The organism is Postechiella marina (assembly GCF_039538365.1).
Classification (GTDB): Bacteria; Bacteroidota; Bacteroidia; order Flavobacteriales; family Flavobacteriaceae; genus Postechiella; species Postechiella marina.
On the sequence record NZ_BAABCA010000003.1, the window covers coordinates 288,357 to 403,699 of the forward strand.

The following is a 115,343-nucleotide window of genomic DNA, read 5'->3' on the forward strand; positions in this document are numbered from 1 at the left end:
AAAATTGCCATGATTAACATTTACAACAAACTAGAAGCTGGTAATTATAAAACCAAAATGCTACTACAAGTGCATGATGAATTGGTGTTTGATGTATATAAACCCGAACTGGAAGAAATGACTACTTTAATTAAAACCGAAATGGAAAATGCCTTTAAAATGGAGGTTCCGTTGGATGTTGAGGTGGATACTGGTTTGAATTGGTTGGAGGCGCATTAGGAATTTAAAAAACATCTAAATACGGAAAAGCGTAATAAATAAATTTAATAATTGATTATTATTGTAATCACTTTATTGTGTGAATAAATATTTTATTCTTACTAAGAAATGAAAAAACAAAAATTAAACTTTATCGACTTGTTTTCTGGTGCTGGAGGTTTATCCGAAGGCTTCATAAGGGCTGGATTCAATCCAATAGCACATGTGGAAATGAATAAAGACGCTTGTGATACTCTAAAAACAAGAACTGCCTACCATTACCTCAAGGATAATGATAATATAGAAATATACCATAAATATTTAAATAAGAAAATAGACAGAGAAGAGTTTTGGAGTTCAGTACCTCAAAATTTGATTGACTCAGTTATCAATACCGAAATTTCAAGAAAAACTCTCAATCCTATATTTCAACAAATAGATTCTTCATTAGGTGATAAAAATGTTGATTTAATTATTGGAGGACCACCCTGTCAAGCTTATTCCATCGTAGGAAGAGCTAGAGACCCAAAGGGAATGGTTGATGACCCCAGAAATCATCTTTACAAACATTATGTAGGCTTTTTAAAAAAATATCAACCTAAAATGTTTGTATTTGAAAATGTTCCTGGTATTCTATCTGCTAGTAATGGCACTTTTTTAAAAAAGATTTTCAGTGCAATTGATAAGGCTGGTTATAAAATAGAAATTCCTTCAACAAAACATCTTAACTCAAAAAACTTTAATGTCTTACAGGACAGGAAAAGAGTTATAATGATAGGCTGGAAAAAAGGTTCTAGATTAAAGTATCCTGATTTTGAAGAAAAAGCAATAAAATATAATCTTGGTAAAAGTTTGTTTTCTGATTTACCTAAACTAAAACACGGAGAAGGTTCATTAGGTGTTGTAAAGTATGTAAAACCCATAACCGAATATCTAAAAGAAACTGGTATTAGAAATGGTGTTAATTTTACAACCCAACATATTGCAAGACCTCATAATGAAACAGATTTAGAGATATACAGAATAGCTGTCAACTTATTAATAAAAAAAGGAAAAAGGTTAAATTATGCGGATTTACCTAAAAGACTAATTAAGCATAAAAACACAACTTCATTTACAAACAGATTTCAAGTTGTTAACCCTAATGGTATATCAAATACTGTAGTTGCACATATAGCTATGGATGGTCATTATTATATTCATCCAGATATCAAACAAAATAGATCTATCTCACTAAGAGAGGCAGCTAGACTTCAATCATTTCCAGATGATTTCTTTTTTGAAGGTAGTAGAACTGCTGCTTTTAAACAAATAGGTAATGCAGTTCCACCTTTAATGGCGGAAGGTATAGCTAACAAAATCAGGGAAATGTTATGAGCTTGATAAATTGGCAATACTTTCCTAAAAGTCATAAGACTCCTAGTCATCTTAATGAGGTAGTTAATGCTTTTAAAGTAAATGAGAAACAAATTAATTCAAGTGAGAATTACAAAAAAAGTGATGAAGTTCTAAGTTGTTTATGTCCTTCATTAGAATACATAGGTTTTAAAGTTGAAAAGAGTAAAAAGAAAATTGACAAGATAAATGTTCCTGTTTTATTTGGTCTAAATGGAAAACTTGAAAAATACTTTGATGCTGACGGATATAATGAAAATACTAAAACTGTAATTGAAGTTGAGGCAGGAAGAGGAGTTTTAAATTATCAATTTTTAAAAGATTTATTTCAAGCTTGTATGATGTCAGATGTTGAATATTTAGTTATTGCTGTTAGGAATATTTACAAGAATAATAAAGACTTTACTTCAGTAACAACGTTTTTTGACACACTATACACCTCAGAAAGATTAAAATTACCTTTAAATGGAGTACTAATAATTGGCTATTAATATGCATCAATACAAAGCTGAAAATGCAAGACCTAACCCAAAATCAACAATAAATTCTTATAGAAGTTTTGGCTATAATTTATCTACAGCTATTGCAGATATTGTGGATAATAGTATTTCTGCAAATGCAAGCTTAGTAGAAGTAGACTATAAATGGGAAGGGAAAAAGTCATTCATCTCTATCATTGACAATGGCAATGGGATGAACTTGGAAGAGCTTATTGAAGCAATGACTCCTGGAAGCAAAGACCCCGAAGAAATTAGAAGCGAAAATGACCTCGGTAGATTTGGCATGGGACTTAAAACAGCTTCATTCTCTCAATGCAAAAGACTTACTGTAATAACAAAAAAGAAAGGCTATAAAACAATAAAGAGGTGTTGGGATATTGACTACATCAATAAAATTGAAGAATGGGTTTTATTAGATTATATTTCAGACTCAAGCTTTATAGAACTTCTAGACAAGTTTGATTCTGGAACATTAGTATTGTGGGAAAATCTAGACAGAATTGTTGGGGATGCTCAGAACAATAATGAAAGTGTAAAAAATGCTTTCTATCAAGAAATGTCTATTGTTAAAGAGCATCTTGGGCTCGTTTTCCATAGATTCATTGAAAACTCTCGCCTAATCCTGAGCTCCAACTCTTATTCTATTGAGGCTTGGAATCCATTCCTTTATAATCTTACTACTAAACCAGAGATGGGGCAACCTGAAAGATTAAGTAATAATGTTGAAGTAACATATTACATCCTACCCCATATGTCAAGAATATCACATGATGAGTATGAAAAATCTGGAGGACCTTTAGGCTGGTTCAATCAACAAGGCTTTTATATTTATAGAGGAGATAGGCTTTTAGTATCAGGAGACTGGTTAGGACTTGAAAAGAAAAGAGACTATTCCAAATTAGCTAGAATTGCTGTAAACTTTCCAAATACTGGAGATTTTGATTGGAATTTGGATATAAAAAAATCTACAGCAACACCTCCTATTGAAATACGTAGAGAATTATCTCGAATAGCTAAAATTGCTATTAAAAAGTCTGCTAAGATTTATAATTGGAGGGGTCAGAAATCTATTTCACAAATAGGTAGTGGAAATAACTTGGAAAAACTCTGGAAAGACACTACAAATAGGGGAGGAATTAAAAAATATCAGATAAATAGAAAACATCCAATAGTAGCTCAAGCTCTAGAGATAGAAGGATCAAAGAAGATTTTTTCTAAAACACTTAAGCTAATAGAAAGTAATATACCTATTGAACTTATTCTTTACAATCAAAATGAAGACCCTTCTCATCATGAATTAGAGAAAATATCTGAAACTCCAGATGATGCTTTAATTCAGTTAGCTATTGATTTGTTTAAAATAAATATAGAAAATGGCATACCTGAGTCACTAGCAAAACAGCAAATAATGAATTCTGTACCATTTAACCTTTTCCCACTTATTAATAACTATTTAAAATGACAGAAAGCATAAACAATACAGCAAGGCTCTACGCACATACTTTTTTGGATAATGCAAAAAAAAGTGGGGCTATCACAGAAGAAAAAATTAATGAAATTATTGATAGAGTTTCTGTAATGCATGAAGCTGTTGGAGAAACTATAGATAGAGCTTCCTTATTTGAGCAATTAGTTTCTGATTACAGTGTTGGGGCTGGCTCGATTTCTTATATGGATGATGATATTGAGCCTTGGCTTAATGAAGAAAAGGTAAATATAGAATTTGAACTTTGGGAAAGATATAAAATGTATCTAAAAGCAAAAGACCCTTCTTTCCCAATACCGTCACTAGATGACTTTACAGATAAAATTCTAGACAAATGTGTAAACCCTAAACAGAAAGGTTCTTGGGACAGAAGAGGTATGGTGGTTGGACATGTGCAATCTGGAAAAACATCAAACTATGTAGGATTGATAAATAAAGCTACTGATGCAGGTTATAAATTAATAATTGTTATTGCAGGAACTATAAGCTCTCTAAGAAGACAGACACAAGAGAGAATAGATGCTGGATATGTAGGCAGAGATAGTTCAGCATACTTAAGAAATAAAAGAGAGAATAGAATAAAAGGGGTTGGCGAGTTTAAGGTAAAAACAGACATATACCCTCTGACCTCTTCCTATTACCACAAGGGAGATGAGGGAGACTTTAATACTAATCAACTAAATAACTCTAACATTCCTCTTGGAAAAAATCCAGTGGTATTTGTAATAAAAAAAAATGTTACGCCCTTAAGCAATATAATAGACTGGTTAGCACATAACGAAAACATCAAGACTGTAGAAGGGAGAAAAAAATTAATGAATACTCCTGCATTAATAATTGATGATGAGTCAGATTATGCATCAGTAAATACTACTAAAGATATTAATGAAGTAAAAACAATAAATAAACTAATAAGAGTCTTACTTAACTTATTTGACCAAAATACTTTTATAGGATATACAGCTACACCTTACGCTAATTTGTTCATATCTCAAGAGTACAATGAAGATTTAACAACATATGTTAAAGGTAAAGAATACTTCATTGGAGATGATTTATTTCCTAAGCATTTTATTGTCAATATTAAAGCCGCTAAAAACTATATAGGAGCTTCAACTTTGTTTGGTCTAGAAGACCCTAATTCTGAAGAAAGCACAGAGCCACTAGACATTTTTAGACCAATTTATAGCGAAGAATATAATCCTCCACTTTTTGAAAAAATCAATAAGCATAACAAAGACGATTTACCTGAATATCTTCCAAATAGTCTGAAGTATGCAATCAAATCCTTTATTCTTACTTGTGCAATAAGAAGACTTAGAGGACACGAAAAAAAGCATAACTCCATGCTCATTCATGTTGCTTTATATGTTAAATGGATAGACAGAGTTGCTTTACTTGTAAATGAATTGGTAAAAGAGTTCACCAATAATATTGAGGCTAATGATATTGAGTTTATCGAAGAGATGAGAAATATCTTTGAATCTGACTTTAAGCCGACTACTGAAAATGTTTTAGAAAATCTTAGATATAAAGACAATAGAATTAAAACTCATACTTGGGAGGAAGTAAGGAAAGAAATTAGAACAGCAATTAAAAAATTTGATGTAAGAGCTGTACATGGTACTACTTCATTATCAAAAATAGATTACCACAACATCTCCAATATAGACTATGATAGACATGAAAACGGTTTATCTGTAATTGCTATTGGTGGAGGTAAATTATCAAGAGGTATTACCCTTGAAGGTCTATCTGTAAGTTATTATCTAAGGACTACTAAAATGTATGACTCTCTTATGCAAATGGGAAGATGGTTTGGATACAGACCCGGTTATGTTGATTTATGTAGGCTTTTTACCAATAATAGAATCTTTGATTGGTTTAACCATATAACCATGGCTACCGAAGAAATGCGAAATGATTTTGATATTATGAGTTCTCAAAATCTAAAACCAAAAGATTTTAAACTAAAAGTTAGAAACCATCATGGCTTATTAGCCGTAACTAGTGCTTCTAAATTATATTGGTCTACTAATATAAAGATTTCATTTTCTGGCACTAACCTCCAAACATATCTTTTAAATAAAGACTTTGACTCAATAAACAACAACTTCAAACAATTGCAGGTTTTAACTAATAGACTTAGCAATGTCAAAACAGTTGATAAAAGAGGGAAGTTGAGATATTTAATCTTTAATAATGTTGACACGGAACCTTTAACAGAATTCATAAATGGATTCAGTGTTGACACACCTCATATAAACAAGCAAGTAATAACAGACTATATAGAATTACAAAGAGCTAAAAGAAGTATCAAAGAATGGACAGTGTGTATAGTTTCTAACACTGATAAAGAAGTAGGTTTTTATAAAAATGAAGATGACAGAAAAAACAGAATAAAAACTAAAGGCCTTTCCAAAAATTATACCCTAACCTCTGAAGAAAAGACTTATGATTTGACTTGTAGTATAAGGAACCAAACTGAACTTTCTGAACAATATAAGATAACCAAAAATCAGATTGATGACTTGGGTGATAGACAAGTTGATTTAGAAAAACAAGATTTAGAGTCATACAGTTCGATAAAACAACAAAGAAAAATTGAAAGAAAAGGATTGCTTCTAATTTATGGGTTAGATGAAAGAGGAACTAGTAGTTTAAAAAACAACACTCCTATAGTTGGTTACAGTATATATTTCCCTGAAATAGATAACGAAACCAAAACATCTTATACGGCTACAATCTTTGATGATTTTGATGAAGAAGTTATGCCTGAAGAGCAAAACCCTAAAAGCGAATAACTATGTTAGATTTAAAGTCAATTTGGGAGTTACAAAAGCCTTCAAATGATGAATTAGTAATAAAGACTAGAATTGATATACTACCTCAATTTAATTGCTTTGCAGCTACAAACCATATAACCGGTAATCATTTTTATATAATGGAATTGTCAAATCACACCACAATTCCAGAATTTAAAAACTTGAATTTTAAAGGAGTTAGAATAGATGTTTTTGACCTTGAGGACAATAAAGAGTTGAATATATATTTAATTGATAATGAGTTAAAAGACATATTCAGTCTATTTGCTGAAAACATAATTGAAGAAATTAGCAACATACCAACAGAAAATGAGGCAATTACTATTACATCTAATGTAATTCAAAAATGGAAAAAGTTATTTGACAAACTAAACACACAAGGGCTAACCATGGAGCAACAAAAAGGGCTTTTAGGTGAACTTTTATTTCTAAATGAGTTAATTGACAGTAATATTAACCCAGACTACCTTTTAAACTGCTGGACTGGACCTGATTATGAAGATAAAGATTTTACTCTTGGAGCAACTTGTTTTGAAATCAAATTCACCATATCCAAACTGCCTAGAATTAAAATTACTAGTGAACGACAACTAGATACTTCTAATGTTGAAAATCTCTTTTTAAATAATTACGTATCTGAAACATTAAAGGAAAACGGTATTTCCCTTAATTCTGCTGTAGATATTATTCGTGACAAAATATCTAATAACTCAGCCACTCTAAAGTACTTTAATGAAAAACTTGAATCAGCAGAATATTATGATGAAGATAGAGATAATTACAATGCTCAATATGGAGTAAAATCAAGGTCTTTGTATCAGGTAAATGATTCTTTCCCAAAACTAACTACTGATAGCCTACCTCAAGGAATTTATAACACCTCTTATTACATTGAAAATTCCGCTATTGAAGATTATAGAGTTGATTTTGACACAATAATTAATGAATTAAAGAATGAATAGAGCTTTAAGAAATTATATAGATGAAGTAAAGTCTGAAGTTGCAGCGTTAGTATATTCAGATGGTGAAGGTTCTAGTTTTGAAGATAAATTTACCGAGTACTGCATTGAGGTTCTAGAGTCTATAGGAAAGACTGATGGCGCAAGAGTTTTATCCTTCATTCACCCTAACTCAAAAGGAGGAATTGATTGGAAGATTAATGGCTATTGCTTGAAAGATTCTTACAAAGATGATAGCAATAAGAGTTATTTTGAAACTTTAGAATTGTTCATTACTTATTATAATGCTGATGATTATGATTACAACATTCTTTCAACGGAATTTACTAAGACCTTAAACCAAATAAAGAGATTCCTGAACGGGGCTATTAAAAGACATATAGATTATATAGATTCATCTAATGATGAATTAATAGAGCTTCTGAAAATTATAGGTAAGCAAAACCACCTTTTTGATAGAGTTAATATTTACCTACTAATGAATGGTAATTCTAAACAACCAGAGAACAAAATTAAATTAAAAGGGATAGATGAAAGTTTAAGCATAAACCTTCATGTTTGGGACATAAATAGATTTTTTAGAATTAATGAGACTAATAGTAATAGAGAGCCTATTGAAATTAAATTCTCTGATTTTTTAAATGATAACCAACAAGGTGTTCAGTGTCTTAAAGTCCCTACCATAGATGAATTATATGATTGCTACTTAGCCATTATACCCGGATATGTTTTAGCAAACTTATATAAGGAGTTCTCTAATGAGTTATTAGAAAGCAATGTTAGAGCTTTTCTTGGTCAAGCTGGTAAATTCAATAAAGGTATTAGAGATACAATTAGGGAAAAACCCCAAATGTTTCTACCTTATAATAATGGGATAACAGCCACAGCTAATGAAGTTGAGACAAAAGTCATAAACAATCAGCTCTTTGTAACTAAGTTAAATGATTTTCAGATTGTAAATGGAGGTCAAACTACAGCTTCTCTTTATCATACTCAAAAAAAGTATAAAGATGCGGATTTAAGTAGTATTTCTGTTCAAATGAAATTAACTGTTATTAAGGACATTGATAAGAAAAACATAGAAGTTCCTAATATAGCTAGATATGCTAATAGTCAAAACAAGGTTACAGAATTAGACTTGTCATCTAACAACCCATATTTCGTAAAAATAGAAAGCTTATCTAGAAAGAAATATGTTGCTAATCCTGAAAATAAAAACCAATCTGTTCTATGGTATTTTGAAAGAGTAAAAGGACAATATAGAGAAGCTATTAATAAGCTTACTCCGAGTATGCAAAAGAAGTTTAAAGAACAAAATCCAACTAAACAGAAGTTTGTAAAATCTGACATTGCCAAGTACATGAATCTTTGGGAGCAAAAACCTTATATGGTATCAAGAGGTTCTCAGAAAAACTTTATTGACTTCACTAAAAGCATTAATGAGTTAGTTGAAAAAAACAAAATGCCAGGTGAGAATTTCTATAAAAAATTTATTGCCAATGCAATCATTTTCAAGACTGTTGATAAGCTCTTTGGAAGAAAGAATGTTGATGCTATAGGTGACACTAACTTAAAATCTTTTTCTGTAGCTTATACTATAGCTTACTACCATTTCTTAACTAATAATAGAACTGACTTGTGGAAAATCTACACTGAGCAAAAACTTAAAGACTCTTTTGTAGAGATGTTTAGAGAGCTACTTGTATTTGTATATAACCATTTAACTAAAAATGCAGTAAATACACTTATATCTGAGTATGCAAAAAAAGAATTGTCTTGGAAAAGATTACAAGAAGAAAAATACAATCTTGACAAGAATGTTTTAGATGAGTATTTAATTACTCAAGATGAGGCTAACTTAAGAGCAAAGGAAAAAGAAGTTGATGAAAATGACACAGAAAATAACCTTTTTGTAATAAGTGAAATTAAGAAAAATGGGATACAGTTTTGGGATGGTCTAAAAAAATATGTAGACAAAAAACCTGTTAATGATCTAGATTTTTATGAGCTATTTAATTTAGTAAAAAAGTTAAAAGAGAATAGAAACTTAAACTCTAAAGATTGCCATGTTGGTAAAAAAGGATTAGAATTTATAGTCAATAACCCTGATAAAGTCGATGAAATTAAAAAGCTTTCAGACCTAAAAGAAAAAGAAGTAGTTGAGATAAAACCAATTTACGACAGACTAAAATTACTATCATCAGAAGAATGGAAAAAAATCATTGCTTTAGGTGAGCAAACTAAGGTTTTTGAATATAAAGAGCTGTCTAATATAAAATATACAAGCTCAAAACTGTTAAAGAAAGAATCTGTCAAGGAAATTGCTTTATTAAAATGCTTTGAATCACTCAAAAAGGTTAAAAAATTTGGAATTCAATTTTGATCTTATAGATATAAATATATTATCTATAATAATTCAACAAAAAGCCAAAATTGCCATTTTACTTATAGAAGTTGGTGTTTTAGCTTATGCTCTTGCAACAACTAACGAAGAGCAATCTAAGAACAAAAGAATAGATAGATAAACCTAGATTCAATTCTCCTAAAAAAAACCACACAAATAGAGAGCTTTGTTTTTCAGTTTACAAAATACCATTTAAAATTGTGTATAATAACAATATCACAACTTAAAAACAGAATTTACAAAAATGCTAAATTAAAATTTAACGACGTTTTTTCTGTTTCCCCTTATATTTAACCTTGTTTTTTCGCTGGTTAAAAGGCACAGCATCATTAAAAGTGTTTTTAGCTTCGCCTTTAGGTTTGTTTTTACGCCATCTTTCTGTTTTTTCGGGCAATAAAACTTTTAATAAATCTGTACGTCCAACTTTATTTAAGGTCTTTTTAATCCACGCCTTATTTTCGTCTTTATACCAGAAGAAAAAACGGTGTTGCTCATCTTTTTCTTTTCGGGTTTTTGGCGTATTAACTTTTTTAAGCGTGTAAGGGTGGTAACCGCTATAATAAATAACGGTAGCAACCGTCATGGGTGTTGGTGTAAACCCTTGTACTTGCTCAAGCTGGAAACCCATATCTTTAGTTTCGGCAGCAAGATTTGCCATATCTTCCACCTCGCAAGCTGGATGATTAGATATAAAATAAGGTATAAGCTGCAGCTTTAACCCTTTGGCTATATTAATTTTATCAAAGCGCTCTTTAAACTTATGGAAGTAACTAAATGATGGTTTACGCATTAATTTTAAAACAGGATCGCTGGTATGCTCTGGCGCTACTTTAAGTCTACCAGAAACGTGCTTCGTCATCACCTCTTCGGTATAAGCATCAAGCTCTTTTGGGTCTGCATTTTTATTAAATTCGGGCACCAACATATCGTGTCGAATTCCAGAACCAATAAAAGACTTTTTTACCTTTGGGTGTTTATCTACCGCTTGGTATAATTCTGTTAACGGTTTGTGTGATGTATCTAAGTTACTACAAATAACTGGCGAAATACAACTAGGCGCCACACACTTGTCGCAAATAGATTGTATTTTACCTTTCATTTGATACATATTAGCACTTGGCCCACCAATATCGCTTAAATAGCCTTTAAAATCGGGCATGTTAGCAACGGTGTCTACTTCTTTTAAAATAGATTCCTGACTACGAGATGCAATAAATTTACCTTGGTGCGCAGAAATAGTACAAAAACTACAACCACCAAAACATCCACGATGAATGTTAATAGAAAACTTAATCATTTCGAACGCAGGAATTGGTCCGCGCTTATTATATTTTGGATGAGGTAAGCGAGTGTAAGGCAAATCGAAAGACGCATCAATCTCCTTTTCTGTCATAGTTGGATAAGGTGGATTAATCATCAACGTTTTATCGCCTATTTTCTGAAAAATTCGTCTAGCAGCCAGTTTATTAGACTCCTGCTCAATCACCTTAAAATTAGACGCGTATTTTTTCTTATCCTTCAAACACACTTCATGCGAAGCAATTTCAACATCTTCCCAATTACTGTTTTTCGGTATTTTTTCATCTTTATTTAAAAGCACCGCAGTTTGCAATACCGTATTTATACTAGAAAAAGGCACACCGCGTTCTAATAAACGCACCACTTCGCGCAACGGTTGCTCGCCCATACCGTAAACCAACATATCGGCTTTCGATGTTTCTAAAATAGAAGGCAACAACTTATCACTCCAATAATCGTAATGCGTAACACGACGTAAAGACGCCTCAATACCGCCAATTAAAACCGGAGTATCTGGCCATTTATCTTTTAAAATTTTAGAGTATACAGATGTCGCGTAATCTGGCCTAAACCCAATATCGCCATTAGGCGTGTAAGCATCTTTATCACGTTTCTTTTTATTAGCATTATAATTACTAATCATTGGGTCCATACAACCACCAGTAACACCAAAAAACAATTTTGGCTTACCTAGTTTTACAAAATCTTGAAGATTATCGTTTACATTAGGCTGTGGCACAATAGCCACGCGCAAACCAAAACTTTCTAGCATACGCCCAATAACAGCAGGTCCAAACGTTGGATGATCTACGTAAGCATCGCCACTAAAAAGTATAACGTCTAACTCTTGCCATCCGCGTATTTTTACCTCTTTGTTTGTGGTAGGTAACCAATCCGATAATTGTAATTCTTGCATAACGTTGCAAATTTAGTCAAAAATTAATGGTTAGTTCTTAAAATTAGGTCAATTGCAAAAAAGTTAAAACAAAACATTTTGGCGTTACCACAAGGGTCGGGCTTTACGCTACAAGTCCTCGCGCCCTAAAAACTTCGTGGGCGCTGTGGGCTTTTCACTACAATCCCTAACGCAGGGTTTGTTTGCAATAAGCAGTATTTAAATCGTAATATCGTACTTATTTGGCAGTGCTTTTATTATAAAAAGTTAAGGCTTTGGCGTTTCATAAACCACTGCTTCACTTCTGTCTATGTAAACAGCAGTAAGTAATAGTGTATTCTTTTTACCTGTGTAAGATCCTAAATCGTATAGATTTCTTTTAATTAATATCTCTTTTTGCTCCTCAGAAAAAACATTATAGCGACTAACACGAGACCCATTATTTAAAGTAGCAACAACACGGTAAAACCTAACCGTTTTCTCAGTAGCATCTAATTCTGATTTTTTAGACGCGGTCTTTAATAAAGAACCATCATTTTTTACAATTAACTTAAATGCTATTATATTGCCATTTACATATACCATAGCTGTGTACAAGCCTCTTAAAACTTCATCTAAATTAATATTAATAGCTTGAGATTCATTATCATATTCAATACGTTCTAAGGTTTCTGTATTAAACAAAAGCACCTTATTTATATTGTACTCTGGATCTTGCAAACTTAGTGTATTACCTAGTAAAACCTGTTTTAGTTTTATTTTATTGGAGTTATTAGGGTATAACCTACTTTGCGCTTTTAAACCAAAAGCACTAAGCATTATAACAACAACTACTTTATAATAAATCATAACACCTTAACTTTCTTAAACACTATAAATCCATTGCTTTAATACTCTCTAATCTATTACGCTCAAGAAAAGCATCTATGGTTTCAAAATGCTCTATAACACGTTGGTCTTTAAACTCAAAAACCTTTTTAGACAAACCTTGAAGAAAATCGCGATCGTGAGACACCAAAACCAAAGTACCATCAAAATCCAACAAAGCTTCTTTTAAAACATCTTTCGATTTTAAATCTAAATGATTTGTTGGCTCATCTAAAATTAACAAGTTTACAGGCTCTAATAAAAGTTTCACCATGGCTAATCTCGTTTTTTCTCCACCAGAAAGCACACTCACTTTTTTATCTATAGCATCGCCTTTAAACATAAAACGCCCTAAAATGTTTTTTATTTGTTTTCTTACATCACCTTGCGCCACTTCATCTACCGTCTGAAAAATAGTTAAATCCTCGTCTAACAAAGCGGCTTGGTTTTGGGCAAAATATCCCACCTGCACGTTATGCCCTAACACACATTCGCCCTTTACATCTATTTCGCCTAAAATGGCTTTTATCATAGTAGACTTTCCCTCTCCGTTTCTGCCAACAAAACACACTTTTTCGCCTCTAGATATAGACATGCTAGCATTTTTAAACACCACATGATCGTCGTAAGATTTAGATACCTCTTTAACCGTTACAGGATAATCGCCAGAACGCTGCGTTTTAGGAAAACGTAGTTTTAAGGCAGACGTATCGACATCATCAATTTCTATAATCTCTAATTTTTCTAACATACGCTCGCGCGAATTTACCTGATTGGTTTTAGAAAACGTTCCTTTAAAACGATCTATAAACGCCTGATTATCGGCTATAAACTTTTTCTGTTCTTCGTAAGCCTTAATTTGATGCGCCCTTCTATCTTCTCTTAATTGCAAATAATGTGAGTAATTAGCTTTGTAATCGTAAATTTTACCCATGGTAACCTCTATAGTTCTATTGGTAATATTATCGATAAATGCTTTATCGTGCGAAATAACAACCACCGCATTGGCTTTATTTAATAAAAAATCTTCTAACCAAATAACCGACTCTATATCTATATGGTTGGTTGGCTCGTCCAATAATATTAAATCTGGTTTTTGTAAAAGAATTTTAACCAACTCGATACGCATACGCCAACCACCACTAAACTCTTTAGTTTGCCTAGTAAAATCTTCTTGTTTAAAACCTAATCCTTTTAGTGCTTTTTCTACTTCGGCATCGTAATTAACCTCTTCAAGGGCATAATAGGTTTCTCCTAAATCAGATACACGCTCTATTAATTTCATATACGCATCCGATTCGTAATCGGTACGCGTTTCCAATTGCTTATTTAAATCCTCCATTTCTGCACGCATTTCAAATACGTGGCTAAATGCTTTAGACGCTTCATCAAAAACCGTAGTATCGTCTTCTGTTAATAAATGTTGTGGTAAATACGCTATTACCGCTTCTTTTGGGCAACGCACATTACCGCGAGTAGGATTTTGAACCCCTGCAATAATTTTCATCATTGTAGATTTTCCTGCACCATTTTTTCCCATTAGTGCAATTTTATCGTTAGCATTAATGGTGAAGGAAACATCACTAAAAAGCGTATGCCCGCTAAATTCTACCGCCAAATTATCAACTGAGATCATATTATATATTTAAAAGATGCAAAACTAATAAAAGGTTGCGATTACGAAACCTTTTAATTTTAAAAAAAATAACAATAGCAAAAACCCGATAAGCGACTAAAAATCAAGAACTAACAAAAACAACCATTACCCAAAAGCAATATCTTAAATAAAAGTTAACATGATTTTTGTAATGAGACAAATTTTAAATCGTCTTAATGCCCAAATAAAAAAATATACTATGAAACTTAAATTATTAATTGCATGTACAACTTTACTAACAATTGCTGTACAAAAAACACAAGCACAAATTAACCCTGATGGTTTTTTTAACAAAAAAGGGGAAGCTAACATCTCGCTTTCTTACACTTATGCTACTTACGAAAAATTCTTTTTAGGTTTAGATCAAGTAGATGCTGTACCAGCCCACAACCAAATTGATCAAAACATATATAATATATATGCTAATTATGGTATTACAGATAAGATTACAGCAATTATAAACCTACCATATATAAAAGCTACTGGTGATGGTGCTGCAGATCCTGTAAATGGAACCACAGAACAATCTGACCTACAAGACATAAGTCTATTAGTTAAATGGGCTCCTTTTACTACACAGCATGAAAATGGTACAACCACAGGTGTTATTGCCATTGGAGGGTCTTACGCTTTAAACTATGAACCTAACGGAATACTTTCTATAGGTAATGGCGCCTCTTCTATTGATGCTAAATTAGGTTTACAATACAATAACAACTCTGGCTTTTTTGGGAATGCTTTTGTAGGTTACTCTATAAGAGGAGAAGCAGACAATAATTTAGGCTTAGGTACTGGTGCTAAATATGATGTTCCAAATAGTCTTAATGCACAAATAAAAATAGGATACGCAGGAAAATCATTTTATGCTGATGCTTGGTTTGATGCACAAAAAAGCAATGGTATTTTAGATATAAACTCTGCTAATTTTGCAGGTAACTTTCCAGAAACTAAAGTAGGCTACTCTAGAGTAGGTTTAAACCTTTACGCTCCTATTACAAAAACACTAGGTGTAAGCTTAGCTTCTGGCACTGTTGTAAGCGGAAGAAACATAGGAAAAGGAACTTACTATTCTGGAGGTATTACTATTGGTTTAGGTAAATAAATTAAAACGTTTAATTAAATAAAAGCAGCTAAGTAAATTGAATTTACTTAGCTTTTTTTATTTCAGATTACCCATGGCAGTTAAAGCCTTAAATATCAATACATTTAATTTTACAAAAAGAATACAGCACACTATTTGGTAATCAAATATTTAATCGTAAATTTGCAAACTCTTTTTAAAAGAGGAATGTTTAATAAAAAATAAATAAAACGTGGACACATTAAGCTACAAAACGATTTCAGCAAACAAAGCTACTGTAGATAAGCAGTGGGTATTAGTTGATGCTGAAGGTCAATCTTTGGGTCGTTTAGCTTCTAAAGTTGCAAAACTTTTAAGAGGTAAACACAAACCTAGCTTCACACCACACGTTGATTGTGGAGATAACGTTATTGTTATCAACTCAGAAAAAATCAACTTAACTGGAAACAAATGGACAGATAAATCTTATATCCGTCACACAGGTTACCCAGGTGGTCAAAGAAGTTTAACTGCAACAGAATTGTTTGGAAAAGATCCAGCAAGACTTGTAGAAAAATCAGTAAAAGGAATGCTACCTAAAAACAAATTAGGTGCAGATTTATTCCGTAACTTAACAGTTGTTGTTGGCACAGCTCATAAACATGAAGCTCAAAAGCCAAAAACAATAAACTTAGAAGAATTTAAATAACATGGAAGTAATTCACAAAATTGGCCGTAGGAAGACGGCTGTTGCTCGTGCTTATGTTTCTGCAGGAAAAGGAAACATTACGATTAATAAAAAAGACTTAGCTAACTATTTTACTACTGCGACTTTACAGTACAAAGTAAAACAACCATTAGCTTTGACTAACAATGACGACAACTTTGATATTACAGTAAATGTATATGGAGGTGGTATTACAGGTCAAGCAGAGGCTGTTCGTTTAGCAATATCTCGTGCAATGTGCGAAGTAGATGCAGAGAACAGACTAATATTAAAACCAGAAGGTTTATTAACCAGAGACCCTAGAATGGTAGAGCGTAAGAAATTCGGTCAGAAGAAAGCGCGTAAAAAATTCCAATTCTCGAAACGTTAATATTATCCTCAACTCGATTGAGTTTCTATTTACAGTATACTCAATCTTGTTGAAATTTAAACAAAAAAATAAAACAGTTATTGTTGTCCTAGTGTTGAAAAACACAGGATTTAGTTTAGCATCTAAATGAAGCCTAAAGCTATAAAGCCAAAGGAACATTGCTAATTCAACAGAACGTAAACTATTACAAAATGGCAGTAGAAGTAAAAGAATTACTTGAAGCAGGTGTACATTTCGGACACCTTACACGTAAGTGGGACCCTAACATGGCGCCTTACGTATATATGGAGCGTAACGGTATCCATATAATCAATTTATATAAAACCGCGGCTAAAATTGACGAAGCTGGAGCAGCACTTGCTAAAATTGCAGCATCTGGACGTAAAATTTTATTCGTAGCGACTAAAAAGCAAGCAAAAGATATCGTATCAGAAAAAGCTGGAGAAATTAACATGCCTTACATTACAGAAAGATGGCCAGGTGGAATGTTAACTAACTTTGTTACTATTAGAAAAGCTGTTAAAAAAATGGCTACTATTGATAGAATGAAGAAGGATGGTACTTTTATGACTTTATCTAAAAAAGAACGTTTACAAGTAGATCGTTTAAGATCTAAGTTAGAAAAAAACTTAGGTTCTATAACAGACATGACTCGTTTACCAGGTGCTTTATTTGTTGTAGATATTAAGCGTGAGCATATCGCGATTAAAGAAGCTCAAAAATTAAACATTCCTATTTTTGCAATGGTTGATACAAACTCTGACCCACGTCAAGTTGATTATGTTATCCCTGCAAATGATGATGCTTCTAAATCAATCAATAAAATTTTAACGCACGTTACTAGTTCTATTGCTCAAGGTTTAGCAGAACGTAAATCTGAAAAAGAAGCTACTGCAGCAGCTAAAGCAGCTCCTAAAAAGGAAGCAGCTCCAGCTAAAGCAACAGCTACTGAAGAAGAAGAATAAAATAACATTAACACAACATCATTAAGTCGTTTAGTTCTTTTCTTTGTTGAAAATATATTGAACGACTTTTTTAAATTATAATTACTATGAGTACTACAGTAAAAATTACAGCAGCTGAAGTAAATAAATTAAGACAAGCTACAGGTGCAGGTATGATGGACTGCAAAAAAGCATTAGTTGAAGCAGAAGGAGATTTTGATAAAGCTATTGAAGTTTTACGTAAAAAAGGTCAGAAAGTTGCAGCAAAAAGAGCAGATCGCGATTCTAGCGAAGGTGCTGCTGTTTCTAAAGTTAATGCAGACAACACAGCTGGTGTTGCTATTGTATTAGGTTGTGAAACTGATTTTGTAGGTAAAAACGAAAACTTTTTAGCCTTAGCTAACCAATTAGCAGAAATCGCTTTAACTCAAGACTCTAAAGAAGCATTTTTAGCTGCTGATTTTGGAGGAATGACTGTTGCAGAAAAACTAATTGAGCAAACTGGTGTAGTTGGTGAAAAATTAGAAATTAACGGTTTTGAAAAATTAGAAGCTGCTTATGTTGGTACTTATGTACACATTAACAAGATTGCTGCTTTAGTTGGATTATCTGCTGTTGTAGATAACGCTGAAGTTTTAGCTAAAGATGTTGCTATGCAAATTGCATCAATGGGAGCTACAACATTATCTTACAAAGATTTTGATCCTGCTTATATTGCATCTGAAACTGAAGCTAGAATTGCTGTAATTGAAAAAGATAATATTGAATTAGGTCGTTTAGGTAAAACACTTAAAAATGTACCTCAATATATTTCTATGGCACAATTAACTCCTGAAGCATTAGCTCAAGCTGAAGCAGATGCTAAAGCACAATTGGCTGCAGAAGGTAAACCAGAAAAAATCTGGGATAAAATTTTACCAGGTAAAATGGAGCGTTTTATTTCTGATAATACTACTTTAGATCAAGAACAATGTTTATTAGATCAAAAGTTTATTAAAGACGAAAAAATCGATGTTGCTAAATATGTTTCTTCTTACGGAGATGTTGTTTTAACAGGATTTAAACGTGTTGCATTAGGATAATTTCTTAAAAAACACTTTTCGCTTTCGCGAAAATTATAATATTAAACCACTATTCTTATTTTGAATAGTGGTTTTTTTTATGCCAGTAGCTAAAGATTACCCATAATCCTCTTTTTATTTAAAGTATGATTAATAACTACACAATGCACAAAATACCTTTAAAAACAAACGTATCCCCATAGAGGAAATACACTAATAACTGTCACCAATAAAGTCATACTATAATTTTTTTTAAGAAAAATAAAGAGACTTATTATTAACAAAATAAATACTGAAAAAATACCCAAGACTATATTAAAAGCTTTTTTAAGATAAGCATCCATACAAATTCGATTTACAGTATTTTAAACAAAGAAACTTAAACACATAATATTTCTTTTAGGTAATTATTCTTTTTTCGTACAACAAATAATTAAAACATAAAAAAATACGAATTATAAACTTTTTTATTTCCTATTTTAAAATAGTTTTCAGAATTAAGATTATCATTATATTTGCACAACTTCAGTAACAAAAACCTATGAAATACAAAAGAATACTCCTAAAACTATCTGGTGAAGCCTTAATGGGAGATCGCCAATACGGTATAGACCCAGAACGTTTAGCCGAATATGCTCAAGATATTAAAACCATTACAGATAAAGGCGTACAAGTAGCCATAGTTATTGGTGGCGGAAACATTTTTAGAGGTGTTGCTGGGGCTAGCAAAGGTATGGATCGAGTGCAAGGCGACCACATGGGAATGCTTGCTACCGTTATTAACGGTCTAGCTTTACAAGGCGCTTTAGAAGATGCCGAAATACCAACTAGATTACAAACCGCTATAAAAATTAATGAAGTTGCAGAACCTTTTATTAGAAGAAAAGCTATGAGACACCTTGAAAAAGGTCGTGTCGTTATATTTGGTGGAGGAACAGGAAATCCTTATTTTACTACGGATTCTGCTGCTGTATTAAGAGCTATTGAAGTAGAAGCAGACGTAATTCTTAAAGGAACTCGTGTAGATGGAATATACACTGCCGATCCAGAAAAAGATGCAACTGCTATTAAGTTTGATAATATTTCGTTTGACGATGTGTTGCGTAAAGGCTTAAAAGTTATGGATACAACAGCTTTTACTTTAAGTCAGGAAAACAAACTACCTATTATTGTGTTTGATATGAACAAAAAAGGAAACCTACTTAAAGTAGTTGCTGGAGAATGTATTGGCACAGAAGTTAACATTTAAAAATTTGGTGCAATTTTTGAATATTAATACTTATTAAAACTTTAAACAATGAACGAGGAAATAAAATTTATACTAGATTCTACTAAAGAAGCAATGGATAATGCACAAAAGCATTTAGAAAAGCAACTACTAAACATTAGAGCAGGAAAAGCAAGTCCTGCAATGCTTGGTAGTGTCATGGTAGATTACTATGGGTCTCAAACCCCACTAGCTCAAGTTGCAAATGTAAATACACCAGATGGCAGAACCATTACTGTACAACCTTGGGAAAAAAACATGCTTCAAGAAGTAGAACGAGGTATTATGCTTGCCAACTTAGGTTTTAACCCTATGAATAATGGAGAAACCATAATTATAAACGTACCAGCACTTACAGAAGAGCGCAGACGCGACTTAGCTAAACAAGCTAAAGCAGAAGCAGAACATGCTAAAGTTGGTGTAAGAAGCGCTCGTAAAGAGGCTAATAACGACATTAAAAAGTTAGATGATGTATCTGAAGATCTTAAAAAAAATGCAGAGATTGATGTACAACAAATGACAGATACTTACGTTAAAAATATTGATGATACTTTTTCTGCTAAAGAAAAAGAAATTATGACGGTATAATTATTGTTACACAACTAAATAAATACTAAAAGCGACTATTATGTCGCTTTTCTTTTATTAAACTAAAACCTGTTTTACACGCTACTGATGCTCAAATTTTGTTCGGTATTACTCTTTTTTACTCTAGTTTCTGGCACCATAAACGCGCAGTATAATACCAATAAATATTTTGAAACTCAAAAAGATTCTACAAAAAAAAGTAATTTTATAAAGCACTTAGCTAACGGTTATTTACCTACAAAATATTTTAATTTTGATTTAAGATATTTAGTAAAGTATAACCAATATGAAGCTTTAAGAACTGGATTTGGAGGAGAAACAACCAAAGCTTTTGCTAAAAACTTTAGAGTAACAGGTTATGGTGTTTATGGTTTTGGAGATTCTAGGTTTAAATATAATGTAGCTGGTGGTTACAGACTAGCAAAAAAAACAAAAACCTGGATTAACTTATCTTATACCGATGACTTACAAGAAACCGGAAGCTCTAAATTTTTAACCGACAAACGGTTTTTTCAGTTTTTTGAGCCTAGGCTACTTAATATCGATTTGTTTCACAAGCATATTACAAAAGCACTGTCTTTAGAACACCAATTGGCACCCAAAATATTAACCGAATCTGAATTTGCATTAAGTAACATATCGTCAACCTATAACTATAAATACCAACTTGGGGCCAATAGTTTTGAAACCTACCGTTTAACAACTGCCAAATTTGCGCTACAATGGAGTCCGTTTAGCACATATAATTATAACGAAAAAGACGAACTAAAAGAAACTGTAGCTGCTTATCCAAAAATTACGGTTCAGTATAGTAAAAGCTTTAAAAATATAGCTAAAAGTAACTTTAACTTCTCTAAATTAGATATTAAAGCAATTCATAAAATATTTCATAAAAACGAAAGTGAATCTGAGTTTATTTTGGTTTCTGGTCTATCAAACGGAGACATTCCGCTAACACATTTATACCACGCTTACCCCAACAATATTAACAAACAAACGGTTATGCAACGTTTCTCGGTTGCAGGTATTAACAGTTTCGAAACTATGTTTTTTAACGAGTTTTTTTCAGATAAATTTACAACCATTCAATTTAAACACACATTTAAGCCTTTTAACATTTCGGTATGGTTTAAGCCTCAAATGGCGTTAATTTCTCGCTATGCTGTTGGTAGTATTAACAATATAGAGCGACATCAAAATATATCTTTTGGTTCTTTAAACAAAGGGTACACAGAATCTGGAATAGAGCTTAATAAATTATTCTTTGGTTTCGGGTTAAGTTTTACATATAGGTATGGCGCTTATCACTTACCGCAAGTACAAGATAATATTGCGTTAAAATTTACTTTTAATCTAACATTATAAAACTTTTCAAGTACTTAATACATAGGTTTTTTCTACCTTTGCCAATCTTTTTAAACTAAGGTATGTTTAAACTTTTTACAGCACAATTTTGGGACATTACAGCAAGGCTTATTCTTAGAAATAAAATAAGTATTCTTATTGCAATTATTTTAGTAACCTATCTATTTAGTACACAATGGCAATACATGCGCTTTAGCAACTCTGAAGCCAATATGCTACCAGATAATCACGAGGTAAACCTTACTTACAACAAGTTTTTACAAACCTTTGGAGAAGAAGGAAACCTAATTATAATTGGAGTAAAAGATAGCACGCTTTTTACTGTAGATAAGTTAAAAGCTTGGAATACATTTTGCGACGAACTTAAAGACTACGACGCTGTAGAATCGGTAATATCTATAAAAGATTTACAAAAACTTATAAAAGATAGCGCTAACCAAAAGTTTGCTTTAGAGCCCTTTATAAAAGACTCCATAACATCTATAGCGCAAATAGAAAAGCTTCAAAAAGAGCTGTTTGTACAATATCCTTTTTACGATAATTTTCTATTTAACAGCAAAACAAAAACCATTCGTACTGCTGTATATTTAAAAAAGTCTATAGTTAACACATCGGCTAGAAAAAAGTTTGTTTTAAACGATTTGTTGCCAAAAACAAAAGCTTTTGAAACCACCAATAATCTAGATGTTAGAGTTTCTGGTATGCCATACATACGTACCATGAACTCTCAGAATATTATAGACGAAATTAATTTATTTGTAATAGCTGCACTACTAGTAACATCTCTTATATTCTTTTTCTTTTTTAGATCGTTTAGAGCCACTTTTATTTCGCTAGTAGTAGTATGTATTGGTGTAGCTTGGACCCTAGGTATTATTGGTCTTTTAAAATACGAAGTAAGTGTTTTAACAGCTTTAATTCCGCCATTAATTATTGTAATTGGTATTCCAAACTGTATTTTCTTAATTAATAAATACCAGCACGAAGTTAAATTACATGGTAACAAAGTAAAATCTTTACAACGTGTTATTACAAAAATTGGTAACGCTACATTAATGACAAATGTTACCACAGCATCTGGTTTTGCTACCTTTATACTAACAGAAAGCAAACTATTAAAAGAGTTTGGTGTAGTAGCATCGCTAAGTATATTAGCCATTTTTATACTATGTTTATTAATAATACCAATAATATATACCTTTTTACCTTTTCCAAAAGATCGCCACTTAGAGCATTTAAACAAACGTTGGATTGGTGGCTTTGTAAACTGGATGGAGCGCATGGTAAGACAAAGACGTATAACCATTTATTGTTTTTCTTTAGTGCTACTTATAGCAAGTATAATTGGTATTTATCAAATAAAAATTTCTGGCAGTTTAATAGAAGATATGCCACAAGACTCAGAGTTTGTTAACGATATTAGGTTTTTCGAAAACGAGTTTAACGGTATTATGCCCGTAGAAATTATGGTAGATACCAAGCGTAAAAAAGGAGTTATGAAACTCTCTACTTTAAAACGCATGAACGAGCTAGAGGATTTAATAATAGAAACTCCAGAATTATCTAAACCTGTATCTGTAGTAAGCTTAGTAAAATATTCAAAACAAGCCTACTACAATGGTAAGCCAAAATATTACCAATTACCAACATCTCAAGAAAACAGTTTTATTCTATCGTATGCAAAAAACTCTACATCTAATGTAAACATGTTAAACAATTTTGTAGATAGCACAGGACAATACGCAAGAATAACAACCTTTATGAAAGATATTGGCACCGACAAAATGGAGCGTATCGAAGAAAATTTACAAACCAAAATAGACAAAGTTTTTCCTAAAGATCGTTTTGATGTTATTGTAACTGGTAGCGCCTTAGTTTTTTTAAAAGGCACAAAATATTTGGTAAAAAACTTAGCCATATCCCTATCGTTAGCCATACTTTTAATTTCGCTATTTATGGCTTACATGTTTAGATCTGGCCGAATGATTATAGTATCGCTAATACCAAACTTGCTTCCATTAGTAATAACTGCAGGACTTATGGGCTATTTAGGTGTCCCCATAAAACCATCAACGATATTAGTATTTAGTATAGCCTTTGGTATATCGGTAGATGACACCATTCACTTTTTAGCAAAATACCGCCAAGAGTTACAAACCAACAACTGGAAAATAAAAACATCGGTTTATGGTGCTTTGCGAGAAACTGGCGTAAGTATGTTTTATACATCAATAGTATTATTCTTTGGTTTCTCTGTATTTACCATATCAAGTTTTGGTGGCACTGTAGCACTCGGCGCATTAGTATCGGCAACACTACTATTTGCCATGCTATCAAACCTACTTTTACTACCATCGCTACTATTATCGCTAGAGCGTAACATAGCAAATAAAGAAGTATTAAGAAAACCCTCTATAAATATTATTCCAGAAGAAGACGAAACACCACAAGACAACTTAAATAGTTAGTCGTATTATATTTATCCCTTTACGCAAGCAAACCTACTAAAAAAAGTAAAAGCAGGGTTAATTTAGGTTACGACGTTCAATAAAAAATCGTTTTAATAAACTAGAAGCCTCATTAGCCAAAACACCACCTTTAACAACTGTTTTAGGATGTAGTTTCGTGTTTAAATTAATACAGCCACGCTCTTCGTCTCTAGCGCCATAAACAATATTAGAAATCTGACTCCAATACAAAGCGCCTGCGCACATTTGGCAAGGCTCTAAAGTAACATACAAAGTACATTTTTGAAGATATTTACCCCCTAAAAAACTGGCAGCTGCAGTAATAGCCTGCATTTCTGCATGTGCAGTTACATCGTTTAAAGTCTCGGTTAAATTATGCCCGCGAGCAATAATTTTATTATCAATAACAATTACTGCACCAACAGGAATCTCACCTTTCTCGTAAGCAAGCTCTGCTTCCTGAAGTGCTCTTTTCATAAAATACGTATCGTCAAAAGGCTCTATCATAAAACAAAAATACAATATTAAGCAGTTAATTAGTTTATAATACAGCCAGAAGAATAGCAACCACACATTAGCCTTTGTTTTTAAAGCAGAAGAATAATAAAAACTTGTACTTTTGCTTTGTGCAAAAAAACATTTTAAATACAATAAAAAGTCCAGAAGATCTTAGACTTTTAAATCCAGAAGACTTAAACCAACTAGCCAACGAGTTACGCCACTTTATTATTAATATAGTCGCAACAAAAGAAGGGCATTTAGGCGCAAGTTTGGGCGTAGTAGAACTTACTATTGCATTACATTACGTATTTAACACACCAAAAGATCAACTTATTTGGGATGTTGGACACCAAGCTTACGGACATAAAATATTAACAGGTAGAAAAGACAATTTTCATACCAATAGACAACTTGGAGGCCTAAGCGGATTTCCAAAACGCACAGAAAGTCCATACGACACCTTTGGTGTTGGGCACGCCTCTACCTCTATTTCGGCAGCCTTAGGTATGGCCATAGCATCGCAATTAAAAGGCGACTTAAATAAACAACACGTAGCAGTTATTGGAGATGCTAGTATTGCAGGAGGCATGGCGTTTGAAGGTTTAAACCACGCTGGTGTTACCCATGCTAATTTACTAGTTATTTTAAACGACAATGCCATTGGTATAGACCCAAGTGTTGGCGCATTAAAAATGTATTTAACTAATGTTAAAAAAGGCACACAGAAACAAGACAATATTTTTGAAGCTTTAAATTTTGATTATTCTGGTCCGATAGACGGGCATAATTTACCTGTACTTATTACAGAATTAAAACGATTAAAAACAGTTAAAGGCCCAAAGTTTTTACATATTATTACTACAAAGGGTAAAGGTTTAAAACAAGCCGAAGAGAATCAAGTAAAATATCATGCTCCAGGTAAGTTTAATGCTAAAACTGGAGATTTGTTTGTTAAATCGGCTACTGTACAACCCCCTAAATACCAAGATGTTTTTGGCCATACTATTGTAGAGTTAGCTAAGCAAAATAAAGATATTGTAGGCATTACACCAGCTATGCCCACAGGGAGCTCGTTAAAATACATGATGGATACTATGCCAAATCGCGCTTTTGATGTTGGCATTGCAGAGCAGCACGCTGTAACATTGGCTGCTGGTATGGCCACACAAGGGTTGGTGGTTTACTGTAATATTTACTCTACTTTTTTACAACGTGCTTACGATCAAATTATACATGATGTAGCATTACAAAAACTACCTGTTATTTTTTGTTTAGATAGAGCAGGATTGGTAGGAGAAGATGGCGCTACACATCATGGTGTTTACGATTTATCGTACTTACGCAACATACCTAATCTTGTTATTTTTGCGCCAAGAAACGAAATTGAACTGCGTAACATTATGTATACGGCACAGCTTGGTTTAGAGTATCCTATTGCTATAAGGTACCCAAGAGGACGCGGTGTAACCATAGACTGGAAACAACCGTTTTCTAAAATTGAATTAGGTACTGCAACTACACTTAAAACAGGTAATAAACTTGCTATTTTAAGCGTTGGAAATATGGCAGAACATGTAACCTCAGCTGTAAAAAACACGAATAATCCTGATGCTATTTCGCATTATGATATGCGTTTTATAAAACCTTTGGACAAAAAGTTATTGCTTTTCATTTTAAAAAAATACAACACCATTATTACTATTGAAGATAATAGTATTGTAGGTGGTTTTGGAAGTGCTATTTTAGAGTTTGCTGCTGCTTACCATTTTACAAACAATATTAAAACACTTGGTATTCCTGATGTATTTTTAGAACACGGAACTGTTGACGAATTACAACAGTCTATTGGATTAAACGCACAAAATTTAACCGTATTTATTAATACACTTTTAAACTAATTTTTTTTATTAAAACGTTGCTCGCGTTAGGGATAGAACGGTATGTTTGAGCTCCCCGACCCAAGGAGGGAGCGAGTAGTGATAGCCCGACTGTTGCTTATACCAAAAAGGTTTTCTTCTTTTTGGTATAAGCAACAGTAACGCCCAAAACTTATTTAACGGTATCTTTTTCTTTTTTCTTACCAAATAAACCACCTAACGCGTTTTTTACTGTATTTGCGGTATTATTGGTTTGTGTTGCGGTAGAATCTGTTTTTTTATTTCCTCCTAGTAAGCCTCCTAAAACGTCTTTAACTGCATTGTTTTGTTGCTGTTTGGCAGAATCTGTTTTGGTTTTGTTACCTCCAATAACGTCGCCTATTAAATTGGCAATCTTATCTTTTCCTTTGCTTAAAAGTTTTTGTTTTTCTATTTCTACAAGCTGCTTGGTAAGGTTAGAAACACCGCTTGTTAAATCGGTTTTTACGGTTGGGCTGGTGTAAGTTCCTCCAATATTTGCAGTAACTGGTATGGTAATGTTTTTGGCTTCTTCGCTATCAATTTTACTAATAAGCTGGTTAATATCGCTACCTAAATACTTTGCTGGCACGTTAAAAACAGCATTGTACGCAACGGTTTGATCGAAACCATGAGCACCAGAAACCGTAATTGCAATGTCTTTATATTTTAAATCGAAAGGTTTTACGCTTACTTTACCGTTTGCAAATTCTAACTTTGTTTTTAAGTCTTTTAAATCGAGTTTGCTAAAATCTATAAAGCCTAATGCTCCTTCTAGCTTGCTAAATAACTCGGCTTTATTTGTGGCCACAGATGTGGTTAATAACTCGCCTAAAGCTTTACCGGAAACCGATGCTAAGTTTGGGGCAAACTCTTTATCTAAATCTCCAGAAATATCTATACTTGTATTTAACTTACCATTTAAAAGCTTGGCTATTGGTGCTAAGCTTTGAAGCAAATCTAAGCCTTTAAACGACTTTGCTATATCGAACCCGTTTGCACCTAAATTCATATTAAACGTTGGTGTTTTGCCTTTTGTAGAAACGTTACCAGATAGAGCTAAAGCGCCATCAAAAATACTAGATGTCATGTTATCTAACTTAGCTTGCTGGTCTTTTATTAATAGTTTTCCTTTTACGTTGGTTAAATTTAAATTATCGTAAACCACCGTTTTGGCATTGGCATTTATGGTACAATCTAAAAAATCGGGAATTTTTAAAGATTCGGCATCGCTTGTTGTTTTATTATCTGTAGTGTTTGTTTCGTTTTCAGACATAAAATCGCTAACCTTAAACAAATTAGAATTTACATTAAAATTACCCTGTAACTTACTATTGCTAAGTAGAAAGCCTAATAAATTATCTATACTACCAGAGGCATTTAAATCGCTATCTCCTGTTTTTGCATTAAAACTATTTAGCGACACCGTTGGTGTGTTAAATGTTAAATTGGCATCGGCTATATTAATGGGGTTTACAATATCTTTGGATGAAAAAACAAAATTTGAAATACTTACAGAGCCACTGTTTTTAATGCGATTGTATGCATTGGTCTCAATCGCATTCATATCAAAAGCGGTATTTAATTTGGCTTTTAAAATGCCCGAAAGTTCGTTTTCTAAATCTATAGGGTAAGCCTTTGTTATGTTTTCTAGGTTTAAAATACCATCTAAATGTGCATCTACAACCATATTTTTTGTTATATTTTTTATGGTTGCCGATGATTTAAATACATCGTCGTCTATTTTAAAATTTAGTGTGCTAATATCTACAAAAGTATCGTCTACATTACCTGTTGTATTTTTTATTGAAGCGTTTATGGCAATGTTTGATACGCCTTTTGGTAAATTTGGATACTTAAAATTTGCGTTTTTAGATACTATATTTATATCTAACTTTGGAATCGTAGCATCTGTAACCATGCCTTTTACTATACCTTTTACTTTAAAATCTCCACTAGTTTCTACGTTTTCTATATTTTTAGAATATTCTTGAGGTATAAGTGCTAAGAAATTCTTGAAATCAGACTCTGGGTTTTCAAAAGTAATATCTATGTTTTGTCCCGCCTCTACCATTTGCACAAAACCATCAAATTGCAAAGGCAGGTGGTTAATAAAGGCCTTATTGTCTTTAAATGTGTATTTACTATTTTTTAAATCGAGACCTATTAGTGCATCCAATTTTATGGTATTATTGTTTAAATAGTTTGTACTATCTAAACTAAAGCTAATATTAGCCTCGCTTTTTGTATCTAACTCTGATGTTTCTGCAGAAAACGTACCATGACCTTCGTGATTAAAGTTGCTTAGCTTTATTTCTGTGGCAGACACCTGATCGAGATAGGTAAAAGCACTGTTTTTTATTTGATAATCTTCAATATCGAAAGCAAAACCACTAGTCTCTGCTTTTGTAGTAGTAGCATTCTCATCTGTTTTTGCAATATCGTAATTTACACGACCTTGCAAGTCTGTTTTAAGGTTTAGCTTAGCCTCGTCTATATTTATACTTTTAACAACTATTGGTCCGTCGCTTGCTGTTTTAAACAATTCTTTAATAGACATGGTAAAGGCAATGTCTTTAACAGATGCAAATGTTTCGTCTTTAAAAGGTTCTAAGTTTGTTATTACTAAATCGTTTACTGCAACATGAGCCTGCGGAAAACCTTTTATAAAGCTTAAACTTACATCGCTAAATTCTACCTTGGCATTTACATTTTGATTTATAAAAACCTTAACCATATCTTTAATTTGGTTTTGAAATGCAAAGGGAATAGCTATTAAAAGAGCTATAATAATTAAAAGAGTTAGGCCTATAATTTTAAAAACTTTTTTCATGAAAAGAATTTTGTGGTTTTCGCTTACGCAGAAACGGTATTTAACAAGTTGTTTTATACATATATACGCAAAAATGCCATTAAAAGATGGATTCTGTTTTTGTATTAATGTTAATTCTTCCCTAAAATTAAAGTAAATCTATCTCTTCGTTAACCTTTAAATTAAAGCGTTTTCTAAATATATAAACACCTAAATACAGAAAAGGTGTATCTATAAAAGCTATTAAAACTTTAAATAGAAAACCACTAATTAACAAACCCAAAAATTTATCCCATGCTATAATATGAAATAAACATAATAATCCCACTACAGTAAATGTATCTATAAATTGCGATAAAAAGGTCGAGAAATTATTACGCAACCACAAATGCTTGCCCTTGGTTAATTGTTTCCAGAAATGATAAATTTTAATGTCTATAAATTGAGCAAACAAATAAGCCATCATACTCGCAAAAACAGCTAAAATAGTATTACCAAAAACTGTAGAAAACATACTGTTATTTACTGGAGACCAACTTGTTGCTGGCACTATACTAGACATATAAACAATTAAAAGAGAGAATAGAGAAGCAAATATGCCTGCTATAACCACTTGGTTAGCGCGCTTTTTACCGTAAATTTCACTTATTAAATCTGTTATTAAAAAAGTAATTGGATAAGGTAAAATACCTACTGATATTTCGAAAAGTTTACTACCAAAAATTTCAATATCGAAAGGATACCAATAAAAAAATTTCTGAAAAATTAAATTAGAAACAACTAAAGAGGTAATAAATAAAGCGCCTAAAAGCATGTAAATACGTTGCGCTACAAGTTTGTTTTTTAATGTCATGTAAGTTGTGAATAAATACCTAATGTAAATATAATAGATTAAAAATTGTTTTAGTTATTTTGCCAATCAGTTCGAAATTATGACGCAACCAACAACATTCCATATTGCCCTAGGAAGCAATAAAGGCGACAAATTTAAAAATTTACAAAATGCCATTGATGCTATTTATGCAAAAATAGGAAACATCACGTTGATTTCTAAAGTATATAAATCGACTGCTTTAGGTTTTGAAAGCGACAATTTTTACAACTGTTGTTTGGTGTTAGAAAGCTTTTTAAAGCCAAAAAAGGTTTTAAAAATATTATTAAATATAGAAACAGCTTTAGGTAGAAAACGCACAGAAAATACAGGTTACGAAGCACGAATTATAGATTTAGACATTATATTTGTTGGTAACCAGGTTATTGATACTAACACGCTACAAGTGCCACATCCAGAAATGGAAAAACGACAATTTGTATTATTACCTTTAAACGATATTGCCCCAAAAGTAAACCACCCTAAATTTAACAAAACTGTTGCTACTTTATTAAATGAGTGCAAAGACAATTCTGTAATTGAACCTCTAAATATTTGGCTTAAAAAACCAAACAAAATTTTTGACTTTTCTAAGTACAATTATATTGCTATTGAAGGTAATATTGGTGCAGGTAAAACAACATTGGTTACAAAAATGGCCAACGATTTTAATGCAAAACCCATTTTAGAACGCTTTGCAGACAACCCATTTTTACCAAAATTTTACGAAGACGCTTCTAGGTATGCCTTTACTCTCGAAATGTCTTTTCTTGCAGATAGATACCAACAAATATCTGACGATTTAGCACAATTCGATTTGTTTAAAGATTTTATTGTTAGCGATTACGATGTGTTTAAATCTTTAATTTTCTCAAAAATTACACTAAACAAAGACGAGTTTTCTCTTTATAGAAAATTATTTTATTTAATGTATAAAGACATAGCCAAACCAGAATTGTACGTTTACTTATACCAAAACACAGAGCGTTTACAACAAAACATTAAAAAACGTGGACGAGATTACGAACAAAATATTGCTAATGATTATTTAGAAAAAATAAATACTGGTTATTTAGATTTTCTTAAAACTCAAAAAGATTTTAATGTTAAAATTATTGATGTATCCAATAGAGATTTTGTTGAAAACAGAGCAGATTACTTATGGATATTAGGCGAAATAACAAGTAGTTTACCCGAAAAAAAATAATATACTCTTAACAGAAATAAAATATCGATAGTTTAAATTGCCACCATGCAAAAAAAAATTATTGATCGCGATTTAAGTTGGCTATCTTTTAACGAACGTGTTTTACAAGAAGCAGAAAACAACAATGTTCCGCTATACGAACGCTTAAAATTTCTAGCCATTTTTTCTTCTAATTTAGATGAGTTTTACAGAGTTAGAGTCTCAGAACTTCGCCAGTTTAAACGTTACCAAAAAGACACAAAAAAGAAACTGTTTGAAAAGCCTAAACGCTTAATAAAACGCATTCAGAAAAAAGTTAGCGCACATCAAGAACGTTTTGGAGCTATTTTTTTTGCAGACATAATACCGAGTTTAAAACAAGAAAATATTTATTTAATTGAGAAAAATGAGTTTTCTATAGAACAAAAACAATTTTCTCTCAACTATTTTAAAACGCAGGTACAGCAACATATTAAGGTTTATAATTTAGAAACCGACATAGAGCCTGTGTTTCTGGAAGACAAAGGCCTCTTTTTATTTTTAAAACACGACTCCAATTTACTTATTAATATACCCACTAATAAATTACCTCGTTTTATTACTTTCCCTACCCAAGATGGTAAATTTTATGTTACATATATTGATGAAATTATAAAAGACAACCTTACTGTTTTAAACCCCAACTATAAAAATTTAAAATCTTACTGTATTAAAATTACAAGAGATGCCGAATTGTATTTTAACGAATATGATGGCGAAGTTGTAGAGCTAATAAAAGAGCATATAAGCCAACGAAAAACAGGTATTCCTACTAGAATGCTATACGATAGTACCATGCCTAAAGATTGTGTTAAGAGCTTGCGCAAACAGTTAGACTTAAACAAAACAGATTTAATGCCAGGTGGCAAGTTTCATAACTTTAGCGACTTTTTTGGGTTTCCCACACCAAAACACAACCCTAAATTGTTTTACAAGCCTCAAGAACCATCAACTCATCCAGAACTAGAGCATGCCAAATCTATAATTAACCATGTAAAATATCAAGACGTTTTATTAAGCTATCCATACCAAAAATTCGATTATATACCTAAGCTTATTTTAGAAGCTGCAAAGTCAAATCGAGTACACACCATAAACATTTCATTGTATAGAGTTTCTAAAGATTCTGAAGTTGCTAAGGCCCTACTTGTTTGCTTAGAACATGGTAAAAAAGTAACCGTATTTATAGAAGCAAAAGCACGTTTTGACGAGGCTAACAATATTTTTTGGGGAGATTTGCTTAAAAAACATGGTGCTCAAGTTCTATACAGCATACCCAAAATAAAAGTACATTCTAAAATATTTTTAATAGAGGGTGATAATTTTAACGTAGGCTATATTGGCACTGGTAACTTTAACGAAAAAAGCGCTAAAATTTATACCGATTTTGGTTTACTAACCTCTAACAACAATATAACAACAGATTTAAAACAAGTGTTTAAGTTTTTGGTAAATCCAGACCAATTTAAACCTCACTTAAAGGCAATTTGGATGTCTCCATTTAATACAAGACGTTCTATTACCGATAAAATAGACAGAGAAATTAAGTTTGCAAAAGCGAACAAACCAGCATCTTTAACTTTTAAAATGAATAGTTTAGAAGACGAAGCTATTATAAACAAATTATATGAGGCCTCTCAAGCAGGAGTTGAAGTTAAGTTAATTGTAAGAGGTATTTTTAGACTAAAACCAGAACTTGAAGGTTTAAGTAAAAATATAAAAGCAGTAAGCATTGTTGGCCGATATTTAGAGCACGCTCGAGTTTATCTTTTTGAAAATAATGGTAACGAAGAATTGTTTATCGCATCGGCAGACTGCATGACGCGTAACTTAGATAAACGCGTAGAAGTTGCAACACCCATTACAAACGAAAAACTAAAAGCTGTTTTAAAACGCTGTTTAGACTGGCAATGGCGAGACAATACCAAAGCAAGAATTTTGGATGCCGAGCAAAAAAATGAATATCAAAAAAATCGTTTTGAACCTATTAATGCCCAAAACGATTTTTATGAATTATTAAAACAGTAAAAAATTATTACGACATTTAGTCTTCGTCCATTTCCATAATTAAATTGGCAATAAGCGATGTCCAACCTGTTTGATGCGATGCGCCAAGGCCTTTTCCTGTATCGCCATCAAAAAATTCGTAAAAGAAATGCTCGTTTTTAAAATGATTATCTTTTGTAAATACTTGGTCTGGATCTTCAGAATGGTATGGGTATTTCCCCTCTTTATTAGGCTCAAAAAGCTTAACCAGTCGTTTTGTTAACTCATTTGCTATTTGCTTTAAATTAAGTTTTACCCCAGAACCTGTTGGGAATTCGTATTGATATGTATCGCCATAAAACGTATAGTATTTACGAAGCGACTGTATAATCATATAATTTAATGGCATCCAAATAGGTCCTCGCCAATTTGAGTTTCCTCCAAACATATTAGATTGGCTTTCTCCAGATTCATACTGTATTTGATGATGCCCATGATGATGGAATACAAAAGGATACTTTTCGTGATATTTTGAAAGTGAACGTATACCGTAATCTGAAAGAAACTCGCCTTCATCCAACAAACGCTTTAATAAATGCTCTAACCTAAAACCACGCATAATCGAGAACATATAATTTCCGTCTTCGTTTGCTTTTTCTAAATTAGAAATTAAAGAAGCTAAATCTGGACGGGTTTTTATAATACGATTGGCGCGCCTTCTAAACTCTTTTAATTCTTCAAATAAATCTTTATGTATAATTTCTACAGCAAACATAGGTATTACGCCTACTAGAGAACGTACACGTAGGCGATCTGTAGATCCGTTAGACATTTCTACCACATCGTAATAAAAGTTATCTGCATCGTCCCAAAGCGAAATATCTTTTTTACCAATATGATGCATGGCCCAAGCAATATTTAAAAAATGTCTGAAAAAATTTGCTGCAGACTCTTCGTAAATCGGATTATTTTCTGCTAACTCTAAAGACATGCGCAACATGTTTATAGAAAACATTGCCATCCAACTTGTTGCATCTGCTTGTTGCATTCTTGTAATACCTTCTGGCATATGGTTTCTATCGAAAACCCCAATATTATCTAAACCTAAAAAACCACCTTCAAAAAGGTTGGTACCGTTTTTATCTTTTTGGTTTACCCACCAAGTAAAATTAATTAATAATTTTTGGAATGCTTTTTCTAAAAACTGTATATCTCCTTTTCCTGTTTTTTCTTTATCTTTTTCGTAAACTTTCCATACAGCATAAGAGTGTACTGGCGGATTTACATCGCTAAAATTCCATTCGTAAGCAGGGATTTGCCCATTAGGATGCATATAACTTTCTTGTAAAACAAGTAACAGTTGGTTTTTAGCAAAATAGGGATCTATTTCTACAAAAGATGCCATATGAAAAGCTAAATCCCAGGCAGCATACCAAGGATACTCCCATTTATCTGGCATAGAAATAATGTTTCTATTTGTAAGATGTTGCCAACTAAAATTACGCAAATTAGTTCTGTTTGGTTGAGATTCTCCTGGACCTCCAAAAAGCCATTTAAAAATATCGAAATAATAAAATTGCTTAGTCCATAATAATCCAGAAAATGCTTTTTTTGCTAAATCTTTTCTAGCATCTGGTAAATCATTTTTTATAATATTGTCATAAAATATTTCGCATTCCGTTTTTCTTAAATCAAAAATAGCATCGAAATCTTCCCAAGGCTGCTCTAATTCATCCTTACTTAAACGCACTTTAATGCTTCGTTCTTCTCCTGCTTTTAGGTTAAACTTATACCAAACCGCCATTTTAGAGCCTTCTTTGTTCGGGTTTACGGTTTCTTTATTATTTACAACATGCTCGTGTATACCATCTTTAACATATGGCACTTCGTTATCTACATTGTAAATACGTTTGTTATTGGTTTCGTTTTCGCAAAACAATTGCTCTCCACCTTCATGATATAAAAAGTAAGCCCCATTTCTTGGACTACTTGACCTTACAGAATTAGAGCCTGTTGTTTTTATTTTTGGTCTGCTATATTTCTGGTTATGTTTCCAGAAATTTCTAAACCAAAAATGTGGTAAAACATGAATGTCTGCAGCTTGAGCACCTCTATTAACAATGGTAATCTTCATTAGCACATCGTCTATACCGGCTTTAGCATATTCTATAAAACAATCAAAATACGCATTGTTTTTAAAACAACCTGTGTCTAATATTTCGTATTCAGGTTGGTCTCTCCCTTTTCTATTTCCGTTTACTAAATCATCGTAAGGAAATTTACTATGCGGATATTTATATAAATATTTATTATAAGTATGCGTTGGTGTAGATACTTGATGAAAATAAAGTTCTTTAACATCTTCTCCATGGTTGCCTTGGTTGTTTGTAAGCCCAAACAAACGTTCTTTTAAAATGGTATCGTTTCCGTTCCAAAAAGCAGGAGCTAAACATAAAATTTCTCTAGCATCGCAAAAGCCTCCAATACCTTCTTCGCCCCATCTGTAGGCATTACTTCTCGCCTTTTCGTGATCTATAAACTCCCAAGACTCGCCATGTTCGCTATAATCTTCTCTAACGGTTCCCCATTGTCTTTCGGCCAAATAAGGGCCCCACTTTTTCCAATTTTTATGATTTTCTAAAACTGCTAAACGATCTGCCTCTGGATTTTTAATAGCCATATTATAAAGTGTTATTTAAAAACAATTTAGGCAAAAATAAACCTTTTATCAAGTAAGTAGCAGCTTGAATTACGAGTATTGCTTAATTGAAATTTTTAACCGAATTCTATGGATTTCTTTTTAACAAAACATAACATTATTTGATGAAATCGTATTTTAAAACGCTTTTTATTAAAAATGCAAAAAACAGCTGTTAAAAAACTTGATATAAAGTGGTTACAATACAGCCTTTGTTTTCTTTAACTATATACTCGTCTAGAATTTTTTCTTCTTTAATTTTTAAATTAAAAGGAGCTGTTAGTAAATTAACGCCACTATTTTGCTTAATACGTATACCCTGACCCGAAATTATATTTTTGTTAGGTGTAAAAGCCCCCTTTGGTATATGCTCGGTAATTATAATGTATTTGTAATTTGAAAGTTTGGTTACAATATGTTCTATTTCTGCGTTAGAAATGTGTTGCAAAACTTGACGAAGAATTACACAATCAGCCTTAGGCAACAAGTCTTTAGCTATGTCTAAACAGTGAAACTCTAAATTATCGGCTTTAAATAATTTATTATTTCTATCTATTAAATTGTCTACAATATCTATTCCAATATATTTTTGACTAAAAGGCACTAGTTGCTTGCCTATATTAAAATCGCCACAGCCTAAATCGCACACAACTAAGGGTGGTTTTTGAGTTTTTAAAAACTGAATAACAACCTTTAAATACGACTCTACAATTTCTGGATTATGAGATCCAGATCCAGAGTAAAAATCGTGTGTATTACCACCCCAAAGATGTTGCTGGTATATTTGTGCCATAGCAGCTTTTGTTGGCCATGGTTTTTTTATTTTTTTATTCACTTATTTGAGATAGCTTACTAAATACATCCCACACTAAAACACCACAACTTACAGAAATATTTAAAGAGTGTTTGGTGCCAAACTGAGGTATTTCTATAACTGTATTGCTGGCATCTACCACATTTTGTGCTACGCCTTTTACCTCGTTACCAAAAATAAGGGCATACTTTGTGTTTGTTTCTACCTTAAAATTATTAAGCATTGTTGCGTTTTCTGCTTGCTCGATAGCACAAATTTTTACGTTTTCTGCTTTTAGTTTTTCTACTAAATCTATAGTATTCTCTACATATTCCCAAGCTACAGTATCTGTGCTACCTAAAGCTGTTTTATGTATATCTTTATGCGGTGGTGTTGCTGTTATACCACAGAGGTAAATTTTTTCTATTAAAAAAGCATCGCTGGTTCTAAACACCGAGCCAATATTATTTAAGCTCCTAATGTTATCTAGAATAATAATGATAGGTGTTTTTATTGCCTCTTTAAAGTCATTAACACTTAATCGGTCTAGTTCGCTATTTTTTAATTTACGCATGTATATGTAGTTATCTGTAATACATGCAAAACTACGGAAAAGGTATAAAAGTTTTATTTTTAAATAACTTTATACTACTTAGTTTACGCGAAGTTGCGTTAACGATTGAACGGTATGTTTGAAATCCTTTTTGCTTTTTTGCAAAAAGATTGAGTAGTAAAAGCGTGTTAAAACGCCTTAATTAATTGTTTTAAAGAATTAATCAACCATATCTTCTTCAAAATACCACCATAAACGCGAATCTATCTTTTCTTTTGCTTTATGAATATCGACATGGTCTTTAAAAAAAATAGTTATGTTTTCGTCCTCTCGATTTCTTCCAACACTTTCTCTTAGCTCTATAAAATCAACCTCTTCTAATTGTTCTAGATGATTTTTAATTTTGTTATCTAAAGATTGATCGTTTAAAAAAATCTTAATGGTTTGCTGGCTAGGTGAGTTTCTTATTTCTGATCTAAACGGTTTCATAGGCGTTGTTTTTAAATTCAATTTAAAAGCACAAATTGCTATTTAATTAAAGTTACTAAATTATTTTTTAAACATAAAACTGATTATCAAATTAATACACACTTATTTTTATTATAAGAAACGCAGCGAAAAAACCATTTAAGCTCTTAATAAGACCATATCTAACTTTTTTTTATATAAAACAGTTGTTAATTTGAAGTAACTAATAACTAAAAATATATTAATTATGAAAAAAATTACTTTATTATTCTCTTTACTTACAATTGGATTACTTTCTGCACAAACACCTTCTGTAACAGCATCTCCTGGTGTTGGCGGAAGCATTACACAAATTGGCCCAGATGGAAATGGAGGGTTTATATTTTTTGATGCCTCTAATAATCCTGTTACAATGACTGTTACTGGCCTTGACCTTGCTAATAGTGGATCGGGAAACGACAAGAACGTCTATTTATCTGTTAGACAACCTGGTGGAACTGTTAATTTTGGTTCTGTTACATTAACCCTTAATAATGATAATGGAGAAACTAATGTTGAAGACATTACATTTGATGGAGAAACCATTACCATATCTGATAGAGATTGGACTATTGGAGCAAATGAAGTTACTATAAGCGCCAATGCTACGAACACATTACAAGATGGTGACACTTACTGGGTTTGGGCTAGGTATTTTGGACCAGTAACAACTGCAAACTCAATGAGGTATGGAGAAGTAGGTTACCCTGCTTATGGAAATTCTGACCAAAGTTTTACCGTGACTTATAACGCTGGTTTAACTTTAAGTAATAAGAGTTTTAACAATGCTAATATTGCAAAAAATATTTACCCTAACCCTGTTTCTTCTACCCTTAACGTAAGCAACTCTATTAACACTAAAACGTATAAAATTGTTAACTTACTAGGTAAAACAATTAAAGATGTTGAAGCTAATGGAAGCATAGATGTTTCTGACTTATCTAGCGGAATTTACATTTTAGCTACCGATGCTGGTAAAGCCAAATTTGTAAAAAAGTAAACACTTTATAATTTATAGAAAAAGCCTTTATGCAATGCAAAAAGGCTTTTTTTTAGTTATAATTGTATTTACCTCAATTATAACTAAAACATGAAAAGGCTAATACTTTTAATTTATAGTAGTTTTTTGCTATGCTCATCTTGTAAATAAAAGCCTAGTTTTATTGGCTTTACTTATCCAGAAGGCAAGTACAAAGCTTTGGTTTTAAGCTATGATGATGGTACTATTGAGGATATTGAGTTAGCACGCTTGTTCGATAAAAACAAATTAGTTGGAACATTTAACCTTAACTCTAGATATTTAGGAGTTACCCGTAGTTGGCCTCAAAAAAATGGTGACACCATTTACCAAAAATACGTTCCAAAAGATTCGTTATTAATTATCTATAAAAACCATGAGATTGCTGCTCATGGTACGCTTCATAAAAATTTTGGTGATATATTGAATAAAGAAATTCTTGAAGAAGTTAATACAGATATTGATGCCTTAACTAAACTTACCAACAAAGATATAGTTAGTTTAGCTTACCCTTTTGGCAATACAAATGCTAGTATTGCAAAGCTAATTTCGAGAACAGGTATTATAAACGGACGTACAGTGGCAGATACTTATAAATTTAGTTTGCCAGAACATTATATGATGTGGCACCCAACATGCCATGATAGTAAAGCACTAGATTATTTAAGTACATATTTAGAAATGAATAACCAAGAATTATCGCTTTTTTACGTTTGGGGTCATTCTTGGGAATTTGGAGATGTCAAACGATGGTACGACATGGTTAAATTTTGTAATAAAGTTGGAAAAGCAAAAGATATTTGGTCTGTAGGAAACGGAGAGCTTACTAAATATTTAAAAGCAATTGAAAACATTGAAATTAAAAACAATAGAATAACAAACCCAGTTGACAATGAAGCTATATGGATAAATCTCTCTACAGGAATTAAAAAACTTAACCCCGGAAATACCATTAAAATAAAAACAATGGCTAAGAGCGTGTAAAACACTTAAACATTAACAAATTATTACTGCATATTAAAATAACCTGCCAGACTATTATTTATTTTATCTTGAAGTGAGTTTATACAAACTCCGTCTTTTCTAAAAATAGTAATATTTTCTTGTACACGATTACGTTCTACACTGTTTCTTATTTCTATAAGCTCTATATCTGTAAAATTTTCTAAATAGCTTTTAACATCTGTATCTAAAGATTGATCGTTTAAAAAAATCTTAATCGTTTGTTGGGTTGGCGAATTTCTAATTTCAGATCTATAAGGTTTCATAAATGCTATTTTTAAATTAACCCCAAAAGCAGGACTTGTTATTCCTTAAAGTTAATGTTTTTTTTAAATAAAAGCCCATAAAAAAAGTCCTTTCTAAAAACAAAAAGGACTTTATAACATAAAAAACGTGGTTATTTTTCTAGCTCTAATTTTTTTAAATCGTGAAAAAAGAAATTCTTATCATCATTCATCGATACAAAAAGTCCATTAGGAAACTTATTTCCTAAAGCTGCTGTAGTTACATCGCAACCATCTGTTTCTATTGTGCCTAAGTTAATTTCTTTTATAAACGCATTGGTTTTTGCATTAAACACATTAAAAGTGTGTGCTTGTTGGTTAGACACAATTAAAAAGGTATTATTAGTATATTTTGCTATGGCAATACCTTCAATATCTTCTGTAAAATAGTCTTTTCCAAAACAGTAAATTTCTTTATCACCTTTGCTTGGCTCTGCATAGTATTTACGAATACAATGTCCTTCGTCAGAATAATATACTATTCCCGTTTCGTTATCTACAGCAATAGCTTCTATTTCTTTTTTACCGCTGTAATCGCCAAAAGCACGAATAAATTTAGCTTGTACTCCTAAGCTATCTGATGTTAATAAATATTGGTGCAAGTACCCTTTTAAAGGTCCTGTTTTTCTGCCTACAATAGCATAAATAGCCTTATTTTTTGGCGATTTGTATAGCGCAATTCCCATAGGAGCATTCTCTTCGGGTTTGGTTGCATCTTTAAAAACAGGAAAACCACCATGATCTAGCGGTTGCATATCTGGAACCGAAAACAAACGTATTTGTTTTCGTTCTCTCTCTGTAAAAGCAATAATATCGACCTTTGTAGAATCGTTTAATTTAAAACCATATTCTAAATCGATATTATTAGGTCTTTTAATATTTCTAATGGTTTTACTTTCTAGAACTTTTCCATCTAAATCGAAAGCATAAATAGCACCATTAGTATTCTTGTCTGTACCAAAAACAATACTTTTCGAAGCATCTTTGGGGTTTACCCATATAGCAGGATCGTCTGTATCGTTTAACGTTTTTTCTGTAACCACATCTGCTACTATTTCTGGTAGTTTTGTTGCACAAGACATAAGCACAACAAAACAACCAAAAATTATATTTGCTTTAAGTTTACTCACCTTTATTTTCTTTTAAATAAGTTATATTTTAAACCAAATGTAATACGACGCCCGTAATACTCGGCTTGCATTGTTCTATTTTTTAAACCTTGATAATAACGTAATGGTTGGTCTGTAATATTGTTTAAATCGAAATACACGCTAAATTTAGAGTTAAAGGTATAAGATGTATTAAAATCTAATAAAAACTGCTCGTCGTAATATCTATCTTCAAGCGCATTTCCACCAATTTCATCTATATAAGCATCAGAGTAGTTTGCAGATAATCGTACGCTTAATTTCTTGTCGTTATACCCTAAAGAACCATTAAACATATTTGGCGCTGTACCAGGTAAATCTACATCTGTACGTACGTCTCCATCTTCATTTCTAATACCGTCTGCATCAGATGTTAAATATGTGTAGTTTAACATTACGTTTAAGTTTTTAGCTATACCTGGAAGAAAATCTAACTGACGTTGAAAACTAATTTCTGCTCCAAAAATATTAGCATCGTCACCATTTTGAGGCTGAAAAATATCGTATCCGTTAGAAGGATCTTCTGTTACATATTGGTATGTAAAATCTTCTATACTCTTTTGAAATAAACCAGCAGAAATAATACCCACGTTTTTAAAGTAATACTCGCCCATTAAATCGAAGTTCATAGACTTTGCAGCATCTAATTCTGGGTTGCCTAAATAAATCTCTTCATCGTCTGCAATAACATCTATACTAGGTACAATGTCTGCATAGTTTGGTCTAGCAATAGTATTTGTCCATGCAAAACGTAAAACCGTATTACTGTTTAAATTATATTTAAAATGAAGCCCTGGTAATACGTTTACATAATTATTATCTGCTTCAATTGTTCCTAAAACGTCTTCTTCGTCTTCAATTTGATTACCAATTGCTTCAGTTTTTGTTTTTTCTATTCTAATACCCGCTAAAACACTTAATTTATCAGACAGTTGTTGGTTAACCATAGCGTAAGCACCTAAAACCTCTTCTTTAACCTCAAAATTAGCTCTAACATATTCACTTGGTACATCTTCTGCATCAAATAAATTTGCATTATTTAAATTTAACGCGCCTAAAAACTCAGGGGCTACAAACTGACCTGCAGCATATTGACTTCCTGCTAAGAAATTGGTATCTGTTTGGTTTGTAAGTGGTAATACAGATAAATCGTCAAAATCTCCATTTGTTGGCTCGAACTCGAAAAAGTTATTTGTTCTCTCCTTTTCTTTAAATTTAGAACGTAGCCCGAATTTTAAAAATCCATTTTCTTTATTAAATAAGTTTAATGGCAACTTGGCATTAATAAAGGTATTAAAATCTTTTTCTTCTGTAAATTGATTTTCTTCTGTAATTTCTTTTAAGCTAAAGTTTTCTATACTTACATCGTTAGAATTTACTGGTGTAATAACAGGAAATTCTGTGTCTGATAGGTTTATATTAAAAGGAATTAATTCGCCTCCAGGTGTTTCTTCTAGTTCAAATTCGATATAACGTTCGTTTAAACGCTCTTCTGATGCAGATGCATATGATGCCATCCAATCTAGCTCTAATTTACCAAATAAATGATCGCCCCCTAAGCTATAGTTTTGCATACGTTGGTCTTCTAAACGTGTGTTTTTGTTTCGGTTATTATCTATACCGCCTTTAGTTTGCCTTCTAATTGTACCTTGATACCCTAATGCTGGATTATCTTCGTCTATATACTCAATATCTCTATAACGCAATCTATAACGGTTTTCTCTATCGTCTCTCCAGTTATACATTGTTTTTAAATAGATTTTATTATTAGCATCAAAAGCATAGTCTAAATTAGCAGAAAAACTTCTACGAATACGTTGTACTAAATAAGTTCTAATATCATGTTCTTTAATAAAATCTTCGTTGCTATCATCCCATTCATACTCAATATCATCCGATCCAAAATCAGAATCGTTTATAGAAGTAGAAACCATCCAACCAAACTTGTTGTCTTTTGATTTATCTCCAACTAAAAAAGAACCATTTAAAATTCTTTTGTTAGTAATAAAGTTTAAACCAGAGCCTAAAGTTGCTGCAACTCTAAAACCATTAGGCGATGTTCTTGTTACTAGGTTTACAGAGCCACCTAAAGCATCGGCATCCATATCTGGTGTTACCGCTTTATTTACTTCTATAAGCTGAATCATGTCTGATGGAATTAAATCCATTTGTACATTTCTATTATCGCCTTCGGCTGAGGGAATACGACTTCCGTTTAAAGTTACCGAGTTTAATTGAGGTGCCAAACCACGAACAATAATGTTACGGGCTTCACCTTGATCTACCTGCATGGTAATACCTGGTATACGTTTTACAGCATCGCCTATATTTGCATCTGGAAATTTACCAATTTGATCTGTAGATACTATATTGGTAATATTTTGTTTGTTTTTTTGAGCATTTAAGGCTTTGGCTTGGCTAGAATTATAACCTGTAATTACTACACCATCTAATTCTAATACTGTTGGCGTTATAGTTATAGTAACTTGTTTGGTTACTCCTGCTTGAATATCGACCTCTGTTTTAGAGTCTGAATACCCTATATAGGTTACTTTTAATATTTGTTTTCCTGTTGGAAGATCTACGAATAAAAATTTACCATCTGCATCAGATACAACTCCTTGTTGTAACGATTCTATTATAACATTCCCAAAAGGTATTGGCAATCCTTGTTCATCAATAATAGTTCCCTGCACATTACCATTTTGAGAGAAACTAACTACTGATAACAATAAAGTAAATAGTAAAAATAAGTACTGTTTTTTCATGGTTATTTTGTTAGTTATTTAAAGCACAAAACAACAAAACAATTAACCAAAAGGTTTTAACTTTTTTTTAAGTTAAGGTTATCTATCTTTTTAAAAACAAGTTATTTTAAACTGAGTTAACATTAAAAACACATTTAGATTATGTTAAAAAAAGACAAAAAAAAAGCCCTTAATGTTTCCATAAAGGGCCTTAATACTATTTTTATTTAAAACTACGCCGAGTTTCTACTTGCGTTTATGTTACCAAATAAAGATCTTGTAACTATTTTTTCGAAAATGGCAATTTGCTCTTCGTCTCTTACCTCTTCTTTTTCTAACTCTTGAATCTTTTTAAGCGCAAACTGTTGTATGGTTAACAATGGTAATACAATAGATTCTCTAACTTGAATAGAAGCTCTACCAGAAGGCTCGTTTTCCATTAACTCTTTATAACCTGTAAGCTTTAATAATAATGCTTTGGTAGATATGTATTCGTTATAAATAATATCCCAAAAGGCACCAAACTCCTCGTCTTTAGACATGTACTTGGTTAAATCGAAAAACGATTTTGTTAAAGACATCATACTATTTTCTAACAATGTTTTAAAGAATTTAGAGTTTTTATAAAGCTGTTCTACTTTATAAAACTCTCCTCTTTCTTCGTATTGCTTTAAGGCAACACCAACACCAAAGAAACCAGGAACGTTTTGTTTTAATTGGCTCCAAGACCCTACAAAAGGAATAGCTCGTAAATCTGAAAACACTAATCCTCCATCTTTATTACCTCTTTTAGATGGCCTACTACCAATATTAGTTTTTGCATAAAACTTTAAAGTACTCATGCGCTCCAAGTATGGAATAAACATGGGGTGACTTTTAAAGTTTTTATAGGCTTCGTAACTCGTTTCGGCTAAATCGTTCATTACAATTTTATCGGCCTCACTCATTTCTTTGTTATCCTTACCTAATCTATTAGAAAGTCCAGAACTTATTAATTGCTCTAAGTTGAATTTAGAAGAGTCTAAAGTTCCAAAATTAGAACTAATAGTTTGTCCTTGTATAGTTAACTGCACTTCTTTATCTTCGATAGTTGGCCCTAAAGAAGAGTAAAACTGATGTGTTTTTCCACCACCACGGGCAGGAGGTCCACCACGACCATCAAAGAAAATAGCTGTAATATCGTATTTTCTAGAAATTTCTGTTAAACGTTCTTTAGCTTTAAAAATTCCCCAGTTTGCCATTAAGTAACCACCATCTTTTGTTCCATCAGAGAAACCTAACATAATGTTTTGTTTATTACCTCGACTTTTTAAATGTGCTCTATACGCAGGGTTAGAGTACAACTCTTCCATAACTCCTGGTGCGTTTTCTAAATCTGGAATAGTTTCAAAAAGTGGAGCCACATCTACAGTTAAATCGTCTTTAAATGCTGTTAACTTAAGCATAGCAAAAAGTTGCATAACATTTAGTGCGGTTTGGTTGTTACTAATAATGTATCTATTAGCACCTCGCTCTCCATTAGATTTTTGAATTTTCTTAATGGCCTTAATTGTTTTTAAGGTATTGGTTACCATTTCGTCTTCAAAAACATCAACATCTATATGCTCTTCTGTTTTTACTTCAGATAAAACCTTTACTTGCTCTGCATCGGTTAAATCGTGATAATTCTTTGGAAACGATTTATGTCCGCTTTCAATTAAATTATCTATAACCGTAGTAAATACACTGTGATGTATTCTACTATCTTGTCTTATATCTAACATGGCAAAATTGTACCCAAACAAATGCACTTTGTTAATAAGACTGTTTATTTCTGAAATATAAAGCGATTGATGATCTTCCTTAATAACATCGCGAATGCTTAATAATTCTTTTATTAATTCTTTTGATGAAATGGCATCTTTTGTTTTTAAATCAATACTATAATTATACATTATAGTTTCTAATTTAATAACGCGCTCTTCTACACCTCTAAAAGTAAGTTTTCGTCTTAAATTTTTAAGATCTGCATAATACTTTTTAAGTATAGCTTTCTTTAATTTATTAGCAACTTTTACAGTAGTATTAGGCTTAACAAATGGGTTACCATCTCTATCGCCTCCTGGCCAGAAACCAATATTTATAATTTCGTTGTGTCGCTTACCATCATCATAAATATTTTGTTGTATATAATTGTATATATCTCCAAAAGACTTATAAAATACGTTTTCTAAATACCATATTAAACTTTTAGCCTCGTTATAAGGTGTAGGCTTTTCGCGCTTAAAAAATGGTGTTTTACCAAGTTGCGCAAATAAATCGTTAATATCGTTTAGGTTATTATTCTTTACCGCTTCAGATAAGTCTGTAATAATACCCAAAACAGATCCTGGGTAAAATTGTGTTGGGTGGGCTGTTAGTACAATACGCACTTTAAACTCTTCAAGATAATCTTTTAAAGCTTCTAAAGAATTCTCAGATTTAGCTATATCTTTTAAGTTTCTTAGCGTACCAATACCATCCATATTGTTTACAATAGGAAAAGCTGCATCCTCAATAGCATCAAACAAAACAACTTGTCTTTCAATGTATTGAATAAACCTAAATAATAAGTTTATTTGACTCTCTTCTGATCGTCTTGCTTGGTATTTCTTAAAAAAAGTTTCTACTATTGTTGTAGGGTCGTCGCCTTTGGCAAACCCTTTCTCACAGGTTTCGTGAAATAAAGGAAGTAAAACTCCCGTTTTTGTAATGGAATCAAAGGGTAAGGTCATAAATATACTGTTGTATATTTGATATTTAGACAATACACTTTGGTTAAATCTTGTTAATTTTGGCTCTACAGACATGCTATCATTCTATTGAAAATTAGCCATAAAAATAGTAAACAAAGCCTTAAGAAACATTGTCTATTTAAAGTTTTATCGATTTACATAGAATGTTTTATTCTGATTAAGAATAATTAAAAAAAATACGGATTATGGTTTATTCTTTATAATCAAAATTCTTCAAAACCATCGTTTTTAGTTATTACAAGCTATTTCCATTTAATTTTACAAAGTACTTGTGCCTAAATTGCATGATTGAAAGTATGATTTAAATCATATAATAAACTTTATCCCATTAATACCTTTGCCAATTAATATAATGAAGTATGAAAAAAACACATTCGTTTCACATTCCTGTAATGGGCATAGGGTTTACAATAGATACTCCTTTAAAAGTTGCTCAATATGGTATAGATTCTGTAATCTCTTTGGTAGATGATATTTTACTAGAAAAATTAAGAAAAATGTATAGCGAAAAGTTTGAACGCTCTTATAAAGAAATCTCCAACAAAATTGATGATTATAGAGCAAAACGCATTACATCGTATTTAAATTTAATTAGCGATTTAGCTGACGAAGCATTTGAAGACCTTAAAACTATATCTTACAAAAAAAACGATAAAATAGCAGCTTATATTAGCATGCTACCAGAGGGTTCTAAAATAAAATCGGAGTTTAAAAAATTAACATCGACAGAATTAGATTTTGAAAAAATTAAAAATTGGATTGCCAATAATTTAACCATGGGCACTATTGATGTTAATATAATGACCAAAGTTGATAAAGACAACTACTTAAACAACAAAAAACTACCTATAGAACATAACGACGCTCATGCAGCACTGCGTGGTTTTGCAAAAAGTAAACTAAACTCGTCTGTTATACTATCGGCAGGCATGAACCCTAGATTGTTTACTTATATGGCTCAATTTAACGACTTTTTTCCTAATGTAAATGGTTTCTTTAAAAAGCGCATCATATTAAAAGTAAGTGACTATAGATCGGCATTAATTCAGGGAAAATTTCTGGCAAAAAAAGGGTTGTGGGTTTCAGAATATAGAATTGAATCTGGCCTTAACTGTGGCGGACATGCTTTTGCTACCAACGGATATCTTTTAGGCCCTGTTTTAGATGAGTTTAAAACACGACGACACGAATTACAAGAAGCTATTATAAGTATATTAAATACAGAACTAGAAAAGCAAAATAGAGCCATTTTAAACCCCAACACAAATTTTAAAATTACAGCACAAGGAGGCGTTGGCACAAAAGAAGAACACGATTTTTTATTAAAACATTACAACCTAGACTCAATAGGTTGGGGTAGCCCTTTTTTATTGGTGCCAGAAGCCACAACTGTAGATAAAAACACGCTAAATCAATTAGCAAAAGCAAAAGAAGACGACCTGTATTTAAGCAACATTTCGCCATTAGGCATACCCTTTAACAACCTAAAAAACAATACAAAAGACGCAGAAAAACAACTTTTAATAGACAAAGATAGACCAGGAAGTTCTTGCCCTAAAAAGTTTGTTGCATTAAATAAAGAGTTTAAAGAAACTGGTGTTTGCACTGCTTCAAGAGAGTATCAACATTATAAAATAAAGGCTTTAAAAGAAGCTAATTTATCTGTAGAAGCTTATAAAAACCAATACAATAAAATTATAGAAAAGTCTTGTACCTGTGTAGGTTTGGGCACATCTGCTCTTTTAACTTACAGCCTAGACACCAAAGTTGAGGGCGAAGGCGTTTCTATTTGTCCTGGACCAAACATGGCATACTACTCTAAAATAATGAGTCTTAAAAACATGACCGACCATATTTATGGAAGAGACAATATGATTTCTAGAATAGATAGACCTAATTTATTTATTAAAGAATTACATATTTATATAGATTTTTTAAAGGACAAGTTGGCAGGCGCTAGAACATCTATGACCAAAAAAGAAGAAAAATACTTGCTTACTTTTACCAAAAACATGAAAGCAGGTGTTTTGTATTATCAAATTTTATTTAATACTGTTAACAAGGCTTTTACAAAAATTAAATTTGCCACTTTAAACGAACTAGACAAAACAGAATTAACCCTAAACGAGATTCATCTAGAAATTCAAAATTTATCTTTAAATCAAAAAACACAAGCATTAACGTAATTATTATACAATCCCTCTTTTCTTTTTTATTAATTATTTAAGCATTTACTTAACAATTGTTTAATGATTTTATAAAAAGGCTGAGGGTATTTTATTCTGAGGCTTTTTTTAAGACAAACACATCTCAATACACATTTTAATTAAGATATTTGCAGTCTATAGTTTAACTAACATAGGCATGTTATTTGCTATATTAGTTAATAAATAAGATTAAAATGGATTTAGTACAAGAAATAAAACGCCTTAAAAAAGAAAAAAACGCTGTTATTTTAGCACATTACTACCAAGTAGCAGAGATACAAGATATTGCAGACTATGTTGGAGACAGTCTTGGGTTATCTCAAAAGGCTGCAGAAACAGATGCTGACATGATTGTATTTGCTGGTGTACATTTTATGGCAGAAACTGCCAAAATTTTAAGTCCAAACAAAACGGTTGTTTTACCAGATTTAAATGCAGGCTGTTCTCTAGCCGATTCTTGTCCGCCAGAATCTTTTGCCGATTTTACTAGTAAACATCCAGACCACGTTGTAATTACTTATGTAAACTGCTCGGCAGAAATAAAAGCTTTAAGCGATATTGTTTGCACCTCATCTAACGCATTAAAAATAGTAGAATCTATTCCTAAAGAAACACCTATTATTTTTGCACCAGATAAAAATTTAGGCGCCTATATTATTAAAGAAACAGGCAGAGACATGTTACTATGGGATGGTAGCTGTATTGTTCACGAAGCTTTTTCTATAGACAAATTAATAGAATTACATAAAAAGTATCCAGATCATAAAATTATAGCACATCCAGAATCTGAGGCTCACATCTTAGACACAGCAACCTATATTGGCTCTACTGCTGGAATGATTAATTATGTAAAAGAACACCCAGAACAAAAATTTATTGTAGCTACAGAAGCTGGTATTTTACACAAAATGCAAGAAGAAGTACCTAATACAGAGTTAGTGCCTGCTCCTGCTAAAGAAGATAACACTTGTGCTTGTAGCGAATGCCATTTTATGAAAATGAATACGCTTCAAAAACTACACGATTGTTTACTTAACGAATCGCCACAAATAGATGTTCCAGAAAAAATAAGAAAACGTGCATTATTACCTATAGAACGCATGTTAGAACTTTCAAAATAAAAATGATTAACACAAATTATTTAGTTATTGGGTCTGGTATTGCGGGTTTAACTTTTGCTGTAAAAATAGCAGAGAAATTCCCGAATAACAAGGTAGTTATTGTAACAAAATCTACCGAAGAAGAATCTAACACTAAATACGCACAAGGCGGAGTCTCTATTGTTTTAGATAACGACAAAGATTCGTTTAAAAAACATATTGAAGACACTTTAATTGCTGGCGACGGACTTTGCGACGAAGATGTTGTAGAAATGGTTGTTAAAAAAGGACCAAACCGCTTAAAAGAATTATTGCTTTGGGGTGCTAATTTTGATAAAAATGACGAAGGTAATTTTGATTTAGGGAAAGAAGGCGGACACTCAGAATACAGAATTGTACACCATAAAGACATTACAGGCTACGAAATTGAGCGTACTTTATTAGAACAGGTACACAGATTACCAAATATAACACTACTACCTCATCATTTCGCCATAGATTTAATAACAGACCACCATATAAAGGAAGTTAAAACAGATAAAAAAATATGTTATGGCGCTTATGTTTTAGATCAAAAATCGAATAACATAATTACAATAAAGTCAGACAGCACCTTATTAGCCTCTGGCGGTATTGGTCGTGTTTACGGACATACAACAAACCCTATTGTTGCCACTGGAGATGGTGTTGCCATGGCGTATAGAGCAAAGACTAGAATATCAGACATGGAGTTTATCCAGTTTCATCCTACTGCTTTGTACGATATTAGGGGCGGACGTTCTTCCTTTTTAATATCAGAAGCTGTTCGTGGTTTTGGAGCTTATTTGCGCAACGAAAAAGGCTATCGTTTTATGCCAGATTATGATGAACGAGCAGAATTAGCCTCTAGAGATATTGTATCGCAAAGTATTGATAACGAACTTAAAAAATCTGGCGAAACTCATGTTTTTCTAGATTGTACGCATTTGGACATGACGGGTTTTAAAGCTCATTTTCCGAACATATACAAGCATTGTTTAGACAACCATATAAATATTGAAACCGATTGGATTCCTGTTGTTCCTGCCTCTCATTATTTATGTGGAGGTGTTGATGTAGATATAAATGGAAAAACATCTATAGAAAATCTTTTTGCCTGTGGAGAATGTACCAGAACAGGACTGCATGGTGCAAATAGATTAGCATCAAACTCTTTATTAGAAGCCATGGTGTATTCGCATCAAATTTTTAAATATTTATGCGAACACCCTATAGAGCCATTGCAATTAAATATTCCTAAGTGGAATGATGAAGGTACTGTTATTCCTGACGAGCATATTATTATTCAGCATAATTTAAAAGAACTACAAGCTTTAATGCGTAATTATGTTGGCATTGTTAGAAGTGATAAGCGCCTTAAAAATGCTAAAAAACGATTAGACTTAATTTATGAAGAAGTTGAAGAGTTTTACAAAACCTCTAAGATTACAACATCTTTATGCGAATTACGAAATATGATAAGTGTTGCATATTTAATAATTACACAATCTATGGCTAGAAAAAAAAACAAAGGAGGCTTTTTTAGTAAGGATAATGTAAAAAAATAAAAGATTATATTGCCTTTTTATTCTTTAGGGCTCGATTTTCTATAATCAGTAGGTACTTTTCCATATAATTTCTTAAAACATTTAGCAAAATATGAAGGTGTATTAAAACCAGAAAGATACATAACTTCTTTTATAGAAAGGTCTGTGGTTTCTAGCAATTGCTTGGCACGCTCCAGCCTAAAACGTCGTATAAATTCCCCTAAAGAAAGCCCTGTTAGCTCTTTAAATTTTGGGTAAATGGCACTTCTACTTATAGACATTTCTTGCACTAAATTATCTACATTAAATTCTGTATCCATAATATTAGCTTCAAGTAGTTTTAAGGCCTTGTTTAAAAACTCTTCGTCTGGAGAAGCTATGTAAATTTCTTTTGGATTAAAACTTATTTTTTTCTGAATGTGTTTTCTTAAATTGATGCGATACTCAACTATGTTCGATATCTTTAGTTTTAAATATTCAAGGTCAAATGGCTTAACAATATAATCATCTGCTCCTGTTTTAATACCATCTATAAGGTTGTTTTCGCCTGCTTTTGCGGTTAAGAAAATAACAGGAATATGGTTTAAAGCGTTATTTTGCTTAATATTATTTACAAACTCGATACCTCCCATTACTGGCATCATAATATCGCTTATTATAATTGTAGGCGCCTTTTCTTCAACCATTTTTAAACCTACTGCTCCATTTTCTGCTTCAATAATATTATAATCTCTTTGTAAACCGCTTCGTATATATGTACGCATATCTAAATTGTCTTCAACTATAAGAATATCTATTTCTGAGTTTTTGGACTGTTTATTATCTAGGGCTGAGGCTTCTTCTATTATTTTTTGAGACTTCTCTAATATATCTGGAAGTAAATCTCCTTTGGCAAAAGATTGAGATTCTATAATTTTATCAGATTTGTAATAATCAAAATCTTTAGGAATAGTAATAACAAAATTAGTACCTTTATCGTTACTCTCTGCATAAATAGAACCATGATGAAGCTGCACAAGGCTTTGTGTTAATGCCAAACCAATACCCATACTATAGCTATTTCTGTTCTCTGCAGAATCGTCGTTAAAAAATCTATCAAATATTTTATCTAAACTTTTAGGCGATATTCCAGAGCCATTATCTTTTACAATAATTTTTAAGCAACTTGCTAGTTTGCCATCTATAACTGCATCTATATTTTTAACTACAATATCTATTTTACCATTATCTGGAGTAAATTTAAAGGCATTAGATATTAAATTGTTTAAAACTTTCTCGATAGCATCTTGACTAAACCAAGTAATTAACTCTGCCTCTTCAAAATGTAATTTTAAGCTTATATTTCTGTTATTTGCAATAAACTCGAAAGATTCGATAATTTCATGTATAAATTCAATTATATCTTGATAATTAACTTTAAGTACCATCTTTTTTTTATCAATTTTTTGAAAATCTAAAAGCTGATTTACAAGTCTTAATAATAACGAAGAATTCTTTTGCATAATTCTATACTGAATCAAGCGCTCACTATCATCTAGTACATCATTATTTTTTTCTAAATACTGCAAAGGCCCATTAATTAAAGAAATAGGAGTTCTAAATTCATGAGATACATTTGTAAAAAAATGCATTTTCATATCATTTAACTCTTTATTTTTCTCTGTAGTTAAATTATCCATTAATAAAATATGCTTTTCTTTTGTTTTTATAATGGTGTATTTACCCAGTAGATAAAGAGCCATTAAGACAAGCAAACAATATATTATATATGCTAATGGTGTTTTCCAAAAAGGGCTAGACACTATTATTTTTAAAGTGGTTACGTCTTTACCCCAAACACCATCATTATTAGAACCTTTAACTTCGAAGATATATGTTCCTGGCTCTATATTTGTGTAGGTTGCTATTCTATTTATAGCATTTGTTTTAACCCAGGTATTATTAAAACCTTTTAACCTATATGCATATTGATTTTTTGCTGGTGATGAAAAATGCAACCCTGAAAACTGAAACGAAAAATTATTTTGAAAATATTTTAGTTTAAGTGTATCTAAAAAAGATATATGTTGCTTTAAAACAACAACACCATCGTGCTCTTCGTTTGTATTAACTATTTTATTTTGCAAATAAAAGTTATCTAAAACCACTTTAGGTGTAAATAAATTATCGGTAATTAATTCTGGATTAAAAACATTAAACCCATTTACGCCTCCAAATATCATATCGCCATTATCGAGTTTTAAACTAGATAATTCTTGAAACTCATTAGCTTGTAATCCATCATTTTTATTGTAGTTTTTAAATGTTTTTGTAGATGGATTAAATTTAGAAATACCATTATTAGTAGAAATCCAGAGGTTTTGGTTTACATCTTCTTCTATAGATTTAATAGCATTATTTACCAAATCTTGATCTTCGCTATATTTCTCAAAGTATTCTTTTCCAGAAACACTGTCTTGTATATACTTATTTAACCCACCACCTAAAGTACCAATCCAAAGTTCTTTTTTAGAACTTTCAAAAATTGGAAGGATATAATTATGGCTTAGACTTAAACTATCTTCTGGGTTATTTTTATAAGTTTTAAACTCTAAATTATCTAATTGCACTTGGTTTGCAGCTATTTTGTTTAACCCCTTACTGGTTCCTATCCATATATTTCCCTTAGAGTCTTCAAATACATTACGAACAATATTACTAGCCAACCCATCATTCAAATCAAAATGAACAAGCTTTTTAGAATTTGCATTTTCTTTTCTAAATAGACCTTTATTATATGTTCCGTACCAAACCTGACCATGACTATCTTTAAAAATTTTATAGATATAAGAGTCTATGTTTAATAAACTCTTTATTGGTTTAATATCTCGAGGGTTTGTAATATCTATTTCGCAAACACCCATGGCAAACGAGCTACCTATTTGAAGTATTTTTTTTCCAGAAATATTTAATTCGCATATAGAGACCGCATTGTTTATTTCTTGTATCTTTTTAAAATTAGAATAATTACCTCTGTTTTTTCTTTTTGTTAAAACGCTAAGACCTCCGCCTTGAGTGCCTACCCACAAAGCATCATTACTATCTTTAAAAATTAACTTTACAACATTATTATTTATATCACCAAAATTTAAAGTTGTGTTGTAATGTTTAAACTTTTTTCTATTAGAATTTAACTTATTAATACCGCCACCAAGTGTACCAACCCATACTATTCCTGTTTTATCTATTAGCAAAGACCTAATAAAATTAGAACTTAAACTATGTAGGTTCTTCATATCGCTTTGGTAGTTTTTAATCAATTTTAGCTCTTTATTTTTTGTTAGCTTGTATTCGTCTATACCTTTATTAGTTGCAGACCAAATGTGCCCTACTGTGTCTGAAGTAATAAATTTAGAAGCATTTTTGTTTAGTCTTAATTTATTAAAAGGAGTTAATGGATCTTGATAGTTTTCAAAGAGAAAAATTCCAAAAGAAGTAGCAACAAATAAATTATTATTAACATAGTGCAAATTTCGAATAGGCACACTTTCCATTTCGAACAAGTCTATTTTGTATACTTTTTCATTATTTTCTTTAGCTAGATATAAACCAGACTCACTACCTATTAATATGTTTCCTTTCTTATCCTCAAAAACAGTATTTATTATATTTGTTCTCAAAGAGATTTTTAACACGTTTTCAAAATAAAGCTTGTTAAGGTTCGAAACATTATAACCTACATCTATACCATCTGCTGTTATTATCCAGACTCTATCTTTACTATCAAAATAAAGATTAGTTATAAAATCATTTGAAATTTTAAGTTTGCTAGTTTGTGCATTTATTCTTGTAAAATTTTCGTTTTTTCTATTGTAAATATTAATTCCAGACCCAGTTGTTCCTACCCATAAATTCCCAAATTTATCCTCGTTAATACAACTTATTAAATTACTACTAATAGAATTTAAATTAGACGGATTGGGTTTATATATTTTAAAATCATACCCATTATATTTATTTAACCCATCATTTGTTCCTGCCCATATGTACCCTAAATGATCTTGATAAAGAGCTAAAACATCATTTTGAGACAAACCCGAATCGCTAGATATATGTTCAAAGAAAACATCTATTTGGCAATGCGCAAATTGACAAAATAATGCTGAAAACAATAGGTATAAAGTACTTTTAAAATTCATTTTACACTAGTTAACATGTTTTACAATATTCTTACTTAGTAAGAATTTTATTGCCACAATATTATAAATAAATCAAATTTTAAGCAGTAATGGTAATTAAATCGCAAATATTTTTGGCTCAAGGACAATTGTGTTATGGTTTTGGACAGAATTTCTGTTAGTAGGTATACGTCAAATCTAACTTTACATTTCTAAACTATTAACTAAATTATTATGATTAAAAAATTAAAGGTAAAAAAGAGAAAGTTATACTTCCTTTTTGTTACAATTTTAACATTTTTGTCAACTACTCTAAGTTATGGTCAAAACCAGATCATTTCAGGAAAAGTTACAGAAGAAGGAGGCGTGCCTTTAGCAGGTGCTAGTATTATTGTAAAAGGCACTTCTAGAGGAGTAATATCAGATTTTGATGGAAAATTTGATATTAAAGCAAAAAAAGGAGAAATTCTTCAAATTAGCTACTTAGGATTTATTGGTAAAAGCGTTACCATAGCAGACAACATTACGCTAAACATAACTCTAGAAGAAGACCGTGCTGCTTTAGAAGAAATTGTTGTTGTTGGTTATGGTACTCAAAAGAAAAAGGAAGTTACTGGAGCTGTTACTAAAATAGATTCAGAAAAAATTCTACAAACCTCAACTCCAGATTTATCTACCGCATTACAAGGTCAAGTGGCAGGTGTAAATATTCAAGCTGCAAATGGTAGCCCAGGAGAATCTGCAAACATACAAATAAGAGGTTTAGGCTCTTTAAGCGAAGACGCTCTTGGTCCTTTATATGTGGTAGATGGTATTCCTTTTGAAGACAACCCTAACATTTCGCCAGAACAAATAGAAAGTATAGATATTCTTAAAGATGGTGCCTCTGCTTCTATTTACGGTGTAAGAGCCTCTAATGGTGTTATTTTAATAACCACAAAAAAGGGAGAAATTGGCAAAACTGTAGTACGTCTTAACAGTTATGTTGGTATTCAAAATATAACATCTGGAGTTGATAGGTTAAACACTCTAGAAACATTTTATCAAATAAACAGAAGAGACGATGATAATGCTTCTGGTAGTAGCCCGCTATTTAGCAACCGTAGAGCATTTAATAATGATAGTGATTTTGTAGAAGACATTACAAATGATAATGCAATTATTCAAAACTACGCCTTAAATATTTCTGGCGGTGTAAAAAACCTCACTTTAAACTTTAACACTAACTATTTTAATCAAGAAGGTGTTATTATATTTTCTGGTTTCGAAAGACTAACAAACAGACTAACTGCAAGTTTTAATAAAGGTAAATTTAAAGCATTTGCCAGTGTTAATATGTCTAACGAAGAACGAGAACGAGCTCCAGGAAACAGTTACAGAAGAGCTTTAAGTGCTGCTGCTTACTCTAGGCCAATTAGCGAAATACTAGGCAATTTAGAAGTTGTTGATAACGATGATGATAACGACAACTCGGTTAGCGGTTTTGTAAGAGACTATTTAAACAAGGATGTTCAAGAAACATCTAAAACCAACGTTGCCTTAAGATTAGAGTACGAACTTTTAAAAGATTTTAACTTTAAAGTTAACCTAGGAAACAATAAATCTAATTCGTTTAGAAAACGATTCGAACCTCAGTATTTAAATTTTCAAGGAGATGATAACAATGTGCTTAACGTACAAGGTTCTAGGCTTAATGCAGAATTACAAGAAGACAATACAAGAACCGACAGAAGAAGTATAGAAAACATATTAGCTTATAATAAAACGTTTGGCAAACATAAAATAGGATTATTGGGTGTAGTATCTTACGAAGATTACGAAACCATAAGAAACAGAGTTAATGGTTTATTTCCTTTTGATGCACCTAATAACAATGTACAAGTTTTAGCAGGAGCAACAGAAACATTTGCTACGGGAGATATTTTAGAAAGAAGCTTAACAGGAAAACTATTTAGATTACAATATGGTTTTGATGGCAAATATTTGTTTTCTGGTAGCATAAGAAGAGATGGCTCTTCTAAATTCTCTGAAAAAAATAGGTTTGGTACTTTCTTTGGCTTATCAACAGGATGGAACATACACGAAGAAAATTTTATGCAAGACATAAATCATGTTATTAATAACTTTAAACTAAGAGTAAGTTATGCCGAATTAGGAAACCAAAGCATACCAGATTATCGCTTTGCTCCAATAGTAGAGTCGGGTATTAATTATCCTTTTCAAAACTTAAGCGGACAAGAAGTTGTAAACACAGGTTTTATTTCTAGAAGATTAGCCAACGAAGATTTAAAATGGGAAACAACAATTTCTAAAAACATTGGTGTAGATCTTAGCTTTTTAAAAAATAAGTTAACGCTTACCATGGATGTATACGAAAACGATAAAGAAGACATGCTACTTAACTTATTACTACCTGGTTCTGCTGGTTATAGCCAAACTAGAGCTATTAACACCTTTGGTGTGGTATCGGTTAATGCAGGAGACATGACCAATTCTGGTGTAGAGTTTAGCGCATCATACAAAGACAGAACAGCTGGTGGTTTAAAATATTCTTTTACCTATAACTATACTAAAAACGTTAACAAAGTAACAGACCTTAATGGTATTGACCGTGGTTTTGGAGGTGGTAATCTTTTTGGAGATTCAACAACTTTTTATGCTGTAGGACATGAGGCTGGTGCTTTTTTTCTTTTAAAAAACCAAGGTGTTATTAAAACAGATGAGCAATTAGAAAACTACAGAGCAACTTTAGACCCAGGAGAAGCCCTTAAATTTAATAAAGGAGATTTAATGTTTCAAGATCAATTAACGGTAGATACTAATGGAGATGGCATAGCAGATGCAGGCGATGGCTTTATTAATGACGACGACACCGTATATAGTGGGTCTGGTCAACCAGAATTTGAAATTGGATTCAATACAAATTTACAGTATAAAGGATTTGATTTATCTGCCTTAACCTATTTTGCTTACGGTTTAGAAGTCTACAATGGCTCTAAATTAAATGCATATCGAGGTAGAAGACATAAAGATTTACTTTATATGTGGACAGAGCAAAACCCGACATCTGATATTCCTGCAGAAAGAGGTACAAATAGCGAAAATGTTAGAGCTAGAAGTGATTATTTTTTAGAAGATGGCACTTATTTAAGAATTAGAACTTTAACATTAGGTTATAACTTTCCTAGAAAGAAAATACAAAACATAGGCTTAGATAGGGCTAGGGTTTATTTAACTTCTGTTAACCCTTTTACATTTACAGATTATGATGGATTCGACCCTGAAGTTGGAGGTAACGGATTATCTACAAGAGGGGTTGATAATGGAAACTACCCTGTTGCAAGACAGTTTTCTGTTGGCCTTCAAGTTAACTTTTAAAAAAAGAATTATGAAATTTATAAAAAATAAAATATACCTTTTAGCACTTGCTAGCTTAATATTAATAAGCTGCGACGAAGATTCATTTCTAACTAAAGAAAACCCTAATGCCTACGAAGCTTCACAATTTTACAAAAAAGCTGCAGACTTTAATAGCGCATTAGCAACAGTATATGGTGCTCTACAATTTCAAGGCGTTAGTGGAGGCGATTTAGTATCAGAAATGGCACAATCAGACTTAACTTTTACGTTTACCTTTTCGCCAGACCGACGATACCAAGACTTAACTTATAACGATAGCGATGCATCTATTGTTAATAAATGGAATGAATTACATACTGGTATTAATAGAGCAAATCAAGTTATAAATAACCTAGCACTAGTTGGAGAATCTGTATTTAACAACCCAGAAACTATGGCTAGTATAGAAGCACAAGCAAGATGCTTAAGAGCTTTTTATTACTTTCAATTGGTAACAACTTATAATACTGCTGTTTTACACACAGAAATTATTACAGATGCTAGTCAAGCTCAAAAAGAATTAAGTTCAAGAGAAACAATTACGCAACAGGTAATTATACCCGATTTAATTTTTGCAAAAGAAAATTTACCTAAAAATTGGGATGGTAACAATATAGGTCGAGTTACTTCTGGTACCGCAGGATCTCTATTAGGTAAACTATATTTATACGATAAAAACTGGCCAGATGCAGCAACTGAATTTAAAGAAGTTATTGAGTCTGGAGCCTACAGTTTAGTACCAAATTACGAAGATAATTTCACACACTACAACGAGCTAAATAGTGAGTCTATTCTAGAAACCGTTTATTCTTTCGATTTAGCAGAAGGAGCAAATGGTAATACAGTAGACGATACACCAAATGGCTCTACTGGTGCAGAATCTTCAGAACTGGCCAGAAGAGTTGGTAAAAACAGACTAGGAGGAAATGCTAACATACTAGTATCTTACCCTTATTTAGAACTACTTACAAACGATAAGTTAGCAAATGGCACCCAGGGACATTCACCTAGGTTATCATACACAGCTGCACCAAATAATTTTGAAGGACTTTACTATGGCTATGCAACTGCAAACGAAATGGCATCTCCTAGATTTAATGCAGCTATTGCTGCATATGTAAAAAAATATTCTAATTGGTATTGGCAACCTACCGAAATTGCATTAAACCGATCTGGAATAAACTTTAGACACATTCGCTATGCCGATGTTTTATTAATGTACGCAGAAGCCCTTTTAGAAGGTGGCAATACTAGCGACCAAACCAAAATAAATGAAGCTATAACTTACATAGATATGGTTAGAGCAAGAGCAGGCGTATTTACCATACAAGATTACTTAGACAACAATAGCAATCAATTTCCGCAATTACACATTTCTAGAATAGGAGAACCAGAAGGCACAGAGCTACCTTTGGTTAGTGCCACTGCTGCAAATTTATTAACACACTTACAACGTGTAGAAAGACCAACAGAGTTAGGTTACGAAGGACATAGATGGAAAGATTTAGTTCGTTGGGGCATTGTAAGAGAAGTACTTGAAGATGCAAAAGCCCACGAATTTAAAACAGTTACAGAGTTTTCTCAAAGTCCTGCAAATCGCGCACCATTATATTTAAGAGAGCTTTTACGTTTTTCTAGAAATGATGACAAACATTTTAATAGCGCTATAGATAAATATTCTACTGGATTCGATTTTTGGCCAATTCCTAATCTCGAAAGACAAAATAATAATGCCCTTTAATTAGGCTAATTAATATAAAACACACACAATTATGAAAGTAAAACATAATATTATCAAATCTCTATTTGCCATCGCAATGATGCTTATAGTTATGGGGTGTAACGACGACGATAGAAATTTAACGCTACCAAGCCACAGCATAGTAGAGAGTTCTCATCAATACGCAGGTAATGCAGTGCAGGTAAATCAAGAAATATCTTTTGCAGATGTCTCACACGGTGTTGTTTCTAGAACCTGGTCTTTACCAGATGGAGTAGCTGCAACCATATTAAAATTAGACAAAGATGTTTCCAATAGAGAAGCTATTAGGCAAGCCCTTAGTAACAGAGATAATCTTACTGAAGAAGAAATTGAAAATTTAGAATCTCAATTACGTATAGGCGACGAAACTCTACTACCCAGTTTTGATGAACCAATTTTAAAATTATCCTTTCCTGAAGCTGGAATTTACGAGCTTACAGTAATACAAGAATTTGAAGAAAACCCGTTTATTAGAAATGAAATAGAACCAACAGATAGCAATATAGTAGAAACAGTTTTTATTATAACAGTATCCGATCCTATTAGATTTACTAATGTACAAGGAACCTTTTTAAATTCTGATGGAAGTCTAGGCGAAACATTTAACGTTACAAATAATGCCTTAGCACAGGTAGAAGCAGGTCAAACTGTACGTTACACTTTTGACGTAAGTGGTGCTGTTGACGAAATAAATATAAATGCAGATGGAGGTATAATAGTACCAGGAAGTTTAGTAAACAACCCAGAACTAGGTAATGGCATGGTAGATATAAAATATAACGGTCTTAGTAATTATGATTTAACACTTACTGCCTACAAAATAGAACCAGACAGCGACAGATCGATAACATTTACAAATGCAATTACAGTTGTACCATCTTCTGCTCCATTTATTTTAACTGGTGCTATTATAGAACAAATGGACGAACGCATTTCTATTCCTTTTAATGGTGAATTTGCATCTATAGCAGGAGATGTTAGCACTAATTTTACAGTTAAATTATTTGATCAAGCCAATACTTTTGTTAAAAATCTAAATATAGCAACAATTACTAACAATGCAGATAATTTAACTTTATTAGACATTACGCTTAGCGAGCCTATATATAGTACAGACAACATAAAAGTGTCTTATGATGGTAATGCCTCTTTAGAATCTACAGATACTAGAACTCCTGAAGCTTTTACAGACCAGCCTGTTGCCATGTACGCTCCAAATTTAGCAAACAATAATATTGCTGATGGTGTTACAACCAATTGGACGATAGTTGACCCTAATGGCGCATACGAAATATCTACCGAACAAGCTTTTACAGGAGACACAAGTATAAAAATAACTAAAAATGGAGAATCTGGAAACTTTAGAATAAGAACACCTTTCGGTGCTACAGTAAGCATAGATCTAAATAAACAATACGTTACAAGAGCTAGAGTATATATAGATCCTACTGTTGCAACACCAGGAGGTCTTAAAATACACTCTTTAGGTTCTGCTCCTTGGTGGGGAATTAATCAAAACTTATCAAATATAAATAAAGGAGAATGGGTTATGCTAGAACGTATTATTCCATTTCCAAAAAACAGTTATACAAACTTCGATATAAGAGTTGATGGCACAAGCGACACCATTATATATATTGATGATATTTACATTGGCGAATACGAAGTAAGACCTTAATTAATACTATCTCTAATTAAAAAAACAGAAGTTTTTAAAGTTTCTGTTTTTACTATTATTAGCTAAAAGACAAAAAAGACTACCATTATACATGGTAGTCTTTTCTTTTTTGTTTTGGGAACAAAAAAAGGTTTATTTGCCAAGCATTAACAACTCGCCACAAACCACTTCGGTAATATAACGTTTATTGCCATCTTTATCTTCATAACTTCTAGAAGTTAGTTTGCCTTCAATAGCTACTTCTTTACCTTTGGTTACATATTTTTCTATTATTTGTGCTGTTTTTCCCCAAGCTACAATATTGTGCCACTGGGTATCCGTTATTTTTTCACCTTTGTTATTGGTATAACTTTCGTTAGTTGCAATATTAAATTTAGCAAGTGTTTTTCCTGATTCTAAATTGATGATTTCCGGATCGTTTCCTAAGTTACCAATCAACTGTACTTTGTTTTTAAGTGTGTTCATAATATATATTTATCGTTAAACAGTTAATACTATCGAGTTCTTATGTTTCGACACTGCAAATATCTTAACACAACCAAATGCTAGTCGGTTATTACTTAATTAAAATCGTTTGTAAATGTTTGTAGTCGTTTGTAAACGATTATTTTCACCTATATTTACACAGCATAACCAACTGAAAATCAAATAAATTTAAAAATGAAAGCGGTATTAAAAATAGAACTAAGACCTACCAATCTAAACGATCTGGATACGCTTTTTCTATTTCAAATAGATGCTAAAGCCAATTACCTAAGTGCTTTTACTTCAAAAAACCCTTTAGATAAAAAGGCTTACATTCAAAAATGGACATCACTATTATCTAATAAAAAAATTAATGCAAAAACAATCCTTTTAAAAAATAAAATAATAGGTAGCATTGCTAAATTTGAAATGGAAGGCCATGCAGAAGTAACATATTGGGTTGCTAAAGCCTTTTGGAATAAAGGAGTTGCTACCCTTGCTCTTACTCATTTTTTAAAAACCGAAAACAAAAGACCTATTTATGCACGTGTTGCTTTTGATAATTTAGGTTCTAAAAAAGTACTAAAAAACTGTGGCTTTACTATAATTGGAAAAGATAAAGGGTTTGCTAACGCTCGTAACCAAATAATAGAAGAATTTATATTTGAATTAAAATAAATAATTTAAAAACGAAATAGATACAGCCCAACACATAATTAATCGCACATTGAAAATTTTTATTTTGAATACAGAACTATTAAATTTACACTAACATTAAACTAAAAATAATTTATAAAGCATATAATGAAAACACTAACATTTAGTAACAACGATAAAATGCCCGCTTTTGGTTTGGGCACATGGAAATCTGGAGAAGGCGAAGTATACAACGCTGTAAAAACAGCCATTAAAGCTGGCTACAGACATATAGATTGTGCGTCTGCTTACGGAAACGAGAAAGAAGTTGGCAAAGCCTTATCTGAGCTTTTTAAAGAAGGCGTAGTAGCTAGAGAAGATGTATGGATAACCTCTAAAGTTTGGTGTAATATGCATGCAAAAAAAGATGTTATTGAAGCTTTAAAACAATCTTTAAGCGATTTACAATTAGACTACTTAGACCTATACTTAATCCATTGGCCTATTGCTCAAAAAAAAGAAATTCCGTTTGTTAGCAAAGTAGAAGATTTTATTTCGTTAGATGAATTACCAAACGAGTTAACCTGGGAAGGCATGGAAGAAGCAGTAGAACTTGGTTTAGCTAAACATATTGGTGTTTCTAATTTTGGAACAAAAACATTACAACAATTAATGTCTAACTCTAAAATTAAACCAGAGGTAAATCAAGTAGAGTCTCACCCTTACTTTCAGCAAGATAACATGCTATCTTTCTGTAAAGCCAATAACATCCACTTTACAGCTTATGCACCACTAGGATCTGGAGACAGAGCTGCTAAATTTAAAGCAGTAGATGAGCCTATACTTTTACAAGACCCTGTTATTACAGATATTGCAAAATCTAAAAACGCAACCACAGGTCAAGTTTTAATTAATTGGGCAATTCAAAGAGGCACTTCTGTAATTCCTAAATCGGTTAACCCAAGCAGAATTACTCAAAATTTTGAAGCTCAAGCTATAGAACTCTCTGAAGAAGACATGAAAAAAATAGAAGCTTTAGATAAAAACTACAGATTCTTAACAGGTGAACATTGGGTATACGAAGGAAGCCCTTATACTCTAGAAAGCATTTGGGCATAACCCAAATAATATATACCACTTTATTAAAAAGTAAATAAATGCTCTTCTACAAGAAAAAACATTGTAGAAGAGTCTTTATCGCATTAAGGTTTAATAAACCAACGTTAGTTATAAAATAAAAAACATCGACTCATTATGGAAAAGCAGTGTTTAGAATGTGGCAATAAAATTGTTGGCAGAATAGATAAAAAATTCTGTAGCGATGGTTGTAGAAACACCTATAACAATAACGTAAATAAAGACAGTAAAAACCTTATTAGAAACACCAACAACCGTCTAAGAAAAAACCACAGAATACTAGAAGCCTTAAATCCAGACGGAAAAACTACAGCTTCTCGAGCACGACTTATAGAAAAAGGATTCGATTTTAATTATTTTACAAGCATATACACCACCAAAGCAGGCAAAATATATTATTTTGTTTACGACGAAGGTTACCTACCAATAGAAGGCGATTATTATGCACTTGTAAAACGAAAAAGCTAAAAATGGAAAATTTATTAACAGTAATTTCAGACTACGGGGAATACCTTATACCTATCATATTTTTTTCAATTGCCATTAGTATAATTGCTTATTCTTTCTTTTTTAGTAACAAGAATATAATAATTCGTGAATTTAAAAAAGGGAGACGAAAATCTATAAATAGTATTCGAGATAAAGAATATGTCAAAATAATAGGAGTTGCTAAGCATGTAAACACACCATTAGTTGCTCCACTAAGCGGAAGATCTTGCGTTTACTATCATATAGTTGTAGAGGTTAAAGGCGATAAAAGTTGGAGACGCATTATTAACGATGTTAAATCTCAAGATTTTTTTATTGAGTCAAGCACAGAAATGGCCATTATTAAAACTAAGTTTTTAGAAAAAAACACAAGTATTTGCCATTTGGTTAAAGATTATAAAGAAAACTCTGGATTTAGAAATGATGCCAATAACAAGCTAGAAGCTTACTTAAAAAGCCATAACAAAAAAAGCACAGGCTTTTTAGGTATAAACAAAACCATACGCTACACCGAAGGAATTATAGAATTAAACGAAAAAATTGGTGTAAAAGGCATAGCAAAATGGCAATCTTTAAAAGAGCCAATTGTTGGCTATTCGTACTCTAAAATACTAACATTAGAAGGCACAAAAAAACAAAAGCTTTTAATTACAGACGAACCAAAAGCTTTAATACGTGTGCAAAACAAAATTTAAAACTTCTCTATTTATAATTTTGTCCTTGCAATTTCATTGCTGCTTTAAGCACATCGCTTTGGCTTATTTGCCCAACTAACTTCCCACCTTTTACAATAGGAAAACGACGCCTTTTACTTTCTATAAACTTGGTTGCTGCATCAAATATATTCATATTACCATCAATAGTATCAACATTTTTAGTAACATATTTTTCTATACTTTGATCTTGTAAAGGCATATTGTAATAACGACTTTCGCTTATCTGTTTCATACAATCTGTTTCAGAGATTATACCAATTAACTCATAACTATCGTTTACTACTGGTCCACCAGAAATTCTATTCTTCACTAATGTTTGCATAACATCTTCAATAGACTGGTTTTCTTTAAAAGTTATCAACGTTGTTGTCATATAATCGCTAACCTTTAAAGGCGTAGCCTCTACCTCGCTAGTTTGCTGTCTTCTAGCACCTTGAAAACTTTTTATCCCCATAATTTTTAATTTTTTACATATGTAAGTTAAGTATTATTTTTGAGTTTTCCTAAAAGTTAAATTTTCAACCTTAATAATTTATGTTCTTTTATATGTGCTCATTTACTTTTAAGCTAGGGTATAAAAAAGGGGTATATTTTACTCTTTGTTTTAAATTGGTTGGAGCTTCTCGGTATTATTACTAAGTACAATTTCTACAAAGTGTAAAGACCATATATACCAAAACCATTTATACTAAATGTATGCTATTGATGTAAAAAATAAATTATTACCAACTAAATTTAAATAATTAGGAAACTTTTATGATATTAAATGTTAATTTTTTATAGTTTTAGCAACTCAGAAAAACAAAAATTTTATAGATGAAGAAATTAGTAATGTTGGCTTTTTTTATTGGAAGCTTTGGCATACAAGCCCAAAGTAATGATGCATTAATAAAACATTTTGAAGCTTACAGTAAACAAATGAGAGCACAAGGCGATGTACAAGGTGTAATTAATGGAATGACGCATTTAAATGTGCTAAGTCCATCCATTCAAAGAACAGATACTTTAGCCTATATTTACATGAGCGAAGGCAAATATGTACAAGCTTTAAACACCATTGGTATAGATTTTAAAGTAGATGATTCTGATATTGCAGTAGAGGTTAAAGCGATGTCTTTAAAATCTGTAAAACAACCCGAAAGAGCTATTCCCCATTTTGAAGAGTTATTTAGAAGAGAGCCAAACACATTAGTAGCATACGAGCTAGCAGAGCTTTGTTTGCAAACTAAAAAACTAGAAAAAGCAGAAAAGCATATAGCCTATGGTTTAGCTAATGCAAAAGCAGACGAAGTAAAAGCTTTTTACGAGTCTCAAACACCATATCAAGTTTCTTTAAAAAGTGCATTTATGTATTTAAACGCACTAGCAGTTTACAATAAAGATACTAAAGTAAATATTGATGCTGCTGTAGATATTTTAGACAGTACGTTAAAATTGTCTCCAAACTTTAATTTAATACAGTTAACAAAATCTGAATTACTAAGACAAAAACAAGCTATACAAGCACAAGCAGCTCAACCTAAAAAGTAACTATAAAACAAGATTTTCACTTTATTAAATACTCTATAAACGTTAAATAGGTCTTTCAATATTTTGAGAATCGCGCTCTAGCTTTTTATTTATTTGAAAATTAAGATTAGAAAAAGCCTCGAACACTTCTTTTATAGTACCTGCCAATTCCAATTTACTTATGTTAGATAGATTAACAAGGCTTTCTAATTTAAAAAATTTGGTTTCGAAGACCATAACTCGAGCTAAAATAGACGACGATTTTAACGATGCTGGTATATTTTTTTTAAAATCTAATAATAGGCTTTTTAAAATTTTACGATTATCTTTTAACTCCGTAAAATTAGCCTTTTTAACACCTAGCACAATTTGCTGAAGTTGAATGTATTCTCCCCAATCTTCAATAATTTTTCCTGCTTTGCTATCTAATCCAAAATCGATATAATTAAGTTTAGCTATATCGGCTTCTGTAATTATTTGCGAAAGTTTTACCGCTTCTACCTCCAAATTTTCTGGAGCGGTTTCTTTAGAGTCTTTACAAGACAGTAGCACACATACTAAGCAAAATGGTATTAAAAATTTAAGCCTCATGTTATTCATTTTATATCGTAGTTTACAAAGATATGCTAATAGTTTATTTCTTTTGTCTAAATATTTTTAATTGTATATTTGAGCCAATCCCCTAAATCTAATTTTTTATTTTATGTTTGATACTTTTTTATTTAATGTAGAATATGGTATAAACCATGTACTAGACATTAACGCTTACGATCACGTTTTATTTCTTATTGTTTTAACCATTCCGTATATATTTAGAGATTGGAAACGTGTATTACTACTTGTATCTACATTTACCTTAGGCCATACTTTATCTTTAATTCTTGCTGCTTATGGCGTAGTAAAAGTTAATGGCGCTTTAATAGAGTTTTTAATTCCGGTTACCATTTTAATTGTTGCAGTGTTTAATATTTTTACCGCAGGAAAAGGCGCCAGAAAAGAACGCGTTGGTGTTTTATTTTTTACCACCTTATTTTTTGGCTTAGTACACGGGTTGGGCTTTGCGCGCGAGTTTCAAATGCTATTAAGCAAAAACGATAACAAACTTATTTTACTACTAGAGTTTGCTTTAGGTATAGAAATTGCCCAGGTTATAATTGTATTTATTGTTTTATTTTTAGGATATATTATACAAACTGTTTTTAGATTTTCTAAACGCGACTGGATTATGGTTGTATCTGCCATTGTGGTTGGTTTGGTTATCCCTATGTTGCTGAATAGCGATTTTTTAGCGTAAATTTTCTAAAAATTTTAACGTACTAGCATTGTAATTAAAATAGTAACCAAGTATCTTCGTTATACTATACATGCGTTAGGGATTGATGCGGCATCCTTTTTTGTTTTTCTCAAAAAAGATATAGCGGAAAGCCCGACCCTTGTGGTAACGCTAAAATTATTTTACATGCCAAATAACACTAAACAACACAAGTACGACAAAGCTTATTTACGAATTGCCAAAGAATGGGGTAAATTATCGTATTGCAAGCGTAAACAAGTTGGCGCACTTATTGTAAAAGATAGAATGATTATCTCTGATGGGTACAACGGTACGCCTTCTGGATTCGAGAATTTTTGTGAAGACGACGAAGGATACACCAAATGGTACGTTTTACATGCCGAAGCTAATGCTATTTTAAAAGTAGCTGCATCTACCCAATCGTGTAAAGGCTCTACATTATACATTACCTTATCGCCTTGTAAAGAGTGCAGCAAATTAATACACCAAGCTGGTATTGTAAAAGTTATTTATCATCAAGCTTACAAAGACGATTCTGGATTAAAATTTTTAGAAAAAGCTGGCATAGAACTAGAACTAGTTGAAGATATAAACGCATAAATTAATGTTGTCTAAAAAAAAATATTTACCGCTTATTATTGGTGTTGCTGTTGCTACAGGTGTTTTTGTTGGCGGAAAATTAAATTTTAGCGATTCTTCGGATAGATTATTTACATCTAACAGTAAAAAAGATAAACTTAACAGACTTATTGATTTTATTGATTTTGAATATGTTGATGATGTAAATACAGATAGCATTGTTGATGTAACTGTAAATGGGATACTAAATAATCTCGATCCGCATTCGGTATACATACCTAAAGAGCAACTAGAAAGCTCTACAGAAAACATGAAAGGTAATTTTGTAGGTATTGGCGTTAGCTTTTACACCTACAAAGATACCATTGCAGTAATTAGACCTATAGAAAATGGCCCTAGCGAAAAAGCTGGTATTAAGAGTGGCGACCGCATTATAATGGCTAATAACGATACGCTTTTGGGCAATAAACTTAAAGATGGAGAAATTGTAAAAAAGCTTAAAGGTACATTAAACAGTAAGGTTAACTTAAAAATATACAGAAAAGGCGAACCAGAACTTATAAATTTTACCGTAAAACGATCTAACATCCCTATAAAAAGTGTAGATGCATCTTATATGTTAACCGAAAAATTGGGCTACATAAAGGTAAATAGGTTTGCAGAGTCTACTTATAAAGAATTTAAAAAAGGCTTAGATAAATTACAAAACTTAGGAGCTACAGAAATTGCTCTAGATTTACGCGATAACCCAGGTGGTTTTTTAAGCATAGCAGAACAAATGGTGGATGAGTTTTTAGAAGACGATAAACTAATATTGTTTACTAAAAACAAACGTGGTAAAATAGAAAAAAGTTTTGCTACAGATGAAGGTGATTTTGAAAAAGGAAACATATATGTTTTAATTAACGAAAACTCGGCATCGGCTAGCGAAATTGTTGCTGGAGCGCTTCAAGACAACGATAAAGGAACTATAGTTGGTAGGCGATCTTACGGAAAAGGACTTGTACAACGCGAAATGGACTTAGGAGATGGTAGCGCAGTGCGTTTAACGGTTTCTAGATATTACACACCTACCGGAAGATCGATACAACGCCCTTACGATAAAGGCAACAAAGATTATTACGACGAGTATTTTGATAGATTAAATAGCGGAGAACTACTTGATGCAGAAAAAATTGAAGTTGCAGACTCTTTAAAATTTACAACACCAAAAGGCAAAGTAGTTTATGGTGGTGGCGGTATTATACCCGATGTGTTTGTACCCATAGATAATAGTATGCATAACGAAACGCTTAGCTACTTGCAACGTCGTGGCTTTATAGCATATTTTGTTTTTGAAGAGTTAGAAAAAGACAGAAGTATTTACAGTAACTTCTCTAAACGCGATTTTATTGATAACTTTAAAATTACTGACGATTTTGTTTTAAAATTTCAGGAATATTTAAATATTAGAACAACATCGCAAATAACGTTTGTAGCCTATCACGACGAGGTAAAACAATACTTAAAAGCGACTCTTGCAGATCAGCTTTTTGGTAACGGTGCTTTTGAAGAAATTTTTAATCAGCGTGATATTATGATTGACGAAGTTATTAAGCTAAGTGATGGTGAGTAGTTGTGTATTATAAAACCTTAGTTAAACAACAACCTTATCGTGTACTTTAGTGTGTTTACCATTATTCCAAAATGTTAAAATATCTGTAGCCACGTGCGCTCCACTACCAGAACATATGGCAAATTGGCTACGCCAACCCGCTAACGCACCTGCAACATACAGGTTTTCTTGAACTAAATGATCTATGTTTTTTAACCAAATACGATCTTTCTCTACAGCTGCTCTTGGGTGCGGTTCTATATACTGCTCCAGCCCTTTTATAGTTATTAAATTTGTATAACCAACAGCTATTACAACTTGCTTTGCTGCATATGCAGCTTTATTAGTTATAACATTAAAACCTGTATGGGTTTTAACTACTTCTGTAACTTTTTCGTTATCTATTTGCTCTACATCTGGATAAAGTTCTGCTAGCTGATTTTTACCATCTTCTAAAACAGAAGCTCCTAATGTACCTGGTTTTAAACCTAAAACATTATTAAACAAGGCGGTTTGCAAATGCGATGTTTTTTGGTGTATAACAATACCCACACGTTTATCTTTGGCAAACGCTTTATTTTTTGCAGAACCTAACACTAGCGCGCAAGATAAACCTGCAGCTCCACCACCTATAATTAAAGCATCATACATTCTTACTCTCTTTTACTTTTTGCTCTATACGTTTAGACACTCTTAAAATAGACATCATTACAATAACGCAAAGCGATGCCACAATTGTAATTAAAGCCACTGTGCTTTGCCCCTCAAATGGTGCGCTAAAATTTACCTGAGTAATATTAAAAGCCATTAAGCCTAATGCAATAACACTTATTATAATAGTAAAAATTTTCATAATCTCTTTTATTTTTTAAACAACATCAAACAACGCCTTAATGTTGTGAGCAAATAGTTTTACTGCAATAGCAAGTAAAATTACTCCAAATACTTTACGAATTATATTAATTCCGTTTTGACCAATAATGCGCTCTATTTTAGCCGATGTTTTTAATACTATAAAAATAATAATAACATTCATTATAACAGCAATAATGATGTTTTCTATTCTAAATTCTGCTCGTAAAGATAATAAAGTTGTTAAACTACCTGGTCCTGCAATAAGTGGAAATGCCAACGGAAAAACTGCTGTGGTTAACGAGTTATTTTCTTCTTCTTTATAAAGTGTTATGCCTAAAATCATTTCTAAAGCAATAAAAAACAAGATAAAAGAACCAGCAACAGCAAACGAGTTTACATCAATACCAATAAGGTTTAATATGCTTTTTCCTAAAAATAAAAATACAATTAAAATAACACCTGCAATTATAGATGCCTTCTCACTTTGAATATGCCCTGCTTTTTTACGCAAGTCTATAACAATAGGCACATTGCCTATAATATCTATTACAGCAAAAAGAATCATAAACGCTGTAAATACTTCTTTAAAATCAAATTGCAAAGCCATAAAGTTTAAATGTTTTACGAAATTCTCAAATTTTCGGCAAAAGTAGATTATTATATTAATTAAATTGAACAATAGATTAACTATTTTTGCATAGTACAAGATAAAAATTTTATGTTTCAACTAGGAAAAACCATTATCTCTGAAGAGATTATAAAAAAAGATTTTTTATGCAACCTATCTGCTTGTAAAGGTGCTTGTTGCATTGATGGAGATGCTGGCGCGCCACTAGAAGCCGAAGAAACTAAAATACTAGAAGATATTTATCCAAAAGTAAAACCTTTTTTACGACAAGAAGGTATTGAAGCTATAGAAGCTCAAGGCACTTTTATAACTACAGAAGAAGGCTATTTAGAAACCCCGCTTATTAATGAGGCAGATTGTGCTTATGTTATTTTCGATGAAAAAAACGTGGCTCTTTGTGCTATTGAAGAAGCATATAACCAAGGAGAAATAGCATGGAAAAAACCTGTTTCTTGTCACCTATATCCTATTAGAGTTAATGATTACACAGAATTTTCTGCGGTAAATTACCATAAGTGGCAAATTTGCGACGATGCTTGTCAACTTGGCGAAGAGCTGGGTGTACCAGTATATAAGTTTGTAAAAGAAGCTTTAATTAGAAAGTTTGGAGAAGATTGGTATGCAGAACTAGAAAAAACAGCAGAAACATTATAAACCAAAAAATCCTGATTTGCTTAAAATCAGGATTTTTTTTCATTATATATTCTACATCTTAAAAGTTTACTATATATAAGGTGTTACCATCTATATTTTCGTTTGTTTCTGTATTCGATATGTATTTTTGGATAGTCGCACTATCATTACCCGTCCATACTGCAAAATCGTCATCATTAATAACCCCTATGGTATTTGCGTTAATTAACCAAATACCTTCAAGCTTATCGTGCGGATAATCACCTAAGGCAGCAATTAAATCTACAGCCAATGTTTTAGTAACTGGCACAATACCAGCAGCTGTTAACTCATCCCAAGTAGATTGCTCTATAGTATTACCGTTTATTAGTTTCCCGTTTAAAGTATCATTAGCATCAGACACATCGGTAGCATTCGAAATATCTATTTTATAAATATGCTTTTGCACCTCACTTTTATTTGTGTCTTTTGTAAAAGCACCATCTCGTTCTACAATTAAAAACTCAGTATTACTTAAAGCTACAATTTCTGAGTTAGAATTTTTAGCCTTTTCTTGTTTGTGCAAATACTGTTTAGTCGCTCCCGTTTCAATATCGAAAGTTACAATTCTTGTAATTGTAAAATCGGCAACCTCTGCTTTACTTGGGTTATATAATGTAGACTGCATAATACCAACTAAAGTAGTTTCGTCTGGTGTAATAGCCAAACCTTCCATACCTCTGTTTGCCCATCTGGTTTCTAAAACCGCTGGTAATTTTCTATCTCCAGACTCTCCCTTAATTCCCTTTGGACTAAGTCTTTCTATTTGTTTCCCATTAGCATCAAAGTGCACAATATGAGGTCCGTATTCATCAGACACCCAAAAAGAACCATCTTTCATCGCGACTAAACCTTCGCTATCTAAACCATATTTATCAGCACTTAAAACAGTTACCTTATCTTCATCATAAGCAATTTCTCCTGTAGCACCATATCCTTCTGGATTAGGTTTTCCGCTAATTAATTCTCCAGACGGGTTGCTAAACAAAATTTCATTTTTCATTTCTACAGTTCCATCTGTATTTAATTTAAAATGACCAATTCTTGGAGTATAATCTGGAGTTGGAAAAATTTTATTACTTCCAAATTTTATATTCGCTCCCCTATCTGTTAAAGCATAAAACTCACCTTCGTTTGTTGGGTGTGCAGTAGCAGCAGAACCAAAACCTCCGTTTCTAACCTCAACACCATTTTCTGTTTTTAAAACAGTATATGGTAATTTAACACCAGAATCTGCAATTTGCGGTAATTCGTATTTAACCGATGCATCATCATCGTTATTGCAAGATAAAAATCCGAAAGCAACAACTGCAAATAATGTTGCCTTACTAATACTTTTGTACATTGTTTGTTTTATTTGTATGTTTTTTTAAAAGTAAATCTTGCACATTACCTTAATAAACGAGATGTATTAAGCTAGGGTTAATTTTCCTTATTATTTTAACAAATATGTTTAGAATACCTTAACATGTCCCTGCTATAAATTGACGAAAATCATGGTAAAAATAGTTTTTACATAAGCAACTTTAAACCAAACATTTTACTTCATTTTTTTGTTTACCAAAACATCAATATTCATGGGAGCTCAGACACCACAAGACTTTACAACACATTACAAACCAGATATTTACTCTTTGTAAAAATTAACTACCAAAACAATAAAATTCTTATGCTTTGTTAAAAACTTGTTGACAATGTTTATAACTAAACCTTTCTTTTAACGCTACATTTTCCAATCTTTGTTATCCCGAAACTAAAGCACTATTTCGTCTAAAAATTTACATTTAAAACAGCAAACCATGTCGCAGGCTATAGAACCTATTTTACAAGAAAACAAAGATCGTTTTGTTATATTTCCTATTCAACATAATGATATTTGGGATTGGTATAAAAAACAAGAGGCTAGCATCTGGACTGCTGAAGAAATTGATTTGCACCAAGATTTAAATGATTGGAACAATAAATTAAATGATGATGAACGTTACTTTATTAAACACATTTTAGCATTTTTTGCTGCTAGTGATGGTATTGTAAACGAAAACTTAGCCGAAAATTTTGTATCTGAAGTACAATACTCTGAAGCAAAATTCTTTTATGGTTTTCAAATTATGATGGAGAATATTCACTCTGAAGTATACTCTTTATTAATTGACACTTACGTAAAAGACGACAAAGAAAAAGACGCTTTATTTAATGCTATAGAAGTCTTTCCTGCTATTAAAGAAAAGGCAGAATGGGCACTTAAATGGATAGACTCACCAAGTTTTGCAGAACGTTTAATTGCTTTTGCAGCTGTAGAGGGTATTTTCTTCTCTGGTAGTTTTTGTTCTATTTTCTGGCTTAAAAAACGAGGTTTATTACCAGGTTTAACATTCTCTAACGAACTTATTTCTAGAGACGAAGGTCTTCATTGTGATTTTGCAGTACACTTACATGAAAATCATATTGTAAATAAAGTACCTAAAGACAGAATTACCGAGATTTTAACAAACGCTTTAGACATTGAAAGATCATTTATTACAGAATCTCTTCCTGTAAGTTTAATAGGAATGAATTCTAAATTAATGACACAATACTTAGAGTTTGTAACCGATAGATTATTAGGTGAATTTGGTTGTGATAAAGTATACAACACTTCTAATCCTTTCGACTTTATGGACATGATTTCTTTACAAGGAAAAACTAATTTCTTTGAAAAACGTGTTGGAGACTACCAAAAAGCTGGTGTTCTTAATAAAGAAGATGATAAAGACAAATTCAGTTTCGACGCCGATTTTTAATCAAAAATAATTTTATGCAGAATTCAAAAGGTTCTCTTTTTGATATTTTGACAACGATTAAAATGACTTTTCTATTTTAAATAGAAAATTAAATAAATTTTTATTATTAATAAACTTAAGAAGTAATCCATTGGTCTAAAACCCTCAAAACCGGATTATTTAAGTTTATTAAAATTAACAAAAAAATCAACTAGATTTCGTCTAATTAACCATTAGATTATAAATTTGGAGTAGCTAATTAACCGTTTTTCTGAAGGTGTATCAGAAAAAATAAAAAACCGTGTAAAACAATGTATGTAGTAAAAAGAGATGGCAGAAAAGAGCAAATTATGTTCGATAAAATTACTGCTAGAGTAAGAAAATTATGTTATGGCTTAAACGAATTGGTAGACCCATTAAAGGTTGCCATGCGAGTAATAGAAGGCTTATATGATGGTGTAACCACTAGCGAGCTAGATAACCTTGCAGCAGAAATTGCTGCAACCATGACAACTGCTCACCCAGATTATGCACGCTTAGCAGCTAGAATTTCTGTGTCCAACTTACATAAAAACACTAAAAAGACATTTAGTGATGTTATGGAAGATTTACATAAATATGTTAATCCAAGAACAGGAAAAGAAGCTCCTTTACTGTCTGACGAGGTATACAATGTAATTATAGAAAATAAAGACAGATTAGACTCTACAATTATATATAATCGCGATTTTGGTTACGATTACTTTGGTTTTAAAACCTTAGAACGTTCTTACCTTTTAAAATTAAACGGTAAAATTGCAGAGCGCCCACAACACATGCTTATGCGTGTTTCTATTGGTATACATTTAAACGATTTAGATGCTGCTATAGAGACATACGAGTTAATGTCTAAAAAATACTTTACACACGCTACACCTACATTATTTAATTCTGGCACACCAAAACCACAAATGTCGTCTTGTTTCTTATTAACCATGAAAGACGATAGTATTGATGGTATTTACGATACATTAAAACAAACAGCTAAAATATCTCAATCTGCAGGAGGTATTGGCTTAGCTATACACAATATTAGAGCAACAGGTAGTTACATTGCTGGCACTAATGGTACAAGTAACGGTATTGTACCCATGCTACAAGTTTATAACGATACTGCAAGATATGTAGATCAAGGAGGAGGAAAACGTAAAGGAAGTTTTGCTATATACCTAGAAACCTGGCATGCAGACATTTTCGAGTTTTTAGATTTAAAGAAAAACCATGGTAAAGAAGAAATGCGTGCACGTGATTTATTTTACGCTATGTGGATCTCTGATCTATTTATGAAACGTGTTGAAGAGAATGGAGATTGGACATTAATGTGCCCTAACGAGTGCCCAGGCATGGACGAAGTACATAGTGATGAATTTGAAGCACTTTACACTAAATATGAAGCTGAAGGAAAAGGACGTAAAACTATTAAAGCTCGCGAGCTTTGGGAAAAAATATTAGAGTCTCAAATAGAAACTGGTACACCTTATATGTTATATAAAGATGCGGCAAACCGTAAATCTAATCAACAAAATTTAGGAACCATTCGTTCGTCTAACTTATGTACAGAAATTATGGAGTATACATCTCCAGACGAGGTTGCTGTATGTAATTTAGCCTCTATTGCATTACCAATGTTTGTAAAAAATGGAGCGTTCGATCACAAAGAACTATTCCGTATTACAAAGCGTGTTACTAAAAACTTAAATAGAGTAATAGATAGAAACTACTATCCTGTTATTGAGGCAGAATACTCTAACTTAAAACATAGACCAATTGGTTTAGGCGTTCAAGGTTTAGCAGATACATTTATACAATTACGCCTACCTTTTACTAGTGATGAAGCCAAAAAATTAAACCAAGAGATTTTCGAAACGCTTTATTTTGCTGCGGTAACCGCGAGTATGGAAGAAGCTAAAGTGGATGGACCATACCAAACTTACGAAGGTTCTCCAATAAGTAAAGGTGATTTTCAACATAACTTATGGAATTTAAAAGACGACGAATTAAGTGGTCGTTGGGATTGGGAAAAACTACGAAAGCAAGTACTTAAAAACGGTGTACGTAACTCGTTATTAGTAGCGCCAATGCCTACCGCATCTACATCTCAAATTTTAGGAAACAATGAGTGTTTTGAACCCTATACATCAAACATTTATACACGTCGTGTACTATCTGGAGAATTTATTGTTGTAAACAAGCATTTATTAGAAGATTTAGTAGATCTTGGCCTTTGGAACGAGTCTTTAAAACAAGATATTATGAGAGCTAATGGCTCTGTACAAAATATAGATATCATTCCTCAAGATATTAAAGAGTTATACAAAACCGTTTGGGAATTAAGTATGAAGGATATTATAGATATGTCTCGCCAGAGAGGCTATTTTATAGATCAATCTCAATCGCTTAACTTATTTATGGAAGGTGCAACCATGGCAAAATTAACCTCTATGCACTTCTATGCTTGGAAGAGCGGTTTAAAAACTGGTATGTATTACTTACGTACTAAAAGTGCTGTAGATGCGATTAAATTTACATTACAAACAAACAAAAAAGAAGAACCTATAGCTGCTGAAGCTGTAGAAGTAGACGATGTAAATGCACAGCAAGAAGAAGCTAAGAAAAAGAAATTAGCAGCACAAAACGCAGCTAAATTTGCAAAGCAAAATAATAACGAAGTAGATGTAGAACCAATGTCTGCAGAAGAAATGAAAGCTTTAATTGCCCAAGCTAAAGATGGCGAAGGAGACGATTGCTTAATGTGTGGCTCTTAATAAAGCAACACACTATTTAATTATTACGTGTTATAAATCTATAAAAGCATCTCGAAAGAGGTGCTTTTATTATTTGTATTAGTATATTTAAATTCATTTTTATAAAAACAAATATGTCTCAACCAAATTTTAAAGTAACGCCAGATTTGCACACCAGTAAAGGCAATCGTTTTGCTAATTATATTATAGATTTAATTGTTTTTTTAGCTATTGGCTACGGGCTTTTTTTTCTTATAATTTACCTCTGTTATACTTTTCTAGATGATGCCACTCCTGTTGACACTTTTTTAGATAATCTAGAAAATATAAATGGCCTTGTAGACAGACTGGTAACAGGCACTATTTTAGCCCTATGTTATTTTACCACAGAAACACTACTTAAAGGCAGGTCTATAGGCAAATTTGTTACAAAGACCATAGTTATTAAAGAAGATGGCTCTAACCCAAATAATATAGATTATTTAAAACGCAGTTTTTCAAGAATTATACCTTTTGAAGCTTTTTCGTTTTTAGGTGCAGAAGGAAGAGGGTGGCACGATACTATATCTAAGACTTATGTGGTAGATATAGATAAATTAAAAGAGCGCCTAGATTCCCAAAATAGTTTAGACCAAATTGGCGTACCACAAAAGGATTTTTAAAACTTAATTAAAATAAAAAAGCATCTCTTTCGAGATACTTTTTTATTTTCTTCTTCTTTTTCTAACAATTTACTTCCCACTAATTCGAAGCCATTAAAGCAAAAAACTTATCAATATTTGGAAGAATTACAATACGTGTTCTTCTATTTCTTGCTCTATTTTCCCATGTTTTATTATTTGTAAGCGGTTGGTAACTACTTCGTCCTGCAGCTATAAGTTGCTCTGGAGACACATCAAATTTATGTTGCAGTTTTCTAACAACCGATGTTGCCCTTAATACACTTAAATCCCAGTTATCTGCCACTTTATCTGTATTAATCCCTCTAGAATCTGTATGGCCTTCAACCATAACATCTAAACTAGGCTCAGAGTTAATAACATCAGCCAATTTCTTTAAAATTCTATCTGCTTTAGAGTTTACAACATAACTTCCGCTGTTAAACAGCATCTTGTCTGATATAGAAATCATAACTACAGTTTCGTTAATATTAACATCTATATCCTCATCATTATTAACTGTTTCAGAGTTTATAACCTTTTTTAAATTATAAGCCACTGCTAAATTCATAGAATCTTTTAATGTCTTGGCATTACTTAATTTATCTGCATCGACATTAGCTAAAGTAGCACGCATTTTTTCTTTTGCATTGTTAGATATAACCGCGCCATTATCTAAAGCTTTAAATTTAGAATTATTCTCTTCTGTTAATGCACCAACATCTTTTGATAATGATGCTATTTTAGAATTATAATCATCTACTCTACTTTGAATTTTTGCGAATTTAGTTTCTAAATCTTCTTTAGCAACTCGTGTTTTAGTTAGTTCATTTTTTATTTCACCATTCTCATGTTCTAAAGCCACATATTTCTTTTTTGAAACACATGAAAACGTAAATGCAACTAATAATACTATTAAAATTTTCTTCATAATAAAAAACTCTTGTTTTATTCTGTTCTCTATTATTTACGATGAAATTCCAATTACGGATGTTAAACGGTGTAATAATTTAAATTCTAAGACTCTAAAATTGTAATACCTTTTTTTGTAACATCCAACAATAATGAAGCCTTACAGAAAATGTGAGCAACAAAAAAACGCATCTAAAAAAGATGCGTTTTTAATATTTTTAAAAGAGATTATCTTATTTATATTGACATAAATAAGCCGTTTGCTCGGTTACTTTTACCTGAAATTTTTGGTTAGCATCAATCTCGTAAGCTTCACCTGCTTTATAGGTTTTCCAATCTGTAGTATTAGGTAATTTTACGGTCATTTCACCTTCAACAACAATCATTGTTTCGTGTGTAGAGGTTCCAAATTCGTATTCTCCAGCTTCCATAACACCAACTGTAGAATTTCCATTTGCAGATTTGTAACCTAAAGATTTTACATTACCATCAAAATATTCGTTTGTAGAAATCATAATTAATCAAATTTTCAAACAAAAGTACTAAACAAAAGTTAAAAGCATTGTTCAATATAAGCTTCATTATATTTTTACACTATATTTAGTGTTATTTTTTTAAATACTTAGTTTGCAAGATTATATAAAAACTTATAATAAAATCTCTTCTATAGACGCTATTAAAATAGCTCCTTTTGATGTTAATAAGCGCTATACAAAGCCACATAGACACAACAAGTATCTAGAAATAGTATATTTTACAGAAGGTGAAGGTTATCACCATCTAGATTCTAAAAGCTACGAGATTAAGCCTCCTATGGTTTTTGTCGTAAAAAAAGAAGAGGTGCATAACTGGGAAATTAACACAATGCCTAAAGGGTATGTTATTATTATAAAAGAAACTTTTCTAGACAAAACACTCGATAGATATATTAATTTACAATTAAATAGTTTAAAAAATATACAAAAAATAAAGCTATCGAAAAAGGATGCTTCATTAAATCCATTATTTAAAATTCTGAATAAGGAAATGGAACAACCTAAACCACAAACCGAATTTATTGAAGGGGTTTTAAAAGCATTACTAGGTAAAATAATTGCTTATAACCGATCTGATAAAATAAACGACAATGTAGATAAAACCACAGAGTTTGTAGATCTTTTAATTGAGAGGCCTAGAAACAATGTTGCTTTTTATGCCGAAAGTTTAAATATAACATCGCAAAACTTAAACCAACTGTGTAAAAAGAAATTTGATAAAACAGCCTCAGAAATTATAGCTGTAGAAGTTATTAAAGAAGTAAAAAGGCTGCTAATGTACACCAACCAGACTATAAGCGAAGTTGCTTTTCAATTAGATTTTAAAGATGTATCTCATTTTGTAAAATATTTTAAACGTCATACAGGAAGCACACCTCTTCAATTTAAAAAAAATCAATAAAATATACCTTAATTTTTTCAAAAAGACCATAACCGTTTTTATTATATGAGATAGATTTGCTTACACAAACAACTATTCTTATAAAACATGAAACAAACAAAATTACTAGTCGTCTTTTTATTTTTAATATCCAATTTTGCCATAGGGCAAATTACAGGAAAAATACAAGACGCAGATGGCGGAGCCCCTTTAGAATATGCTACCGCAGCTTTGTATAAAACAAATGGTGAGCTCGTTACCGGTGTAATAACAGATATAGAAGGGCGTTTTAAATTAGAAAATGTAAAAACAGGAAACTACTATGTAGAAACTTCTTTTATGGGCTACTCTTCTTTTAAATCTGAAACACTTTCGGTAAAAAAAAGAGGCCAATCTATAGATCTTGGCACTATTAAATTAACTTTAGGTAGCCAATTAGACGAAGTTATGATAAAAGCAGAACGATCTGCTGTGGTTCATAAAATTGACCGCCAAGTATTCGACACAAAAAAATTCCAGAATGCAGAAGGCGGAAATGCTGTAGATGTTATTAAAAACCTACCATCGGTTACTGTTGATGGTCAAGGCGAAGTAAGCGTACGTGGGAGTAAAGGTTTTACCGTTTTAGTAAACGGAAAACCAACACAAGGTGATGCTGCTTCTATTTTAGCACAATTACCAGCAAATGCACTAGAAACAGTAGAACTTATTACCGCTCCATCTGCAAAGTACGATCCAGAAGGTAAAGGTGGAATTTTAAATATTAAAACTAAAAAAGGAGCTACAAATGGTACGTTTGCGCAAGTAAATGTTCGTGGTGGTTTCCCATCTATAGAACCTTACAACACTAAAGTTCCTGCAGAGCGTTACGGTATTGATGCTACAGTTAATAAGCGTACCGACAAATGGAATATTTCGCTTGGTGCAAGTTACCAGCGTAACGATAAAACTGGACGTCGTGAAGGCGATATGTTTATTGTAAACAACGCTGAAGATAAAACCACCTTTTTACCATCGGATGGTGAACGTAGTTTTGATGACATTAGCTATAACGGACGTTTTAATGTTGATTTTACTCCAGATGAAAACAACGAGTTCTCTGTTGGTTTTTTTGCTGGAAAGCACACTAAAGAAAGACTTGCAGATATTGTTTATTATGATAATCATGCTGTTTCTCCTAAAAACTCTGAAAACAGATTATATACATTTGAGTATTACAACCACAACTTAAGAATTAGAAAAGGCGATTTTGCCTTAGGTAGTTTTGATTATGCTCATAAATTTAATAATAATTCTAAACTATCTACCTCTTTCTTATACGAGTATACTTTTCTAGGTGGACCAACTGTAAATGACAATTTAGGTCACCCAGACAATTCTATAGTATACCAAGAAGAGTACAACACAAACGACAACCCTCTTTACGGTACACGTTTTAACTTAGACTATGCTTGGAAACCTTTCTCTTTTGGAACCCTTGAAACTGGTTACCAATATAGAAATATAGACCATGAAGGAGATTTTGTTTACGAACGTGATGGTGTATTAGTTCCAGAATTTTCAAGCGATATTCAATTAAAACGTTCTATACATTCTGGCTACGTACAATTAACAGGAAAGAAAAATAAATGGGATTATGCTGCTGGTGCACGTGTAGAATCTATGGACAGAGAGTATACAGAGTCTTTAAAAAGTGAAACAACACCTAATGTTTACCAATACGATTTTGTAAAATTATTCCCTTCTGCTTCTGTTCAATATGAAGTTAACGAAAAAACCAATATTAAAGCTGCTTATAGTAAACGTGTAGAGCGTACTACAACTTTAAAAATGAATAGTTTTGCTGAACGTGAGCACTCTGAAGTTTTTGAACAAGGTGATAATAGTTTATTACCAGAATTTATCGATTTAGTAGAACTTGGTATTACTAAAAGAATAAAAGGAGGAAACTCTGTTTATGCTACAGCTTATTTTAGACATGTAGATAATGTTATAAATCGAGTAAACACCTTAGCTTACGAAACCAATGGTGCTGTTATAGATAGTGTTATAAACCGTGTATACTCTAACGTAGGAAAAAGTAATTCTATTGGTTTAGAGTTTGGTGCTACCATTAAGCCAACAAAAAACTGGACTAACGTTATTGGCGCAAACATTTACAATTACGATATAGATGGTGCGCTAAACTTTAACCATAGAGATGGCATTAGTAGAAGTTACGATATCAATTCTAAATCTACTATTTACTCTATTAATTTAAACTCAACCTATTCGTTTTGGGAAAATGCCTCTTTACAATTTACGTTTAATTATTTATCTGATAGAGTTACTGCTATGGGCGAAGATTCTAGATTTTACTCGCCTAATTTGGCTTTTAGAAAAACCTTTCTCGATAATCGTTTAACAGCGACACTACAATGGCAAAACATAGATATGGGCATGCTTAAAACTAACGAGCAGCGCATTACAACCGCTAGAACAGACCAGTTTTACACCACTACAAATTATAGATACGAAGTCGACATGGTATCATTAAACCTGTCGTATACCTTTAATACAGTAAAAAACAAATCGAAATTTATTGATAGTGAATTTGGTAAAAAAGAGTTTTAGTTAGTAGTTAGTAAATACCCTATTCTTAAAATAAATATTAAGAATTAATAAAAGGCAGTCATTTTCATGGCTGTCTTTTTTGTTTACCTATAAGTAGTAATAGCATAAAATTTCTAGTATTAAACACTAGTATAAACTATAGAAAAACTTAAACTATAAGGCTTTTAATAACGATTTAGAAGGATTGGTTATAGCTATTTTAACGCCTTTAAAAAATCTAGAGTATAAGAGTAAACTAGAAATAAAAACATTTAAAACGAACTTATTTATAAATGTGGTATGGATTAAAAACAAAAAGGGGCGAAATTCAATTTCGCCCCTTTTTATAATACATTATTACCTTTACTCTTCTTCTCCGTGCGATGACGTAGGAATTGTTGCTGGCTCAATAGAAGCATCATGAGCATTATGATACTCTTCTAAAAGATTCATTGTTGCAACAAGTAAATCTTTAGTTTCTAATAAAACTCCAAAATAAAGTGTTGTATTTTTAGGACTAGACTCTTCTGTTCTGGTACGTTTAACTTGCTTTTGAATTTTTTCTGTTAACAAGCCAAAAACTTCACTTTTATTATTTAAAATACCTCCAATTTTCTCAAAAGACTTAGAACTAAAAACTTCATTTGTTTCATCAAATAACTTCTCTATAGATAAATCTACTTCTTTAAGCTCTTTAATTTGATTAAATTTTAATTTCTTGTGATTATTATTAATGTGCTTATGACTTACTTTAGATATATACTCTAACGACTGTGTCATATCTTGTAAATATCCTAAAACACTAATGTAAAAATCACTAGCCCCAACACTTGACTCGTCTAAATTTTTAATAAAATAGAAAATATTATCTCTTAAATCTTCAACCTCTTCACTTAACTTATCTACTTGTTTTTTATTCTTTTTAAGCGATAATAAATCTTGTTTTGCGAGTCCCTTAATAGCATTAGAATAAATTTTAGAACCTCTATTAACCACATTAGCTATGTTACCTGCACTCTCTTGAATAACACCTTGCACAGAACTGCTTTCTGCTTTTATTAAACTATCTTCTGCTTTTACCTCTTTAGATTTTTTATTGTGCATTACTGTGCTTCGTATTAACAAAACAAACGCTGCTAACAATAACACCGGAAACATAATTGTTAAATTTAGGTTTAATAAGTAAGCCACCAGCGCTGCAGCACAAAACGCGCTAAACGCAGTAAAAAACCAACCTCCTATTACATTTATAACTCCTGCCACTCTATATACAGCACTTTCTGCTCCCCAAGCCCTATCTGCAAGAGAAGACCCCATAGTTACCATAAAAGTAACATATGTAGTAGATAGAGGTAACTTATAAGATGTAGCTATAGAAATTAAAACAGCTGCGACCATTAAATTTACAGCAGCTCTTACCATATCGAAAGCAGGCATATCTTTTACCTTATCTTTACTAAGGTCTATAGCTGGAGCTACGAATTGCTTATCGATTTTTGCTTGCACTGATGCAGGAATAATATAAGAAAAGCTATCAGACATCATCACAGCAAACCTTACAAAACCACGAGAAAGTCCATTAGGTTGAAACCTTTCTTTTGTTTCGCTTTGGCTCGCCAAATCGATAGAAGTTTTAACAACCTTTTTCGCTTTAGTAGAAAACCACAATGTTAAAACCATAATCATACCTGCTATTAATAACAAAAAGTTATTGGTTGGTACCTTCGCAGCCAATATATCCATAGGAAACTCTGTAGCTGCAACTCCAGAAGCAGACCAAGCTAAAAAAGCATTATAAGCAGCAACAGGCACACCTATAAAATTTACTAAATCGTTACCAGAAAAAGCTAACGCTAAAGCAAAGGTGCCTACTATAATTATTAATCTATAAATATTTGCTTTTACAAATGCAATAAAGATGTAAGACAGTAAAGACCAAAACAAGAAACACCCGGTAACAATATATAACACTTGTGTTTCTAAAAAGTTAGACATAGTTCCACCACCTAAAATATCGAAAGATTCATTGGCATAAGAAGTTCCTTTTAAACCTTTCATAAAAATAAAATATGTAATAGCAGTTAGAGCAAAACCCCCAAATAATGCGCCTACATGAGGCTTTTTTTCTTGAAAATTATATGACAACAAAACTCTTGAAATCCACTGTACTAATGCTCCAATAGAAAATGCAATTACTACAGAGAGAAGAATTCCGAAAATAATTTGAGTTGCTTTTGATGTATTAATATAATTTATAACATCTGTAAAGCCACCTCCTTCTGCACTTATTTTTACTAAAGCTATTGCAACAGCTGCACCAAGTAATTCAAAAACAATAGAAACCGTTGTAGAAGTTGGCATACCAATAGAGTTAAAGAAATCTAGCAGTAATATATCGGTTATCATTACCGCCATGAAAATTATCATGATTTCGTTAAACATAAACTCGCTAGGGTTAAAAATACCTTTTCTAGCAACCTCCATCATTCCGCTAGAAAACACTGCACCAACAGCAACACCTACACTAGCAACAATCATTACTGTTTTAAACGAAATAGCTTTGGAACCAATAGCTGAATTTAAAAAGTTTACAGCATCGTTACTAACACCAACTACCAAATCGGCAATTGCTAATATAGCCAAAGCTATAATCATGTATAAATAAATATTATCCATAGGGTTTAATTGTAATAAGTCTGCAAATATCATATCTATAAACCATTAGTGTGTTATGTAAATGTTATATTCTTGCACTACACAAGCAAAGATTGGCTAATCTTAAAAAACCTATACAAGCCCAATAAAAACGTAGCGTAAGTATTGGTTAGCTTTTTATTTATTTGCAACAAAATGCCCTGGTCAAACCAAAAAACACATAGTTACCTATAAATTTGCAAATAATAATTATTATTTTACGGTGATAAAGAAAAAATGAAACTAATTTTTAAACAAAAACCTATAAAATAAAAAAACCTCTCTGTTTCCAGAAAGGTTTTTTTTATCTTTTAAAAAGAAATATTTCTTAAGCCTCAAAAGGCTCTATAGAAACATAAGATTTGTTATCTTTTTTCTTTGTAAATTTTACAACACCATCAACATAAGCGTGTAAAGTGTGATCTTTTGAAGAATATACATTCTCACCTGGGTGATGTGTATTTCCTCTTTGTCTTACGATAATATTTCCAGCTAAGGCAGCTTGTCCACCAAAAATCTTTACGCCTAAACGTTTCGATTCTGATTCTCTACCATTCTTAGAACTACCTACTCCTTTTTTATGAGCCATTGTCTTAAGTTTTTATATTGTTAAACTTTAGTGGTTGCTATTAAGCTTTACCACCATCTAATTCGTCTTGCCATTTTTTAAGCTCGTCCCATTTACCATCGGCTGCTAATTGAGCTTGTGCAGGCCATGTATCTGTAACATGGTTACCACGAACTCCAGCGATAATTTCTGAAATAGCTTCTGGTGTTGCTTTTGCTAAATCTGCAAATGTTGCAATTCCAGCTTCAGTTAATGTCGAAGCAATTTTAGGGCCGATACCTTCAACTTTTTTTAAGTCATCAGCTTTTCCTGTTGCTTTAGGAGCAGCAGCTTTAGCTTCTACCTTTGGTTCAGCTTTTTTAGTTGCTTTTTTTGCTGGCGCAGCTTTTTTTGCTCCAGAAGCAGCTATACTTTCAATTACAATTTCTGTTAAAGCTTGACGGTGACCATTTTTAACACGGTAACCTTTACGTCTTTTCTTTTTGAAAACTATAACTTTATCACCTTTAAGGTGTTTTAAGACTTTTGCTCCTACTTGAGCTCCGTCTATAGCCGGGGCGCCTACAGTTACATTGTCACCATCTGCTAAAAGAAGAACATTATCAAAAGCAACTTGCTTTCCTTCTTCAGTTTGTAAACGGTTAACAAAAACTTTTTGGTCTTTAACAACTTTAAATTGTTGCCCTGCTATCTCTACAATTGCGTACATAGCGTAACGTTTTTATTAATTAAATTTGATTAAAAATTCGCTTTCTTCCTCAGAAAACGGATGCAAATATACTGCTAATTAATTAAACTACAAACGTTTTATATGTTTTGAACAATATTTTTAATGCTTTTTTTAATCTTAATTATAATACAACCTACCTTCTCAAGACTTTAAACAGCAAAATAACTTTATAGTTATTGCAATAACCTGGCATTAACATTATAAATATCGTTCCAACTTTATGATTAAAAACATTTTACGTTATTTTTTTAATTAATAACACTTATCAGGGTAGGTCTTTTTAACACTAAACTGTTTTAGTTATAAAAAGTTAATTAATCCCTCTTATTATGAAAAAGCACATTCTTAAAGCTCAATTAAAAAAACTGAATAAAATTATAACAGACCTAGCAATAGGAGCTTCTTTAGCATTAAAAAGTTAAGTATTTTGTAAAACATAACAAAGGCGTTTATTTTTTATTAGCCAAATAAACGCCTAACAAAATAACAATACTCGCTATAACTTGCAAAAAACTAAAAGATTCCCCATCTAAAACACCCCAAAAAACCGCAATTACCGGCATTAAATAAGTAACCGAAGAGGCAAAAACGGGCGTTGCTATTTGCACTAACTTATTAAATAAAACTTTTGCTATCGCAGTACCAAATAAAGATAGCACTAATAAATACCCTATAGATCCTGAAAAGTTAGGAGACAAAAACACCTCGTTTGTAAAAAAACCAGAACACAATAAAACTATTATAGCAGGAATTATAATAACAGAAAAATTACCAACAGCTATTGTTAAAGCTGCAACATCTTGCAAATAACGCTTTATTATATTTACATTGGCAGCATACATAACAGTTGCCATTATTATAAATATAGCATAGAAGTAATTTTGATCTGTATTTATTACTGCACCACTAGCAATTAGCATCACACTACCCAACAAACCTATTACAACCCCTAATATTTGCCAACGCGAAGATTTAATTTTAAAAACAAGTATTCCTAATATTATGGTATTAAGAGGCACCAGAGAGTTTAAAATAGAAGTTACCGAACTATCTATCTCGGTTTCTGCAAAAGCAAACAAATAAGCAGGAAAAAAGGAACCTAAAAACCCCGAAATAGCTAACCATTTCCATTGTTTAATTTTAACGGTTTTAATGTTTTTATAACCAGCAATAAACAAAAACAAACCCGTAAAAACAACTCGCAAAGCCCCCAAGTGTATGGGAGACAAGCCTATTAACGCTTTTTTTATTAAAATAAAAGAGCTTCCCCATATTACAGAAAGCACAATTAAGTAAAGCCACTTAATGTTATTTGGATTCATTTATTACTTTAAAATTTTAATGTGATTTAAAAAACACCACCCATATGTTAATAAATAACAAAAGTGTCATTTTTAATATAATAAACAGCAATATTTAGTAAATTTGTTTTTTAAAATAAAGAATGTTTATCCCAAATACATTAATATGAAAACTTTAAAAAACATTTTAAGCCTTACCCTAATATTGGCGTTTGCTTTAAGCTGTAAAAACGAAGCCAAACCAGAGGTTAAAACTATTGAAGTTGAAACAACAACTGCAGTAAATACTAAAAAACTAGATCCTAATGCAACTTATGCCAAGGCAGAGTTTACTATTGATGGCATGACGTGTGCTGTTGGTTGTGCTGCGACTATACAAAAAAAGCTAGGCAAAATGGATGGTGTAAAATCTGCTGTTGTAGATTTTGACAAAAGACTAGCAATGGTAGAATATAATGAGGCTACTGTTACACCAAGTTCTTTAACAGAAACAGTTACTAAGGTTGCCGATATCTATAAGGTTAAAGACATGAAAACTGTTGAAGCTTTTTCTACAGAAAAAAAAGAGGAAGCTAAAGTAGATTGCCCAAAAGCATGTTGTAAAGATAAAAAAACAGCTTGCAAAGCAGATTGTAAAAAAGAAGGCTGTGTATCTAATAAAGAAGCTGCTTAATAAACACAATATATTTTAAATTTTTAAAAGCTTTTCCAGATTGGGAAAGCTTTTTTTATTGCCACTCAATGGTTTCCATTATGCGTTTCATATCTTTTTGCAGGTAGTTTGCTGCTGGTAAAATAGAATCGTAATTAGGTTTTGCATAAAAGTACAGCGAACCTGTTAAAAAATGATTAACACTATCTGTAATATGAAACTGAGACTGCGAAGCTACATTTCCCTTTACAACATAATACTTACCAAAAACACGTCGTTTATCATCTTCAAAAGGAAACACGGGTATTTCGTCTGCCTTAATCATATGTTTTTGTGTTAAGTTTTCTGCGTCGCGAATAAAATCGTTTAAATTCTTTTTATTATTCTTTACAGCTTTATAGGTTAAAAAAAGAGTGCCTTTTAGTGATGCATACTCAATATTTAGTGCGTAACTTTTGGTTTTACTTTGTATTTGTTTTGATGACACTTTGCTTGCCAACTTATTAATATCAAAAGTAAAAGGAACATTTATATTAGATTTTACATACTCTGCCTCTGGATATTCTAATCTTAAATACCCTTTGGGCTTAGGCACAACATCGTCTTCGCAAGAAAAACAAAAAATTAGTAATAATAAAATTAAGCTATTTTTATACATTAGTTTATAGTTAACTTTAAACGTTTTATGCGCTTTTTATCTAAAGCTTCTATTGTAAAAACGTAATTTTTAAAATTTATTTTAGAATCGCGTTTAGGGAAACTGCCAGATATTTCTAAAACAAAACCCGCAATGGTTTCAGACTCTCCTTTATGGTCTTCGAAAACCGAATTATCTTCAATTTTTAAAACCTTATAAAAATCTTTTAAAGCTGTTTTGCCTTCAAAAACATAATTATTATCATCAAGCTTCGAATAATTTAAATCTTCATCATCAAATTCATCACTTATATCGCCTACAATCTCTTCAATAATATCTTCTAAAGAAATTAATCCCGATGTACCACCATACTCGTCTACCACAACAGCCAGATGCACTTTCTTTTCCTGAAATTCGGCCATTAAATCATCTAATTTTTTATTCTCTGGTACAAAAAATGGTTCTCGAATTAAAGACGCCCAATTAAACTGTTTTCTATCTATATAAGGTAACAAATCTTTTACGTACAGAATGCCAACAATTTTATCTATATTTTCTTCGAATACCGGAATTCTAGAATAGCCATTCGAAATTATTTCGGGCAAAATTTCTGCATATTTTTGTTCTACGTTTAAAGCAAAAATATCTATTCGTGGTTGCATAACCTGTTTAGTATCTGTGTTACCAAAAGACACAATACCTTGTAAAATTTTCTGCTCTTCTTTAGTCGTGTCTGCTTCGCTTGTTAGCTCTAACGCCTGCGATAATTGATCTACACTTAAGTTCGATTTTTGCTTACCTAATTTTTTATGAATACCTAAAGTAACTGCACGCATAGGCATACTTATAGGCGACAAAACAACATCTAGAAAACGCAACGGGTACGCCATAAATGTAGCAAATTTAACAGGATTTCTATTGGCGTAAATTTTTGGTAAAATTTCACCAAAAAGCAAAATTAAAAAGGTTACAATAACAACCTCTAGAGTAAACCTTAATACGGTAGATGTTATGTTTTCGAAAAGTGTAGCTCCTATGTAAGCAAACAAAATAACAATGGCAATATTTATAAAATTATTAGCTACTAAAATTGTAGCTAACAGCTTTTTAGGTCGCTCTAAAAGATTAGATATAATTTGAATTTGTTTAGACTTTGCCTCTAAACCAGCCTCCATATCTGTTCTAGTTAAAGAAAACAAAGCGACTTCGGCACCAGAAATTAATGCAGAACAAAAGAGCAATACAAATAAGAGTAAAAAACTACTTGCAAACGAAAAATCTATTGCTAAAAATAAGGGTATAAAACTCGCGGGATCAGGATCCAAGTTCAATCATTTTAGTTAAACATAGGTTTTTAGCCATTATAAACATACTTTTATTAAAAAGGAAGATCGTCATTTGCATCTTCTACAGCTTCACTTTTTGCAGTTGCAGGCCCACTAACTGCTTGTTTAGCAACCTCTGGCGTATTACTAGCCTGGGTTCCACTTTCTTTTTTAGTTGTTAAAAAGGTAAAATCATTACATTGTATTTCTGTAGAATACCTGTCGTTACCTTTGTCGTCTTGCCATTTTCTGGTTTTTAATCGTCCTTCTATATAAACTTTATCGCCTTTACTTAAATATTTTTCGCAAATCTCGGCACCTTTATTTCGCACCACTACATTATGCCACTCTGTATTAGTAATACGCTCGTTTGTTTGTTTGCTTACATAAGTCTCGTTAGTTGCCAATGGAAAACGCCCAACACAACCGCCACCTTCAAAATAGTGCATTTTTATTTCATCTCCTAAGTGGCCAATTAACATAACTTTATTTAAAGTTCCAGACATAACATTTACATTTTTAAAAGAGAGCAAAAGTAACTAAATGCTTTCCATTTGTTTAAAATTAATAAAAAAATATGATTGTACTATCTATTATATTAAAAATGTAAAATAGTAAATCTAAACAATACAGCTGCTAAACCCTTAAAACTCGAATTTTTCTATAAAATTGCCTATTAAAATAGGTACTGCATAATTTTCTATATCATCTATTAAAATGCCTTTTTCAAGATTCGTGTTTATTTTTACAATCCAAAATTTGGTATATAAATGCTGATGCGACAATTTATGCACAAGCGTGTCCTTATTATATAATGTTAATTCAAAATTCACACTCTTTAATAAGTCTTGCTTTTTAGCTAACTCTAATAAGGTTTCAAAATTAGCTTCACGTTTAGTTTCTATTAACGGAAACTGATATAAGTTTTGCCAAATACCCTTACCTGTTCGTTTCTCTAAAACAGTCTTTTTATCATCTGATATAAAAACCAAAAAGTTAAAATATTTTTTTTTCGCTTTCGCGGATTTAATTTTTACCGGCAACTCAGAAACTATATTCTTTTGAAGCGCTACACAACTATCTTTAAACGGACACGAACTACAATCTGGATTTTTAGGTTTGCATTGCATAGCGCCAAACTCCATAATAGCTTGATTAAACTCTGCTGGTTGCTTAGCATCTATTAACTCTTGAGCCAAAAGTTTAAATTCTTTTGCACCTTTAGACGAGTTAATTGGCGTATCGATACCAAAATACCTAGATAACGCTCTGTAAACATTACCATCTACAACAGCAGCCACCTCGTTAAAACAAATAGACGATATAGCACTTGCTGTATAATCGCCAACACCCTTTAATTTTAAGAGGTCCTTATAATTGTTTGGAAACTCCCCTTTTAAATCGTTAACTATAAATTTTGCAGCAGCATGTAAATTTCTAGCTCTAGAGTAGTAACCTAGTCCTTGCCACAATTTTAAAACTTGAGCCTCATCTGCATTAGCAAGATGGAAAACTGACGGAAATTTGCCTAAAAAAGCTTCGTAATATGGCAAACCTTGCTTAACCTGTGTTTGCTGCAATATAATTTCTGACAACCAAATACAATACGGATTAGTAGTTTCTCGCCATGGAAGAATTCGTTTATTAACTGAATACCAGTTTATTAAAGTTTTTGAAAAATTCATTTAAAGATTATAAATAGCTAACAAAAATAAACGTTTATATTCTTAAATTTTAATGAATTAGGTTTGAAATATTGAATATTAAATGCCTATATTTGCATCCCTTTAAAATTTATAGTAACCTAAAATAAAATACAGTACAAAATGACGAAGGCTGATTTAGTAGCAAAAATTTCTGAGAAATTAGGAATTGAAAAAGGAGATGTTCAAGCAACAGTTGAAACATTTATGGAAGAAGTGAAAACTTCTTTAGAAGGTGGTGATAATGTATATTTAAGAGGTTTTGGAAGCTTTATAATTAAAACAAGAGCAGAAAAAACTGGTAGAAACATATCTAAAAACACTACTATTAAAATACCTGCACACAATATCCCTGCATTTAAACCTGCAAAAGTTTTTGTAGAAGGTGTAAAAACCAATGTAGACGTTAAATAAAACATTAAACAGAATTATTAATTTAAAAGACACTATACTATGCCAAGTGGTAAAAAACGTAAAAGACATAAGGTAGCGACGCACAAACGTAAAAAACGTAGACGCGCTAACCGTCACAAAAAGAAAAAATAATTCAAAAAAGTAGTTAGATTAACTACTTTTTTTGATTAAAGACAACAACAAAGTTCTTTGAAATGAGTTCGTTCAAATTAAACAATGAGCTCCACGGATTTAAAAATCCTGTGATTGATTATCTAATTAATAACATCTTTTATTAATTAGATAATCAAAAAACAATGTATAATCCATCTGTACAGTTTAGTTGCTGGCTTTGGTTACTAATTTATTGCTTTTAGGTATAAAAGGTAACTACAAACCAATAACTTAATAGTATGGATAAAAATTAACAAAATGGATAAAGAATTGATCATTAGATCTAGTTCCAATCATGTTGATTTTGCCTTATTAAAAGATGGAAAACTTATTGAATTACAGAAAGACGAAGGCGGGAATAATTTTTCGGTTGGCGACGTGTTTATTGCCAAAATTAGAAAAGCTGTTCCTGGGTTAAATGCTGCATTTGTTAATGTAGGTTACGAGAAAGATGCATTTTTGCACTATCACGATTTAGGCCCTAAACTTCCTTCTCTTTTAAAATTCACAAAAAGTGTAAGCGCAGGTAAACTAAAAGATTTTTCACTTAAAAATTTCCCATTTGAAAAAGATATTGATAAAGATGGCAAAATTGCCGATGTCTTAAAATCAAATCAATCGCTATTAGTACAAATAGTAAAAGAACCTATATCAACCAAAGGACCTAGAATTAGCTCTGAGCTTTCTATAGCTGGCAGATATATAGTTTTAGTTCCTTTTTCTAATCGAATTTCTATTTCTCAAAAAATAGAAGATAGAGAAGAAAAAGACAGATTAAAACGCTTGGTTAAGAGTATCACTCCGCAAGGATTTGGTATTATTGTTCGTACAGTAGCACAAGGCAAAAAAGTAGCAGAGCTAGACAAAGATTTACAAAACTTGCTTAGTCGTTGGACAGGCATGTGTAAAAAGCTACACAAAGCACATCATCCAAGTAAAGTATTAGGAGAAATGAATAAAGCCTCGTCTATTTTACGAGACATATTTAACGACACTTTTACAAGTATTCTTGTAGATGATGAAGAGCTTTATTATCAAATTAAAGAATATGTGCAAGAAATTGCACCTAACAAAGAATCAATAGTTAAACAGTATCAAGCTAAAATTCCCATTTTTGAAAAATACGGAATAGAAAGACAAATTAAAACTTCTTTTGGCAAAACCGTTTCTATGGCCAAAGGTGCCTATTTAATTATAGAGCATACCGAAGCCTTACACGTTATTGATGTAAATAGTGGAAACCGGTCTAACAAAGCCAATAACCAAGAAGATACTGCTCTAGAAGTTAATTTAATAGCAGCTACAGAAATGGCTCGCCAATTGCGTTTACGCGATATGGGAGGTATTATAGTAGTTGATTTTATTGACATGACAAATGCAGAAAACAGGCAAAAGCTTTTTAATCACCTTCGTGATGAAATGAAGGACGATAGAGCTAAACACAAAATATTGCCACCAAGTAAATTTGGACTGATACAAATAACAAGACAACGAGTTCGTCCAGAAATGGAAATAAAAACGCGCGAGGAAAACCCAGACGCTATTATTAACGGTTCTGAGGTTGAAGCACCAATAGGCTTGGTTCAAACCATAGAAAATGATCTCGATCAATTATTAAAAAAAGACTATAAAAAGTTAACTTTAAACACACATCCTTTTATAGCAGCCTTCTTAACAAAAGGTTTTCCATCATTACGTTCAAAATGGTTTTTTGAACATAAAAAATGGGTGAAAATATTACCAAGAGATGCTTACACATATCTAGAATACCACTTTTTTGACAAAGATGGTACTCAAATTAAATAATTATAAAAACCCGCAACTTATAAAGTTAGCGGGTTTTTTGTTTATAACAAGTTACTAATTTATTAATGCCTGTTTAACTAATAGAAAACAGAATAATTAATAAATTAGTGAAAACAAAACAGCAAACTACATGATAAGTTCTACTTTTAAACCTAAATTAAACATCTTACAAACAGAGTTTAAAAATGTTGTAACTAGCCAAGAAGTTTTAGAATACCTAAAGTCTTTTAAAGACAACACTACTTACCCTAGGCAATTAAGAACCATTGTAGATGCTACTAATGCCTCATTTTCTTTCTCGTATAAATCGTTAAAGCAATTTAATAGCGCTAGAATAGAATCTCTTAAAAACTATAATATTGTTGTAACTGCTGTGGTTATAAGCAATCCTGCAACAGCTGCGATTAGCACTTTATATGGTGCTATTGCTCGAGGTAAAAAATATAAATACAAGGTGTTTTCTACTCGATCGGCTGCTTTAAAATGGATAGAAAGCTACACTTTTTAAAACCAAAAGTCCCTTTTAAAACGCCTATTTACCCTAAAAAAGCAGCCATTAAGCGCTCTTTTAATTATTTTAAACAAAAATTAAAAACTCCAAATAACTAAAAATAAGCTTATTAAACTGCTATATTTTAACCCAACATTAAGGCAAAATGCATTTAACAATAAAGTAACCCAAATTAAAATACCGTTATATACTTTTATTGAAATTTATCCTCTCTAATGACCCTAAATTTTTATAAATCGTATAGATTTAAAATCATTCTCTCGTTTATATTTATTATAACTATTGCTACTATAATTTTTGTTGGCTACAATTACTACACCAACAAAACTCAAGATTTACAAAAGGTAACAAATAGAATTTATACGTTAGAATCCAACTTTTCTAACAATACTAAAAACTTTCAATCTTTTTTACTTCACGGTTATAAAAACCCACTATTTTATAAAACAAAAACAGAAAAAAACATAGATACATATCTTAATAATATTTCAAAACAAAAGGAAAATTTAAATGTTGTTATATCAAAATTAAAAGAAAAAGATATTGGTTTAAACAGCAATTTAATAAGTAAATTAAAGAATAGTTTTGAAAGATTAGACACCCTATCTACCCAAATTAAAGACAAAAAATTTAAACTTGGATTTAAAGATTTTGGATTAATAGGAAAAATGAGGCGTGTTGTGCATAACATAGAATCTTCTAAAATAATACCCAACTCCCAAATTCTACAATTAAGAAGATTTGAAAAAGATTTTTTATTGCGATCCGAAAAAATCTACATAACAAACTTTAACAATTTTATTCTAGAAATTACCTCAAAACCATCTACAAATACAGATGCTCGCAAAGCTTTAAACCAATACAAAGCTCTTTTTAATAACGTATCAACACTATATATTGAAATTGGAAACAATAACAACAAAGGCATTTATGAAGAGATTATTACACTAAATAAATCTATTAGTAACAATATAAACGCAATAAAAAATACAGCTTTAAATACCATTACAAGCAAAAATGCAGATATAAAAAAATATGTAAAAACTGCTTTTATACTCACCATCATTTTCATTGCTTCTCTTATCTTTTATTTGTCTCAAATACTTACTAGAGATTTAAAAAAACTTCAAATCTCTATGCATAAATTTATAAAATCTGGCTTTAAAGAATTTGACACAAATAGGCACGAAGACAAATCAAAAATATTGGAAATAGATTTTTTGTATAGAGCTTACCATATGCTAAAAGAAAATTTATTAGAAAACATTAAAGGGTTAAAACTTACCATAGAAGAGTTAGAAAGAACAACTGCATATAAATCGAGTTTTTTGGCTAATATGAGTCATGAAATAAGAACTCCTTTAAATGGCATTATTGGCATTATAAATATGCTAAACCAAACAAATTTAGATAAAGAGCAATTAAAATTATTAGATATTGCTAATTACTCTTCGAGCCACTTACTAGGTTTAATAAATCTCATCTTAGATTACTCGAAAATAACTGCGGGTAAAATGGAATTGGAAGATAGAGCTATAAATATTGACGACGATTTAAAAAAATTATCCAAAATATTTCAGTTTCAAGCATCAGAAAAAGGAATTGATCTTTTTTACAGTTACAAAAAGGCCGATAACGCTGCCAATTTGGTATATGGAGACACTATTAGAATAAATCAAATAATAATTAATCTGCTTAACAATGCCATAAAATTTACTCATCAAGGCTGGGTCAAATTAGAAGTAAAACAAGAACAGTTTGATGACCATTACGATTCTTTGTATTTCTCTATAGAAGATACTGGCATTGGCATTAATAAAGAAAAATCTAAAAAAATATTTCAAGCCTTTGAGCAAGTAGACATATCTACAACCAGAAAATACGGAGGCACAGGTTTAGGCTTAACAATTTCTTACGAATTGGCAGCACTTATGGGTAGCGAGCTAAAATTTAAATCTGCAAATAGTGGTGGTACTATTTTTTACTTTGAATTAAAATTAAAAAAAGCACCTATAGCGGTAAGCTCCATAAGTAACAACACACCCTCCAACGAATTTTCTATATTACGAAAGACAGAAAAAGTATTAATTGTAGATGATAACAAAATGAACCAAAAAGTATTAGGTTTGATGCTTAAAAAATTCAATTTATCTATAGATTATGCCTCCAACGGTGTTGAAGCGATAGAGCTTTACAACCAAAATCCTTACGATATTATTTTTATGGACATACAAATGCCTATTATGGATGGGCTAGAAGCCACACAATTAATTAAAGAATCTTATAAATTTAAAATGCAAGCTATACCCATAATAGCTGTTTCTGCCAGTGCTTATACAGACGATAGAAAGAAAGCTCACAAAGCAGGAATAGACGATTTTATTTCTAAACCTATCGAAATAAAAGAGCTACACAACCTACTTATAAAATACTCTTTTAAAAACGATTACGCTATTTATCTTTTATAAACCCATTAAATTGGCACTTCGTAAGTGTTTTTAATTTCTCCCATAACAAATGTACTATGGGCACTTCCTATATTTTTTATGCTTCCTAGATGGTTTAGCACAAAATCTTGATAATGCTTCATGTCTTTTACTAAAACCTTCATTAAAAAATCGTAATCGCCAGATACATTATAACACGCTACTACCTCTTTAAGAGACAAAATATCTTTAACAAACCTATTCCCTATTTCGCGCGTGTGCTCTTTTAAAGTAATATTACAAAATACTGTTAAGCCCTTTTCTAATTTTTCGGCATCTAAAACAGCAACATATTTTTTTATGTAGCCTCTTTTTTCTAATTTTTTTACCCTTTCAAAAACAGGTGTAGTAGATAAGTTAACCTTAACAGCAAGTTCTTTTGTTGTTATATCAGAGTTTTTTTGTAGCAATTTTAAAATCCTAAAATCAATATTATCCAATTGATATGTAGAATTATTTTCTGTTAAATCAATCATTTTTATATTCAAAAGTTTTTTATTCTAAAATATAACGCAAAATAAGCTTTATAGTCTGTATTTATTATAAAAAAACAAATTATCATTCTTCAAATATACCTTTGCAAAGTTATTTTACAATAAATAAAGCACTATGAAAACTACTATTTTAGGTTATCCACGAATTGGAAATCAACGTCAACTAAAAAAAATATGCGAAAGCTATTGGGCAGAAAAAACAGATAAAAACACACTTTTAGATGTTGGTCGCTCTATAAAAAAAGACAACTGGATTTTACAAAAAGAAAGCGGAATTGACCTCATCCCATCCAACGATTTCTCTTTTTACGACCAAGTACTAGACACCTGTTTAACTTTTGGTTGCATACCAAAAAGATATAACAATTTAAAGCAAGGCGACAAATTAGATCTATACTTTGCCATGGCTCGTGGCCTACAAAAAAACGACCATGATCTTACTGCTATGGAAATGACAAAATGGTTTGATACAAATTACCATTACATAGTTCCAGAATTTGAAAAAGAACAAACCTTTGAGTTTTTCTCTTCTAAAATAGTTGATGAATATAAAGAAGCTTTAGCTTTAGGGATTAAAACCAAGCCTGTTTTAATTGGCCCGGTTACCTTTTTATTATTAGGAAAAGAAAAAGAATCAAACTTTAATAAAATAGATTTACTAGACAGGTTACTTCCTGTTTACTGCGAAGTTATTAATGCTTTAGTTGATTTAGATGTCGAATATATTCAATTTGACGAGCCTTGCTTAGCCCTTAACCTTAATAATGCAGAAAGAGAAGCTATTACATATGTTTACGAAAAACTACATGCAGAATTTCCAAACTTAAAAGTCTTTTTGGCCAATTATTTTGATTGCTACGGAGAAAATCTAGAAACTGCCTTAAAGCTACCGGTAGATACCTTGCATTTAGATTTAGTAAGATGCACATCTCAATTAGATGATATATTAGAATCTAAACTCTTTAACCCAAAAACAAAACTATCTTTAGGTTTAGTAGACGGAAGAAATATTTGGAAAAACAACTTTGAAGCTTCTTTAAATTTTATTAGTAAAGCGAGCCAAAAACTTATTCCCGAAAACATTTGGATTTCATCTTCATGCTCGTTATTACATAGCCCGCACGATTTAGATCTAGAGCACAACGAAACAAACTTACCCGCAGAAGTAAAACAATGGTTGGCTTTTGCCAAACAAAAACTTGAAGAAATAGCAACACTTAAAGGCTTATCGTCTAACTACAAAGCAGAATACTTAACACTGTTTGAAGAGAATAAATTAGCAAACCTTAAAAGAAGCACCTCTTCTTTAATACATAATCAAGCTGTAAAAAGTCGTGTTGGTAGTTTAAATGATACCCATAGCCAAAGAAAAAGCAATTTTACCAATCGCCAGCAAGAACAAAAAAAAGTACTAAACTTACCCTTATTTCCTACTACAACTATAGGCTCTTTTCCTCAAACCAAAGATGTAAGAAGTTGGAGATTACAACTTAAAAAAGGCACACTATCTCAAAAAGAATACGACGCTTTAATTGCTAAGGAAACCGAAAAAACCATCCGTTTTCAAGAAGAAATTGGCATTGATGTTTTAGTACATGGCGAGTACGAACGTAACGATATGGTAGAGTATTTTGGAGAAAAACTAAACGGGTTTGCTTTTAGTAGTTTTGGTTGGGTACAAAGTTACGGAACTAGATGTGTTAAGCCTCCAATTTTATTTGGAGACGTTTCTCGAGAACACCCAATGACTGTTAAATGGTCTAAATACGCACAATCTTTAACAGAACTACCTGTAAAAGGTATGCTTACAGGCCCTGTTACTATTTTACAATGGTCTTTTGTTCGTAACGACCAACCAAGAGTAATAACATGCAACCAAATAGCTTTAGCTATTAGAGACGAGGTTATAGATTTAGAGCAAAACGGTATACATATTATACAAATAGACGAACCTGCTATTAGAGAAGGTTTACCGCTAAGAAAAGAGGAATGGAAAAATTACTTAAACTGGGCAGTAAAAGCCTTCAGGATTTCGGCTAGTGGTGTTAAAGACACAACTCAAATTCATACACACATGTGCTATTCTGAATTTAATGATATTATAGAAAATATAGCCAATATGGATGCTGATGTTATTACTATAGAAACCTCAAGATCTGAAATGGAATTGCTAGATGCTTTTGTAGACTTTAAATATCCTAACGAGATTGGCCCTGGTGTTTACGACATACATTCGCCAAGAATTCCATCGGTTGAAGAAATAGAACACTTACTTATTAAGGCAAAAAATGTATTACCTAAAGAGCATATATGGGTAAACCCAGATTGTGGATTAAAAACTAGAGATTGGCCAGAAACAAAAACTGCGCTTATAAACTTAGTAAAAGCAGCAAAAAAACTAAGAACTGAGGTCTTAGAGATTGCATAGAACTTAAAAAGCCAAAGAGTTTTACTCTTTGGCTTTTTATATTATTAAAATTTAAATTACTATTTAAGGTGCTGGATTTGGATATGTATTATGCACCTCATTAATTTGCTCTATAATTGCGTCGCTTAAAGTTATATTTATACTGTCTATATTTTCTTTAAGTTGTTCTAGGTTTGTTGCTCCAATAATATTACCCGTAATAAATGGCTGCTGATTTATAAAGGCTAACGACATTTGAGTTAAAGATATATCATGGGCTTTGGCTATTTTAAAATATGCTTTGGTAGCCTCGATAGCTTGTGGACTACTATAACGACCAGAAAACCTTGGAAACAAATCGAATCTTGAGTTTTTAGGCACTTTACCATTCATGTATTTACCAGATAACGAACCAGAAGCTAATGGCGAATATGCCAATAAGCCTACATTTTCTCTTATAGACAGCTCTGCTAAATCGCCCTCGAAAGTTCTGTTTAATAAAGAATAAGCGTTTTGGATAGTGCTTACTCTTGGTAAACTATTGGTTTTAGACTCTTCGAGATAACGCATAGTGCCCCACGCTTTTTCGTTAGATATGCCTATTTCTCTAATCTTCCCTTCATTAATAAAGCCATTTAATGTTTCTAGAATTTCTTTAAAATTATCGGTCCAAGCATCGTCTGGGTTATGCTTGTAATCTCTTACTCCAAAAAAATTAGTTTGGCGTTCTGGCCAGTGCAATTGGTACAAATCTATATAATCTGTTTGTAAACGTTTTAAGCTGTTGTTTACCGCTTCTTTTAAAGCACTTGGACTAAAACCGTTTGTACGTACATGGGCAGTATAATCGCCAGAGCCTGCTATTTTTGATGCTAAAACAACTTGGTCTCTATTTCCTGTTTTTTTAAACCAATTACCAATAATTCTTTCGGTTTCGGCATAGGTTTCTGCATTGGCAGGAACTGGATATAACTCTGCGGTATCGAAGAAATTTACACCTTGATTTAAAGCGTAATCCATTTGCGAAAAGCCTTCGGCTTGGGTGTTTTGGTTTCCCCAGGTCATGGTGCCTAAACAAATTTTACTAACTTTTATATTGCTATTTGGTAATGTTGTGTATTTCATTATATACTTTTATAGTAAATTTTGGATTAAATAATAATAAGGGTTCTAATATATTAAGATTACAAGTAAAGATAAAAAACCTTTAAAAGTTATTTTACTTTTAAAGGTTTTTTTATGCGTTAGGGATTGATGTGGCATCCTTTTTTGTTTTTCTCAAAAAAGATATAACGGAAAGCCCGACCCTTGTGGTAACGCCCTAATACTATTCTATATCTTCGTAATTATAATCTGGATATAGAAATTTATTGTATGGAAAACGTGTAACGTGTATTTCGCGAACCTCGTCGTAAACGCGTTTTTTAAAATCTTCTAAATTCTGCTTGTTTATGGCCGAAATAAATAGGGCATTGTTACCTACTTTATTCATCCAAGTGCTTTTCCACTCGTCTAAGCTGTAATGTGCTCCTGTTCTCTGGGTTACTAAATCGGTATCGTCAAAAGGCTCGGCTTGGTACGCATCAATTTTATTAAAAACCATTATAGTTGGCTTGTCGCTGCTTTTTATTTCGCCTAAAATTTTGTTTACAGATGCTATATGTTCTTCAAAATTAGGGTGAGAGATATCGACTACGTGAAGCAATAAATCGGCTTCTCGAACCTCGTCTAGTGTGCTTTTAAAACTGTCTACCAATTGAGTTGGCAACTTGCGTATAAAACCTACGGTGTCGCTTAATAAAAACGGAAGGTTTTGAATAACCACTTTTCTTACGGTTGTGTCTAGGGTTGCAAAAAGCTTGTTTTCTGCAAAAACTTCGCTCTTGCTTACCACATTCATTAAAGTAGATTTACCAACGTTTGTGTAACCTACAAGTGCTACGCGAACCATTTTACCTCGGTTACCACGTTGCACAGCCATTTGCTTATCTATGGTTGTTATACGTTTTTTTAACAAGGCTATTTTGTCACGTACTATACGTCTATCTGTTTCTATTTCTGTTTCTCCTGGCCCGCGCATACCTATACCTCCTTTTTGGCGTTCAAGGTGTGTCCACATACCTCTTAATCGAGGCAGCAAATATTCGCATTGTGCCAGTTCTACTTGGGTTCTTGCATAACTTGTTTGTGCGCGTTGGGCAAAAATATCGAGTATTAAATTGGTTCTGTCTAAAACTTTGCATTCTAGAATTTTACTAATATTACGCTCTTGTGCAGACGATAATTCATCGTCAAAAATAGCGGTACCAATATCGTTTTGCTCTATAAACTGACGTACGTCTTCCATTTTACCTGTTCCAATAAAGGTTTTAGGATTTGGCATGTCCATTTTTTGAGTAAATCGTTTTACAGCATATCCGCCTGCTGTAAAGGTTAAAAACTCTAACTCGTCTAGGTATTCTTTAGATTTTTCTTCGTTTTGATCTTTGGTTATAACTCCGATTAAAACAGCTCTTTCTAAATTAAGATCTTTCTCTTCTATCATATAAATAAATATAGTGCAAAGTTACGTAATTGCCTTGATTTTAATTTTAATATTTTATAACCTATTTTAATTATATAAGAGATTTTTACCTACCCTGCAACTTAATTAAATTATTGGTAGCTTAAGCGATACTTTTGTGCCTAGAATCTCCTTATTTAAAGACCATATATCTTTATTAACTAAAACATACTTCTTGTCTTGGTTTTTATTAAATCGATCTAAACGCTCTTTGGTTAATTTTATACCTAGAGATTTTATTACATGTTAAAATTTTTTAGCATATTTTTGATTTATGATAATAAAACCTTTTGATGACGTTCCTGTTAGAAACGATTTACAGGCCATAGCTTTTTATAATACTGAAAACCTTTTTGATATTTTTGATGATAAAAATACGCACGATGGCGATTTTTTACCAAAATCTATAAAAAAATGGACTCCAAAACGTTATAGTAAAAAACTTAAAAAACTCGGTTTTGTTATTTCGAATATAGGACGAAGAGAAACAGGAAAACATCCTGCTATTGTTGGTCTTGCCGAAGTTGAAAACGCTAAAGTGATAAAAGATTTAATTGCTTCTAATTATTTAGAGCCACACAATTATGGCTTTGTGCACTACAACTCCCCAGACGAACGTGGTATTGATGCTGCTTTAATTTATGATAAAGATGCTTTTAAAGTTTTACACTCTGAACCTTTTACTGTAGAATTAAAAAACGATAAAGGCTTACCCGATTATACACGTGATGTTTTATTGGTTTCGGGTATTTTAGATGGCGAAAAGATACATGTTATTGTAAACCATTGGTCTTCTAGGCGCGAAGGTCAAAAAGAAACAGAGCACAAACGCATAGCGTCGTCTGATAAAGTAGGCGAAATTATATCGTCTTTAAGATTAGAAAATCCGGATGCAAAAATTATAGTAATGGGCGATTTTAATGATGACCCTCACAATAATAGTATTAAACGTTTGGTTGATAATTACAGCTTGTACAACCCAATGGAAACTTTACGATCTTTTAATAGAGGTACTACAAAACATAATAGACAATGGAATTTATTTGACCAGATTTTAATTTCTACAAACTTTTTTAAAACTTCTGATAACTTATACGAATACAGTTTATCTAATATTTTTGATGAAAATTTTTTAAAAATATATGAAGGTAGATATAAAGGAGCGCCTTATAGAACTTATGTTGGTAAAAAATATAAAGGTGGTTATAGCGACCACTTTCCTGTTTATACTATTTTTAAAAAGTAATGGCAAACTAAGCTGCCATAGAAACAATATAAGCTAAACCTAAAATAATTAAAGGCAAAAACCAAAGCAACCAAATATTATAGCTTAGCTTTTTATTTTTTAGCATTTTGGCATTAAGTACTTTTCGTTTTCTGCCACCATAATGCATCCAATTTTTAAAATAAAGGCCTATAGTTACTAAAACAAATAAGGTCCAAGCTTTTGGTGCAGACATGGTATCTACATGCATTTGCCTAAAGAACCCAGCAAAAAATACTCCTAAAAGCAACAGTAAACTTCCTTGTAAAAACGTTAAATAAAAAGTAGCTATTTTGTTAGCATTATTTTTTTTCTTGTTTTTATAATGATTAAAAAAATGAAAAAATATATTGTCGAATGTGGTCATTTGGCGAATTTAATGCAAAAATACCATTAAATTCTATTATTCTACATAATCCACACGCACCTCATCCAATTCGTAAATACCATCAAAAGTATCTTGTCCGCTTCCTGTAAATTTAAAAGCTATATACATGGTACCGCTTACGCAAGATAAATCGATACTTCCAGAATTAAACCAAGGAACAAAAGAATCTGAATCTTTAACCACATAGGCAGCAGATAACTCTCCCCAAGTTGCAGATGTTATATTGTTCTCTGTACCATCCCAATCTAAAGAGTATAAAACCTCCATAAAGCTACTATCGGCTAAACTATTTGAGGTTTTAAAACGTAAAGTTTCTCCATCTTGAGCATCTAAATTAATTGCTGGTGTTACTAACCAACCAATATTACTAGCATCTCCAGAGCTTGAAGCCTGAAACCTTGCAGAACGCCCCAACGAAGCATTAGACGATGCAGATGAGTAAGCTTCCCAAGCTTCTGTACCAGCCTCTATATAGTTTGTCCAGCCACTAATAACTATAGGCTTATTGTTTTTTTGAGATTCAAAATCTTCATATAGCAAATTTCCTGTTCCAACAGTTGCTGCTAAGCCACATGTTAATTCTATTGGGTCGCAACGTAAATCGCTATCAAAATTAACAGCTGTAGAGCTGTTAATAATAAGTACATTAAAATCGTCTCCATAATCCCGACTAAAAACACCTGTTATACTACCTTGTCCCTGCGGAACAACAAGTCCTTTAAAGTCTGAAAACGTGCTGGTTTGCAGCAGTATTGAAACTCCAGTATCGCAGCTTTCCAATGTTCTAAAACCATCAAACTCATCTATAGATTCGGTTGCAAAAGTAGCACCAAGTTCAAATCTGTTTAACTGCATATTATCTAGCTTAATTAAAGTATTTAAATCTTGCTCTGTTAAATCTTGTATTTGTGCCACTTTAGGCGTAATAGTGGCAACCTCTTCTGTTTTAATAACTATACTTCTATACTGTGCTGGCTGAATTTGTTTTACTTGAGCACCATCGCCTGTGCCTATTGTTAATACACCGTTAGATTCTCCAATACTTAATCCTGTTAGTTTAATGTAAACTTTTCTGCCTAACTCGTAAGTATCAGATAAACTAGCTATATTAATATCTACTTTAATTCCTAATCTTGGGTCTTCGTCTGTAGTGCTTTCATCTATTTTATTTTGAATAATAAGTTCTTTAAAAAAATTGCCTGCAGCATCGCTAGAAACGACATAGCCTTCAATGTAAATATCTTCATCTTCATAAATTTCTGCAATAGCATCTCCGTTATTTACTGCCTGCTTAAATCTATTATGAATCGCTCTAAAAGTAGTTAATTTTTCTGCTGGAATGCTTATATTTTCTTCGCCACTAGGGTTAGGAATACTGTAATCGTCATCATTTACACAAGACGATATTAGTACTATTAAAACTAGTATACCTAACGTATTTTTAATTCTGTTAATTTTATTCATAATAATTCTTTTATAAAACTATTTTAAACTCAACTTAAAACCGAACATTTAAATTAAGAAAATAAGTTGCCCCTCGTCCATACCAATATTTAGCTCCAAACACGGGTTTATTTAAAGCTTTATCGTCTCGTAATTGTCTATAATTAGCATTTCTACCTTGCTCGAAACCTCCTGTTTTATAGACTTTATCAAACAGGTTGTTTATACTAGCAAAAAAACTTATGTAATGTCCTTTTACCAACCAAGATTTTCCGCCAACAAGGTTTACCGTTATGTAGTTATTAAATTGTTCTTGTTTAAGCAATGTTTTTGCAAGGGTTTCATCGTAATCTAAAAACGGAAAACCATCTATATCTTTGTAAAAATTATTAGTTCGGGTTAACGGACTAATATCTACATACGTTTTATCGAAAAAATTTGTTGTAGCGCCAAACCACCAATAATCTGGATCGCGATACTCGAAACCAACCGAATATGCTTGATGCGGACCAACTGCTAGTCTATAATCTTTTAAATATGATTTACCCAAATATACATTCTCAAAACGGTCTGAAGACAAATACAAATCTGGATTATTTGCATATGTATATTGCCCATAAGCTGCAGCTCCTTTTAGCTTTATTGTAGGCGTAACTTGAGCTTCTACACCCAGTTCTGCTCCTACATGGTTTTTATTTATGCCTTGCAAAATTTCTTGAATAAACTCGGTTTGGTCGTTACCAGATTGCTGTGTGGCTGTTTCGGCAATAACATTACCAATACCATCGGCAAAGAAAAACGAGATTTCGTTTGCGTCTTCTATTTTTGTATAAAAGCCTGTTAATTTTGCCTTTACAATATTAGACCGGTAAATATAACTAACATCGACAGATGTTATTTTTTCTTCTGAAATATGAGGTACTATATTATGATTAGATCTTGAATTAGAAAAACTATTTCTTATAGATGGCGCCTTTGTTATATAACCAACATTAGCTCCTACAATATGCTTACCTGTTATTTTATATGTAGTGCCTGCTTTTAAACCAAAACCTGTAAACGATAAAGCATCTCCTTTTCCAAAAGAGTTATTAGCAAACGATTCGTTTTTAAATAACCCTTCCCTTTGGTACTGTGTATTGGTTATACTAGCCGAAACATAATAATCTACCTTATTATAATTAAACTGAGCTTGTGTATAAAAAGACAATACATTGGCAAACATATTATAATTGTACCCGTATTTATCGCCTACTTGAGCTATTGTGTTTGGCGCTTCTAAATTAAATTGTACACCATCAAAACTATCTACATTTAAAAACCCTGTACCACCAAGTAAATCTAAAACCTCGGCAAAATTCTCAGATTTTAATGTTTTATAATTTACCGCTGCATTAAATAAAACATGATCGTTTATTGCGTTTTTATAAACAGTATTTATAGACAACTGCTTATCGTCTGCCCGATCTTCATACAACATGTACGTTGCATTTTTACCTAAAGACGTGTTAATTAAATTGGCATTGTATAATTGTTGCCAATCTAATTGTCCGTCGTTTAAAAACGCTTGTTGTGCTTGATATGCAAAACCTAAATCGTTCGCATAGTTACGCTCAAAATAACTTGGTAGTTTTTGGTAATAACTAGCACTTGGGTTTGTACCTCCGCTTTCAAAAGTTTGCTGCCCATCGTTGGTTGTTACTAAATTTGCACCTCCATAAGCCAACCTACTATTACCAAACTTACCAAATTGATAACCTATATTTGTATTTAAAGATGCTTTAGAATTAAAGTTCCAATAATGATTTAGCATTACAATAGGCTCTACCACCTCTTTAATACGCGAATTTCTTTTTTCGCCATTTTGATAGCCCCAATACTCGTTATACTTTATGCCTTTTAAATTGTAAACCTCTTGAGTATTAGCAGATGATTTACCACGCCTATTGGGTGCATAAATACCTGTAAAACTTAAACTATGTTTATCGTTAAGTTTTTTTTCTGCGGATGCGAATAACGAATTAGAATCGTACACCGTAGCATCTTGATACCCTTCGTTACCCCAACGACGTCCTACCGAAAGTGTATAAGCCCAACCATTTTTTAAATGTCCTGAAGCATAAGTTGCCATAAGTCTATTAGAGTAACTTCTATTTGAAGAAGAATAAGTAATACGCGCTCCCGACTGCATACTAGACGCTCGTGTATTAATATTTGTTGTACCAAGAATGCCTCCAAAATTATAATTAGACGGTGTTAAGCCTGTGGTTAATTCTTGATTTCGTAAAACATCGTTCATACCACCCCAATTACTCCACTGGGGTCTGCCATTATAGAGTTTATTCATTTCTATACCATTAATTAAAACAGAGCTATTATCTGAATCTAATCCACGAACTCTAAAAAACGACGAACTAAACTCGAATGCAGCTGTACGCTGAAAAACATCTAAAGACGAAGATAATAACCCCGAAATATTTCCGTAACCACTTTGGTCTCCATCTAATTCATCATCAGATAATGTAATGGTGAATAAATTATCAACCTGAGCGTTATCTGCCTCTAAAGACATATCTGAAATATTAACCGTTTCTCCTTCATTTACAATAATAGGAAACCGCTTTGTAATAAATCCAGGCTTTGAAATTCTTAGCATTTGCTCACCTAACGGAATATTATTAAAAAAAGAAAACCGACCTGAAGCGTCTGTTTTTGTAGACAAGGTAGATTGTTCTATAACAACCAAAACATTTATTAAGGGGTCAAAACTTACTGCATTATTAACGCTACCCTTAACCAAGGTTTGGGCAAACGAAACGCATGCAAAACATAAAAAGCATAAAATTAAGAGGGATTTCTTCATACTTTTATTTAGACACAGAAAATCTAAAAAAGTAACTCATTGAACAATAAATATATACACTTTTTTAATTTAACCTTAATTTTTGGCTCAAGTTTTGTAATATAGTATTATATAATAAAAACGATTTTTCTTTACTATGAATACCAAAAAATTCGGTTTCCTATTCTTACTTTTAAGCTTGTATGTAAATACAAATGCACAAGATAAAATATTTAAAATTCACACAATTGCCTTTTATAATCTAGAAAATTTGTTTGATACAGAAAACGACCCCGATAAATTTGATGAATACAGTCCTATAATGGAAATTAAAACAGACAGGATGCCTATTTATAAAAAGAAAGTACGCAATATGGCTCGTGTTATTTCTGAAATTGGAAAAGAAGAAAGCAACAATTCTCCAGCCATTATTGGTGTTTCTGAAGTTGAAAACAAAAAAGTTATAGAAGATTTAGTAAACGATTCTTTATTGGTAAACAAAAACTATGGCATGGTACATTTTGACTCTCCTGATGCTCGAGGAATAGATGTTGCTTTACTTTATCAAAAAAAAATATTTACTCCTATTTCCTCAAGTAAGCACGAACTAAAAATTTATGATGATGCTTCTAGTAAGCGCGTTTATACCAGAGACCAACTACTTGTTAGTGGTCTTTTAGATGGCGAATTAATTCATGTTATTGTTAACCACTGGCCATCTAGGCGTGGTGGCGAAGAGCGTAGCAGACCTAAACGTGTTGCTGCAGCAAAATTAAGTAAACGCCTTATCGATTCGTTACAAATAGCAGACCCTTACGCTAAAGTGTTTTTAATGGGCGATTTAAACGACAACCCTACAAATGCGAGTATAAAAAAAGCTTTAAATGCAAAAAAAGATAAAAGTAAAGTAGCTGCCCAAGGTATTTATAACCCTATGGAAAATTTTTATAAAAATGGGATTGGTACTAATGCTTACAGAGATAATTGGAATTTATTTGACCAAATAATGGTAACAAAACCGCTTATTAATAAAGATTACAGCTCGTATAGATTTTACAAAGCTGCAATTTTTAATAAGAACTATTTACTACATCAAGAGGGAAAATATAAAGGCTACCCTTTTAGAAGCTTTTCTAACGGAAACTTTACAAATGGTTTTAGCGACCACTTGCCTGTTTACGTTTATGTTATTAAAGAAGTATTGTAAACTCTTTTTTTATTTAAAAGAAAAACGCCTGTTATACTCTAAAGTTTAACAGGCGTTTATATATTTTTTTAAAAGGCTTTTAAGCCAACCAAATACTCCAAGGAATTCTTGATAAAAACAATAATAACGCTATACTGTAAAAAATAGCTATTGTTTTTAATTTTCCGTTTGATGCTAATTTCTTTTTATGTTTAGAATACCCTATAGTTATTAAAGCTACAGCAATAATATTTACAAACGGATGTTCTACCAAATATAAACGCGCTAAAGAATTACCCATTACTCCACCTCCAAGTTCGCTCCATAATTCGAATTTAGGAGATGTAAAGTATAATAAAATACCAATTAATAACTGAATGTGAGATACAATTAGCGTAAAAAGAGATAATCTAAAATCTTTTGCACTGTATTCTTTATCTCCAAAAGTTTTAATTATCGCATTAATTGCTGCTATAACCAAGATTATTAAAACTAGGTAAGCCCAATAAGAGTGTAGCATTTTTATCATATCGCCCATAATTATTTGTGTTTATTTTTAAGTTAAACAAATGTAAGGATTAAACGTAAAAAAACCGCCTTGATTGAGGCGGTTTTAAAATTGATAGAAAAATCAATGTAAATTTTATTCCCATTTATTTTCGGCAGTATCTCCGCCCCATATTAAAGTAGCAATGTATGGGTTATCTATAAATGGATTTCTGTTTCCTTGTGCTGCATATATAACATCGTTACGTTGTTCTTCGAAAGCAGACACAGGATCTTCAACATTCCATTTTAAAAATAATTCTAAAGAACCTACTTTAGAAAATGTTTCTCCATAACGAATGTTTAAGTACATTACCATTCTAGCAACATCTCCTTTCCATTCGTCTCCAGGATACCATGTGTTTCCACCTATTAGTTTATTCGAACCACTTCCATCAACATAAGGATAATTACTTCTATCGCTATTAACCGTAGCATCTGCAGATCTTAAATGATGTAAGTCTGTTACTGCATCATCTGAAACTAATTTAGATTGCGGATAGATGTGCTCGGTATTATAAGTTTGTGTAGCATATGGGTTATTTCCTGATGTGTACTCTTCCCAATATCTACTTTCGCCAGTGTACATTAAAATAACATTATCTGAGTTAGATAAATCGGCATCGGCATTGTACAAATGATCATGGCGTTGTGTGTAAGTTAATATTACAGTATGCATTGCAAATGTATGCTCAGAGATTTCTTCGAACATTAAATCGGCATCATCATTAAAAATAACATTATCGTAATAATCTCCCAAACTAGAAGGTATATTAAACTCTAAGGCTGCTAAAACACTTACCGTAACTGTTGCTGTAGAACATTCTGCAGTTGGAACGTCGTCGTCACAAATGGTGTAAGTAAATGTGTCTGTTCCTTCAAAACCAGACTGCGGTGTATAAGTTACAGTTCCATCTGTATTTAATGTTACTGTACCTAATGTACCTGCATTGTCTACCGCAGTGATTACAGCATCATCAATTGCTGAATCGTTATCTAGTAAAGTTGAAATTATTTTAGTTCCTCCAGCTAATACATTAACAGCATCATCTTCAGCAACAGGGCTTCCTTCATCATTTATAGTTACTGTAACTGTTGCTGTAGAGCAGTCGGCAGGTGTATCTTTATCGCAAATTGTATATGTAAATGTATCTTCTCCAATAAACCCCAACTTAGGCATGAAGGTATAGGTGTTATTCCTATTATCTTCAATTGTACCTCCATTAGAACTCGTGGCATCAAAAGATGTAATTCTTGCATTATCTAATACAGTATCATTTGCTAAAAGATTTTCTATAATTACTGCTTTATCTTCTGTAGTAACTGCAACATCGTTAACAGCTATAGAAACGCCATTATCTCCTTTATCTGGATTTATAGGAGAATCGTCTCCACCAGAACTACTACAGCCAAAAAGTGCTATAATTGAAAAATAAATAATACTTTTTTTCATGATTTTTTAAATTTAATTAAAAAGAACAAAACCTCTTGTCAAAAAAGACAAGAGGTTTTGTGTTATTTAAATGTTAGGTTTTATTGTAAAACCCAAACACCTCCTGTTTTTATAACTGAAATATTTTCGGTTGTATTTGAACCATTATAAATATCAAAAGTTACAGTGTATTTTTGTTCTTCTTCTGCAGATGGGTCTACGATATCTAAAACCACATTTATAGCTTCAACAAGCATATCGCTACTCCAGTATTCAGCATTACCATTTCTTCTATCAAAGTTAGTATAGTTACTAACACTTGCTGTTTGAGAAGGGTAAGTATCTCCTAAAGCACTAGAAACACTAGCATAATCTGCTGTAGTTAAAGTATATGCAATTGTATTATCTGGCACCCAGTTTGTACCATCGTAACCAAATTGAAGTTTTTTAGATTGAACATTGTTATACTCTGACCACTCTGTACCATCAAAAGTATAATTTAAAGTATAACTAGTAGTTATTCCGCTACTAAATAATTCATACATTACTGATAATATAGCTCCAGCTTCAACACCATCTGTACTTAAAAAATCAGGTATTTTAGACTCAGCTTCGTCTTCACTTGAAAAATTAGGATAGCTTTCTCCCATTTCTTCATATTCTTCTTCTGTAAAACCAGTAATTTGGTTCCATAACGTACCGTCAAAAACAAAACCATTAGTCAATGTATTTGTAGTACCTGAATAATATCTATACCTTAATGACACAAAATCATCATTTTCTGCTTCTGGATATTCTTGGTTTAAATAATCCTGAAGGTGACTATCTCTATCAAAGTTTCCATAATTATTTCCCGTAATAGGGTTATATTCGTTACTTTCTACCTCTCTAATTTCAGCTTCATATTTATTAATTCTATTGTATAAAGCATATGTTACATTAACTGCAGATGTTTCGTTAATACTTCCATCTGTTTTGTATGTAGCGCCTAAATAAGGGTATTTAGTACTTAAAAATTCTGATATTAATGTTTTTGCATCTTCGTCAGAGTTAAAGTTAGCATAATCTAACTCTAATGTTTTTTTG

91 protein-coding genes (2 of these 91 cut by a window edge) are annotated in these 115,343 nt (G+C 31.9%); 50 read left to right on the forward strand and 41 right to left on the reverse strand.

Annotated features, from left to right (window positions below; translation table 11 throughout):
- From polA to ABD715_RS07850, 8 genes are all read left to right on the forward strand, one after another.
- Nucleotides 1-219, forward strand: partial view of a DNA polymerase I gene (gene polA / locus ABD715_RS07815; protein ID WP_344787586.1) — the end only. Its footprint begins 2,634 nt before the window's first position; 219 of the gene's 2,853 nt are visible here — the last part of the coding sequence; the start codon falls outside the window, past its left edge; its stop codon occupies nt 217-219.
- 108 nt (nt 220-327) lie between these two features.
- Nucleotides 328-1,575: a DNA cytosine methyltransferase gene (locus tag ABD715_RS07820; RefSeq protein WP_344787587.1), complete on the forward strand. Its 1,248-nt coding sequence runs from the start codon at nt 328-330 to the stop codon at nt 1,573-1,575.
- A complete protein-coding gene (locus ABD715_RS07825) occupies nt 1,572-2,084 on the forward strand; it encodes a hypothetical protein (protein WP_344787588.1) in 513 nt (170 codons plus the stop codon). Before ABD715_RS07820 ends, ABD715_RS07825 begins: the two co-directional genes overlap by 4 nt.
- Before the next feature lies 1 nt (nt 2,085).
- Nucleotides 2,086-3,555, forward strand: a complete 1,470-nt coding sequence (locus tag ABD715_RS07830; RefSeq protein ID WP_344787590.1) for an ATP-binding protein — start codon at nt 2,086-2,088, stop codon at nt 3,553-3,555.
- Complete coding sequence (locus tag ABD715_RS07835) at nt 3,552-6,383, forward strand: Z1 domain-containing protein (protein ID WP_344787592.1); 2,832 nt, start codon at nt 3,552-3,554, stop codon at nt 6,381-6,383. The genes ABD715_RS07830 and ABD715_RS07835 overlap by 4 nt, the downstream gene beginning before the upstream one ends.
- A 2-nt stretch (nt 6,384-6,385) precedes the next feature.
- Nucleotides 6,386-7,366, forward strand: coding sequence for a PD-(D/E)XK motif protein (locus ABD715_RS07840; protein ID WP_344787593.1), 981 nt, complete (start codon nt 6,386-6,388; stop codon nt 7,364-7,366).
- Nucleotides 7,359-9,746, forward strand: coding sequence for an AIPR family protein (locus tag ABD715_RS07845; protein ID WP_344787594.1), 2,388 nt, complete (start codon nt 7,359-7,361; stop codon nt 9,744-9,746). Before ABD715_RS07840 ends, ABD715_RS07845 begins: the two co-directional genes overlap by 8 nt.
- Complete coding sequence (locus ABD715_RS07850) at nt 9,730-9,888, forward strand: hypothetical protein (RefSeq protein ID WP_344787595.1); 159 nt, start codon at nt 9,730-9,732, stop codon at nt 9,886-9,888. Before ABD715_RS07845 ends, ABD715_RS07850 begins: the two co-directional genes overlap by 17 nt.
- A gap of 138 nt (nt 9,889-10,026) precedes the next feature.
- Here the strand turns inward: ABD715_RS07850 and ABD715_RS07855 are convergent, their stop codons facing one another.
- The 3 genes from ABD715_RS07855 to ABD715_RS07865 form a co-directional block, all read right to left on the reverse strand.
- Nucleotides 10,027-11,982: a YgiQ family radical SAM protein gene (locus ABD715_RS07855; protein ID WP_344787597.1), complete on the reverse strand. Its 1,956-nt coding sequence runs from the start codon at nt 11,980-11,982 to the stop codon at nt 10,027-10,029.
- Between the two features lie 246 nt (nt 11,983-12,228).
- On the reverse strand, nt 12,229-12,810 hold the full coding sequence (locus tag ABD715_RS07860) for a hypothetical protein (RefSeq protein WP_344787598.1): 582 nt from the start codon (nt 12,808-12,810) through the stop codon (nt 12,229-12,231).
- 22 nt (nt 12,811-12,832) lie between these two features.
- Nucleotides 12,833-14,464 carry an ABC-F family ATP-binding cassette domain-containing protein gene (locus ABD715_RS07865; protein WP_344787600.1) on the reverse strand — a complete coding sequence of 544 codons (1,632 nt, stop codon included), beginning with the start codon at nt 14,462-14,464 and terminating at the stop codon, nt 12,833-12,835.
- 220 nt (nt 14,465-14,684) lie between these two features.
- On the opposite strand from ABD715_RS07865, the gene ABD715_RS07870 reads away from it, so the two are divergent.
- The 9 genes from ABD715_RS07870 (at nt 14,685) to ABD715_RS07910 (ending at nt 24,335) form a co-directional block, all read left to right on the forward strand.
- Nucleotides 14,685-15,587: a hypothetical protein gene (locus ABD715_RS07870; protein WP_344787601.1), complete on the forward strand. Its 903-nt coding sequence runs from the start codon at nt 14,685-14,687 to the stop codon at nt 15,585-15,587.
- 211 nt (nt 15,588-15,798) lie between these two features.
- Nucleotides 15,799-16,254 carry a 50S ribosomal protein L13 gene (gene rplM / locus ABD715_RS07875; RefSeq protein ID WP_344787603.1) on the forward strand — a complete coding sequence of 152 codons (456 nt, stop codon included), beginning with the start codon at nt 15,799-15,801 and terminating at the stop codon, nt 16,252-16,254.
- Between the two features lies 1 nt (nt 16,255).
- Nucleotides 16,256-16,642 (forward strand): 30S ribosomal protein S9, encoded by a 387-nt coding sequence (rpsI, locus tag ABD715_RS07880; protein ID WP_344787604.1) that lies wholly within the window; start codon nt 16,256-16,258, stop codon nt 16,640-16,642.
- Between the two features lie 191 nt (nt 16,643-16,833).
- Nucleotides 16,834-17,607: a 30S ribosomal protein S2 gene (gene rpsB, locus ABD715_RS07885; RefSeq protein WP_344787605.1), complete on the forward strand. Its 774-nt coding sequence runs from the start codon at nt 16,834-16,836 to the stop codon at nt 17,605-17,607.
- A gap of 86 nt (nt 17,608-17,693) precedes the next feature.
- Nucleotides 17,694-18,668 carry a translation elongation factor Ts gene (gene tsf, locus ABD715_RS07890; protein WP_344787606.1) on the forward strand — a complete coding sequence of 325 codons (975 nt, stop codon included), beginning with the start codon at nt 17,694-17,696 and terminating at the stop codon, nt 18,666-18,668.
- 520 nt (nt 18,669-19,188) lie between these two features.
- On the forward strand, nt 19,189-19,896 hold the full coding sequence (pyrH, locus tag ABD715_RS07895) for a UMP kinase (RefSeq protein ID WP_344787607.1): 708 nt from the start codon (nt 19,189-19,191) through the stop codon (nt 19,894-19,896).
- Nucleotides 19,897-19,944: 48 nt separating this feature from the next.
- Entirely contained in the window at nt 19,945-20,502 is a 558-nt protein-coding gene (frr, locus tag ABD715_RS07900) for a ribosome recycling factor (protein ID WP_344787608.1), read from the forward strand.
- 87 nt (nt 20,503-20,589) lie between these two features.
- Nucleotides 20,590-21,867, forward strand: coding sequence for a hypothetical protein (locus tag ABD715_RS07905; protein ID WP_344787609.1), 1,278 nt, complete (start codon nt 20,590-20,592; stop codon nt 21,865-21,867).
- A 62-nt stretch (nt 21,868-21,929) separates the two neighbouring features.
- Nucleotides 21,930-24,335 (forward strand): efflux RND transporter permease subunit, encoded by a 2,406-nt coding sequence (locus ABD715_RS07910; RefSeq protein ID WP_344787610.1) that lies wholly within the window; start codon nt 21,930-21,932, stop codon nt 24,333-24,335.
- A 57-nt stretch (nt 24,336-24,392) separates the two neighbouring features.
- Here the strand turns inward: ABD715_RS07910 and ABD715_RS07915 are convergent, their stop codons facing one another.
- Nucleotides 24,393-24,842, reverse strand: coding sequence for a nucleoside deaminase (locus ABD715_RS07915; RefSeq protein WP_344787612.1), 450 nt, complete (start codon nt 24,840-24,842; stop codon nt 24,393-24,395).
- Nucleotides 24,843-24,961: 119 nt separating this feature from the next.
- Between ABD715_RS07915 and dxs the strand changes: the two genes are divergently transcribed.
- Nucleotides 24,962-26,734 (forward strand): 1-deoxy-D-xylulose-5-phosphate synthase, encoded by a 1,773-nt coding sequence (gene dxs / locus ABD715_RS07920; protein ID WP_344787613.1) that lies wholly within the window; start codon nt 24,962-24,964, stop codon nt 26,732-26,734.
- A 151-nt stretch (nt 26,735-26,885) separates the two neighbouring features.
- Here dxs and ABD715_RS07925 read toward each other — a convergent pair whose 3' ends face one another.
- Nucleotides 26,886-29,564: an AsmA family protein gene (locus ABD715_RS07925; RefSeq protein ID WP_344787614.1), complete on the reverse strand. Its 2,679-nt coding sequence runs from the start codon at nt 29,562-29,564 to the stop codon at nt 26,886-26,888.
- A 127-nt stretch (nt 29,565-29,691) separates the two neighbouring features.
- Complete coding sequence (locus ABD715_RS07930) at nt 29,692-30,396, reverse strand: queuosine precursor transporter (protein WP_344787615.1); 705 nt, start codon at nt 30,394-30,396, stop codon at nt 29,692-29,694.
- A 79-nt stretch (nt 30,397-30,475) separates the two neighbouring features.
- Here ABD715_RS07930 and folK point away from each other — a divergent pair, with 79 nt between their 5' ends.
- Nucleotides 30,476-31,621, forward strand: coding sequence for a 2-amino-4-hydroxy-6-hydroxymethyldihydropteridine diphosphokinase (folK, locus tag ABD715_RS07935; protein WP_344787616.1), 1,146 nt, complete (start codon nt 30,476-30,478; stop codon nt 31,619-31,621).
- Nucleotides 31,622-31,666: 45 nt separating this feature from the next.
- Nucleotides 31,667-33,667, forward strand: a complete 2,001-nt coding sequence (ppk1, locus tag ABD715_RS07940) for a polyphosphate kinase 1 (RefSeq protein ID WP_344787617.1) — start codon at nt 31,667-31,669, stop codon at nt 33,665-33,667.
- Between the two features lie 16 nt (nt 33,668-33,683).
- Here ppk1 and ABD715_RS07945 read toward each other — a convergent pair whose 3' ends face one another.
- The 4 genes from ABD715_RS07945 to ABD715_RS07960 form a co-directional block, all read right to left on the reverse strand.
- Nucleotides 33,684-36,305, reverse strand: a complete 2,622-nt coding sequence (locus ABD715_RS07945) for an MGH1-like glycoside hydrolase domain-containing protein (RefSeq protein ID WP_344787618.1) — start codon at nt 36,303-36,305, stop codon at nt 33,684-33,686.
- 193 nt (nt 36,306-36,498) lie between these two features.
- Nucleotides 36,499-37,158 carry a class I SAM-dependent methyltransferase gene (locus tag ABD715_RS07950; protein ID WP_344787619.1) on the reverse strand — a complete coding sequence of 220 codons (660 nt, stop codon included), beginning with the start codon at nt 37,156-37,158 and terminating at the stop codon, nt 36,499-36,501.
- On the reverse strand, nt 37,151-37,690 hold the full coding sequence (locus ABD715_RS07955; protein ID WP_344787620.1) for an RNA methyltransferase: 540 nt from the start codon (nt 37,688-37,690) through the stop codon (nt 37,151-37,153). The genes ABD715_RS07950 and ABD715_RS07955 overlap by 8 nt, the downstream gene beginning before the upstream one ends.
- Nucleotides 37,691-37,888: 198 nt before the next feature.
- Entirely contained in the window at nt 37,889-38,158 is a 270-nt protein-coding gene (locus ABD715_RS07960) for a hypothetical protein (protein WP_344787621.1), read from the reverse strand.
- 226 nt (nt 38,159-38,384) lie between these two features.
- Between ABD715_RS07960 and ABD715_RS07965 the strand changes: the two genes are divergently transcribed.
- Nucleotides 38,385-39,176, forward strand: a complete 792-nt coding sequence (locus ABD715_RS07965) for a T9SS type A sorting domain-containing protein (RefSeq protein WP_344787622.1) — start codon at nt 38,385-38,387, stop codon at nt 39,174-39,176.
- 198 nt (nt 39,177-39,374) lie between these two features.
- Nucleotides 39,375-40,178, forward strand: coding sequence for a polysaccharide deacetylase family protein (locus tag ABD715_RS07970; protein WP_344787623.1), 804 nt, complete (start codon nt 39,375-39,377; stop codon nt 40,176-40,178).
- 23 nt (nt 40,179-40,201) lie between these two features.
- On the opposite strand, the gene ABD715_RS07975 is transcribed toward ABD715_RS07970, so the two are convergent.
- The 4 genes from ABD715_RS07975 to ABD715_RS07990 form a co-directional block, all read right to left on the reverse strand.
- Nucleotides 40,202-40,462, reverse strand: a complete 261-nt coding sequence (locus tag ABD715_RS07975; RefSeq protein ID WP_344787624.1) for a hypothetical protein — start codon at nt 40,460-40,462, stop codon at nt 40,202-40,204.
- Nucleotides 40,463-40,593: 131 nt separating this feature from the next.
- Complete coding sequence (locus ABD715_RS07980; RefSeq protein ID WP_344787896.1) at nt 40,594-41,562, reverse strand: phytase; 969 nt, start codon at nt 41,560-41,562, stop codon at nt 40,594-40,596.
- A gap of 50 nt (nt 41,563-41,612) precedes the next feature.
- On the reverse strand, nt 41,613-44,396 hold the full coding sequence (locus ABD715_RS07985; protein WP_344787625.1) for a TonB-dependent receptor: 2,784 nt from the start codon (nt 44,394-44,396) through the stop codon (nt 41,613-41,615).
- Between the two features lie 212 nt (nt 44,397-44,608).
- Complete coding sequence (locus ABD715_RS07990; RefSeq protein WP_344787627.1) at nt 44,609-47,203, reverse strand: phosphoenolpyruvate carboxylase; 2,595 nt, start codon at nt 47,201-47,203, stop codon at nt 44,609-44,611.
- 305 nt (nt 47,204-47,508) lie between these two features.
- On the opposite strand from ABD715_RS07990, the gene ABD715_RS07995 reads away from it, so the two are divergent.
- The 3 genes from ABD715_RS07995 to nadB all read left to right on the forward strand — a co-directional run bounded on the left by ABD715_RS07995 (nt 47,509) and on the right by nadB (nt 52,042).
- Nucleotides 47,509-49,335 carry a hypothetical protein gene (locus ABD715_RS07995; protein ID WP_344787628.1) on the forward strand — a complete coding sequence of 609 codons (1,827 nt, stop codon included), beginning with the start codon at nt 47,509-47,511 and terminating at the stop codon, nt 49,333-49,335.
- 215 nt (nt 49,336-49,550) lie between these two features.
- Nucleotides 49,551-50,477, forward strand: coding sequence for a quinolinate synthase NadA (gene nadA / locus ABD715_RS08000; RefSeq protein ID WP_344787629.1), 927 nt, complete (start codon nt 49,551-49,553; stop codon nt 50,475-50,477).
- A 2-nt stretch (nt 50,478-50,479) separates the two neighbouring features.
- Nucleotides 50,480-52,042, forward strand: coding sequence for an L-aspartate oxidase (gene nadB / locus ABD715_RS08005; RefSeq protein WP_344787630.1), 1,563 nt, complete (start codon nt 50,480-50,482; stop codon nt 52,040-52,042).
- A gap of 17 nt (nt 52,043-52,059) precedes the next feature.
- On the opposite strand, the gene ABD715_RS08010 is transcribed toward nadB, so the two are convergent.
- Nucleotides 52,060-56,199: a hybrid sensor histidine kinase/response regulator transcription factor gene (locus ABD715_RS08010; RefSeq protein ID WP_344787631.1), complete on the reverse strand. Its 4,140-nt coding sequence runs from the start codon at nt 56,197-56,199 to the stop codon at nt 52,060-52,062.
- A 213-nt stretch (nt 56,200-56,412) separates the two neighbouring features.
- On the opposite strand from ABD715_RS08010, the gene ABD715_RS08015 reads away from it, so the two are divergent.
- The 3 genes from ABD715_RS08015 to ABD715_RS08025 are packed head-to-tail and all read left to right on the forward strand — an operon-like array spanning nt 56,413 to nt 63,017.
- A complete protein-coding gene (locus tag ABD715_RS08015) occupies nt 56,413-59,556 on the forward strand; it encodes a SusC/RagA family TonB-linked outer membrane protein (RefSeq protein WP_344787632.1) in 3,144 nt (1,047 codons plus the stop codon).
- A 10-nt stretch (nt 59,557-59,566) separates the two neighbouring features.
- Nucleotides 59,567-61,318, forward strand: coding sequence for a RagB/SusD family nutrient uptake outer membrane protein (locus ABD715_RS08020; protein WP_344787634.1), 1,752 nt, complete (start codon nt 59,567-59,569; stop codon nt 61,316-61,318).
- 31 nt (nt 61,319-61,349) lie between these two features.
- Nucleotides 61,350-63,017, forward strand: coding sequence for a hypothetical protein (locus tag ABD715_RS08025; RefSeq protein WP_344787635.1), 1,668 nt, complete (start codon nt 61,350-61,352; stop codon nt 63,015-63,017).
- A 132-nt stretch (nt 63,018-63,149) separates the two neighbouring features.
- Here ABD715_RS08025 and ABD715_RS08030 read toward each other — a convergent pair whose 3' ends face one another.
- Nucleotides 63,150-63,482, reverse strand: coding sequence for a single-stranded DNA-binding protein (locus ABD715_RS08030; protein WP_344787636.1), 333 nt, complete (start codon nt 63,480-63,482; stop codon nt 63,150-63,152).
- Between the two features lie 195 nt (nt 63,483-63,677).
- Here ABD715_RS08030 and ABD715_RS08035 point away from each other — a divergent pair, with 195 nt between their 5' ends.
- From ABD715_RS08035 to ABD715_RS08050, 4 genes are all read left to right on the forward strand, one after another.
- Entirely contained in the window at nt 63,678-64,160 is a 483-nt protein-coding gene (locus ABD715_RS08035) for a GNAT family N-acetyltransferase (RefSeq protein ID WP_344787637.1), read from the forward strand.
- Nucleotides 64,161-64,286: 126 nt separating this feature from the next.
- Entirely contained in the window at nt 64,287-65,237 is a 951-nt protein-coding gene (locus ABD715_RS08040) for an aldo/keto reductase (protein WP_344787638.1), read from the forward strand.
- 135 nt (nt 65,238-65,372) lie between these two features.
- Nucleotides 65,373-65,723: a hypothetical protein gene (locus tag ABD715_RS08045; RefSeq protein ID WP_344787639.1), complete on the forward strand. Its 351-nt coding sequence runs from the start codon at nt 65,373-65,375 to the stop codon at nt 65,721-65,723.
- Between the two features lie 2 nt (nt 65,724-65,725).
- Nucleotides 65,726-66,439 (forward strand): hypothetical protein, encoded by a 714-nt coding sequence (locus tag ABD715_RS08050; RefSeq protein WP_344787640.1) that lies wholly within the window; start codon nt 65,726-65,728, stop codon nt 66,437-66,439.
- A gap of 7 nt (nt 66,440-66,446) precedes the next feature.
- On the opposite strand, the gene ABD715_RS08055 is transcribed toward ABD715_RS08050, so the two are convergent.
- The gene (locus tag ABD715_RS08055; RefSeq protein ID WP_344787641.1) at nt 66,447-66,914 is read right to left on the reverse strand and encodes a CBS domain-containing protein; all 468 of its coding nucleotides are present in this window, start codon (nt 66,912-66,914) and stop codon (nt 66,447-66,449) included.
- A gap of 362 nt (nt 66,915-67,276) precedes the next feature.
- Here ABD715_RS08055 and ABD715_RS08060 point away from each other — a divergent pair, with 362 nt between their 5' ends.
- A complete protein-coding gene (locus ABD715_RS08060) occupies nt 67,277-67,990 on the forward strand; it encodes a tetratricopeptide repeat protein (protein WP_344787642.1) in 714 nt (237 codons plus the stop codon).
- Between the two features lie 42 nt (nt 67,991-68,032).
- Here ABD715_RS08060 and ABD715_RS08065 read toward each other — a convergent pair whose 3' ends face one another.
- Nucleotides 68,033-68,560: a hypothetical protein gene (locus tag ABD715_RS08065; protein WP_344787643.1), complete on the reverse strand. Its 528-nt coding sequence runs from the start codon at nt 68,558-68,560 to the stop codon at nt 68,033-68,035.
- 112 nt (nt 68,561-68,672) lie between these two features.
- On the opposite strand from ABD715_RS08065, the gene ABD715_RS08070 reads away from it, so the two are divergent.
- From ABD715_RS08070 to ABD715_RS08080, 3 genes are all read left to right on the forward strand, one after another.
- Nucleotides 68,673-69,263 carry a HupE/UreJ family protein gene (locus ABD715_RS08070; protein ID WP_344787644.1) on the forward strand — a complete coding sequence of 197 codons (591 nt, stop codon included), beginning with the start codon at nt 68,673-68,675 and terminating at the stop codon, nt 69,261-69,263.
- 165 nt (nt 69,264-69,428) lie between these two features.
- Nucleotides 69,429-69,863, forward strand: a complete 435-nt coding sequence (locus ABD715_RS08075; RefSeq protein ID WP_344787645.1) for a deoxycytidylate deaminase — start codon at nt 69,429-69,431, stop codon at nt 69,861-69,863.
- Between the two features lie 4 nt (nt 69,864-69,867).
- Nucleotides 69,868-71,457, forward strand: coding sequence for a S41 family peptidase (locus ABD715_RS08080; protein ID WP_344787647.1), 1,590 nt, complete (start codon nt 69,868-69,870; stop codon nt 71,455-71,457).
- Nucleotides 71,458-71,478: 21 nt separating this feature from the next.
- On the opposite strand, the gene ABD715_RS08085 is transcribed toward ABD715_RS08080, so the two are convergent.
- Genes ABD715_RS08085 through ABD715_RS08095 form a run of 3 tightly spaced genes read right to left on the reverse strand, consistent with a single transcriptional unit; the run spans nt 71,479 to nt 72,892 of the window.
- Nucleotides 71,479-72,087: an FAD-dependent oxidoreductase gene (locus tag ABD715_RS08085; RefSeq protein WP_344787648.1), complete on the reverse strand. Its 609-nt coding sequence runs from the start codon at nt 72,085-72,087 to the stop codon at nt 71,479-71,481.
- Nucleotides 72,080-72,289, reverse strand: a complete 210-nt coding sequence (locus ABD715_RS08090) for a hypothetical protein (RefSeq protein ID WP_344787649.1) — start codon at nt 72,287-72,289, stop codon at nt 72,080-72,082. Before ABD715_RS08090 ends, ABD715_RS08085 begins: the two co-directional genes overlap by 8 nt.
- A 15-nt stretch (nt 72,290-72,304) precedes the next feature.
- Entirely contained in the window at nt 72,305-72,892 is a 588-nt protein-coding gene (locus ABD715_RS08095; protein ID WP_344787898.1) for a MarC family protein, read from the reverse strand.
- A 117-nt stretch (nt 72,893-73,009) separates the two neighbouring features.
- Here ABD715_RS08095 and ABD715_RS08100 point away from each other — a divergent pair, with 117 nt between their 5' ends.
- Nucleotides 73,010-73,573: a DUF3109 family protein gene (locus tag ABD715_RS08100; RefSeq protein WP_344787650.1), complete on the forward strand. Its 564-nt coding sequence runs from the start codon at nt 73,010-73,012 to the stop codon at nt 73,571-73,573.
- A 58-nt stretch (nt 73,574-73,631) separates the two neighbouring features.
- Here ABD715_RS08100 and ABD715_RS08105 read toward each other — a convergent pair whose 3' ends face one another.
- On the reverse strand, nt 73,632-74,936 hold the full coding sequence (locus ABD715_RS08105; RefSeq protein WP_344787651.1) for an esterase-like activity of phytase family protein: 1,305 nt from the start codon (nt 74,934-74,936) through the stop codon (nt 73,632-73,634).
- 454 nt (nt 74,937-75,390) lie between these two features.
- On the opposite strand from ABD715_RS08105, the gene ABD715_RS08110 reads away from it, so the two are divergent.
- The 3 genes from ABD715_RS08110 (at nt 75,391) to ABD715_RS08120 (ending at nt 79,795) form a co-directional block, all read left to right on the forward strand.
- Nucleotides 75,391-76,371, forward strand: coding sequence for a ribonucleotide-diphosphate reductase subunit beta (locus tag ABD715_RS08110; protein WP_344787653.1), 981 nt, complete (start codon nt 75,391-75,393; stop codon nt 76,369-76,371).
- 290 nt (nt 76,372-76,661) lie between these two features.
- Nucleotides 76,662-79,154, forward strand: coding sequence for a ribonucleoside-diphosphate reductase subunit alpha (locus ABD715_RS08115; protein WP_344787654.1), 2,493 nt, complete (start codon nt 76,662-76,664; stop codon nt 79,152-79,154).
- 113 nt (nt 79,155-79,267) lie between these two features.
- Nucleotides 79,268-79,795 carry an RDD family protein gene (locus ABD715_RS08120; RefSeq protein ID WP_344787655.1) on the forward strand — a complete coding sequence of 176 codons (528 nt, stop codon included), beginning with the start codon at nt 79,268-79,270 and terminating at the stop codon, nt 79,793-79,795.
- A 79-nt stretch (nt 79,796-79,874) separates the two neighbouring features.
- Here the strand turns inward: ABD715_RS08120 and ABD715_RS08125 are convergent, their stop codons facing one another.
- Together ABD715_RS08125 and ppnP are read right to left on the reverse strand one after the other, a co-directional pair.
- On the reverse strand, nt 79,875-80,723 hold the full coding sequence (locus ABD715_RS08125; protein WP_344787656.1) for an OmpA family protein: 849 nt from the start codon (nt 80,721-80,723) through the stop codon (nt 79,875-79,877).
- A gap of 214 nt (nt 80,724-80,937) precedes the next feature.
- Entirely contained in the window at nt 80,938-81,219 is a 282-nt protein-coding gene (ppnP, locus tag ABD715_RS08130; RefSeq protein WP_344787657.1) for a pyrimidine/purine nucleoside phosphorylase, read from the reverse strand.
- 112 nt (nt 81,220-81,331) lie between these two features.
- Here ppnP and ABD715_RS08135 point away from each other — a divergent pair, with 112 nt between their 5' ends.
- Together ABD715_RS08135 and ABD715_RS08140 are read left to right on the forward strand one after the other, a co-directional pair.
- Nucleotides 81,332-82,141, forward strand: a complete 810-nt coding sequence (locus tag ABD715_RS08135) for an AraC family transcriptional regulator (RefSeq protein WP_344787658.1) — start codon at nt 81,332-81,334, stop codon at nt 82,139-82,141.
- 87 nt (nt 82,142-82,228) lie between these two features.
- Nucleotides 82,229-84,733 (forward strand): TonB-dependent receptor, encoded by a 2,505-nt coding sequence (locus ABD715_RS08140; protein WP_344787659.1) that lies wholly within the window; start codon nt 82,229-82,231, stop codon nt 84,731-84,733.
- A 342-nt stretch (nt 84,734-85,075) separates the two neighbouring features.
- Here ABD715_RS08140 and ABD715_RS08145 read toward each other — a convergent pair whose 3' ends face one another.
- The 4 genes from ABD715_RS08145 to ABD715_RS08160 form a co-directional block, all read right to left on the reverse strand.
- The gene (locus ABD715_RS08145; RefSeq protein WP_344787899.1) at nt 85,076-87,388 is read right to left on the reverse strand and encodes an inorganic phosphate transporter; all 2,313 of its coding nucleotides are present in this window, start codon (nt 87,386-87,388) and stop codon (nt 85,076-85,078) included.
- A gap of 346 nt (nt 87,389-87,734) precedes the next feature.
- Nucleotides 87,735-87,995 carry a 50S ribosomal protein L27 gene (gene rpmA, locus ABD715_RS08150; protein WP_072400165.1) on the reverse strand — a complete coding sequence of 87 codons (261 nt, stop codon included), beginning with the start codon at nt 87,993-87,995 and terminating at the stop codon, nt 87,735-87,737.
- 40 nt (nt 87,996-88,035) lie between these two features.
- Nucleotides 88,036-88,683: a 50S ribosomal protein L21 gene (gene rplU, locus ABD715_RS08155; protein WP_344787660.1), complete on the reverse strand. Its 648-nt coding sequence runs from the start codon at nt 88,681-88,683 to the stop codon at nt 88,036-88,038.
- A 470-nt stretch (nt 88,684-89,153) separates the two neighbouring features.
- Complete coding sequence (locus ABD715_RS08160; RefSeq protein WP_344787661.1) at nt 89,154-90,026, reverse strand: DMT family transporter; 873 nt, start codon at nt 90,024-90,026, stop codon at nt 89,154-89,156.
- 145 nt (nt 90,027-90,171) lie between these two features.
- On the opposite strand from ABD715_RS08160, the gene ABD715_RS08165 reads away from it, so the two are divergent.
- On the forward strand, nt 90,172-90,678 hold the full coding sequence (locus tag ABD715_RS08165; protein ID WP_344787662.1) for a cation transporter: 507 nt from the start codon (nt 90,172-90,174) through the stop codon (nt 90,676-90,678).
- Between the two features lie 55 nt (nt 90,679-90,733).
- On the opposite strand, the gene gldD is transcribed toward ABD715_RS08165, so the two are convergent.
- The 4 genes from gldD to mutY all read right to left on the reverse strand — a co-directional run bounded on the left by gldD (nt 90,734) and on the right by mutY (nt 94,304).
- Complete coding sequence (gene gldD / locus ABD715_RS08170; protein ID WP_344787663.1) at nt 90,734-91,315, reverse strand: gliding motility lipoprotein GldD; 582 nt, start codon at nt 91,313-91,315, stop codon at nt 90,734-90,736.
- Nucleotides 91,315-92,619: a gliding motility-associated protein GldE gene (locus tag ABD715_RS08175; protein ID WP_344787664.1), complete on the reverse strand. Its 1,305-nt coding sequence runs from the start codon at nt 92,617-92,619 to the stop codon at nt 91,315-91,317. The genes gldD and ABD715_RS08175 overlap by 1 nt, the downstream gene beginning before the upstream one ends.
- Nucleotides 92,620-92,672: 53 nt before the next feature.
- Entirely contained in the window at nt 92,673-93,125 is a 453-nt protein-coding gene (locus ABD715_RS08180; RefSeq protein WP_344787665.1) for a single-stranded DNA-binding protein, read from the reverse strand.
- Nucleotides 93,126-93,263: 138 nt separating this feature from the next.
- Entirely contained in the window at nt 93,264-94,304 is a 1,041-nt protein-coding gene (mutY, locus tag ABD715_RS08185) for an A/G-specific adenine glycosylase (RefSeq protein WP_344787667.1), read from the reverse strand.
- A 141-nt stretch (nt 94,305-94,445) separates the two neighbouring features.
- On the opposite strand from mutY, the gene ABD715_RS08190 reads away from it, so the two are divergent.
- The 4 genes from ABD715_RS08190 (at nt 94,446) to ABD715_RS08205 (ending at nt 99,674) form a co-directional block, all read left to right on the forward strand.
- Nucleotides 94,446-94,736 (forward strand): HU family DNA-binding protein, encoded by a 291-nt coding sequence (locus ABD715_RS08190; RefSeq protein WP_055442767.1) that lies wholly within the window; start codon nt 94,446-94,448, stop codon nt 94,734-94,736.
- A gap of 411 nt (nt 94,737-95,147) precedes the next feature.
- Complete coding sequence (locus ABD715_RS08195; RefSeq protein ID WP_344787669.1) at nt 95,148-96,695, forward strand: Rne/Rng family ribonuclease; 1,548 nt, start codon at nt 95,148-95,150, stop codon at nt 96,693-96,695.
- 130 nt (nt 96,696-96,825) lie between these two features.
- On the forward strand, nt 96,826-97,203 hold the full coding sequence (locus tag ABD715_RS08200; protein WP_344787670.1) for a hypothetical protein: 378 nt from the start codon (nt 96,826-96,828) through the stop codon (nt 97,201-97,203).
- Between the two features lie 218 nt (nt 97,204-97,421).
- The gene (locus ABD715_RS08205; RefSeq protein WP_344787671.1) at nt 97,422-99,674 is read left to right on the forward strand and encodes a response regulator; all 2,253 of its coding nucleotides are present in this window, start codon (nt 97,422-97,424) and stop codon (nt 99,672-99,674) included.
- 5 nt (nt 99,675-99,679) lie between these two features.
- Here the strand turns inward: ABD715_RS08205 and ABD715_RS08210 are convergent, their stop codons facing one another.
- Complete coding sequence (locus ABD715_RS08210) at nt 99,680-100,168, reverse strand: Lrp/AsnC family transcriptional regulator (RefSeq protein WP_344787672.1); 489 nt, start codon at nt 100,166-100,168, stop codon at nt 99,680-99,682.
- A 133-nt stretch (nt 100,169-100,301) separates the two neighbouring features.
- Here ABD715_RS08210 and metE point away from each other — a divergent pair, with 133 nt between their 5' ends.
- On the forward strand, nt 100,302-102,614 hold the full coding sequence (gene metE / locus ABD715_RS08215; RefSeq protein WP_344787673.1) for a 5-methyltetrahydropteroyltriglutamate--homocysteine S-methyltransferase: 2,313 nt from the start codon (nt 100,302-100,304) through the stop codon (nt 102,612-102,614).
- A 63-nt stretch (nt 102,615-102,677) separates the two neighbouring features.
- Here the strand turns inward: metE and ABD715_RS08220 are convergent, their stop codons facing one another.
- The gene (locus ABD715_RS08220) at nt 102,678-103,718 is read right to left on the reverse strand and encodes an aldo/keto reductase (protein WP_344787675.1); all 1,041 of its coding nucleotides are present in this window, start codon (nt 103,716-103,718) and stop codon (nt 102,678-102,680) included.
- A 202-nt stretch (nt 103,719-103,920) separates the two neighbouring features.
- Entirely contained in the window at nt 103,921-105,138 is a 1,218-nt protein-coding gene (gene hflX / locus ABD715_RS08225) for a GTPase HflX (protein ID WP_344787676.1), read from the reverse strand.
- Between the two features lie 292 nt (nt 105,139-105,430).
- Here hflX and ABD715_RS08230 point away from each other — a divergent pair, with 292 nt between their 5' ends.
- Nucleotides 105,431-106,402 carry an endonuclease/exonuclease/phosphatase family protein gene (locus ABD715_RS08230; protein WP_344787677.1) on the forward strand — a complete coding sequence of 324 codons (972 nt, stop codon included), beginning with the start codon at nt 105,431-105,433 and terminating at the stop codon, nt 106,400-106,402.
- 7 nt (nt 106,403-106,409) lie between these two features.
- On the opposite strand, the gene ABD715_RS08235 is transcribed toward ABD715_RS08230, so the two are convergent.
- The 3 genes from ABD715_RS08235 to ABD715_RS08245 are packed head-to-tail and all read right to left on the reverse strand — an operon-like array spanning nt 106,410 to nt 111,114.
- Nucleotides 106,410-106,787: a hypothetical protein gene (locus ABD715_RS08235; protein WP_344787679.1), complete on the reverse strand. Its 378-nt coding sequence runs from the start codon at nt 106,785-106,787 to the stop codon at nt 106,410-106,412.
- 36 nt (nt 106,788-106,823) lie between these two features.
- A complete protein-coding gene (locus ABD715_RS08240; protein ID WP_344787680.1) occupies nt 106,824-108,272 on the reverse strand; it encodes a DUF5689 domain-containing protein in 1,449 nt (482 codons plus the stop codon).
- Nucleotides 108,273-108,306: 34 nt separating this feature from the next.
- Complete coding sequence (locus tag ABD715_RS08245; RefSeq protein ID WP_344787681.1) at nt 108,307-111,114, reverse strand: carboxypeptidase regulatory-like domain-containing protein; 2,808 nt, start codon at nt 111,112-111,114, stop codon at nt 108,307-108,309.
- Nucleotides 111,115-111,250: 136 nt separating this feature from the next.
- Here ABD715_RS08245 and ABD715_RS08250 point away from each other — a divergent pair, with 136 nt between their 5' ends.
- The gene (locus ABD715_RS08250; RefSeq protein WP_344787682.1) at nt 111,251-112,300 is read left to right on the forward strand and encodes an endonuclease/exonuclease/phosphatase family protein; all 1,050 of its coding nucleotides are present in this window, start codon (nt 111,251-111,253) and stop codon (nt 112,298-112,300) included.
- A gap of 79 nt (nt 112,301-112,379) precedes the next feature.
- On the opposite strand, the gene ABD715_RS08255 is transcribed toward ABD715_RS08250, so the two are convergent.
- The 3 genes from ABD715_RS08255 to ABD715_RS08265 all read right to left on the reverse strand — a co-directional run.
- Entirely contained in the window at nt 112,380-112,817 is a 438-nt protein-coding gene (locus ABD715_RS08255; RefSeq protein WP_344787683.1) for a hypothetical protein, read from the reverse strand.
- Between the two features lie 105 nt (nt 112,818-112,922).
- Nucleotides 112,923-114,278, reverse strand: coding sequence for an endonuclease (locus tag ABD715_RS08260; RefSeq protein WP_344787684.1), 1,356 nt, complete (start codon nt 114,276-114,278; stop codon nt 112,923-112,925).
- A gap of 80 nt (nt 114,279-114,358) precedes the next feature.
- Nucleotides 114,359-115,343 carry the 3' portion of a hypothetical protein gene (locus ABD715_RS08265; protein WP_344787685.1) on the reverse strand. Its footprint extends 149 nt past the window's final position, so 985 of the gene's 1,134 nt are visible here — the last part of the coding sequence; the start codon falls outside the window, past its right edge; the stop codon is at nt 114,359-114,361.

Bases quoted from the DNA above. Each gene is read 5' to 3' on its own strand.
- ABD715_RS08255 (WP_344787683.1), bottom strand. From the start codon at position 112,817: ATGGGCGATATGATAAAAATGCTACACTCTTATTGGGCTTACCTAGTT.
- ABD715_RS08210 (WP_344787672.1), bottom strand. From the start codon at position 100,168: ATGATTGATTTAACAGAAAATAATTCTACATATCAATTGGATAATATT.
- ABD715_RS07930 (WP_344787615.1), bottom strand. From the start codon at position 30,396: ATGACATTAAAAAACAAACTTGTAGCGCAACGTATTTACATGCTTTTA.
- ABD715_RS08240 (WP_344787680.1), bottom strand. From the start codon at position 108,272: ATGAATAAAATTAACAGAATTAAAAATACGTTAGGTATACTAGTTTTA.
- ABD715_RS08180 (WP_344787665.1), bottom strand. From the start codon at position 93,125: ATGTCTGGAACTTTAAATAAAGTTATGTTAATTGGCCACTTAGGAGAT.
- ABD715_RS08020 (WP_344787634.1), top strand. From the start codon at position 59,567: ATGAAATTTATAAAAAATAAAATATACCTTTTAGCACTTGCTAGCTTA.
- ABD715_RS07965 (WP_344787622.1), top strand. From the start codon at position 38,385: ATGAAAAAAATTACTTTATTATTCTCTTTACTTACAATTGGATTACTT.
- ABD715_RS07855 (WP_344787597.1), bottom strand. From the start codon at position 11,982: ATGCAAGAATTACAATTATCGGATTGGTTACCTACCACAAACAAAGAG.
- ABD715_RS07975 (WP_344787624.1), bottom strand. From the start codon at position 40,462: ATGAAACCTTATAGATCTGAAATTAGAAATTCGCCAACCCAACAAACG.
- ABD715_RS07905 (WP_344787609.1), top strand. From the start codon at position 20,590: ATGCTCAAATTTTGTTCGGTATTACTCTTTTTTACTCTAGTTTCTGGC.
- ppnP (WP_344787657.1), bottom strand. From the start codon at position 81,219: ATGATTTCTACAAACGAATATTTTGATGGTAATGTAAAATCTTTAGGT.
- ABD715_RS08060 (WP_344787642.1), top strand. From the start codon at position 67,277: ATGAAGAAATTAGTAATGTTGGCTTTTTTTATTGGAAGCTTTGGCATA.
- ABD715_RS07820 (WP_344787587.1), top strand. From the start codon at position 328: ATGAAAAAACAAAAATTAAACTTTATCGACTTGTTTTCTGGTGCTGGA.
- ABD715_RS08035 (WP_344787637.1), top strand. From the start codon at position 63,678: ATGAAAGCGGTATTAAAAATAGAACTAAGACCTACCAATCTAAACGAT.
- ABD715_RS07840 (WP_344787593.1), top strand. From the start codon at position 6,386: ATGTTAGATTTAAAGTCAATTTGGGAGTTACAAAAGCCTTCAAATGAT.
- ABD715_RS07845 (WP_344787594.1), top strand. From the start codon at position 7,359: ATGAATAGAGCTTTAAGAAATTATATAGATGAAGTAAAGTCTGAAGTT.
- ABD715_RS08235 (WP_344787679.1), bottom strand. From the start codon at position 106,787: ATGACCACATTCGACAATATATTTTTTCATTTTTTTAATCATTATAAA.
- rpmA (WP_072400165.1), bottom strand. From the start codon at position 87,995: ATGGCTCATAAAAAAGGAGTAGGTAGTTCTAAGAATGGTAGAGAATCA.
- ABD715_RS08025 (WP_344787635.1), top strand. From the start codon at position 61,350: ATGAAAGTAAAACATAATATTATCAAATCTCTATTTGCCATCGCAATG.
- ABD715_RS08030 (WP_344787636.1), bottom strand. From the start codon at position 63,482: ATGAACACACTTAAAAACAAAGTACAGTTGATTGGTAACTTAGGAAAC.
- hflX (WP_344787676.1), bottom strand. From the start codon at position 105,138: ATGATAGAAGAGAAAGATCTTAATTTAGAAAGAGCTGTTTTAATCGGA.
- ABD715_RS08165 (WP_344787662.1), top strand. From the start codon at position 90,172: ATGAAAACTTTAAAAAACATTTTAAGCCTTACCCTAATATTGGCGTTT.
- ABD715_RS08160 (WP_344787661.1), bottom strand. From the start codon at position 90,026: ATGAATCCAAATAACATTAAGTGGCTTTACTTAATTGTGCTTTCTGTA.
- pyrH (WP_344787607.1), top strand. From the start codon at position 19,189: ATGAAATACAAAAGAATACTCCTAAAACTATCTGGTGAAGCCTTAATG.
- ABD715_RS08230 (WP_344787677.1), top strand. From the start codon at position 105,431: ATGATAATAAAACCTTTTGATGACGTTCCTGTTAGAAACGATTTACAG.
- ABD715_RS08245 (WP_344787681.1), bottom strand. From the start codon at position 111,114: ATGAAGAAATCCCTCTTAATTTTATGCTTTTTATGTTTTGCATGCGTT.
- ABD715_RS08195 (WP_344787669.1), top strand. From the start codon at position 95,148: ATGGATAAAGAATTGATCATTAGATCTAGTTCCAATCATGTTGATTTT.
- ABD715_RS07985 (WP_344787625.1), bottom strand. From the start codon at position 44,396: ATGAAAAAACAGTACTTATTTTTACTATTTACTTTATTGTTATCAGTA.
- ABD715_RS07860 (WP_344787598.1), bottom strand. From the start codon at position 12,810: ATGATTTATTATAAAGTAGTTGTTGTTATAATGCTTAGTGCTTTTGGT.
- metE (WP_344787673.1), top strand. From the start codon at position 100,302: ATGAAAACTACTATTTTAGGTTATCCACGAATTGGAAATCAACGTCAA.
- mutY (WP_344787667.1), bottom strand. From the start codon at position 94,304: ATGAATTTTTCAAAAACTTTAATAAACTGGTATTCAGTTAATAAACGA.
- ABD715_RS07980 (WP_344787896.1), bottom strand. From the start codon at position 41,562: ATGTCTTGTGCAACAAAACTACCAGAAATAGTAGCAGATGTGGTTACA.
- ABD715_RS08125 (WP_344787656.1), bottom strand. From the start codon at position 80,723: ATGAAGAAAATTTTAATAGTATTATTAGTTGCATTTACGTTTTCATGT.
- ABD715_RS08140 (WP_344787659.1), top strand. From the start codon at position 82,229: ATGAAACAAACAAAATTACTAGTCGTCTTTTTATTTTTAATATCCAAT.
- ABD715_RS08010 (WP_344787631.1), bottom strand. From the start codon at position 56,199: ATGAATTTTAAAAGTACTTTATACCTATTGTTTTCAGCATTATTTTGT.
- ABD715_RS08080 (WP_344787647.1), top strand. From the start codon at position 69,868: ATGTTGTCTAAAAAAAAATATTTACCGCTTATTATTGGTGTTGCTGTT.
- ABD715_RS08090 (WP_344787649.1), bottom strand. From the start codon at position 72,289: ATGAAAATTTTTACTATTATAATAAGTGTTATTGCATTAGGCTTAATG.
- ABD715_RS08055 (WP_344787641.1), bottom strand. From the start codon at position 66,914: ATGGGGATAAAAAGTTTTCAAGGTGCTAGAAGACAGCAAACTAGCGAG.
- ABD715_RS07835 (WP_344787592.1), top strand. From the start codon at position 3,552: ATGACAGAAAGCATAAACAATACAGCAAGGCTCTACGCACATACTTTT.
- ABD715_RS07960 (WP_344787621.1), bottom strand. From the start codon at position 38,158: ATGAAACCGTTTAGATCAGAAATAAGAAACTCACCTAGCCAGCAAACC.
- ABD715_RS08250 (WP_344787682.1), top strand. From the start codon at position 111,251: ATGAATACCAAAAAATTCGGTTTCCTATTCTTACTTTTAAGCTTGTAT.
- rplU (WP_344787660.1), bottom strand. From the start codon at position 88,683: ATGTACGCAATTGTAGAGATAGCAGGGCAACAATTTAAAGTTGTTAAA.
- ABD715_RS08120 (WP_344787655.1), top strand. From the start codon at position 79,268: ATGTCTCAACCAAATTTTAAAGTAACGCCAGATTTGCACACCAGTAAA.
- ABD715_RS08045 (WP_344787639.1), top strand. From the start codon at position 65,373: ATGGAAAAGCAGTGTTTAGAATGTGGCAATAAAATTGTTGGCAGAATA.
- ABD715_RS08085 (WP_344787648.1), bottom strand. From the start codon at position 72,087: ATGTATGATGCTTTAATTATAGGTGGTGGAGCTGCAGGTTTATCTTGC.
- ABD715_RS08075 (WP_344787645.1), top strand. From the start codon at position 69,429: ATGCCAAATAACACTAAACAACACAAGTACGACAAAGCTTATTTACGA.
- ABD715_RS08110 (WP_344787653.1), top strand. From the start codon at position 75,391: ATGTCGCAGGCTATAGAACCTATTTTACAAGAAAACAAAGATCGTTTT.
- ppk1 (WP_344787617.1), top strand. From the start codon at position 31,667: ATGCAAAAAAAAATTATTGATCGCGATTTAAGTTGGCTATCTTTTAAC.
- ABD715_RS07925 (WP_344787614.1), bottom strand. From the start codon at position 29,564: ATGAAAAAAGTTTTTAAAATTATAGGCCTAACTCTTTTAATTATTATA.
- ABD715_RS07990 (WP_344787627.1), bottom strand. From the start codon at position 47,203: ATGTCTGTAGAGCCAAAATTAACAAGATTTAACCAAAGTGTATTGTCT.
- ABD715_RS07915 (WP_344787612.1), bottom strand. From the start codon at position 24,842: ATGATAGAGCCTTTTGACGATACGTATTTTATGAAAAGAGCACTTCAG.
- ABD715_RS08065 (WP_344787643.1), bottom strand. From the start codon at position 68,560: ATGAGGCTTAAATTTTTAATACCATTTTGCTTAGTATGTGTGCTACTG.
- frr (WP_344787608.1), top strand. From the start codon at position 19,945: ATGAACGAGGAAATAAAATTTATACTAGATTCTACTAAAGAAGCAATG.
- ABD715_RS07995 (WP_344787628.1), top strand. From the start codon at position 47,509: ATGAAAAAAACACATTCGTTTCACATTCCTGTAATGGGCATAGGGTTT.
- folK (WP_344787616.1), top strand. From the start codon at position 30,476: ATGACGCAACCAACAACATTCCATATTGCCCTAGGAAGCAATAAAGGC.
- ABD715_RS07945 (WP_344787618.1), bottom strand. From the start codon at position 36,305: ATGGCTATTAAAAATCCAGAGGCAGATCGTTTAGCAGTTTTAGAAAAT.
- ABD715_RS08105 (WP_344787651.1), bottom strand. From the start codon at position 74,936: ATGTACAAAAGTATTAGTAAGGCAACATTATTTGCAGTTGTTGCTTTC.
- ABD715_RS08260 (WP_344787684.1), bottom strand. From the start codon at position 114,278: ATGAAAAAAAGTATTATTTATTTTTCAATTATAGCACTTTTTGGCTGT.
- nadA (WP_344787629.1), top strand. From the start codon at position 49,551: ATGGATTTAGTACAAGAAATAAAACGCCTTAAAAAAGAAAAAAACGCT.
- ABD715_RS08115 (WP_344787654.1), top strand. From the start codon at position 76,662: ATGTATGTAGTAAAAAGAGATGGCAGAAAAGAGCAAATTATGTTCGAT.
- ABD715_RS08015 (WP_344787632.1), top strand. From the start codon at position 56,413: ATGATTAAAAAATTAAAGGTAAAAAAGAGAAAGTTATACTTCCTTTTT.
- ABD715_RS07830 (WP_344787590.1), top strand. From the start codon at position 2,086: ATGCATCAATACAAAGCTGAAAATGCAAGACCTAACCCAAAATCAACA.
- tsf (WP_344787606.1), top strand. From the start codon at position 17,694: ATGAGTACTACAGTAAAAATTACAGCAGCTGAAGTAAATAAATTAAGA.
- ABD715_RS07865 (WP_344787600.1), bottom strand. From the start codon at position 14,464: ATGATCTCAGTTGATAATTTGGCGGTAGAATTTAGCGGGCATACGCTT.
- ABD715_RS08040 (WP_344787638.1), top strand. From the start codon at position 64,287: ATGAAAACACTAACATTTAGTAACAACGATAAAATGCCCGCTTTTGGT.
- rpsI (WP_344787604.1), top strand. From the start codon at position 16,256: ATGGAAGTAATTCACAAAATTGGCCGTAGGAAGACGGCTGTTGCTCGT.
- ABD715_RS07955 (WP_344787620.1), bottom strand. From the start codon at position 37,690: ATGCGTAAATTAAAAAATAGCGAACTAGACCGATTAAGTGTTAATGAC.
- rpsB (WP_344787605.1), top strand. From the start codon at position 16,834: ATGGCAGTAGAAGTAAAAGAATTACTTGAAGCAGGTGTACATTTCGGA.
- ABD715_RS08220 (WP_344787675.1), bottom strand. From the start codon at position 103,718: ATGAAATACACAACATTACCAAATAGCAATATAAAAGTTAGTAAAATT.
- gldD (WP_344787663.1), bottom strand. From the start codon at position 91,315: ATGTATAAAAATAGCTTAATTTTATTATTACTAATTTTTTGTTTTTCT.
- ABD715_RS07825 (WP_344787588.1), top strand. From the start codon at position 1,572: ATGAGCTTGATAAATTGGCAATACTTTCCTAAAAGTCATAAGACTCCT.
- ABD715_RS08070 (WP_344787644.1), top strand. From the start codon at position 68,673: ATGTTTGATACTTTTTTATTTAATGTAGAATATGGTATAAACCATGTA.
- ABD715_RS08200 (WP_344787670.1), top strand. From the start codon at position 96,826: ATGATAAGTTCTACTTTTAAACCTAAATTAAACATCTTACAAACAGAG.
- ABD715_RS07910 (WP_344787610.1), top strand. From the start codon at position 21,930: ATGTTTAAACTTTTTACAGCACAATTTTGGGACATTACAGCAAGGCTT.
- ABD715_RS08205 (WP_344787671.1), top strand. From the start codon at position 97,422: ATGACCCTAAATTTTTATAAATCGTATAGATTTAAAATCATTCTCTCG.
- nadB (WP_344787630.1), top strand. From the start codon at position 50,480: ATGATTAACACAAATTATTTAGTTATTGGGTCTGGTATTGCGGGTTTA.
- ABD715_RS08145 (WP_344787899.1), bottom strand. From the start codon at position 87,388: ATGGATAATATTTATTTATACATGATTATAGCTTTGGCTATATTAGCA.
- ABD715_RS08050 (WP_344787640.1), top strand. From the start codon at position 65,726: ATGGAAAATTTATTAACAGTAATTTCAGACTACGGGGAATACCTTATA.
- ABD715_RS08190 (WP_055442767.1), top strand. From the start codon at position 94,446: ATGACGAAGGCTGATTTAGTAGCAAAAATTTCTGAGAAATTAGGAATT.
- ABD715_RS08100 (WP_344787650.1), top strand. From the start codon at position 73,010: ATGTTTCAACTAGGAAAAACCATTATCTCTGAAGAGATTATAAAAAAA.
- ABD715_RS07870 (WP_344787601.1), top strand. From the start codon at position 14,685: ATGAAACTTAAATTATTAATTGCATGTACAACTTTACTAACAATTGCT.